The sequence below is a fragment of the Bacteroides sp. genome, assembly GCF_030151085.1.
In the GTDB taxonomy this organism is placed as follows: Bacteria; Bacteroidota; Bacteroidia; order Bacteroidales; family Bacteroidaceae; genus Bacteroides.
In genome coordinates, this window is sequence record NZ_JASLER010000081.1 from 1 (window position 1) to 88,366 (window position 88,366).

Annotated in this window: 44 protein-coding genes and 1 pseudogene; 31 read left to right on the plus strand and 14 right to left on the minus strand. The window is 43.6% G+C overall.

Features of this window, described 5'->3' with window-relative positions; all coding sequences use genetic code 11:
* Nucleotides 1-31: 31 nt before the first annotated feature.
* The 13 genes from Q1W14_RS16190 (at nt 32) to prfB (ending at nt 21,744) form a co-directional block, all read left to right on the plus strand.
* Nucleotides 32-1,825, plus strand: coding sequence for a RagB/SusD family nutrient uptake outer membrane protein (locus Q1W14_RS16190; protein WP_300703264.1), 1,794 nt, complete (start codon nt 32-34; stop codon nt 1,823-1,825).
* Between the two features lie 18 nt (nt 1,826-1,843).
* Nucleotides 1,844-2,935 (plus strand): starch-binding protein, encoded by a 1,092-nt coding sequence (locus Q1W14_RS16195; RefSeq protein WP_300703266.1) that lies wholly within the window; start codon nt 1,844-1,846, stop codon nt 2,933-2,935.
* Between the two features lie 29 nt (nt 2,936-2,964).
* Nucleotides 2,965-4,308 (plus strand): alpha-amylase family glycosyl hydrolase, encoded by a 1,344-nt coding sequence (locus Q1W14_RS16200; protein WP_300703268.1) that lies wholly within the window; start codon nt 2,965-2,967, stop codon nt 4,306-4,308.
* Nucleotides 4,309-4,366: 58 nt separating this feature from the next.
* The gene (locus Q1W14_RS16205) at nt 4,367-5,692 is read left to right on the plus strand and encodes an alpha-amylase family glycosyl hydrolase (RefSeq protein WP_300703270.1); all 1,326 of its coding nucleotides are present in this window, start codon (nt 4,367-4,369) and stop codon (nt 5,690-5,692) included.
* 299 nt (nt 5,693-5,991) lie between these two features.
* The gene (locus Q1W14_RS16210; protein ID WP_300703272.1) at nt 5,992-8,139 is read left to right on the plus strand and encodes a glycoside hydrolase family 97 protein; all 2,148 of its coding nucleotides are present in this window, start codon (nt 5,992-5,994) and stop codon (nt 8,137-8,139) included.
* A gap of 416 nt (nt 8,140-8,555) precedes the next feature.
* Nucleotides 8,556-11,642, plus strand: coding sequence for a SusC/RagA family TonB-linked outer membrane protein (locus Q1W14_RS16215; protein ID WP_300703274.1), 3,087 nt, complete (start codon nt 8,556-8,558; stop codon nt 11,640-11,642).
* Between the two features lie 14 nt (nt 11,643-11,656).
* Complete coding sequence (locus Q1W14_RS16220; protein ID WP_300703276.1) at nt 11,657-13,237, plus strand: SusD/RagB family nutrient-binding outer membrane lipoprotein; 1,581 nt, start codon at nt 11,657-11,659, stop codon at nt 13,235-13,237.
* 142 nt (nt 13,238-13,379) lie between these two features.
* The gene (locus Q1W14_RS16225) at nt 13,380-14,456 is read left to right on the plus strand and encodes a M57 family metalloprotease (protein WP_300703277.1); all 1,077 of its coding nucleotides are present in this window, start codon (nt 13,380-13,382) and stop codon (nt 14,454-14,456) included.
* Nucleotides 14,457-14,673: 217 nt separating this feature from the next.
* On the plus strand, nt 14,674-17,124 hold the full coding sequence (locus Q1W14_RS16230) for a glycoside hydrolase family 9 protein (protein ID WP_300703280.1): 2,451 nt from the start codon (nt 14,674-14,676) through the stop codon (nt 17,122-17,124).
* 14 nt (nt 17,125-17,138) lie between these two features.
* Nucleotides 17,139-18,365: a DUF5009 domain-containing protein gene (locus Q1W14_RS16235; RefSeq protein WP_300703282.1), complete on the plus strand. Its 1,227-nt coding sequence runs from the start codon at nt 17,139-17,141 to the stop codon at nt 18,363-18,365.
* A gap of 9 nt (nt 18,366-18,374) precedes the next feature.
* Complete coding sequence (locus Q1W14_RS16240) at nt 18,375-19,805, plus strand: family 10 glycosylhydrolase (RefSeq protein WP_300703284.1); 1,431 nt, start codon at nt 18,375-18,377, stop codon at nt 19,803-19,805.
* The gene (locus Q1W14_RS16245; protein ID WP_300703286.1) at nt 19,798-20,520 is read left to right on the plus strand and encodes a carbohydrate-binding family 9-like protein; all 723 of its coding nucleotides are present in this window, start codon (nt 19,798-19,800) and stop codon (nt 20,518-20,520) included. Before Q1W14_RS16240 ends, Q1W14_RS16245 begins: the two co-directional genes overlap by 8 nt.
* Nucleotides 20,521-20,628: 108 nt before the next feature.
* On the plus strand, nt 20,629-21,744 hold the full coding sequence (gene prfB, locus Q1W14_RS16250) for a peptide chain release factor 2 (protein WP_300703289.1): 1,116 nt from the start codon (nt 20,629-20,631) through the stop codon (nt 21,742-21,744).
* Nucleotides 21,745-21,807: 63 nt separating this feature from the next.
* Here prfB and Q1W14_RS16255 read toward each other — a convergent pair whose 3' ends face one another.
* Nucleotides 21,808-26,010 carry a hybrid sensor histidine kinase/response regulator transcription factor gene (locus tag Q1W14_RS16255; RefSeq protein ID WP_300703291.1) on the minus strand — a complete coding sequence of 1,401 codons (4,203 nt, stop codon included), beginning with the start codon at nt 26,008-26,010 and terminating at the stop codon, nt 21,808-21,810.
* A gap of 136 nt (nt 26,011-26,146) precedes the next feature.
* Between Q1W14_RS16255 and Q1W14_RS16260 the strand changes: the two genes are divergently transcribed.
* From Q1W14_RS16260 to Q1W14_RS16325, 14 genes are all read left to right on the plus strand, one after another.
* Nucleotides 26,147-28,285 carry a family 20 glycosylhydrolase gene (locus Q1W14_RS16260; protein WP_300703294.1) on the plus strand — a complete coding sequence of 713 codons (2,139 nt, stop codon included), beginning with the start codon at nt 26,147-26,149 and terminating at the stop codon, nt 28,283-28,285.
* A gap of 50 nt (nt 28,286-28,335) precedes the next feature.
* Entirely contained in the window at nt 28,336-29,784 is a 1,449-nt protein-coding gene (locus tag Q1W14_RS16265) for a TlpA disulfide reductase family protein (RefSeq protein WP_300703296.1), read from the plus strand.
* Nucleotides 29,785-30,345: 561 nt separating this feature from the next.
* Nucleotides 30,346-33,429, plus strand: coding sequence for a TonB-dependent receptor (locus Q1W14_RS16270; RefSeq protein WP_300703297.1), 3,084 nt, complete (start codon nt 30,346-30,348; stop codon nt 33,427-33,429).
* A gap of 18 nt (nt 33,430-33,447) precedes the next feature.
* A complete protein-coding gene (locus Q1W14_RS16275; RefSeq protein WP_300703299.1) occupies nt 33,448-35,112 on the plus strand; it encodes a RagB/SusD family nutrient uptake outer membrane protein in 1,665 nt (554 codons plus the stop codon).
* A gap of 162 nt (nt 35,113-35,274) precedes the next feature.
* A complete protein-coding gene (locus tag Q1W14_RS16280; RefSeq protein WP_300703301.1) occupies nt 35,275-35,994 on the plus strand; it encodes a gamma-glutamyl-gamma-aminobutyrate hydrolase family protein in 720 nt (239 codons plus the stop codon).
* 68 nt (nt 35,995-36,062) lie between these two features.
* The gene (locus Q1W14_RS16285) at nt 36,063-38,909 is read left to right on the plus strand and encodes a sugar-binding domain-containing protein (RefSeq protein WP_300703302.1); all 2,847 of its coding nucleotides are present in this window, start codon (nt 36,063-36,065) and stop codon (nt 38,907-38,909) included.
* Nucleotides 38,902-40,527 (plus strand): DUF5597 domain-containing protein, encoded by a 1,626-nt coding sequence (locus Q1W14_RS16290; protein WP_300703304.1) that lies wholly within the window; start codon nt 38,902-38,904, stop codon nt 40,525-40,527. Before Q1W14_RS16285 ends, Q1W14_RS16290 begins: the two co-directional genes overlap by 8 nt.
* A gap of 123 nt (nt 40,528-40,650) precedes the next feature.
* Nucleotides 40,651-42,852 carry a glycoside hydrolase family 3 N-terminal domain-containing protein gene (locus tag Q1W14_RS16295; protein WP_300703306.1) on the plus strand — a complete coding sequence of 734 codons (2,202 nt, stop codon included), beginning with the start codon at nt 40,651-40,653 and terminating at the stop codon, nt 42,850-42,852.
* Between the two features lie 8 nt (nt 42,853-42,860).
* Nucleotides 42,861-43,958 carry a hypothetical protein gene (locus Q1W14_RS16300; protein WP_300703307.1) on the plus strand — a complete coding sequence of 366 codons (1,098 nt, stop codon included), beginning with the start codon at nt 42,861-42,863 and terminating at the stop codon, nt 43,956-43,958.
* A gap of 142 nt (nt 43,959-44,100) precedes the next feature.
* The gene (locus Q1W14_RS16305) at nt 44,101-46,101 is read left to right on the plus strand and encodes a glycoside hydrolase family 97 protein (protein WP_300703309.1); all 2,001 of its coding nucleotides are present in this window, start codon (nt 44,101-44,103) and stop codon (nt 46,099-46,101) included.
* A 161-nt stretch (nt 46,102-46,262) separates the two neighbouring features.
* Entirely contained in the window at nt 46,263-46,400 is a 138-nt protein-coding gene (locus Q1W14_RS16310) for a hypothetical protein (RefSeq protein WP_300703311.1), read from the plus strand.
* Between the two features lie 8 nt (nt 46,401-46,408).
* The gene (locus Q1W14_RS16315) at nt 46,409-46,879 is read left to right on the plus strand and encodes a CYTH domain-containing protein (RefSeq protein WP_300703314.1); all 471 of its coding nucleotides are present in this window, start codon (nt 46,409-46,411) and stop codon (nt 46,877-46,879) included.
* A 31-nt stretch (nt 46,880-46,910) separates the two neighbouring features.
* Nucleotides 46,911-48,209 carry a DUF4010 domain-containing protein gene (locus Q1W14_RS16320; protein WP_300703316.1) on the plus strand — a complete coding sequence of 433 codons (1,299 nt, stop codon included), beginning with the start codon at nt 46,911-46,913 and terminating at the stop codon, nt 48,207-48,209.
* 150 nt (nt 48,210-48,359) lie between these two features.
* Nucleotides 48,360-50,888, plus strand: a complete 2,529-nt coding sequence (locus Q1W14_RS16325; protein ID WP_300703318.1) for an outer membrane beta-barrel family protein — start codon at nt 48,360-48,362, stop codon at nt 50,886-50,888.
* Nucleotides 50,889-51,002: 114 nt separating this feature from the next.
* Here the strand turns inward: Q1W14_RS16325 and Q1W14_RS16330 are convergent, their stop codons facing one another.
* Both Q1W14_RS16330 and Q1W14_RS16335 read right to left on the minus strand, forming a co-directional pair.
* Nucleotides 51,003-52,913, minus strand: a complete 1,911-nt coding sequence (locus Q1W14_RS16330; RefSeq protein ID WP_300703320.1) for a PQQ-binding-like beta-propeller repeat protein — start codon at nt 52,911-52,913, stop codon at nt 51,003-51,005.
* Nucleotides 52,914-54,289: 1,376 nt separating this feature from the next.
* Nucleotides 54,290-58,366 (minus strand): two-component regulator propeller domain-containing protein, encoded by a 4,077-nt coding sequence (locus Q1W14_RS16335; RefSeq protein ID WP_300703323.1) that lies wholly within the window; start codon nt 58,364-58,366, stop codon nt 54,290-54,292.
* 228 nt (nt 58,367-58,594) lie between these two features.
* On the opposite strand from Q1W14_RS16335, the gene Q1W14_RS16340 reads away from it, so the two are divergent.
* Nucleotides 58,595-60,250: a glycoside hydrolase family 43 protein gene (locus tag Q1W14_RS16340; protein WP_300703325.1), complete on the plus strand. Its 1,656-nt coding sequence runs from the start codon at nt 58,595-58,597 to the stop codon at nt 60,248-60,250.
* 16 nt (nt 60,251-60,266) lie between these two features.
* Here Q1W14_RS16340 and Q1W14_RS16345 read toward each other — a convergent pair whose 3' ends face one another.
* Both Q1W14_RS16345 and Q1W14_RS16350 read right to left on the minus strand, forming a co-directional pair.
* A complete protein-coding gene (locus tag Q1W14_RS16345) occupies nt 60,267-62,903 on the minus strand; it encodes a family 43 glycosylhydrolase (RefSeq protein ID WP_300703326.1) in 2,637 nt (878 codons plus the stop codon).
* 49 nt (nt 62,904-62,952) lie between these two features.
* Nucleotides 62,953-65,469 (minus strand): glycosyl hydrolase family 8, encoded by a 2,517-nt coding sequence (locus Q1W14_RS16350; RefSeq protein ID WP_300703328.1) that lies wholly within the window; start codon nt 65,467-65,469, stop codon nt 62,953-62,955.
* 877 nt (nt 65,470-66,346) lie between these two features.
* Between Q1W14_RS16350 and Q1W14_RS16355 the strand changes: the two genes are divergently transcribed.
* From Q1W14_RS16355 to Q1W14_RS16365, 3 genes are read left to right on the plus strand one after another with little or no spacing between them, the layout of a single operon-like run.
* Nucleotides 66,347-69,580 (plus strand): TonB-dependent receptor, encoded by a 3,234-nt coding sequence (locus Q1W14_RS16355; protein WP_300703330.1) that lies wholly within the window; start codon nt 66,347-66,349, stop codon nt 69,578-69,580.
* 59 nt (nt 69,581-69,639) lie between these two features.
* Nucleotides 69,640-71,358 (plus strand): RagB/SusD family nutrient uptake outer membrane protein, encoded by a 1,719-nt coding sequence (locus Q1W14_RS16360; protein WP_300703354.1) that lies wholly within the window; start codon nt 69,640-69,642, stop codon nt 71,356-71,358.
* A 19-nt stretch (nt 71,359-71,377) separates the two neighbouring features.
* Nucleotides 71,378-72,088, plus strand: coding sequence for a hypothetical protein (locus Q1W14_RS16365; RefSeq protein ID WP_300703332.1), 711 nt, complete (start codon nt 71,378-71,380; stop codon nt 72,086-72,088).
* Between the two features lie 76 nt (nt 72,089-72,164).
* On the opposite strand, the gene Q1W14_RS16370 is transcribed toward Q1W14_RS16365, so the two are convergent.
* From Q1W14_RS16370 to Q1W14_RS16410, 9 genes and pseudogenes are all read right to left on the minus strand, one after another.
* Nucleotides 72,165-73,496: a glucoamylase family protein gene (locus tag Q1W14_RS16370; protein WP_300703335.1), complete on the minus strand. Its 1,332-nt coding sequence runs from the start codon at nt 73,494-73,496 to the stop codon at nt 72,165-72,167.
* 52 nt (nt 73,497-73,548) lie between these two features.
* Nucleotides 73,549-74,433, minus strand: coding sequence for an endonuclease/exonuclease/phosphatase family protein (locus Q1W14_RS16375; protein ID WP_300703337.1), 885 nt, complete (start codon nt 74,431-74,433; stop codon nt 73,549-73,551).
* A gap of 154 nt (nt 74,434-74,587) precedes the next feature.
* The gene (bglX, locus tag Q1W14_RS16380) at nt 74,588-76,909 is read right to left on the minus strand and encodes a beta-glucosidase BglX (RefSeq protein ID WP_300703340.1); all 2,322 of its coding nucleotides are present in this window, start codon (nt 76,907-76,909) and stop codon (nt 74,588-74,590) included.
* A 105-nt stretch (nt 76,910-77,014) separates the two neighbouring features.
* Nucleotides 77,015-78,481 carry a RagB/SusD family nutrient uptake outer membrane protein gene (locus tag Q1W14_RS16385; RefSeq protein WP_300703342.1) on the minus strand — a complete coding sequence of 489 codons (1,467 nt, stop codon included), beginning with the start codon at nt 78,479-78,481 and terminating at the stop codon, nt 77,015-77,017.
* A gap of 28 nt (nt 78,482-78,509) precedes the next feature.
* Complete coding sequence (locus Q1W14_RS16390) at nt 78,510-81,518, minus strand: TonB-dependent receptor (protein ID WP_300703345.1); 3,009 nt, start codon at nt 81,516-81,518, stop codon at nt 78,510-78,512.
* Between the two features lie 483 nt (nt 81,519-82,001).
* Nucleotides 82,002-83,333: a glucoamylase family protein gene (locus tag Q1W14_RS16395; protein WP_300703347.1), complete on the minus strand. Its 1,332-nt coding sequence runs from the start codon at nt 83,331-83,333 to the stop codon at nt 82,002-82,004.
* 11 nt (nt 83,334-83,344) lie between these two features.
* On the minus strand, nt 83,345-85,666 hold the full coding sequence (bglX, locus tag Q1W14_RS16400) for a beta-glucosidase BglX (protein WP_300703349.1): 2,322 nt from the start codon (nt 85,664-85,666) through the stop codon (nt 83,345-83,347).
* A 274-nt stretch (nt 85,667-85,940) separates the two neighbouring features.
* Nucleotides 85,941-87,461 (minus strand): RagB/SusD family nutrient uptake outer membrane protein, encoded by a 1,521-nt coding sequence (locus Q1W14_RS16405; protein WP_300703351.1) that lies wholly within the window; start codon nt 87,459-87,461, stop codon nt 85,941-85,943.
* Nucleotides 87,462-87,480: 19 nt separating this feature from the next.
* Nucleotides 87,481-88,366 (minus strand): annotated as a pseudogene (locus tag Q1W14_RS16410) (SusC/RagA family protein); the annotation flags it as partial.

Sequence of the window (88,366 nt, forward strand, 5' to 3'; positions counted from 1 at the left end):
AAGATGTCGAATCATTCAATAACAAGAATATATGAAATACATAAAATATAATTGGCTGTTGCTGGCCTTACTGAGTTTCTCTTTGTCGTCCTGCTTCGATCTGGAAGAAGAGGTCTTTGACAGAGTAGACTCCAAGATATATTATCAAGACGAGAATAGTGTGAAAGGCGCTGTAGCTTCCATCTACGAGGTGGGAACGAAGAGTTATATTGAATACTTCTGGTACCTCCAGGAATTCTCTGCCGACCAGGTGGCATGGCGCTCGTGGAACGGGGGCTTGTGGGGATACGATGAGGCTGAGAAGTTTGTGCTCTCTACTCAGAACTGGACACCTGATTCCAAAATCATTCGTACAACTTGGGAGACGGCATGGAGTACTATCGGTCTTTGTAATACATTGATTACCGACTTGGAATCGCTCAACGCTTCCTCCCTGAAAATGACCGACGAGAAGATGAAAGCTTACATCGGTGAAGTACGAACCCTCCGTGCATGGGCTTACTATAACATCTTTGAGATTTGGGGTGGTGCTTTGCCGCTGAATATCTCTACCGGTACGGATGTTCCTCCCAGTGCCGACCCTGATTTCGATACCAGTTGCAAGAAGATATACAACTTTATCTCCAGCGAACTTGATGCTTGCGTTAATGATCTCACCAAGAACAACGTGAACCGCATGAATCAGGCTGTGAACCGCATGGTTAAAGCCCGTCTGCTACTCAACTCCGAAGTGTTTATTAAGGAGAATCATTACAGCGAGTGTGCCACCCTTTGTCAGGAGATTCTGGATAATAAGTATGGTACTTACTCCATAGCTAACGATTATCGGAATATTTACTCGATCAATAACATCGACTGCTCCGAAGTAGTGATGGCGTTTGCTTACGAGGTAGGTCAGCTTAATGGGGGATGGATGCGCGACATGCCTTTCCTACCTTATAATATATGGGATTACTTCAACGGCACTTATCAGCAGAGTCCGTGGAACTGCGTTTGTCTGACTCCTTCGTTCGACAACTCCGGCAACGTGCTTGCTACGGGTGGTACCGACAATCCGAAGTGCTTCCTCGATGCTCCCTACAATGATAAGCTGGGTGCTGTGTACGAACGTTATGACAATCGTGATATCCGCAAGCAGAACTACGTCTTCGACGAGAAGGCAGGCAACTACAAAGGTATATTCCTGAAAGGTGCCCTGAAAGCCAACTATGGCAAAGGTGACGCTGTGAAAGCCGATGCCGACCGTGACGGACAACCCATTGTTTACGTAGATCAGGTAGGTACGTTCATGAACAAGGGTCGTAATCTTGAAACTGTTATGTCACCCCGTTGGGGCGAGACCACCTCGGGTGTGCGATTGGTGAAATATCCCGTTTATCCCGAATCAATGGGCATTGACTTCCAGGATATTGACGAAGTAGAGTTCCGTCTGAGCGAAGTTGTTTACATGCTTGCCGAATGCAAGATGCGTGCCGGCGATGCCAACGGTGCTAAAGAACTGGTGAACAGTGTGCGCCAGCGCTATTTCTCGGCTTCTGACTGGGCGAAGGTAAAAGATGAACCCGGACGTGGCTTCACTGCTTTCGATATGGATTGGATGTTGAGCCAGTGGGGACTTGAGTTCTTCTCCGAAGGTCGCCGCCGCCGTACCGACCTGCGCCGTTTCGATAAGTTTACCCAAGGTCAATGGTGGTTCTTTGGTCGTGCAACCGAAGACGGCAAGCAGCTACCTGCCACCCGTGACCGCAAGTATGAGTGGTATCCGTTACCTTCATCGGCATTGCTGGTAAACAAGGGACTGGTACAGAATCCTAATTATAAATAACTCTAATCCCGATTATCCATGAAGAAAAATATTCTATCCTTACTGCTGTTGATGCCCTTACTGGCATTGCTGGGCAGTTGTGACAGCAAAGAAGAAATTGTGTTCGACCATGAATTGCCGCAATTTGAACTGAAGCAAGATGCCATATTGCTCGAAGTAATAATGCCTCAGGGCACCAAGGCAGATGAGAAAATCTATATAGCCGGTGCCTTCAATGATGGTGAAGAGGCTGTAGGACAAACGGAGTGGCAGTTGGAGAAAGCTGCCAATAGCGATGTAAAGTGGGGCATCTACCTGTCGCCTGCCACCTTTAAAGGTGGTAAGACACTTGCCGACGGTTTCTACTTTGTATCGGACAAACAAGGCATGGAGCGTACGGTGAAAAACGAAGACGTGTCTCATGTACTCAATGTAGGTATTGGTACTCGTACCAATGTCATGGTATCCCGATGGGCAGCCTATTTTGTTGAAGAACCGGGTGAAGTAAAACATGACGGTTATGTGGTCTATGTAGAAGATCATACGAGTTGGGAAGGATTGGCACTCTATGGCTGGGGTGATGCAGAGTTTGCCGGTGGCTGGCCCGGAATGCAAGTTACTGGAACGCAGAAGATAGGCAAGGTTACCTACAAGTATTTCGATACGGGCGAGGCAAACAAAGGCTTGGAAGTCAATCTTATATTCAATAATAACAATGGTGGCAAGCAATTCGATGGTCCTAAAGTTACTTTGAATCGCGATTACTATTACTACCTCACGGATACCAGCTGCGATGAAGTTGTGCCGAGCACTTATACCGGTTTCACAGTCTATGTAGAAGATAATACCGGATGGGACGAGATAGCTCTCTACGGTTGGGGAGATGCAGAGTTTGCCGGAGCATGGCCAGGTATTCAAGTAACGGGTACGAAGACGATGAAAGGAGTCTCCTACAAGTACTTTGACCTCGGTGAAGCTACTACCGGGCTGAATATCAACCTGATCTTCAATAACAACAATCATGGCAAGCAATTCGATGGGCCTAATGTTACGGTGGATCGTGATTTCTACTACCGTATCTCCGAATCGGGTGCCGAAGAAGTAGACCCCAATGCACCGAAGCCGGAGTAATAAGAAGAAACCGCTAATAAATGAATAGCATGATAAAGTTTAGAACCTATATCCAAGTGATACTTCCCGCATTGTTACTGCACCTCTTTACGGGGTGCAGCAGCAACTCCGGTAGTGAACCCGATGTGCCGTTGCCTACCGAAGCAGGCAATGAAATGGTGATCTACGAGGCCAATCCCAAAGTCTTTGCCCGTACCAATGCCCTGAACGCTATCTCGGCACGACTGGACGAGATTCACGATTTAGGCGTCAATGTACTGTGGCTGATGCCTGTTTATGAACAAGGTGTGAAGAATGCCATCGGTTCTCCCTATTGTATTAAAGATTATAAGAAACTGAATGCCGATTACGGTACGCTGGATGACTTGAAGTCACTGGTTACCAAAGCACATGGTAAGGGTATGCGTGTACTGCTTGACTGGGTGGCAAACCATACTTCATGGGACAATGCCTGGATTCAGAATAAATCGTGGTACACCCGCGATGCCGGCGGAAACATCATCTCCCCCGAAGGTATGGGGTGGGCGGATGTAGCCGACCTTGATTATAGCAGTGCCGACATGCGTTCCGCAATGATAGAAGCCATGAAGTACTGGGTACAGACAGCCAATATAGACGGTTACCGTTGCGACTATGCCGAAGGTGTGCCCGATGACTTTTGGAAACAAGTCATCAAGGAGTTGAAAACGATTAAAGACGATGATCTCCTGATGCTTGCCGAAGGTGGAAAAGCGGCCTTGTATGCCGATGGTTTTGATATAGTCTACGGTTGGAGTCTCATACCAAAATTGCAAGATGTTTTTGCCGGAAAGGCGGCATTGTCTGCACTGTACGAAGTGCATCGGCAGGAGTATCAAGGCGTACCCGCAGGTAAACAACGCTTGCGCTACACCACCAACCATGATTTAGCTTCTGAACATTCTCCGTTGCAGACTTATAAGAATGAGCGTGGTGCAATGGCTGCCTTTGTATTGGCTACAATGCTCGATGGAGTTCCACTTATCTACAGTTCACAAGAGATAGGCTATTCACAGCCTCTTTCCTTCTTTGGATATCAACTTATGGACTGGAATTCAAACCCTGCTTGTCTCAATGAATACAAGCAACTGATGAAAGTTTATAAAGTATCGGCAACATTGCGGGGTGGGGCACTCAAGACATACGAAACGGGTAAGGTAGCTTCTCTCTATCACACTGCCGGAGAAAAAGGGCTGTTCGTCGTGGTAAATACCAGCAACGAACCCCAAACCATAAAAGTGCCCATAGAACGTACTGGCGATAAGGTGAAGAACTTGCTGAACAACGAGGTTACGACGCTATCGGCAGCACTGACATTGGAAGCATATCAGTATTATATTTGGGAAAAGCAATAAACAGAATGTGTTGATGTGACTCATTGCATTCATACATTGAACTAATAACTAACACACTATGCAGATTAAGAATATACTGTTTTCAATAGGACTTTTTTCCTTGCTTTGTGCATGCGGCAATAAGCCGCACGACAATGCAACAATTTATACATTGCCTGCCCCCGAAGATGTGGTAATGTATCAGGTCAACCCACGTGTATTTGCTCCTAATGCTTCTTTCAATGCAGTAGGAAACTACCTGGACTCTATCCGCCGTATGGGCGTGAATGTAGTATGGTTTATGCCTATCAATGAAGTAGGGAAGGAGAAATCGGTTAACTCCCCTTATTGCGTGAAGGACTACAAAGGCGTCAATCCCGAGTTTGGCACGATGCAAGAGTTCAAGCAATTGGTTGGTCAGTGTCACGAGAAAGGAATGAGTGTCATTATGGACTGGGTGGCAAACCACACTTCGTGGGACAATGCCTGGATGGCTCACAAAGACTGGTACACACAAGACGAGGCGGGTAACGTTGTCTTTCCCGCAGGTACTGGTTGGAAAGACGTGGCCGATTTGAACTTCGATAATCCCGACATGCGACTTGCCATGATAGATGCCATGACCTTCTGGGTAGATAGTGTGGGTATCGACGGTTTTCGTTGTGATGCAGCCGACTTTGTTCCGTATGACTTCTGGAAACAGGCATTAGATTCTCTTCGTACCCGTTCGGAGCGTCCGTTGCTGATGCTTGCCGAAGGAAAGAGAAAAGATCATTTCGCCGCCGGTTTTGATATGGACTATGCTTGGAACTTCCTTGAAGGCATCCGTAGGGTTTTCCTGAAAGATAGTTGTGTCACTACGCTCATTGATATAGACCGTGCCGAGTATGATTCTATTCCTGCCGGAAAGAGAAAGCTTCGCTTTACAACCAATCACGACGAATCGGTCAAGATGTCTCCTATCCGGGAATTTGGTGGAGATCGTGGCTCAATCGCAGCTTTCGTAATCTCCTCCTATCTGCATGGAGGAGCATTGATCTATAGTTCGCAAGAGGTGGGGCATCGCGAGCGTATCGACTTCTTCCATTACTGCCCTATAGATTGGTCTGTCAACTCCGCTCTGCGCCGTGAGTACGAAACCTTGATGAAGCTCTACAACGAATATCCCGCCATTCGTAAAGGCGAATTGAAGACATATTCCGGTTGTGATGTTTTCAGCTTCGAGAAAGAAGCCGACGGGCAGCGCATTCTGGTCGTAATCAATGTGCGTGATAGCAATCAGATCGTTACGTTGCCTGAAGCATGGAAAAAACATGCTTGTACCAATCTATACACAAATGGAAGTGAGGCACTTGCCGAATCACTATCATTGGCTCCTTACGAATATAGAATACTCAAATATTAGCAGATTGATTAAAAAGATAACTGGAAATCCAGTGATACTTTTGTCCTGATTTGTTAATGGCAGAATGTATATGCCTAATAGCTTGATGCTCAGTAGTTAAAAAGAGTACTACAATAAGTATACGACTGAATGGCATTCAGTATAGGACTGAACCCTATTCACTATACGACTGAATAGGGTTCTCTATAGGACTGATTTCTCTATAAAAACTTTTGTAAACAACATTCTGCGATGAATATGTATCAATGTCTGAGTTCTCATAAACCATCTTGAAATATAAATAAAACCAATGACTTAATATGAAAATCATTCGAACTGCACTGATCGCACTGTTGCTGGGCATAGCCTCGCAAGCATCTGCCCAACAACTTACCTCACCCGATGGCAATCTGACGCTGAACGTCGGGTTGGACAAGGGTACTCCCACCTATCAGCTTGCTTACAAAGGCAAGCCTGTTATTACCACCAGCAAACTGGGGCTGGAGACGGAAGAAGCTTCCCTTTCGGGCAACTTCACCCAAACCGATGCCCAAACTTCCTCATTTGATGAAACCTGGGCACCCGTATGGGGCGAATACAGCCACATACGCAACCAGTACAACGAATTGGCGGTAACCCTGACACAAAAGGATAACCACGCCCGCACTCTGTTACTCCGTTTCCGTCTCTACAATGACGGACTTGGCTTCCGTTACGAACTGCCCGAACAGAGAACCATGAACTATCTCATTGTCTCCGATGAGTGTACCGAGTTCAATCTGACTGGAAATCACAAGACCTTCTGTATCCCCGGCGATTACGATACCAATGAGTTTGCCTACACCACGGCTCTGTTATCGGATATCAAAGAAGGTATGAAAGCCAATCTGCGCAAGAAAGGTTACGAGTCCCGGGCAACTGGCTTTACCGTGCAAACTCCTCTTATGATGAAATCCTCTGACGGACTCTATATCAATATACATGAGGCCGCTTTGGTGGATTATGCCGGCATGCTGCTCAATGTAGATGACCAAAATTTCCGCCTGAGCGCTCACCTCACTCCCGACAAACTGGGAAAGAAAGGTTATCTGCAATTGCCCTTCCACACACCTTGGCGTACTGTCATTGTCAGTGACGATGCCCGCGACATCCTTGCCTCCCAACTGATATTGAACCTGAATGAACCTTGTCGTTTTACGGATACTTCCTGGATTAAACCTCAGAAATTTATCGGCGTATGGTGGGAGATGTTCACCGGCGATGGCAAGACATGGGCTTATAGCGATTATTACAAAGCCAAACCCGGTGTAACCGATTACACCAAGCTCACCCCCAACGGACACCATCCCGCCCATACAGCCCACGTCAAAGAATACATCGACTTTGCTTCAGAAAACGGTATCGACGGCGTTCTCGTCGAAGGTTGGAACGAAGGCTGGGAAGACTGGGCATCGTATCGCAAAGACCGCCAATTCCTTTTCAACAAACCCTATCCCGATTTCGATGTAAAAGAGTTGCAACGCTATGCCGCCTCCAAAGGTGTGCGCATCATCATGCACCACGAAACCGCCGCCAATGCTGCCGACTACGAACGCCAGTTGGATGAGGCTTTTCAGTACATGGTAGATAACGGTTATAACTCCGTAAAGACCGGTTATGTAGGCTATATTATTCCTCGCAACGAGTACCATTCCTCTCAATGGATGAACAATCACTACATCTACGTAGTGAAGCGTGCCGCCGATTACAAGATTATGATAGACAGCCATGAAGCAGTGCGCCCCACAGGGCTTTGCCGCACGTATCCCAACTGGCTTGCGCAGGAGTCTGCCCGCGGTGGAGAGTTCGAGTCGATGGGCGGCAATGATCCAGATCATACTACCATCTTGCCTTTCACCCGCTTGAAAGGCGGACCGATGGACTATACTCCCGGTATCTTCGAAACCCGTCTCAGTTACTACGGCGACGGTAAGAAGTCGGAGCGTGTACACACCACCTTGGTGAAACAACTTGCCTTGTATCTCACCATGCCCAGTCCCATACAGATGGCGGCTGACCTGCCTTCCAACTATCGCCGCTTTATGGATGCCTTCCAGTTCATTAAGGATGTCCCCGTAGACTGGGCGGATAGTCATTATCTGGAAGCTGAACCGGGTGATTACATCACCGTTGCCCGCCAGGCTAAGGATCGTGACGAATGGTTTATTGGAGCCATAACCGATGAGAACGCACGCACTGCCATCATTCCTTTTAATTATCTGACGGCAGGCAAGAAATACATCGCCACCATTTACGAAGACGGTCGTGATGCCGATTGGGATGCCAATCCGCAGAGTTATCAAATTCGCAAAGTCATCGTAACCGGTAAAAGCGTATTGAAACAAAAGCTTGCTCCCAGCGGTGGAGTGGCTATCAGTCTGAAAGAAGCCACCAAGGAGTCGCTGAAAGGACTGAAAGAAATTAAGTGAAGGAAATTATCCTGCATTTAATATTAAAGTTAACAAAAGGAAAGCGCGGGCCGGGAGGTTCGCGCTTTTAATTGTTAAGCCCGGCACGAATGTGTTTGAGGGAAATGTGATATCCTTTTCTTTAATCAATTTTACTCATTAACTTTTATTAGCAAATAAATCTCCTTTTTTCGATAGGGTTGTGCCCATGTGCCCTGTTTTATATATGAAGCCTTGAAATAAATCAGCTGAATTAGAGAGAATCTAAAATAAGTTTGAGTATTAACCGTAATTTAATAATAGCCTATGAAGCATACCAAGAAAAATGCATCAGATTGACAGTTAATCCTGCTAGCCAATCGAAAGTACAGATTAACTAAAATCTGTTTATTAACTTAACATTTAATCTAATATTTTATTTCCCCAAGAAACATCTTATGAAAAAGAGAATTATTCTAACTTTGGTTTGCTTAATAGCAACCATCGGCTGGGTAACTGCCCAAAATTCCCCCATTAAAGGTATTGTTATTTCAGCTGAGGACAATGAACCCATTATTGGAGCTTCAGTCTTAGTAAAAGGAACAACCAGCGGTATAGTTACCGATTTGGAAGGAAACTTTGTAATTGCAGATGCGCCGAAAAATGCCACCACATTGCAAATATCTTACGTAGGCATGATGACCCAAGAAGTTCCTATCACTCCGGGTTTCATCAAAGTTATTTTAAAGAGCGATACAGAATTGCTGGACGAAGTAGTAGTTACTGCCCTCGGTATCGCTAAAAAAGAGAAATCATTAACCTATTCTACTCAGGTGGTGAACGGTGACGAACTGACACGCGCCAAAGACCCCAACATGATGAACGCATTGGCAGGTAAGACCGCAGGTGTGCAAATCAATAAGAGTTCATCCGGTTTGGGCGGTTCTTCTAAGGTAGTTATCCGTGGTAACCGTTCGGTAAGCGGAAGCAATCAACCTCTGTACGTGATAGACGGTGTGCCGTTCGGTTCATCAGCTAACGAAAACACTTCAACTACCATCGGTGGTGACAATGATAGTGGTAACTACGACCGTGGTGACGGTATCTCCAACTTGAACCCCGATGATATCGAGAGCATGAATATCTTGAAGGGCCCTGCTGCCGCTGCTCTTTATGGTAGCTCGGCTGCCAATGGTGTGGTAATTATCACTACTAAGAAAGGTAAAGAAGGACGTGCCAGTATTACTTTCAACTCAAGTACAACGATTGATAATGCAGCCTATGGTATTCCTGAATTCCAAAACCATTACACAGGTACTGGACAGAGCTGGGGTGGCAAAATCAACGGTAGCCCCGATTATGCCGACGAATTCTTCAGATCTGGTGTAACCACTATTAACTCTCTCTCTATGAGTATGGGTTCCGAGGCTATGCAGACTTATTTCTCGTATGCCAATACTTATGGAAAAGGTGTAGTAGACAACAACAGCTTGGTAAAGCATAACCTCAACTTCCGTGAAACTGCCAACTTCTTGAATAATAAGTTGACTGTCGACGCTAATATAAACGGTATGTACCAGCGTGGTAACAACCGTGTTACTTCCGGTGGTTACTACTTGAATCCATTGGTAGGTCTCTATCATTTCCCACGCGGTGGAGTGGAAGGCGGCAACGACTTCTATTACTACAGGGATAACTATCAAAGCCTCAATCCGGCTCGTAATATGATGGACCAAAACTGGTATCAGAATGCTAGTGGTGGTGGCGACTTTGAGCAAAATCCCTACTGGTTGGTTAACAAAACTCCCAACGAAGATGTCCGTTATCGTGCCATGTTCAACTTGAGTTTGAAATATAAGTTCAACGATCTTTTCAGCTTACAGGCTCGTGGTAGCGCAGACTTTGTCAGTGACAAGAACGAAACCCACATGTATGCAGGTACTGGCTCTATCTTGGCAGGTGTTAATGGCCGCTACATTTATGGTGAAGAGACTAAACTCAATACTTACGGAGATGTTTTGTTCACTTATCAACAGCAATTCAAGAAGTTTAGTGTGAACGCATCAGTTGGTGGTAGTGTTACTGATTATACAGGAAGAGGCACTGGCTTTGATTCTTATCCCGGTACGCTTTCCATCCCGAATGTATTTGTTATGGGAAATGTAGATGTGAACGGAGGACTTCCCGACGATTGGAAGACTCACACGCAGTCGCAATCTGTATTCTTCACTGGTCAGGTAGGCTTTATGGATCAACTTTATTTGGACGTTACCGCTCGTAATGACTGGACTTCCACGCTTGCTTACACTAAGTATAAAGACAAAGGATTCTTCTATCCATCTATAGGTCTGACTTGGTTGCTTAACGAGACACTGAAACTCCCCGAGTGGATTGATTTAGGTAAGATTCGTGGTGCATGGTCGCAAGTAGGTAACGGTTTGAGTGAATATATCTCTCATCCACTTAATTCAATTAGCAAAAACGGTAATGTAAACTTTAATACCACCGCCCCGTTTGACGAACTGAAACCGGAAAGAACTACTTCCATAGAATTCGGTACTGAATGGCGCTTTTTCAATAGCCGTTTGGAGTTTGACTTCACTTACTATAAGACTAATACAAAAGATCAACTCTTTAATTTGCCTGCCCCCTCAGGTTCGGCATACGAACGTTACTATGTGAATGCAGGTGAAATCCAAAATCAGGGTGTTGAAATCATGTTGAATGCAACTCCGGTGATGACCAACAACTTCCGTTGGAAGACTGGCTTTAATTTTGCAACCAACAAGAATAAAGCTCTTGAATTGGTAGAAGGTCTTGACCGTTTTTTGTTCAACGGTGGTGAAAGTAACTATGTGTGGAGTTATCTGGAAGTAGGTGGTTCCTTCGGTGATATTTACGGAACTACGTTTAAGCGCGACGATAATGGTCAGATACAGTATGCGCCCAAAAAAGATAACCAAGAAGACGACGAAAGAATGCCGTTGGTTAACAAGGATCCCGTAAAATTAGGCAATTCTAATCCTGATTTCAATCTCGGTTGGAGTAACACCATTACTTGGAAAGACTTTTCTCTTTATTTCTTGATTGATGGACGGTTTGGCGGTGATGTAATGTCGTTGACAGAGGCTGACCTTGATCAGTATGGTGTGAGCAAAGCGTCGGGAGATGCTCGCGATCGTGGATATATAATGCTGGAAGGACGCAAGATTTCAGGTGGTAAAAATAATCAAAATATTCAGGAATACTACAAGATAGTAGGTGGACGTTCTGGTGTGACCGATCAGTATATGTATGATGCTACCAATATCCGTCTGCGTGAGTTATCAATCGCTTACACATTACCACAGTCGCTGCTTGCAAAGACCGGTTTCATTAAGGGACTGCAAATATCGTTTATAGGACGCAATCTATTCTTCTTTAAGAATAATGCTCCATACGATCCAGATGGTCTGATGTCTACCAGCAACCGTTTACAAGGTGTTGATGTGTTCGGTATGCCGACTAATCGTTCGTTTGGTTTCAACTTGAAGGTTAACTTTTAAATGACTTAGCAAATATGAAGAAATTAATTAAATATACAAGTGTCGCTTTAGTGGCGGTTTCTTTTCTTACAGCTTGTACTGGAGCTTTTGAAAACATGAATACGGATCCCAAAGGGGTTACGGATGAAGAACTGAAACAAGATGGTAACTATATAGGTGCTCATTTTGTGCCTATGATGAAGTCTGTATACTACAACACTAGTGGTGGCAATTGGGAATACCAGTTAACACAGAACTTGAATGGAGATATGTTTTCAGGTTATATGGCCAGTGTCAATCCATTTGCAGGAAATATTAACAATATGACTTATTCGATGGTTGCAAGCTGGAACGACTATTGTTGGGACTACGCTTACGGTAAAGTAATGACCGAATGTCTGAAGGCACAGAATAAGTGTGCCGAAGATCCCGAAACCTACGCTCACTTCAACGCTATCAACTCTATTATTCGTGTGCTCGCTATGTCGCGCACAACTGACCAGTATGGTTGTATAATCTATTCTGAATACGGAAAGTCGGCAATAGGTGGTAAGTATGATGCTGGTGATGTGGCTTATAAAGCTTTCTTTGCTGAGCTGAAAGTGGCTGCAGATGCATTGCGTACAGCCATGACTAAACCTGTGGTAGGTTTTGGACCATTTGATCTTGCTTACGATGGCGATCTTGCTAAGTGGGCTAAGTTGTGTAACTCGTTGCGCTTACGTTTAGCTATGCGGGTAGTGAAGTTTGATGCTGCTTGGGCACAGGCTGAAGCAGAAGCTGCCATGAGCGATTCTAACGGTCTGATTGAAACGAACGATGCCAACTTGAAATTCTCGGGTAAGGGATATACTAATCCGTTGACTACTTTGATAGCATGGGGGGACTGTTGTCTCAATGCTAATATGACCTCCATTCTTGGTGGTATGAAAGATGCTCGTCTTGAAAAAATGGCGAATAAAGTGAGTGACAAAGTAGTAGGCTTCAGAACCGGTGTTGCGATTCCTGATGGTTTTAAGGATGACAATATGAGTAAAGTAAGTGCTCCTGTTACGAATATAAATGAGACCATTCCTTTGGTCACTGCCGGTGAAACTATCTTGTTAGAGGCTGAAGCTGCTTTGCGTGGTTGGAATGTAAACGGTAAAGGCTCGGCAAAAGATCTTTATGAAAAAGGTGTTCAGATTTCATTTGAGCAATGGGGTGCAGGTATAGGCACTTATTTGGATGGCACAACTGCCGCAGCTAATCATGTGGACGCTTTGCTACCGGATGCTTCAACAGAAGCTGTTAGTAAGGTAACAGCCAAATGGGACGATGCCCTGAGCAACGAAGATAAATTTGCTAAGATTGCCACTCAACGTTGGATTGCTATCTTCCCCGAAGGTATTAATGGTTGGGCCGACTATCGTCGTACAGGCTATCCTAAGTTATTCAAGAATGATGTGAACTACAGTCAAGGTGAAATAGATACAAACATAGGACCTCGCCGTCTGCCTTTTACGTTGTCTGAGAAAACCACTAATCCCGACTATGCGGATGCTGTATCAAAATTGGGTGGCCCTGATAATGCTGGTACTCGCGTATTTTGGGACATTAACAAATCGAACTTTTAAAACAGCATTGTTTTATAGACGTTAGCTGGTAAAAGTATTCTAAAAAGAATAATCTTTGATAAGGAAAATAAGGAGAAGTCTGTGAAGTATTTTCACACTTCTCCTTATGCTATGTTTCCATTTAATTCAATATTTAAGTATTATGAACACAAGATATATTTTGAATAGCTTATTGGTATTATGCTATTCTATGCTTTTAGTACTTACAACCGCTTGTAATAATGAATTGGAAGCTGTTGAATCTGAAGAACAACAACTCATCTCAACCGAAGATGATATGCGTGCAATCCAAGCTCTTGGATTTGATACTTTAGATCTAATTAAACTGAAATCAGGATATCTTATTCAAGGCGATATATTGATTGAGAAGAATAGCCTTTCTACTAGTAATCAGGTACAGACGAGACAGGCTTATCATACCACTGGCTTGATTGGTCATCCTAAACAAAGATCTATTACTGTGGGAGTTGATAATTCGATACCTACATCAGGTGTAGATAACTGGCGGGAGGAAATACAGGAAGCTATCAACTTATGGAATCCTCTCAGTAATCTTAAAATGACTTATACGACAGCAGTTAACCCAGATATACTTATCCGTAGTGATGTCGGCAATCTTTTGCCTGACAATGTGATTGCAGCTGGTGCTTGGCCAATGAACGGAAAACCGGGATCTTCTATCAGGATAAATTTGGATTATAATTTTAACAAAACAATTCCACGACTTCAGAAAATATACAATATGGTTCATGAACTAGGACATTGTTTTGGCTTAAGACATACGAATTGGAAATCATTAGGTGAATCTGAAGCCAAACATGTTGGTATATCTCCTGATTCAGATCCCTATTCTGTAATGAATGGTGGAACAGCTGAATATCAATGGTCTGGATTTAGCAATGGAGACAAAAGTGCTATTGCAGTTTTATATCCTCCATTCTTTAAAGGTTATTTTATTGATTATCCTGATGAAGTAAAGCATTTTGGTGTTGACAGATACGTGATACACGTTGGTGGGAATCATCCGATTGTAAGTTGTAATCATTGGGCAACTGCTGGAATGGTACTCATTAGTACTAAAGATAATTCTGCAACTGTTATTTTTGGAAGTCCAGTACTCTCCGAACTTTCTGTTGGTGTTACAACAGTCTATGGGGAAACTTATCGTATTGGCAGAGAATATGCGACCCAAATCACTACCCAAGTACCCCGTAATTAGTCATTAATATTTTTTATTTTTCTATTTATAAAAGAAATTATAATGCAAGTTTTTACCCTTTGATTCCTGATGATATATCAGCATTAGCTAATATGAAAAAGAGAAAACACTTAATAGAATCATTTTAACTTAACTCGAGGGCGTATCAAGAATATGCTTTATATTTGTAGAAATATAAAGAGGACTATCCTGATACACCCTTTTAATCATTTTTTCTATGAAGCACATCATTAAATATTTCTGTTTACTGTCCGGTTTGCTTTGTGCCCCGACAGTTCTACTTCATGCCCAAGTCGACAAAAAGTTGAAAGCCGATATAATAAATACCGGCTATGTACACAGCCCACTGCCACTTGACGAAACAAAAGCCTTCGAAACATTCGGATTGAAAAAGAAAGTACTTGAATCAGCTATGTTGTGCGATATGGAGGACTTCTCCAAATGGTCACACAAAGGTATCGGCAAAATAGGTTTGACTACCGAAAGAAGTAAGTCCGGTAAACATAGTCTGCGTTTGGTGTCTGAAACAGCTCCTGAAGGAATCCTTGACTGGGGATTGGGACGCGGCACTTGTATGGCCTCTTACGATGTTGGTGGCGCCAATTGGGAAGGCTACAATCGACTGAAATTCTATATTTACCCTACTTGTGAAGGTGCACGCAGCATCTACTTGAATCTTTATGTCGAGAATGACGGTGAAATCAAAGTTCCCGATAAATACGGACGTGAAGGTTATCATGAAATAAATCTGAAGAACGATCAATGGAACGAATGTTTCGTTGAGATGTCCGGCTTGGCTCGTGATAAAGTGACTAAAATATCTTTTGCTATCGAGATCTTTGGTAAAGAGAGCACTATGGGAGATTCTCTTCGCTTTGATGTGGATGCGGTAGAGCTTCAGAAAATAGAAAACCCCGAAACGGTGAAAGGCTGGATGCCTGCTCAGAACCGTATCATCTTCTCAACTACCGGTTACAGTCTCGAAAGTCCTAAAACTGCTATCGTTAATGTGGAAAATCATAGCGGACAATTCCAATTAAAAGATGCCGATACACAAGCTATTGTCTTCACCGGACCTATTAATAAAGAGAAAACCGGATTGGGAGAGTTTGAAACGATTGATTTCTCTAACTTCAAGACACAAGGCAAGTATGTGATTCAGGTAGGCGATGTTACTACTTTCCCCTTCTATATACATAAAGATGTATGGGATGATTCTGCTTGGCGCATGGTCAACTTCCTGTTCTGCGAACGTTGTGGTTATCCTGTTCCCGGAAAGCATGGTGCTTGCCATACTGACTTGCATGTCAACTACAATGGTAAAGTGATGCCTATAAACGGAGGATGGCACGATGCTGCCGATATGTCTCAGCAAACTTTGCAGACAGGAGAAATATCCTACTCCTTACTTTCTATGGCTAAACGTGCGAAGGAAAAAGGAAATACCGACCTCTATAATCGTCTGATGGAAGAAGCTCTTTGGGGCATTGACTTTATCCTGAAAACCCGTTTAGGTGATGGCTATCGTGCGCAAACTTGGGGAACTAACCTTTGGACTGATGGAGTACTGGGTACCATTGACGATGCCGGACGCCGTGAAATGCTTGTTCATAACGGAGCTTTGGAGAACTTCCTGCTCGCAGGAATAGAAGCTTATACTTCTATGATGGTTGAAAACGATATTGCCCTCAAAAATAACCTGAAGAAGATTGCTCAGGAAGACTTCGGTTATGCCATGGCGCGCTTCAACAAATTGGGTTTTGCCGAATTAATAAAGAAGGGTGGCGGACATGCCGGTATGGCATCCGAAAGCCAGTATCATGCCAATATATCTTGGGCTGCTAGTATGCTTTACCAACTTACAGGGGAACAGCAGTATGCCGATGAGGCTGTGAAAGCCATTCGTTATACTTTGCAGTGCCAACGTACCGAACCATTGAAAGACAAGAATAAGACTTGTGGTTTCTTCTATCGCGACTTAGCTAAGAAGTCTATTGTTCACTATACCCACCAGTCACGTGACTATGCCTATATGGAAGCATTAGCAGCATTGTGCGAAACACAGCCTAATCATGCCGAATATAATCAATGGATTCATTCGATGAAGTTATATGGCGATTATCTGAAGAACATCATGCAGCATGTTTACCCTTATGGAATGGTACCTAGCGGAGTTTATCATAAAGATGAAGTGAAAGACTCAGTTAACTTTTATGCCGTCCAGGTAGGTATTCGTAGCGGTGCGGAAGAAGATTATAAAGAACAGTTGGAAAATGGCATTCGTCTGGATAAGGAACACTATCTACGTATATTTCCGGCTTGGTTCTCGTTCAAAGGAAACATTGCAGTACATCTTTCTACCGGAAAAGCAGCTGCTATTTGTGCCAAGATCCTGAAAGATAAAGATCTGAAAGACATTGCTGAGCAACAACTATTCTGGGTGGTAGGTAAGAATCCTTTCGGTCAATCAATGATTTACGGAGAAGGCAGCAACTATCCGCAGCAATATACCGCTCTGCCGGGCGAGATGGTGGGAGAAATCCCCGTAGGTATGCAGTCTTATTTCAATGAAGACTCACCCTACTGGCCGCAGTTCAACACGGCTACTTACAAAGAAGTGTGGGGCTCATCGGCTGCACGCTGGCTGATGTTGATATCTGAATTCTAAAAATAGAGAAAGTTATGAGCGATACAAACATTTATTCACGTCGCAATCTTGCGATAGATATGCTACGTGCATTGACCATGTTTACCATGATCTTTGTGAATGATTTTTGGAAGGTACACGATGTCCCTCATTGGTTGGAGCATGCAGCTTACGGAGAAGATTTCATGGGATTGGCAGACATTGTATTTCCTTGTTTTCTCTTTGCGGTAGGTATGTCTATACCATACGCCATAGAAGGCCGATATTCCAAAGGATATTCGGCGGAATCGACATTAGGACATATCCTTTCGCGTACTTTTGCCTTATTGGTAATGGGAGCCTTCATTACGAATTCGGAATATCGTCTTTCTCCTGAGGTATGCTATCCTATCGGTGTCTATTGGTTTATAATGGCGGTAGGATTTATCGGAGTGTGGAATCAATATCCGCGAACGAAGTCAAAGATGCAAAAGAACCTCTTCCTGGCTTGTAAGATTATAGGTGTACTGGCACTGCTTTATCTGGCTTTCACCTTCCGCAACCCTAAGGGAGGGGTATTCGGCTTTTCCGGAGGTATTTTGGGAGCTATCGGTTGGACTTATCTGGTGTGTGCCGTTACCTATTATCTGACTCGTGACCGTTTAAAGTATTTGCTACCTATCTGGATCATCTTTATCCTGATTTGTCTGCTGACTACACCGTTACGCGAGCAATTTGGCGGTACTGCCATTCTTGATTTTCCAGAATGGAACTTTCTTAGTGGTATGCTGGGTGCTTTGCATATAGGCAACGGGGCTTTACCGGCATTTACAATGGGGGGCGTTTTGCTTTCTATTCTCAGTGCACGTTATGCAGGTAAGAGTGATTTATGGAAGTTGCGCACTTCGTGGATAGTTGCTGCGGGAATTTTACTACTCGGTATTCTTTCGCACCATTTCTGGATTGTTGCCAAGATGGGTGGAACACCTCCCTGGGTATTCTATGTCATAGCAATTTCAGTAGCTACTTATGGTGTATTGAGTTATTTGGTCAGTCATCAGATAACGGGATGGTTCAAATTAATAAAGCCTGCCGGTACAGCTACACTGACTACTTATCTGATTCCATACGTGTTCTATGGCTTTGCCGATGTTACGGGTTACGTACTTCCGGATTGGTTTACTCATGGCTTTATGGGAATAATTAACTGCATCTGTTTCGCTTTTGTAGTGATTGGTGTTACTTGGGTGCTGGAAAAAATGCATATTAAACTTAAAATTTAGATAGATATTATGAAGAAGAACCTATTATCAGTATTTGTACTGATGTGTTTGATGCTGGGACTTTTTGCGTGCCAGCCCAAAAAGGAAGCTGTTAAAGAGTTCCCTATGTTTTGGACGTGGCTTGATTATCGTCCCGGTATGAATTTCGATTCTATTTGTCAGGTAATGAACGATATCGGTATGGATGGAATCATGCTGAATGCGCCTACTCCCGACGATTATCGGGTTGCCATACCTATCGCCCACAAACATGGCATTGAAGTCTATGCCTGGCTTTGGACAATGAACCTGGAACACGATCGTGATCGAATTCTGAAAGAACACCCCGATTGGTTCAGCGTAAACCGTAATGGCAAGAGTCTGGTGGATACAACGGCATACGTGGGATATTATAAATTCCTTTGTCCTGCTTTGCCCGAAGTACGTGAGTTTATCAAGGATAAGATCAAAGCCTATTGCGAGGTGGAAGGTCTGAACGGAATCGCTATCGACTACCATCGCTTTGTCGATGTAGTGCTGCCTACTACCTTGTGGCCTAATTATGGCATTGTACAAGACCGTGAATATCCGGCATGGGATTATGGTTATCATCCTGAAATGATCAAGAAGTTCCAGGCAGAATACGGCTATGATCCGCGCGAACAAGAAGATCCTTCTCTCGATGTGAAATGGCGTCAGTTCCGTTGCGACCAGATTTCAGAGGTGGCAAATATGATTGCTGAGACTGTGCATTCATACGGCAAGACCATGGCAGCTTCTCCATTCCCTACACCGAAGATGGCTTCACGTATGGTACGCCAGGACTGGGGTAATTGGAACCTGGACATCGTATTCCCCATGGTTTACCATACTTTCTATACAGGAGATGTAAGCTTCATTTCCGATTGTACGGTTGAAAATGCACGCGACAAGAATGATATGACTACTCTTTATTGTGGTATGACTGCTACCGATGGCCCGAAGATGTTCGAGTGTATGGATGCAGCATTCAATAGTGGAGCACAAGGTATCGCCGTATTTACGATGTTAGGTCTTCGTTCTCCCGAAGTAAGACAACAATTTAAGGCTTATACGGATAGCATGCGAACAGTGCGTGCTGCCAATGGCGGTGTCATAAAAGCAACCTACCCGAAAGTTGCGGAGATTGATCCTTTCAAGCACGAAGGCATTATGCAGCTGATACAAGAACGTATGCAGCAGATTATAGCTAAAGCTGCCGGTAAAGAAGAACTCGCACCGCTTTCTTTGGGTGAATATAAGGAGGTGGATTCTTATGATGCAACCCGTTGCTATCAAGTGGTAGATGATAATAGCAAGACGACTTTTGACGTCACTTTCTATCTTTACGGAGATGTAGTATCCGGATGGGATGTTGTGGCAGCCGATCAAGCTTCAACGAAAAATAATAAGTTGGCGTATAATGCAATGTTGTATGAATAAGTTTTTTCTGTTCTTTGTCTTTCTTATAATAGGACTGCCTTGTAGTAATGCTCAGGAGACAAAGAGCTTAGTTATAAAGAAAATAGTGTGTACAGCTTCACCGGAAGGTGAGGCTGTGCCTGCATTGCTGGATGCAAACAACATAGCGTTTCATCCTATTGATGTAGTGAATTGGAAAGAATATCCGTACAAACCGGAAGTCAGTTTCCGAATAGCGCATACGGGTAAAGAAATTCTGCTCCACTACAAAGTAAAAGAAGCCAGTATACGTGCCGTTGCCGACAAAGATAACGGACGTGTATGGGAAGATGCTTGTGTAGAGTTCTTCGTCTCTCCGGATGGTGACAACTCTTACTATAACTTTGAGTGCAATTGTATTGGTAATCTGTTAATTCAAGGAGGTGTAGTGAACGAGCCTCGCCCGATGGCCAGCCCGGAAGTATTGGCTATGGTGAAGCGTTGGAGTTCATTAGGCAATAAACCTTTTGAAGAACGTATCGGTGAATGTAGTTGGGAGTTAACCATGGTCATTCCTGTTACTGCTTTCTTCAAGCATTCGTTGAACTCATTCAATGGGAAAAAGATGAAAGGGAACTTCTATAAATGTGGTGATAAACTGCAAACGCCTCATTTCCTTTCTTGGAGTCCCATTAACTTGGAGCGACCTATGTTCCATTGTCCCGGTTTCTTTGGGATGTTGACTTTTGAAGAATAAAGCAATTGCATACTTATTGAGTTGATTACTGCTGGATTATGCGTTTTTTTCATACCTTTGCAACTCGAAATTTCAAAGAGTATATTTATAAAAACCGTAATTTGACGTATGATTACCGTTGAACAACTGAAAGATATTAAAGAACGTACCGAGGCGCTGAACCGCTATCTGGACATCGAAGGAAAGAAAATACAGGTAGAAGAAGAACAACTTCGCACCCAGGCTCCCGGCTTTTGGGACGATCAGAAAGTTGCCGAAGCTCAGATGAAGAAAGTAAAGGGTTTGCAGCAATGGATTGCCGGCTATAATGAAGTGAAAACATTGGCGGATGAGCTGGAACTGGCTTTCGACTTTTATAAAGACGAACTGGTAACTGAAGAAGAAGTGGATGATACTTTTGCCAAAGCTTCTGCTGCTGTCGAAGCGCTCGAACTCAAGAACATGCTTCGGGATGAAGCCGACCAGATGGACTGCGTCTTGAAAATCAATTCCGGTGCTGGTGGCACGGAAAGTCAGGACTGGGCAAATATGCTGATGCGTATGTATCTGCGTTATGCAGAAACACATGGTTACAAAGCAGTCATCTCCAACTTACAGGAAGGAGACGAGGCCGGTATCAAAACTTGTACCATCGAAATGTCCGGTGATTACGTATATGGTTATCTGAAAGGCGAGAATGGAGTACACCGTTTGGTGCGTGTATCTCCTTATAATGCCCAAGGTAAGCGTATGACTTCTTTTGCTTCTGTATTCGTCACTCCTTTGGTTGATGATACTATCGAAGTAGATATCAAAGTTGCCAATATCTCATGGGACACTTTCCGTTCCAGTGGAGCCGGTGGTCAGAATGTAAATAAGGTAGAATCCGGTGTACGTTTGCGCTATCAGTTCAAAGACCCTTATACGGGTGAAGAAGAAGAAATCTTGGTTGAGAACACCGAAACACGCGACCAACCCAAGAACCGCGAGAATGCAATGCGCCAATTACGCTCTATCTTATACGACAAGGAGCTTCAACATCGTATGGCCGAACAGGCTAAAGTAGAAGCCAATAAGAAGAAGATTGAATGGGGCTCGCAGATACGAAGCTACGTATTTGACGACCGTCGCGTAAAAGACCACCGTACTAACTACCAGACTAGTGACGTGAATGGCGTCATGGATGGTAAGATAGATGAGTTCGTAAAAGCATACTTGATGGAGTTTGCCGGAAACGGTGAATAACCGATTAACTATACTGGGTATATCTGACTGCATATAGAATAAAACAATGTGCCGGAACTGGATTCAGTTTCCGGCATTTTTTGTATTCTCCTCCATGTTCTTTATGAACTCTGTCGGTAGCATTCCAAATTGTTTTTGGAAGCATTTGGCAAAATAGGAAGAAGAACTAAACCCTACAAGGAAACCAATTTCGGTTATTCTGTACTCTCCCTCTATCATCATCTTGCAGGCTTTCTTCAACCGGGTGATTTTAATGAAATCGTTTGGAGTCATATCTATGATACCCTTGATTTTCGTAAACACGGAAGTACGGCTCATATTTAGCTGCTGTGCTAGAGTATTTACAGAGAACTCAGAGTTTTCAATGTTATTCAGGATAATCTCGGTACACTTGTTCATAAATTCCTCGTCCAATCGATTGTGCACTGCGGAGCGTATGTCGGACAACGGAGTGGAAGCGTACGTTTTCTGAACACTTTCTCTTTTTCTGAACAGATTCCGTAGCTGTGCTTTTAGGTGGAAAGGTGAGAAAGGTTTGTCAATATAGGCATCAGCCCCGGCTTCCAAACCTTGAATCTTGCTTTCGGTATCAGTCTTTGCGGTAAGCAGTATAACTGGTATATGGGAAATATTGATGTTGCTCTTTATCTTTTCACAAAGCTCGAAGCCGTTCATGTCTTCCATCATTACATCGCTGATAACGAGGTCTATCTTGTTCTTTTCCAGTATCTGCACAGCTTCTTCTCCGCTTAGTGCTGAAATGACGAAATACTCTTCAGAGAGAATCTTAGAGAGGAAGTCCAGTATTTCCGGGTTGTCATCTACCACCATGACTGCATACTGTTTCTTTATCGGTTCATTGGTTTCTTCTTCGTTGATGACATCTTCCATACAGGTGTCCGCAAGTACTATGTCTTCTACTTTTCTTTTACTTTGTAGACCTTCATTGACTGGCATTACTTTGGGCAGATAGACAGAGATGGATACGCCGCTCTTGCCATCTTCCCGGTCAGAAGCCACTATTCTACCATTCATGAGCTGCACGAGCGAACGTGTCATGTGCAAACCTATTCCGATGCCCAGTTTATTGATTTCCTTGTTGCTCTTTACTTGGTAGAAAGCATCAAATATCTTGTTCTTATCTGTATCTGTAATACCTATGCCATCATCAGTGATATTAAGTATTACTTCTGTGTCATTCTCTTCGGCAGTTATTGTGATAGAACTCTTGGCATATTTCATTGCGTTACTCACCAAGTTGCTGACTATTTTCATGAGTGCCTCTTCGTCGGTAATTATCATCATCTCTTGGTTTAAAGAAGAGGTGTCAAGGTTGATCTCCTTTTGCTTGGCGGTCAATTCGAAGATACCGGTGACTTTGGCTATAATTTCTTTCATCCGATAGGAGTCGTAAGACAACTTATAGGCGCCCGAATCTACCTTTCTGAAATCTAACAATTGATTTACCAGTACATAGAGCCGTTTGTAGTTCTGCTCGATGATGCCCAGATATTCACCATAAACATTGTTGATGCTGGCTGTGTTCATGAGATATTCCAGCGGGCCGATGATGAGGCTCAGCGGAGTGCGTATTTCGTGGGCAATATTGGTGAAGAACTCTATCTTGGAGTCATAGAGTTCTTTCTCTTTTTCATCATTCAGGCTTTTGATGTGTTCTCGTTGTCGCTTTTCCGAGCGCTTGATGTAGTATCGGACACTCAGAAAGATAATGATGATGCAGAGAACAATGTATATAAGAAAAGCAACCTGTGACTCGAAGAAAGGTGGGAGCACTTTGATCTTCAAACGTACTTCGTTCGTACTCCATATCTTATCACTGTTGGTGCCTTTTATTCGAAGGGTATATTCACCCGGTTGCAGATTAGAATAGGACAGATGGTTGTTATTGCCTTTGGTGAATTGCCATTCATTGTCCAGGCCTTCGAGCATGTACTGGTAATAATTCTCTTTAGGTGCGATGTAGCTCAGGGCTGCAAAGTCAAAACCAATCATTGATTGGTTGTGTTCAAGAGTGATTTCCCGTGTATAGCCTATGGCTTGCATTAAAGGAGAGTTCTCTGTATTAACCGATATTTCTTTACCCAGAATAGTCATTCCGGTCAGAATGACAGGAGGATTATAGCCATTCTCTCTCAGGCTTTGCGGAGAAAAAGAGCAAAACCCATCTGTCGATCCAAAGAAGAATCTCCCGTCTGAGGCTTCGATACCTGAATCGGGAGTAAACTGTTCATTGTACAATCCGTTTGACTTGGAATAGACCTTCAGGTGTTTTGTATCGGGGTTGTAAACTACCAAGCCTTTGTTGGTGGCAATCCATAATACATCACCTTTGGGGATGATGGAGGTGATAATCTGGTTAGGGAGCTCAAGGTTGTCGTATCTTGTGAAGTCGTTGGTAGCTTCGTTATATTTACATAGTCCTTGTCCGTGAGTACCTATCCATAAATTCTTCCGGCTGTCAATGGCAAGGGTGGTTATCACGTTTTTGGTTAAAGAATTGGGGCTGCCGGTATGCTGGTATGATTCTATTTTCTTCGTTTTTATATTGTAGGCCAATAATCCGTTGGTACTGGTTCCTATCCAGATAGTTCCGTTATTGTCTTCGATGATGCAAGATACCCGCCCGCTGAAAGAGGCGATTCTGATGAAGGCTTTCTGAGATGCATCGTAATAGCAGACGCCATTGGAGGTGCCAATATAAATGAGTCCGTTACTGGCTTTATAGAGTTCGAATACGCGTGAAGAGGGAAGGCTGGTCTTGTCAGCAGGGTTGTGGAGGAAAGTTTCAACTTTTCCTGTCTTTAAGTCGAATACTTCCAGGCCTCTTTCGTAGGTGGCTGCAAATAACTTGTCTCCGTCCAATAGAAGGTCGTGTATGCAGTAATAAGTGGAGCCTATATCAGCAGCACTTCTGAAAGCACTGATTGCTTGGGTTTTTGCATTAAAGCGGAAGATTCCATTATCATCGGTGCCAATCCAGTAATTGCTGTCTTTGTCTTCGCGCACCACGTTGATCACTTTGCCGGCAAGGCTGCCGGGAGTGGGTGAGCAACTGTAGTATTCAAAGTTGTTTTGAAAGGAGGAGTAGAACTTGATACCGTCGAAATAGGAGCCCAGCCAAAGGCTTTCTTCCTTGTCGATATACAGGGCATAGATAAACTTGTTGACTCCGGTTCTTATCTTTAGTTGCGGATTATTCGAAGACATTACTTCTCCTGTTCCCGTTTTGAAAATACCTACTCCATTGTCCGATGCGACGAGAAGTTCACCGGGGCGATATTCTTTGATATCATGGATGTGATATAGTAGGTTATTGGCGCTCTTGTCCTGAAAGTTAGTGAAAGTTTCGGTGGAAGGATTGAACAGGTCTATTCCGTTTTGGAAAGTACCTATCCAGAGGTTCCCGTACGAGTCTTCGAATATGCTTTGAATGGAATTATCCGAAACACTCTGTGGAGTCTTTCCTTTTTGGTAAGTTTTGAATTTATTATTCTTTATGTCGTAGCGGCATAGACCTTCCGAATAGGTTCCAATCCACAGGTTCTGTTTGCTGTCCAGTTGCAGGGTCATGATAACATCTTGGGGGATGCAGTTCGTTTGACCGGGGATGTTGCGGTATGCTTGAAGCTTTGTTTTACTTCCGGGTGAAAAGCGGTATAAGCCTTTTCCGTTTGTGGCGATCCATACATTGTGGTCGTTGTCCTCTATCATGTCGGTGACATACGACTGTATGGTTTCTCCTGTCTCCGTTTTGGCTTCAAAGGGAATGAATGTATCTGTTTTTGAGTCATAGATTACGATTCCGTTGTCCAGCCCGATCCACATCCGACCTCTGTAGTCGATAAATATCTTTTTCACACTATTGCTGGTGGTGGCATCAATGTACTTGGATAGATAGTAGTTCTTGAAGCGGATTCCGTCGAAGCGGCTCAACCCGTCGTCGGTGCCGAACCATAGGAAACCGCAGGAGTCTTGCAGAATGCTGTAAACCCTGTTGGCTGCCAAGCCGTCGTCCATGGTGTATGCGGTGGAGAAGATGCGCTGTGCATTCAATGTAAAGCACCAGATGCATAACAATTGTATGACTACAAAAAGGATGAGTTTCTTCATGGGGTGTTGCTTGACTTTGTTCTCAAATGATTTGCCGTTGGCAATATTAGGAAGAATAAGTAGCAATAACAAACGATAAGTCATCTTTTTAGCGGCAGGAAAGAACTTTTGAAAACGAACGAAAAATGCGTTCAAATCTAGGATAATTACAGGTGAAAATGTACTCAGGATAATAATTGGCTGTAGCATTCTTATTCTTTTGTACGCGATTCTCCCGGCTGTATAGTTTGCTGTGTTATTTTTGCAGCTATAATCTTAAATGAATACTGTAATGAAGACATCACTAATCAGTTTTATACTAGCCAGTCTGTCAATAGCTTTTTGGGGAGTGGCTCATTCCGCTACCCGGACAATTCCTGTCATTCCGCTACCAGCTCAATATGAGTGGGGGAATGGCTTCTTCCCGATAGACTCTGTATTGTTTTTCTCAGGCTTACCTCTTGCCGGAATAGAATGCGTTGTGGATGAACGTTTGTCCGATTTGGGCAAAGAAGGGTATCTGTTGGATGTTACAAGGAAAGGTATCTCACTGAAAGCACAGTCAGAAGCCGGATTATTCTATGGCAAGGTTACATTGCGGCAGCTTTATACAAAAGAAGGCATACCTTGCATACGGATAAAAGATATTCCTCGCTTTGCTCACAGAGGTATCATGCTCGATGTTTCGAGGCACTTCTTTTCGAAAGAAGAAGTCAAGAAACTTATCGACCGGATGTCTTTCTATAAACTCAATCGCTTTCATTGGCATCTTACAGATGACGGAGGATGGCGTTTCGAGGTGGATGATTATCCGGAACTGACCCGGACCGCTGCTTTTCGTACCGATCATGTATGGCAGGACTGGTGGAAGAATGGTGGTAAGTTTGCTAAAGAAAATACCCCAGGCGCTTGTGGCGGATATTATACAAAGGCAGATATAAAAGAAATAGTGGATTATGCCTCTGAAAGGTTTATCACCATTATTCCCGAAGTTGAGTTTCCTGGACATTCAAAAGAAGTATTTGCTGCCTATCCTAACCTTTGTTGTGCGGGTAAACCTTACTCGGGAGGAACATTTTGTGTAGGCAATGAGGATACATACACTTTTATGAATAGCGTACTGAAAACGGTTATGGAACTGTTTCCGTCTGAAATAATACATATAGGAGGTGACGAAACCAATACAACTCCCTGGACTAATTGTGCCAAGTGCCAGGAGTTGATGCGACGCGAGGGCATGGCTGATGTCCACGAACTTCATAATTACATCATCGGCAAAGCGGAAAATATTCTAAGAGCCGGAGGTCGTCGTCTGACCGGATGGGACGAAATAGCCAGTGAGAAATTGGATAAAAGTTCTGTAGTCATGTCTTGGCAAGGCGAGCAGGCAGGAATTGACGCGGCTCGAAAAGGATATGATGTTATTCTTACCCCTCTTCATTACTTGTATCTGGATTATTTCCAATCATCTCCCGATAAAGAACCTTTAGCGCACGATGGTTATACTCCGATTGAAAAGGTTTATGCATACAATCCTGTTCCCGATACACTAGGTGCTGCACATCTGCCTCACTTCCTGGGCATTCAAGGCAATATATGGACAGAGTGGATAGCGAATGAAGAGCACTTGGAGTATATGGCTTTTCCGCGCACACTGGCTGTAGCCGAAGTAGCCTGGACTCCCCAGCAAATGCGCTCCTGGTCTGATTTCAGAAGCCGCTTGGCTCCTCATATCAGCCGGCTGCAACAGGAGGGTGTTAATACCTATACTTTGTCTTCGGACGTAGAGGCTGTCATGGAAAGCGATGTAACACAGAAAATGTTGAAGGTTATCTTGAAGTGTGAGAGGGATGATGTTGATATACGTTATACGACTGACGGTAAGATTCCCACAGAACATAGCTTGCCGTACCACAAACCACTATTGCTCAAAGACTCGCTTTTACTTAAGGCGGCAACTTTCAGAGAGGGGAAGATGCAAGGCGATGTATTCACGCAGACATACTATTATCATAAAGGTATAGGAAAGAAAGTAGAGAGCTCTTTGCGCAATGTTGCCGCAAGGATTCTTACGGATGGCTGTATTGGAGGGAAAACCTATCTGGATGGAAGTTGGGTGAACTTTTCAGGCAATCAGTATTTTACATTGGATTTAGGTTGTGTTGAAGCGGTCCATCAAATATCAACCCGGTGGATGCAACTTCACGCAGGTGCACGGCGGAATCTGCCCCAACAGATAGAAGTACTCTTCTCGGTCGATGGCAAAGAATATGTTTCCGGAGGAACTATCCTGAAAAAAGATTTGGAGGCATCTCCGGCATTGCAATATCAATACTATAGCTTGAATACCTCGTTGCGTGCAAGATTTGTGCGTATCAATGTATTGGCTGGTAATGGGGGGATGTCATTGGACGAATTTGTTGTAGGCTAAGAAAAGCGTAGAAAGATATAGTATAATATTCACCTGAAATTTTTATTGTTATGAACTGTTACATTAGAAAAGCATTACTCTTATTACTGCTTGTCACGCCTTTCAGTTTAGCGTTTCCACAAAAAGCGATAAGCATTCAAGGATTCTCTCAAATAGATCAGGTTGGCCGTATCGATTTATTGCCTCCGGTTCTATTTTGGTGGAGTACCTATTATAAACCTGAACGTACTGTTTTTGAGAAAACGGCATCAGGTCGTTTCTGTCTGGAGAAAGCAATCAACCATCCTGAGGAACTTATGTTTAGTTTGCCTTATTCATGGTCTCAATCCGTTTTTGCAATGCCCGGAGATTCTATGCAATTTATGGTTGATTCAATAGCAGAAGGTAATTCAAAGAGTTACTACATGAAATTCACAGGAAAGAATGCGGCCCAGTGGAATTATGGGCATCTTTTCCGTGTGAGATTTCCTTATAAAGACAGACCTACTTTTAAAAAAGGGGAAAATATTGGAGACTATAAGCATACAGTGGCAGTTTGGAAAGAGCAACAATTGGATTTTCTTCGGGCATACAGGCAGGAGCATACACTGACGGATGATTTCCTGGCTTATGCCAATGCATGTATTGATAATAATTATGCTTTCCAATTGTATTTGCCAATAAGGAAGGAACTTATTCCTAAAGATTCTATTCCAGCCGATTACCTGAGTGAAGTTGACAAGATGAATTTTAATGATGATAAACTATTGGATTGTTTCAAGGAAACATTGATCTTGAGATATATTCATTGCTATACAGATGACAAATGGAATCAGTTCGATACGCTTTACCAAAATATTGTGGACCATTTCACGGGGCAGACTCGTGCTTACTTACTGACTTCGTTAATTGGTGAATTCGCTGAACGCCAAGACCAGTCGCACGCTGCTCAACTGTCGAATGCTATAAAGGAATCTGGCAAGTACGTCCAAGAACCGCTTTATGCAGATTGTATCAAGAAGAGTGAAGAGTTTTATCTTAAATTGAAAAAGGGTATACCCGAAGACATTTTGACCAATGTCTTTATTGTTCCTTATGGCTCTTCCTCCACCATTTCTTTCAAAGAATTGTTGGATAGTTTGAAAGGCAAACCTGTTTACATTGACTTTTGGGCGAGTTGGTGCAGCCCCTGTAAATCAGATATTGCCAACTCGGCAGAATCAAAGAAGTATCTGAATGAAAAAGGAGTTGTCTACTTGTATCTTTCCGTAGATAAGGATGCTGAGAAATGGGAAGCTACTGCCAAAAGTGAAGGAGTAACAGAGAACCAATACCTCCTAAAGAATAATGTGGATTGTCCGTTACTCAAATATCTGAATATCGGTTTCTTTCCTAAATATGTTCTTCTAGACCGTGCTCACAAACTGATAGACATGAGTGCGCCGCGTCCGACTCCGACTTTTTTCCCTAGATTGAAAGAAATTGTCTCAGGCATAGATGCTAAAGTAGTCAGGTTTTAATTCTGCATTGCAATGAATGTTTCAGTTTGCTTCAAGTCTGTTGGATATTAATAGAAAACTTCCTCAACCCTTATTTGAAACCTCCTTTGAGTAGATATAAAAGTTGCTTTTGTAATACTGAAAACTATAACCGAAGCTTTTGATTATAAAACCGAAGATTCTGATTATAGTTTGTCTTATATTCAAAGACACTTTTATATCTATATAAAGCAAGTTTTCTCTTAACAGTGAGTAATTTTTATATTAATAAAGCGAATCAGAAATTAAAGGAACTATCGATTCGTTTAGTAGTTGGAAGAGTTCCAGCCGATACTCCTCTCATATTAATGAATGCTACTTCTTGAACTAGAGTAAAATCGTTCAAGTTCAGGATAAAATCAACAAGAGGGTATTGTTGTTTCTCTAAAATCTTCCTTGCTTAACGATATTATCCTTTATTTGTACGCGATTCTTCTACCTCAATCGGCGTAGTCGTTACCTTTGCAAGCAGAACCTTTGTAGATGGAGTTGCGCAACGACACGACGGGTTTATTAAAAATGTTATCTTAATCAACTACTATTATGAATGTAGAAAAAACATCAGAAAAGCATGTCGGCTTCTTATATAAGCGTCGACTATTAAACAAGCTCTCCGCTTTGTTAGCACTATTCATTATTCTGGCTTTTACCACGGCAAGCGCACAAAGCTTGCAGAAGAAGGTGATAACGGGAACCGTTACCGACCAGGCAGGCGAATCAATCATCGGAGCCAACGTTCTTGAAAAAGGAACATCCAACGGAACTATTACGGATATAGATGGAAAGTTTAAACTCGAAGTAGATGCCAAAGGCGTTATTGTGGTGTCATTCATAGGATATACTACGTCTGAAACTCCGGTAGGAAAACAGACAAACTTCAATATTAAACTGCAAGACGATTCACAGGCGTTGAGCGAGGTCGTAGTGGTAGGTTACGGTGTGCAACGCAAAGTAACCACTAGTGGAGCCGTATCGAAAGTCGACGGTGGCGAACTGACTAAAGTTGTGATGCCCAATGCTGCAAAAGCATTGCAAGGACAAGTGTCGGGTCTGACCATTATCGACCGTGGTGGCGCTCCCGGCTCAGATAGTCCTGTAATCTACCTGCGTGGTATCGGTACGACCGGTTCTTCTTCACCACTCGTTTTGGTAGATGGTGTGGAGATGTCGCTCAGCGCCGTACCTTCTTCGGAGATTGATAATATCTCAGTGCTGAAAGATGCCGCTTCGGCTTCTATCTACGGTTCGCGTGCGGCACATGGTGTAATCCTTGTTACTACTAAGAAAGGAAAAGCAGGTAAAATAAATGTAAGCTATAATGGCTCTATCGGTCTACAAGACAGAGCAATAAAGGCCAAGCAAGTTTCGGCTCGCGAATATATGGAAATGGTAAATGAGGCTATTCTGAACTCGGGCAAAGCAAAAGGAAAATATTCCGAAGACGACATTATTGCCACAGAAAGAGGAACAGACCCTTATAAACATGCCTATAACGTATGGCCTGACGAAGTATTCAAGAGTACTTACATCACTGAACATAACCTATCCGTAAACGGTGGCAATGAAAACGCCCGTTACTTGGTGTCATTCAATTACCTGGATCAACCCGGTCTGACAGCCAATACGAACTTTGAACGTTACAATTACCGCACAAGCACAGAACTCAAGATAAATAAGTACATCAAACTGAACAGCGATATTACCTATCGTCACGATGACCGCCTTAAACCCCAGAAGTTGGGCGATGCCTTGTATCGTGCCTGGGCTATGCAGCCCACTTCTCCCATCCGTTATGAAAATGGCGACTATGCACTGGATGGACAGAATCTGAATGCAGTATCTTATACCGACCTGAATGTGGTAGGTGAGGAACGCTATGTATGTGACGCTATCTTTGGGCAGGCTAAAGTCGATATAGAACCGCTGAAGGACCTCGTGTTCACGGGTCTCGTATCATTGAACGGACTTTGGGATCGTCAGAAGATTCACTATAAAAATCATAAGTATTATAATGAAGAAGGCAAGCTCGTTACACAAAATAACAATCCCAATAGCGTAGAAGATGCACGCAACAACCGCTACGAACTTACACTGCGTTTCCTTGCTAACTATAAGAAACAGCTGGGCGAAAATCATAGTCTCTCTTTCCTTTATGGTATGGAGCAGACATCCTATCGCAACTACTGGTCGAAAGCACAGCGCAAAGATTTGATTTCGGACGAACTTCCCGATGTATCACTTGGTTCGGCAGCCAGCCAGTTTGCCGACGGTACTCCCAAAATGTGGGGCATCAACTCATTCTTCGGTCGTATCAACTACGGTTTTAAGGACAGATATTTGTTTGAAGCTAATCTGCGTGCCGATGGCTCTTCACGATTTGCTGAAGGACACAAATGGGGCGTTTTCCCTTCTTTCTCTGCCGCATGGCGCATCTCGGAAGAGAACTTCATGAAGAGCCTTACCTTTATTGACAACCTGAAGTTGCGTGCTTCATGGGGACAAACCGGTAACGAGCGTATTGACGAATTTATGTACCTTCCGCAATATGGAACTGAAAATGTAATTGTTAACAACGTGCTATCAACAGCTGTTCGCCAAACCAAGATGGCTAATCCTGACATAACTTGGGAAACAGTAGAGCAAACTAACATCGGTCTGGACTTCAGCATGTGGAACGGTCAGTTCTTCGGAGAGATAGACTGGTATCGCAAGGACACAAAAGATATTCTGCTGGCATTGGGTATTCCCCGCTTCATCGGGCTCGATGCTCCCATGCAGAATGCCGGTGTAGTAAGAAATAGTGGTATTGAGACAATGCTTGGTTTCCGTAAGTCATTTAAAGACTTCAAGTTTACTACTTCGGTGAACTTCTCTTATAACGATAATAAATGGGTAGACCGTGGCAGTGATGAACGTAATATCAACGGTTGGACTATTCAGGCAGTAGGTTCACCCATACATGCATTCTATATTTACAAAGCCGATGGGCTGATAGCCAACGACGAGGAACTTGCCGAATACAAAGCAAACCATAAGTCCGACCCACGTGGTATGGCAGTGTTGAAAGCCGGTGATGTGAAGTTTGTAGACACTAATAAGGACGGTACAATTGATTCTAAGGACCGCCAGATATACAGACCTAATATTCCTGCGTATACATTCGGATTGAATCTGAATGCCGAATATAAGGGGCTGGACTTGAGTTTGTTCTTCCAAGGTTCTGCTGGTGGCAATCAATTCCTCGAAAAAGAATATGTAGAAGGACCCAACTATGAAGTGTTCACTGGTATACACTTCCGCGACCGTTGGACGGAAACCAATCAACGCGGTGATGCTTCTATGCCTCGTCTTGAAGCTGCCAATAACCGCAATTCATCTAATTACAACTCTTTCTTCTTGCAAAATTGTTCGTACCTCCGCCTGAAGAATGTTCAGTTGGGTTATACACTGCCCGCTACTTTTGTAAAGAAAATAGGCATGAACAAACTGAGAGTGTATGTATCAGGTTCCAACCTGCTTACTTTCAGTGGCATGTTCCAAGGGATAGATCCGGAAAAAGAAAATGGAAGATTGGATGCTTATCCCACCCTGCGTACAATAAACTTTGGTGTTAACATTAATTTCTAATACAACAAGATGGACATTATGAAAAGATATAAGAAAGCTTGGCTCTACGGAGCACTGTGCCTTACAATGGGGCTGACAAGCGGATGCGAAAGTAATATTAACCTGGAACCACAAGGCATTATTACTGCTGAAGGTTACTTTAAATCGCAAGATGATTTTGAAAAGGCATTGAACGGACTTTACGACCGTTTCCATTACGATAATTACCCCTTCTGGATGGATGGTGTAACCGACAATGGACTTATCAACCAAAGTTGGAACTGGGGGTATGACCTCAGTTTGGGCAACGGAAGTTCCACATCCAGCTTCTCTACCGACAAATGGAAACGAAGCTATATTTCCATTCAGCGTGCCAATAATATAATTACTAATATAGACCGCTATCAATGGCCGGGAGGTGAGAGTGATGCCAACCGCAACCGTATCTTAGGTGAAGCAAAAACCGTACGTGCTTTCTTCTACCTTGACTTGCTGGGCAGTTTCGGAAGAATTCAGTTCTATACTGTCAACCCCGCATCTGTAGCTGAGAGCAAGACTTTGAAGCAGGTGGAAGACTTAAAGCCCGTATACGACTTCTTATTGAATGACCTCAAAGAAGCGATTGCCGGACTGCCCGAAAAGGCGGCTCATAAATTCAAGATAGGTAAGCCGGCAGCTCGCCTGCTCCGTGCCCGTATGGCTGCTTACGCTGCCGGTTATCTGAAGGATAAAAACTATTATAGCACGACTCTTGAAGAAACTGCTTTACTTGTATCCTCTGCTCCTAAACTGGGTGACTATAATAATCTCTTTATAGACGGATGTGAGAAGATTGATGAAGTGATTCTTGCCAAAGGATACACCATCGACAAGAAGAATGGTTGGGGCAACTGGTACAATCAGTCTATTAACGGCTATTGCGTAACTGTACCTACCAAGTCGATGGTAGATGCTTACGAATACATGCAACCCCGCGACGAAAAGTTGCCTTATCTCCACAAAGATCCACGTCTTTATGCCAGTATCTATGTGCCGGGCATGAAACTGCGTGACAGGTATTATAATACCATCCCCAACAATATTGTAACCAAGGACGGAAAGAGTTACTTCGACCCTGCTCAAGAGTATGGTGCTCTGCAAGATGCTCCCGTATCGGTAGGCGATGCCTTGGGCGAAGGCGGTGGCAGCGAATGGAACAAAACTTGTTCGGGTTTCACTTGGAAGAAGTATTGTCAGGGCTTGGAAACTTGGACTACTTTCAACTCATTTATTATTTTCCGTTATGCAGAGGCTTATCTGCTAAGGGCTGAGGCATTGGTAGAAACCAATGGTGATATCACCGAGGCAAAGGGATTGGTGAAAACCATACGTGATCGTGCCGGAAATACGAATGATATAGATGAGGCTGTTAAGAATCTGTATGGTGGAAGCTTGCTTGATCTTATCCGCAATGAAGCACGCGTAGAGTTTGCCCACGAAGGCATGCGCTTCTTTGATATTCGTCGTTGGAACACCTTCCTGGAAGTGATGAATAAACCTATAGGGGGAATAGAGTATTACGTAGATACCGATAAAGGTCGTGTGAAGAAGGTGCTTGTACCGGCTGTACGCACTACTTATACTATGAAAGACTTCTGGTGGCCCATTCCGCAAGAAGAAATCGATGTGAACGAAGGACGTTTGACGCAGAATAAAGACTGGTAACTAACGGTTGTATGAGAAGGTATTAGTTGAAAAGTATAAGTGTGAACCGTTATATTGTAAAAAATGCGATATAACGGTTCTATATTTATACAGGACATTAAAATAAATAGTTTACTATGAATAAGAAAGTAGGTTTTATAGTAACAATGTAACTGCTGGTATATGAAGAAAAGTAATAGACCGATCATCGGCATCTCTACGGAAATTGATATTCCGGAAAGAATAGCTGTCAAAAGGAAGTATGTGGATGCTGTTATTCAAGGAGGCGGCATCCCCATTCTTATTCCTTTTACCGACAATGCGGATATTCTTCAATCGGTCATTAATGTGATAGATGGTTTGCTTTTGACCGGTGGGAACGATATATCCCTTGTGCTTTATGAAGAAGAAGCTATTGCAGAATGTGCGGCTTTTTGTGTAGAAAGAGATTCTTTTGATTATACGTTGTTAAGATTGGCCTCAAAATGTAGAACTCCTGTGCTGGGCATTTGCCGGGGCATGCAGATAATCAATACTTACTTTGGAGGTACATTGTATCAGGACTTACCTACTCAATATCCCTCTGATGTATGTCATCGTTCTCAAAATGCTGATTTGGTGGCAAGGCATGATATTCATTCTCCGGAAGGTGGCATACTGTATTCTATTACCGGAAAAGAATGTTTGGAAGTTTATTCTATCCATCATCAGGCAGTCAACAAGATAGCTGACGGCTTTAAAGCTACAGCATTCTCGGTTGATGGTGTTGTGGAGGTTATAGAATCTGTTTCAGGTGATATTTGGGGCGTGCAATTCCATCCGGAGTTATCAGTTGCTGATGGCAATAAGGAGATGCTGCAAATATTCAGGTACTTTATCAATCAAACGAGAATAAAGAGATAACTTTTAAATTAAGCAATTATCTTTGCGAGAGAAGATAAGACTACAGAACAATTATAAAAAGAATACCAATGAAGAAACACTTATTTTTAGCATTTGCTTTACTAATCGGCATATCTATTTCTATGTCGGCAAAATCGGTTCCCACTGCCCATTTGAATATGGACTTAAGCGGAAACTGGGCTTTTGCACTCGATCCGGATAACGCTGGAATAACCAAAGAATTTTGGAATGAGAAGTTTGGAGAAACCGTAGTACTTCCGGGCACAACGGACACTAACCGAAAAGGGAAAGAGAATACCAACCGGAATGAAACCACCCAATTGTCACGGCTTTATCGTTACGAAGGTCCGGCATGGTATTCCAAAGAAATTAACCTTTCCGCAGAATGGAAAGGAAAAGAGATTATGCTGTATCTGGAGCGTACTCGTCCTACTACTGTCTGGGTAGATGGCAAATTAGTGGGAAAATGTGATTATTTATCGGTGCCTCATTGTTATAACCTGACTTCCTTCCTCACACCGGGAAAACATAAGCTAACGATCCGGGTAGATAACAAAGAAAGCATTCCTTCGCAAATTCGTTCCAGCTCACACTCTTGTACTGAATCTACTCAAACAAACTGGAACGGTATCATCGGGCGGATGGAATTACAAGGTACCAACCCCTTGCACATCACATCCCTGCAAGTATATCCGCAGGTAGGCGACCGTTCGGTAAAGGTGAAGGTTGTTTTATCTAAGGCTCTCAATAAAGGCGAGAAGTTAGCGTTGGATGCAGAAGCCTTCAATACAACGAAACAACATCGGGCAAAAGCAGTGGAGTTCTCACTTGCTGCAGGTAAGAAAGAATATGAAGTTGTATTTCCATTGGGCAAAGATGCCTTGTTGTGGAGTGACTATGCTCCGGTACTTTATAGGCTTACTGCCAGTTTGGGTAAGCAGGACCAGTATAGTGTGAACTTCGGTCTACGTGAATTCAAAGCCGATGGAAAACAATTTTCCATCAATGGAGAAAAAACATTCTTAAGAGGCAAACATGATGCATGTGTCTTTCCGTTGACGGCTCACACGCCTATGGGATTAGCTGAATGGCAACATTACTTTAAAGTATGCAAGGAGTATGGCATCAACCATGTTCGCTTTCACTCCTGGTGTCCTCCGGCAGCTTGTTTCGAGGCGGCCGATCTAGAAGGAATCTATCTGCAACCGGAACTTACAATCTGGGGCAGTTTCAAGAAAGATGCTAAAGAATTAATGAGCTTTTTATTGAATGACGGTGAAAAGATTCAGCAGGAATATAGCAACCATCCGTCATTTGTCATGTTTGCATTGGGTAATGAATTGGGTGGAGACATAGATGTGATGAAATCATTTATTGACCGATTCCGCGAATTGGAATCGCGCCATCTATATGCTTACGGTTCGAACAACTTTCTAGGTTGGCGTGGATATGTACCTGGTGAAGACTTTCTGGTTACTTGCCGGGTAGGTGAGGGTGAAGGGTATTCAACGCATGCCAGAGCTTCGTTCTCGTTTGCCGATGCCGATGAAGGAGGTTTCTTGAATAATACCTATCCCAACTCCGAAATGAATTTTGACGGTGCTTTGGAGAAATCGCCTGTGCCGGTAGTTGGTCACGAAACAGGACAGTTCCAAATCTATCCCAATTATGACGAAATGAAGAAATACACCGGTGTACTAGCTCCCTGGAACTTTGAAGTATTCCGTGCACGATTGCAAAAAGCAGGAATGCTGAAACAGGCGGATGATTTTGTAAAAGCATCCGGTGCACTTTCCCTTCTACTTTATCGTGCAGATATTGAGATGAACTTACGCACCAGGCAGATGGCAGGATTCCAATTGCTGGATTTGCAAGACTATTCCGGACAAGGTTCAGCCTATGTAGGTGTTCTGGATGCTTTTATGGATAGCAAAGGGTTGATTACTCCTGAGCAATGGAGAGAGTTTTGCTGTGAAGTGGTACCACTTTTCACAACTCCCAAATTCTGCTGGACCGGCAATGAACAATTATCGGGAAAAGTGGAAATAGCTAATTATAGTCCTAATTCATTGAATGGAAATAGCCTTCATTGGGAATTGGTATCGAACGGGCAAATGCTCGAAAAAGGGAAATATACGATTCCTGCCGGGACAGGATTGCTGGATGTAAGTGAACTCTCTATTCAATTACCCAATGTGATGAAGGCATGTAAGGCGGAAATGAATCTGAAAATAGAAGGAACTGCCTATCAGAATAGTTACCCCCTTTGGATATATCCGTCGGCTCAACCGGTCAATAAAGATGGAATTACTGTGACTCGTGCATTGGATGATGAAGCTATCCGGACGTTGCGTCAAGGTGGTAAAGTATTGCTGTTACCCCGGCGGGAAGATTGCAGTGAAATAACAGTGGGCGGATTGTTTCAAAGTGACTACTGGAATTTCCGTATGTTCAAAAGCATTTGTGACCGTATCAAGAAACCGGCTTCTCCCGGTACTTTAGGAATACTTACCAATCCTGAGCATCCCATCTTTACCGATTTCCCGACGGAGTTTCATACCAATTGGCAATGGTTCTCCATTATCAAACATAGTTATCCTATGATTTTAGATAGAATGTCTTCGGATTATCTACCTGTAGTGCAGGTTATTGATAATATAGAAAGAAATCATAAACTCGGCCTGGTCTTTGAATTGAATGTAGAAGGTGGAAAACTGTTGGTGTGTATGGCAGATTTGGAAGCTATACAGGACAAACCGGAGGGTCGCCAGTTCTATACCAGTTTGGTTAACTATATGCAATCTGCTGATTTTGCCCCGACCACCCGTTTGTCTGCCGAAGAGTTGAGGGATTTATTTTCAGTAGGAGTAAAAGCAGGCGGAATTAAATTGTTGGATAATATATCTTATGAGTAAGATGAATATCAGAAGAGATAAGCAGATGCCCACCGTCATAAATTCTGTAATGATTATGATGGTGGTAATGCTGTGGAGTATATTTGCGAATGCACAAGACGCTTCCCCCATTCCATATTTGCAGAACAAAGGTAAGGCGGTGCAATTGATGGTGGATGATAAACCTTTCTTGATGATTGCCGGAGAGTTGCATAACTCTTCTTCTTCTACGACTACTTATATGCAGCCCATTTGGGAGAAGTTAGTTGCTGGAAACCTCAACACTGTATTGGCAGTGGTAAGTTGGCAGCAGATAGAACCGCAGGAGGGAGCGTTTGACTTTACATTGGTTGATTCTCTTTTGAAGGAAGCCGGGAAGAATCGTTTGAAGTTGGTACTCTTATGGTTTGGTACCTGGAAAAATGGAGAATCGAGTTATACACCGGATTGGCTTAAGAAAGATACGAAACGTTTTTTCAGGGTGAGAACGAAAGACGGGAAGAATATTGAAACCATTTCCCCTTTCTGTGATGCCGCCCGGCAGGCTGATAAGAAAGCTTTTCGAGCATTGATGTCACATTTGGCAGAGGTAGATAAGGAGTGCACGGTTTTAATGATGCAGCCGGAGAATGAAATGGGAGTTTTTCAAGAAATAGATTTTTGTCCGCAGGCACTGAAACAATTTGAGGAGCAAACACCTTCTAAATTAATTCAATATGTCACGAAGAATGAAAAAATGCTGAATCCCATTCTTCGTAAACAGTGGCTGGATAATGGACGAAAGGCGAAAGGAACCTGGAAAGAGATATTTGGAGATACTCCTTATACCAAGGAATTCTTTATGGCATGGCAGTATGCTTCTTATGTGAATGAGGTGGCGGGAGCTGGGAAAGAGGTATATCCGTTGCCGATGTTTGTGAATGCATGGATTATTCAGAATCCCCAGCAACTGCCGGGCGAATATCCCAATGGCGGACCCGTATCAAGAGTACTGGATATTTATAAAGCTGCTGCTGAAAATATAGATATACTTAGTCCGGACATATATTTGCCCGACTTTAAACAGGTCGTTTCCGAATATATTCGGAAGGACAATCCTTTGTTAGTTCCTGAATCTAAATATGAGCCGGGAAGAGCATTTTATGCCTTTGCAGAGTGTAATGCTTTAGGATTTGCGATATTTGGTATTGATAGTCAGGTTACTAAGCCTTTGTTGATTGGAACTCACAAAGTATTAAGTGACTTACAATCACTTATCTTACAATATCAGGGTACAGGGCAGATGAGAGGCTTTTTGAAATATCAGGAAAAAGAAACTAACTTAACTCTTGGAGACTATATTTTTACTGTTACATACAACGATGAACCTGCCTTCGGATTAATGATCCAGACTGCTCCCGAGGAGTTTTTGGTAGCAGGAATGAATTTTAAAGCAACTGTTTCTTCTGTAAAGAAAGACAAGACAGCTTATTTTCTTCAAATTTGGGAAGGCGATTACAAAGGAGGTCATTGGGAACCTATACGTTTGTTGAATGGCGATGAAACTTTACATAACTCAGCTTTCTTTGCTTCGGGTGTGAAAAAGCAGGATACTACTATTCCTGCTATTTATAAAATAAAAGTATATACTCGCGATTAAGTGTCGGAAAGCCGGTATTTATTGTTCTTTTGTACGCAATTCGCCTTGATGAATTTTGCTAACTCGTACATTTGCAGAGGAGAATTGAGTACGAAAGAACTTAAATATTTTAAATCTATACCCATGATAAGAAGAATATTTGCACAATCATGCCTCGTCATTTTTGCGGTAGGGGCTATGGCACAAAACCAAGTGAAAGATGCCAAAATGGATCCTTTTATTTCCAATCTGATGCAGAAGATGACATTGGAAGAGAAGGTAGGACAATTAAACCAATATGCTGGTGGTTTTGCTACGGGACCTAATAATACTCGTGTCAGCCGTACGGAAGATATAAGCAAAGGTTTGGTAGGTTCTCTGTTGAATGTTTCGGGAGCGGCCAATACCCGTAAGTACCAAGAGGCTGCTATGAAATCACGTTTGCAAATACCATTGATTTTCGGGCTGGATGTAATTCATGGTTTCAGAACCGGTTTCCCTTTGCCGTTGGCGGAGGCTGCCAGTTTCGATCTCGATGCTATAGAGAGAGGTTCCAGATGTGCTGCTAAGGAAGCTGCTGCAGCCGGTCTGCATTGGACATTCGCTCCGATGGTAGATATCAGTTGGGATGCCCGTTGGGGACGTGTGATGGAAGGTGCGGGAGAAGATCCATACTATGGGGCTAAGGTAGCTGCTGCCCGTGTGCATGGCTTGCAAGGCAATGACTTGTCGAAAGAGAATACAATACTTGCTTGTATCAAGCACTTTGCCGGATATGGTGCACCTGCTGCCGGAAAAGATTACAATAGCGTGGATATGTCGATGGGGCAATTCGCTAATTTCTATATGCCGCCTTACAAGGCTGGAGCTGAGGCAGGTGCGGCTACATTCATGAGTGCGTTCAATGACTTCAATAACGAACCGTCTACCGGAAGTAGTTTCTTGTTGCGCGATTTACTGAAGAATCAATGGGGATTCAAAGGATTTGTGGTTTCCGACTGGGGTTCGGTAGGCGAAATGATGAATCATCGCTTTGCCAAAGATGAAAAAGAAGCTGCTTATAAAGGAATCACCGCCGGACTGGATATGGAGATGGAAAGTGGATGTTATGCCAAAACTTTGGTATCATTGGTGAAAGAAGGCAAAGTACCGATGGAGTTGGTAGATGACGCAGTTCGCCGTATTCTGGAACAGAAATACAAACTCGGCCTGTTCGATGATCCTTTCCGTTATTGCAATGAAGAAAGAGAAAGCACGGTTATCGGTTCCGAAGAGTCACGTCGCGAAGCCCGTTATGTGTCCGAACGTTCGATGGTATTGCTGAAGAATGAGAATTCGGTACTTCCGCTTTCTTCTTCCGTAAAGAAAGTAGCCTTGATTGGTTCGCTTGCTAAATCACAGAAAGATATGTGCGGAGCTTGGTCGTGTGCCGATGTAAAGAAAGTCATCACTTTGTACGAAGCAATGGAGAAACGAGGAGTAACCATCAACTACAGCGAAGGCTACGACTTGAAGACGAATGAAATAGTGAATCTGGAAAAGAGCTTGGAAGCTGCCCGCCAGTCGGATGTAGTGGTGGTAGCTATGGGCGAACAGGCTTGGGAAAGTGGCGAAATGCGTTCGAAAGGCGATATTTCGATTGCGGCAGGTCAACAACAGTTGGTGGCGGAACTAGTGAAAACCGGCAAACCGGTAGTGGTACTGATGATGTGCGGTCGTCCGGTTATCTTTAACGAAGTACGGCGTGATGCCCCCGCTATTTTATGCACCTGGTGGTTGGGAAGCGAAGCAGGGCCGGCTATCTGCAATGTATTATGGGGTGAATACAATCCTTCGGGCAAACTTCCAATGACGTTCCCTATGCATAACGGACAGATTCCTTTACACTATCAACAGAAGAGCACCGGTCGTCCTACGGCGTTGGGCGGATGGTGTGCCAAATATATTGATATCCCTACCGATCCTGCTTATCCTTTTGGATATGGTTTGTCTTATACTACTTTCGGTTATTCGGACATCAAACTGCTGCCCGGCAATGGTAAGGATGTGCGTGCACGAGTGGCGGCGACGGTTACCAATACAGGCAAATACAGTGGTGAAGAAGTGGTGCAACTCTATGTACGCGATGAGGTTGCTTCCATCACCCGTCCCATTAAAGAACTGAAAGGTTTTGAGAAGATAAGCCTGAAACCGGGTGAAAGCAGAACCGTTACTTTCGACGTGAAGGACGAACAACTGGGCTTCTACAACAATCAGATGAAGTATGTAGTAGAAGCTGGCGATTTTACCTTGATGGTAGGCGGCAACAGTGCCGACTTGCAATCGGTTAGCTATACATTTAATTGATAACAGGCATGAGAACGAATTGGAAAAAGATGTGGGCGCTTCTTGTCCTGCTGGCCCTCTTCACAGGAGTGCAAGCAGAAACGCTACAGCCTGTACAAACAGCAACGAAGGCTCAATCATTGGATACAATTGACTATAAAGTATTTGTAGCAGTTGATAAAGCTGCCGTAGAACATTGGGGAGGAAAAGAAGCCTATCAGTCCAAACTGAATACCTTTTTCGACCAAGTAAACGATTTCTGGAACAAGGCAGGGCAGGGTAGGTTCAAGTATTATTTCCGCTATTTGCCCGACTTGCAGGTGGTCTATGATTGCTCTTCCCGTCAGTTGGAGAATGTGTACAAGCACAGTGCCGGATTCCCCAATCACGACGTACTGCTGATTATCGACTCCCTATTGGATCATGACGATGAAGAATCCGGCAAAGGCTGGTATTGTGGCGGTGGTGAGGATGATGTAACCATTGTGGTCTGCCGTAGCCGTAGCAATACGGAACATGAAGATTTGTTCGGCATCGACTATTTTTGTCGCGGAGTGGCACACGAACTGGGACACTACCGTGGAGTGACCGACCTTTACGCCGACCGCATCCGTGAGAAGAACAACCCGGTGAACAACATAGGTTACGAACCCGATTCTTGTGTGATGAATAATCACTATAAGACCTATAAATGGAGTTCGTATGCTGTGAATATTATCAATCACACGGCTCTCTCCAAACATCCGGCACGTGACTTCCCCGGTTTCTTCAAGCAGATGTTTCCGCAGAATCTCGAAGTTTCGGTGAAGGTAAAAGGCAGGAAGCAAAAAGGGGTATTGTTGAGTCTATATGGTTCGCGTGCCGGGTTCAACGACCTGATAGCAACTCCTTATCGTTCCTATCAGACCGACAAACAGGGGCGGTTTCTGATAACGGGAGTTCCCGATTTGTATGATTCGCCCAAAGAACCGTTGCACACCGATAAATTGCCCTACAACCGCTGGTTCACCTTCTTGCTCGAAGCAGAGTACAAAGGAGAAAAGAAATACGTGTGGCTTCCGGAGTACGAAGTGCAGCAAACATTCTTTGAGAAGAAAGATACCTATCAGGTAGAGATTGATTTCTAAGAGATAGAGTTTCAAGCAAGGAATTTCTTAGTAGTTTGCATTTGAATGGCAAGATAAAATGTCTTGTTATGGCTCTGCTTTTGCCTTTACTTCGAGGCTCATACTTAAAATAGAAAGGTATAATATATCAACATATTAGTTTATGAAACACTTAATGAAGAAACTGTTGCCGGTTCTAATGGCTGTAGCACCTTTGTCCGTATCTGCGCAAAGTGTGTATGAATTGAAAGACCCTATGGGTAAAGTACAAGTAAATGTGAGTGTGACCGATAAAGATGTCAGCTACTCAGTGCTTCACGAAGGAGATATCATGATTGATCAATCTCCCATATCCATGACATTGACGGATGGTACAGCTTTTGGTATCAACCCCAAAGTAAGGAAAACAAGCCAGCGTTCGGTAAACGAAACGATTTATCCTCCTGTTTACAAAAAGAAATCAATCGAAGATCGGTTCAATGAACTGACTATTGACTTCCGAGGCGGTTATAGCCTTGTATTCAGAGCATACGAAGACGGTGCCACCTATCGTTTCGTTTCGAAGCTGAAAAAGCCCTTTATGGTAGCGAGCGAACAAGCCACTTTCTGCTTCCCCAATGATGCGAAAGTATATGTTGCTTCTCCGAAAGGCCGTATGAATGAAGGTAAAAAAGATTCTTTCTACAGTTCCTTCCAGAACACGTACCTGCAAACGAACCTATCGGCATGGAGCAAAGACGAAATCGCTTTCCTGCCTGCACTGGTCGAGGGCAAGAATCAGAAGAAAATATGTATCACTGAAGCCGATCTATTGAACTACCCGGGTATGTATGTAAGAAGTGGAGCGAGTGGCGCCTCGTTCGAAGGTGTATTTGCCGCCTACCCCAAGAAGATAGTCGACGAAGTGCGCGGACTGAAAGGCGTAGTGAAAGAGCGTGAACCATTCATTGCCAAAGTAGACGGTGCAACAGCTTTCCCTTGGCGTGTTATGGTGATTTCGAAGAATGATGCCGAGTTGTTGTGTAGCGATATGGTTTACAAACTTGCCACTCCTGCCCAGCCTGCCGACTACTCTTGGATTAAGCCCGGCAAAGTGGCTTGGGACTGGTGGAACGACTGGAACATCTTCAACGTAGATTTCCGCGCAGGCATCAACAATGAGACTTATAAATATTACATTGATTTCGCCTCCAAGTTCGGCATTGAATACGTTATTTTAGACGAAGGATGGGCAGTGCCTGGCGAGGCCGATTTGTTCAAAGTGATTCCTGAGATTGATTTGAAAGAGCTTATCAGCTATGCTAAAAGCAAGAATGTAGATTTGATATTGTGGGCAGGTTACCGTGCTTTCGAGAAAGACATGGATAACGTCTGCAAGCACTATGCCGCAATGGGCATCAAAGGCTTCAAGATAGACTTCATGGACCGTGACGACCAATTGGTAGTCGACTTCAACCACAAAGCTGCTCAGGCGGGGGCGAAGTATAAACTGCTGATCGACCTGCATGGAACCTTCAAACCTACCGGATTGCAACGTACCTATCCCAATACCATTAATTTCGAAGGAGTACATGGATTGGAAGAACTGAAATGGGCGGAACCGGGAACGGATCAGGTAGTTTATGACGTTACAGCGCCTTTCATCCGCATGGTGGCAGGTCCGCTTGACTATACACAAGGAGCGATGAACAACGTCATCATGAAAAACTTCCACGCCGTCTATACCGAACCGATGAGCCAAGGAACCCGTTGTCGGCAACTAGCGCTTTACACCATTTTTGATTCTCCGGTCAATATGTTGTGCGATGCACCCACCAATTACCTTAAAGAAGAAGAGTGCACCAAGTTCATTGTTGGCATTCCCACCGTGTGGGAGAAAACGCTTCCTATTAGCGGAAAGGTAGGCGAATACATCGTCATGGCTCGCCAAAAAGGTGATACTTGGTATGTAGGCGGCTTGACTGACTGGACGGCACGTGATGTTGAAGTCGACTTGTCATTCTTGGGCAAAGGTGAGTTTAAAGCTGAAATCTTTAAGGATGGCATCAATGCCGATCGCGTAGGCAAAGATTATAAGCGTGAGGTACAAAGTGTATCGGCAGATAAAAAGATGAAACTACACATGGCTCCCGGAGGAGGATTTGTGGTGAAGATAACCCGATAAGCGGGATTTATTGATAGGTTATGTTGCCTCTGATATGGAAAGTGTCTGTATCAGAGGCAATATTATTTTGTATCTCCGAATTTTCTTTCTCATTCATTTGGAATCTTCCCGAATTTCATCTTACTTTGTTTATCGTTGAACTTTAAACTATAAGAAACACCATGGGAAAGAGTAAAAAGAAAGTAATGCACAGCCAGAGAGAAGAGAAACAAGCTCAGAAAGTATTGTTGATTATCGGAGTTTCTGCTTTGATTTTAGTACTTGCGATGTTTGTAGGCTACTCCTTCCTGGCAAAATAAATCTGGATATGCCGCAAGAGATAGAACGTAAATTTCTAGTAACGGGAGATTATAAATCACAAGCATACGCGCAGAGCCACATCGTGCAAGGTTACATCAGCAGTGCACGCGGAAAGACTGTGCGCGTACGCATTCGTGATACTAAAGGTTATCTCACTATTAAAGGAGCTGCTAATGCATCGGGTACCAGTCGTTATGAATGGGAAAAAGAGATTCCCCTGAATGAGGCAGAAGATTTGATGCAATTATGCGAGCCGGGTGTCATTGATAAAACCCGTTATTTGGTGCGTAGCGGCAAACATACCTTTGAAGTGGATGAATTCTATGGAGAGAATGCCGGGTTAGTAGTAGCAGAAGTGGAACTCTCTGCGGAGAATGAGTCTTTTGATAAGCCTGATTTCATTGGGCAGGAAGTAACGGGCGATGTTCGTTATTACAATTCGCAACTGATGAAACACCCTTTTACTACGTGGGAATAAACCAATCGGATGCCGTAATTGTTAAATCATTATGGAGAAACTTTACGACTATCTCCCCCGAGAACTGGTTACATTTATCTTAGTTACCATCTTCTCTTTACTGATCGGGCTTTCACAGCGGAAAATCAGCTTGAAGCGCGAAGGGGAAACCACGCTTTTCGGAACCGACCGTACTTTTACTTTTATAGGTATTTTGGGCTATCTGCTCTATATCCTTGATCCTATCAATTACCGTCTTTTTATGGGTGGTGGAGCTATTCTAGGCTTGTTGTTGGGTTTGAACTACTACGTCAAACAATCGCAATTCCATGTATTTGGAGTCACTACCATTGTTATCGCTCTGATCACTTATTGTATTGCACCTATCGTTGCCACACAACCTTCGTGGTTCTATGTCATGGTCATTGTGACTGTGCTCACACTCACCGAGTTGAAGCATACTTTTACCGAACTGGCGCAGCGCATGAAGAATGACGAAATGATTACGCTAGCCAAATTTCTTGCTATCAGCGGTATCATCTTGCCGATGTTGCCCAATGATAACCTTATTCCCGGAATTAACCTGACGCCCTATAGCATCTGGTTGGCAACCGTCGTTGTATCGGGCATTTCTTATCTCTCTTATTTGCTGAGGCGCTATGTTTTCCGTGAATCCGGTATCTTGGTATCGGGTATTGTGGGTGGTTTGTACAGTAGTACGGCTACCATTTCCGTATTGGCACGTAAAAGCCGTAAGGCATCTCCCCAAGATGCTCCCGAGTATGTGGCGTCCATGTTGCTTGCTGTAAGTATGATGTTTCTTCGGTTCCTGATACTGATAGGCATTTTTAGTCAGGAAACACTTCACACGATCTATCCCTATCTGCTGATTATGTCGGCTGTATCGGCAGGAGTGGCCATGTTTCTTCACTTCAAGCATAAGCGGAAGTATAATTCCGGTGAATTAGAGGAGGAGGAAGACAGTAGCAATCCGCTGGAATTTAAAGTTGCACTTATATTTGCCATGCTCTTTGTGGTATTTACTATCTTGACGCATTATACGTTAGAGTATGCGGGTACAAGCGGACTGAATTTATTGTCTTTTGTATCAGGTTTCAGTGATATTACTCCATTTATTCTGAATTTACTGCAACAAAGTACGGGCAGTGTGGCAATGCTCGTTATTACAGCTTGCACCATGCAGGCCATAGTCAGCAATATAGCGGTGAATATGTGCTATGCACTGTTCTTTGCCGGTGGGAAAAGTGCTTTGCGTCCATGGATATTGGGCGGGTTCGGTTGTGTCATTGCAGTCAATATTTGTTTGTTGCTATTCTTTTACTTCTTGTAAATCAATTGCTTTTTGCTTTTTTAACTCCGAAACTCTCGTAAATATTGGAAAAGAGGCTACTTTTGCCGAATTCGTTGTGACAAATCCCGAACGAGAAACGTCTAATACCAAGACAATAATTTTAGAATAGTCACTAAATACAAAGACGCAATGAAAATTAAATTGATCGTGCTGCTGTGGATACTGATGTTATCCGGGCAAGCAGTGGCACAAAACACGGCAAACACTTCTTTTCAAATTAAAGGAATCTTGCTTGATTCGCTCACCCAAGAGGGTGAACCTTATGCCACCATTAAAATTGTAAAGAAAGAAGCACCTGCAAACGCTTTGAAGATGCTGGTTACGGACATGAAAGGCCACTTCCAGGAGAAAGTGCCTGGTACGGGTAATTTTGTAATGACCATTACTTCTGTGGGGCGAAGTAATATAGTGAAGGATTTCACGGTGAAAGCAGGTGAGAAGTTGGTGGATTTCGGTACATTGTACATAACGGATGCTTCCAATGAATTGGGGCAGGTAGAAGTTATCGCTCAGAAGCCTTTGGTGAAGGCGGATATTGACAAGATAGAATATAATGTACAGGATGACCCTGACTCTAAATCAAATACTGTATTGGAGATGCTTCGAAAAGTTCCTTTGGTAACGGTGGATGGAGAAGATAATATTAAGGTGAACGGCAGTAGCAGTTTTAAGGTACATGTCAATGGAAAGCCTAATAATATGATGAGCAACAATCCGACGGAAGTATTGAAGAGTATGCCTGCTAATAGCATCAAGCATATTGAGGTAATTACCAATCCGGGAGCTAAGTATGATGCGGAAGGTGTGGGTGGTATCTTGAACATCGTTATGGTAGGTAGTGGCTTTGAGGGGTATACAGCCACTTTTAGCGGTAATGCCAGTAATACAGGTGTTGGTGCTAGTGCGTATGCTACCGTCAAGAAGAATAAACTGACTGTTACCGGTAATTACAGTGTAAATTATAACAATCGTCCGAAAAGCTACTCAAATGATACACGCGAGAACCTAGATGAGAAAGGCGAAACTGTAAGTCGGGTGATGAGCAACGGCTCTAGTGATAATAGCGGTACTTTTCAGCACGGTAATATTGAGGCAAGTTACGAGATCGACACGTTACGTCTACTCACCATGTCAGTCGGAATGTACGGTGGTAACAATGATGGCGATGGCATTTCGGATGCTTTCATGACGAATGCTGCTTCTAATACTCCGGTGTATAAGTATAACACACGCAATAACAATAGTAGTTCTTGGTATTCCATTCGTGGTAATATTGACTATCAACGTACGTCTTCCAAAGTGAAGGATCGGATGTTTACCATTTCTTATAAGGTTAGCACACAACCTCAGACATCGGATGGTTATACTCATTTCTCTTACGAGAAAGATGAAATGACGGATGAATGGTTATCCTTCTTGCGCTTGAAGAATCTGCGGTCAGATGGAAAACAAAACAGTGCGGAGCATACATTCCAGGCTGATTATACAACCCCAATAGCAAAGATACATACTGTGGAGGCTGGTATGAAGTATATAATTCGTAATAATACCAGTGAAGATTGGCGTTACGAGGCTACAGGCGATAGCTATGAATTGGATAAAGAACGCAGTAGTGATTATAAGCATCTGAACGATATTCTTGCCGGATATTTAGGTTATTCGGTCAAGGTAAAGAAAGTCTCCCTGAAGGCAGGATTGCGTTACGAACGTACCATGCAGAATGTGAAGTACATTGTTGGAAAGGGGGATGACTTTAAGGTGAATTTCAATGACTGGGTACCTTCTGCAACTGTGGGCTATAAACTGACTGATATGTCGAATATCCGTTTAGGGTATAATATGCGTATTTGGCGTCCGGGTATTTGGTACCTGAATCCTTACGTGAATGATGTAGATCCTACAAACATTTCAATGGGTAATCCTAATTTGGAGAGTGAAAAGAGCCATGCATTCAATCTGAGTTACAGTAACTTTACTCAAAAGTTCAATATTAATCTTTCCGCACGCTATTCGTTTAACAATAGTGGAATAGAGCGGGTTACAGAATTACTGCATTCAGGTGATAAGATTCCGGGATTGGGTACCATAGCCGAGAAAGATTTACTTTTCTCTACTTACGAGAACATTGGTCGTAGTAAAAATGGAGGTTTGAGTGCATATATCAACTGGAATGCATCAGCTAAAACACGTATTTACATGAACCTTAGTCTCGATTATTCTTATTTGAATAGTCCGGCACAAGACTTAACAAATAGTGGTTGGAGTGCTTTTGCTTATGGAGGTGTTCAGCATACTTTCCCTCTTGATATTCGTGGCAGTTTGAATCTGATGGGAGCTACTCCTTATGTTATGTTGCAAGGTAAGGGTAGTAGTTTTTATGACTACAATATTAGCGTCAACCGTTCTTTCTTGAAAGAGAAGAGACTGACACTTACCGCATTTGCTGGTAACTTCTTCCAGAAGTATATGGATAATAAAAATACGCTCGAAGGAGTAGGTTTCCGCCAAGAAAGTAATTATAAATATTCTCGTATGCGTTATGGCGTGAGCGTTAGCTACCGTATCGGCGAGTTGAAGGCAAGCGTGAAGAAAGCTGCACGTACTATCAGTAATGATGATGTGAAGAGTGGCGGCGAAGGTGGTGGTGGCGGTGAGTAACCCTCAAGGCTAATCATATAGAGAAGCTGTAAGAAGAGAGTAAATTCTCCTTCTTACAGCTTCTTTTATTTATTAGTATGTCGGAACTTTCCTTTTTATTGATTAGACACTTTCTTATTTCTTGGGAAATCTAAGGCAGGTTACGGTACCGTCCATAGTCATAACGATAAGACGGTTCGGGCATGTACACTTTAATGAAGTTACTGCCGAATGCGATACCTTATGACTCCATGCTATCCCACTTCCATCTGTCCGCACGGCATGAACGACGCCGAATTCGGTAGGGATGAATACATAATCTTCGGTAGTTTCCATACGGGTGGGGATGAAGTTGCTTTCGTAAGGCATCAATGTATTCCAAAGTGGGGTGTATGTACCTTTGGATATATCTACAGCGGTGATGTTATTTTTAATACCTTTGATGTACATCGTCTTTCCATCCGGTGAGAAGCCTAAAGACTCCCGACCTTTTGCCTCGTCCGATGCCCAAAGAAGGGTTCCGTCTTGCGGGTTGAAAGCACGGACAAAGTAGTCGGAACTGAGGACGATAATCTGTTCTGCCTGAGTTCCATTCTTTGCGTAGGGCAATGCTACCGGCCAGCAAGCGCCGGGTGAAAAGTATCTTCCTCGTTTGGTATCGAACTCCCAAACCTTCTTCCCCGTTGTCCGGTCGAAAGCATAGAACATAGCTCCCCAAGTCCCGATATAAACCAGCTCTTTGTCTATGGCGGGACGGGATTCGATATATCCGTTCAATCCTTCGGTAACCCAATTGAGTGTACCGTCTGCCAGGCGGATGGAGTAAAATTTCCCATTACTGCTGCCTATATAGATGGCTCCGTCCGCTACCACGGGACAAGCAACAATTGGATAATTTGTATTGTACTTCCAGAGGGTAGTACCTTTCTTTTTATCTAATGCATAGATATAACCGTCGCAAGAGGAAACGATAACTAGTTTTGGGGTTATGAAAGGTGCGGAGAATATCTTGTTTCCGGTAGCATAAGTCCAAAGGGTTTTTCCGGTGCGGACATCTAGCGCATGTACCATTCCTGCTGTATTGGTATAGATGTACAGGTTTTCGTCGATACTGCCTTGTGAGGCTACATCGGTTATATCCTTCATTTTCCAGACTTCGCGGATGGAAGGGTAGGCGGCGTTGATGTTGAAATCGGGACGGTAATAAACAGTGTCTTCTTTTTCCTGAACGACTGCAAGAGGGATTGTGTTCCATGCCGGAAGTGTTTCAGTTTTGATGATGCGTTCATTGAACCTTATAGTATCCTTTGCTACTGTTACCAGATTGTAGCCGCCTATCGGATCTTTCCTGCGCAGGGAGGAGCGACCGATTACACCGGGAATACCTTCGGCATCGTACGCCCTGTTTGCATGCAGATGTCCGGCAAGGGCAACTTGGATATTGCGTGTTTTCAGGATGTCGATCACTTCGTACCAATTACTCAAATCTTGATTGAGGGGGAAGTGGTTGACGAAAATAATGGGTTGTTCCTTGGGCGTGGCGCGTACAATAGAGTCCAGCCAAAGAATTTCTTCGCGTGGAATGTGCGGAGGACCCATGCGCAGACTAGGACCGGCTCCGCAACCAATGAATCTCATACCTTTCCAGTCATAGCAAAAGTGAGAGGCACGGAATACTTTATCAAACATAGTACATCCGTTTTCGCTCCAGTTCACGTCGTGGTTACCGGGTAGCAATAGGTAAGGTTTCTTGAAATTCTTCAGAATATCCTGTAACATATAGAACTCTTTCGTATCACCGAATTCCGTAACGTCCCCGCTGAGGATAGTAAAATCTATAGCTGGATTAGCATTGATGTCTTCGATAGATTGCCGGAGGTCGTCTTCGGCATACGCAAAAGAGTTGAGGTGTACATCGGTGAGCCAAGCGAAAGTAAAATTGCTCTTTTCTCCGGTTGGGGAACTATTCTTCGGTACAGAAGAATTCTGCCCGTAAGTAATCACGGACAATGCCATCACACAGATGGCTAGTAAGATACGTTTCATGATGATGATGGATATATGTTCTTAGCAAAGGTAAGTCTTTTCTTGTTGACTAGAGTGTTTTATGCTCTTTTATTCGCAATTAGAATTCGCTCTCTACACAAAAGTTTGTTTTTGAAAAAACATCTGCCATCTGCCACCTTTTTGCTTATATGCTTCTGATAACTAAACTACTACAGTGTTGCAGATACCTGTTGCAGATAGGTGGCAGATGTTTTATCTGCAACACATATACTTGTAAATAGTGTAGTACCATAGAACGCTTATGGCAGAACTATCATTTCAGGTTGCAAGTAATAAGTTAATATGTTAGTTCATAGTGCTAAACATTTTGTTTTTTAGTATAAAAACACTTTGTTTTAAATAAGAAAATAAATAGTTTTAACCTATAGAAATGATTTGTTTTGTACGTTGAAACGAGTTGTTTCATTATTTGAAACAAACTGTTTCTCTAGTTGAAACGGATCGTTTCCTTAAAAGAAACAGAATATGTTGACTGCTAATGGGATACTGATCCTACTATTACCATATCACATTTAACTCATAAACCGTCAGGAATGCACTAATTGCTCTCGTGCAAAATATATTTGCGCAATATCTTTCTTATTGTCTTGCCTTTTTCTTACATTTGCATTGTACTTCAAATAGAAGTACGCTTTATTGATTCGGTTTTGTGTTCACTGAAACTGCAACTTCTTAATGAACATACAAAACTGAATAAGTGCTTCGTATGTTTAATCGAACTTACGATAGGCGCACCTATTCAGTTTATAGTATGTTCGGGTTGTTGCAGACCTCAGTGGACCTTAAACTGCTCTGGGTGCGTTCTTTTAGTTCTACGAATATGCGAACAGTTATTATAAAATTCTACAGAGTACCACATTTCAATCAAAGTCTTGATTGGTACAAAATCGCCTTGTTCATTCAAAGAGGCAAGTCTTCTACCGTATATATTATAAAGACGCGTGATAAAAAGGTGTTTGAAGCCTTGACTTCGTCCTGTATGCAAGAAGTGAGGAATGAACTTTGCAATATCGCAAAGAAGCTGATTGGTCGATCCTATTTATTCGAGGTCACATTCTCTTGTCTCTATTCTAAGATGAATTCGTATCAATGTCAAATGAGAAACTATCATAAAACATGTATATTATGAAAATGCCTTGTTCTTTAAATCCATTTATTAGAATTATAGTACCTATTCTACTTGTAATTATAGCATTGTGCTTTTGGATACATGCAGAAATCAGATTTTATGAAACCAAAGTTGAGCAGAAGTGGATGAACTATTATTATGAGAAGATAATTGAATTTCAAAAAGAGAATCAGTCCCATAAAACTTTGGAGAAAGATGAATGGGACGGATATAGGTGACATTCTTATCAATTCTTATTCATATACTCTTTTGGAGACATACCATACTTCTCTTTAAAGGAATTGGAAAAATGCGATAGGTTTGTATATCCTACAGCGTATGCAACTTCTGATATCGTCATTTTCTTATTCTGATCCAACAAAGAAGCAGCTTGCTGCAATCGAATGTTTTTAATGAAATCATGCGTTGATAAATTAGTGAGTTCTTTCAACTTACGATGCACATGTACTCTACTAAGTCCAACTTCCGAGGCAAGCATCTCAACATTCAGTTCCGGATTGCTGAAATGTTTATTCACCACTTTCATAATTCTATCCATTAAGACCTCGTCATTCGATTTCATTGAAATCTTCTCTATTTTGTCTTCTTGTTGCTGTGCTCCGCTGAATTTATTACGCAATAATCTCCTATTAGTTATTAAGTTGGCAACCGTCCTTTTTAGCAGTTCTGTGTTAAAAGGTTTCACGATATAGCCATCGGCACCCGTTTCCATACCCTCCAAAGTATCTTCCATTCTCGACTTTGCAGTCAATAATATAATAGGTATATGATTAACATTAGTATTCTGCTTTAATTTATGGCACAATGTCAAGCCATCCATTTCAGGCATCATAATATCGCTGATAACCAGATCAGGCATTTCTTTCAGAATAAAATTGTATGCTTCCTTGCCGTTACAACAAGTTGTCACTTTGTAGTCATCCGACAATTCTGTTTTCAGATAAGCTCTGATTTCTTCTTCATCTTCAACCACCAATATCCTTTGACGAGTTTTAGGTTTACTTGTCTGGTTCTCATCCATGTCTTCAATCAAATCTTCTTTAAGATTTGGTAGATGTGAATGCGTCACTGAAAAAGTAGCTTCCTCCATTTCATCTGTTCTTAAATGTTCAGAGCCTAATGGCATACGAATGATGAAGCGGCTGCCTGAAACGTCTGTTCTATTTTCGGCACGAATAACTCCATGATGCAATTGAACCAGCAGCCGAGATAAATGCAACCCAATACCGGTTCCGAAATTTGATTTCGTCACATCATTATCTATTTGATAGAAACGTTCGAAAATACAATCTATTTTATCCTTATCAATGCCGATACCACTATCTGTAACTACAATTTCAAAATAATCACGTAGGGCATCTTTACAAGAAGTATCTCTGCCTACAGAAAGACTAACTTGTATCTCTCCGCCTTCAGGCGTATATTTGAAGGCGTTGGAAAGCACATTCATCAGAACTTTATCAAAATTATTCAGATCGACCCATACGTTCAGCTGGGGTACATCATGCAGAAAAACAAAATTGATATTCTTGTTATGTGCCATGTATTCAAATGGCTGCATCACATCATCAATGAAACCAACTATATCGGTCTCACGAAATTTCAAGAACATTTGCCCCTTGTCCAGCTTTCGTATATCCATCAACTGATTAATTAGTCGGAGAATACGCTGGGCATTACGATATATCATTAAATATGTTTTATGCAGTTCTCCTTTGTTCTCTTGCGCCAATAGCTTTTCCAGTGGATTAATAATTAACGTCATGGGAGTACGGATCTCATGGGATATATTTATGAAGAACTGTAATTTGGCTTCGTTTAACTGTTTATCATGTTCGCGTTTCATAATTTCACGACGATGACGTATACGTGATATTACATTATTTATAATTCCCCATATAAGCAATACCGCCAGCCCTACATAGAGGCAATACGCCCACCACGTTGCATACCAAGGGGAGGCAATCAATATTTTTATAGTATGTATCTCCGAATAATTACCATGATTAATAGCACGTACACGGAAAGTATATTTACCGGGAAGTAGATTATTATATGTTACACGATTCGTTCCGGGTTCTGTTACAGACCATTGATTGCTCAGTTCAACGATCTTGTATTGGTAGACTATCTGTTCCGGATTATTATACTGTAAAGTAGAAAATGCAATACTGAATGTATTATCACTATGTGAAAGCTGGAAGATATTGGCATCTTGCACCGAAGAGTAAATTACAGGCTCTCCACCGGAAAGAGTATTTTTATGTACAGGCTGGTTATATATAAAGAAATCTGTAATGCAAACCTTTAACTCTTTAGAGTCTGTATTTATCTTTTTAGGGAAAAAACTTGTTATTCCATTTACTCCACCAAAATAAATTTTACCAGCTTTATCTTTATAATACGCTCCATGTGTAAACTCGTTTCCTTGTAAACCATCTCCGGAATAGTAATTCACAAAAGAATTCTTTTTTACATCGTATTTACTGATACCTTTATAGGTACTGACCCAAATGTTTCCTTTTTCATCTTCACAAATTCCACAAATTACATTATTCGGCAAGCCATTACTAGTTGTAAATAGTTGCAGCTCACCTGTTTTCTTCGAGAAGCAATAGAGCCCATTTGAGGTACCTGCCCAAATATTTCCTGCACAGTCTTCTGCAAATGCGTATCCAATGCAACCTGTTATTAGCGTATTTGTCTGTTTATAGTTTAAGAAGCTATTTGTTTTTGGATTAAAACAGCTCACCCCCATATAATTTCCTAACCATACGAGTCCTTCACTGTCACAAAAAATAGAGTTTATCCAATCATTTACTAATTCATCACGTTTTAAATCACCTTTTTCATCTTTAGACGATTCAAAGTGTTTCAATTCTTTAGACTGTAAATTATATTGATAAAAGCCGGTGCCAAACATTCCGAAATACAAATTCTTTTCTTGATCCTCTGCAATTGAATATATAATAGAATTATTTATTAGTTGGAAATATTCACATTGTCCCGTAGCTTTATTTAGTTTGGCTAATCCTTGCCCATAAGAACCTATCCATAGATTTTGTTCAGAGTCCTCAAATATACAGATGATAGTTTTAGGTACGGAATTCTCTGAATAATCAGGACTATAATGACGCAACCGTTTGCCATCTGTTCCCAATTCATAAAGACCTTCATTATCTGTACCTACCCATAAATGTTGGTTATGATCTTGAAAAACAGACATAACGCATCCTTGCCCAATGGGATTATAGTAAATTGATTTATTGCCATAATACTCGAATAAATTTTCTTGTTTGGGTACCAAAACAATCCCCTTTTGAAATAATCCTATCCACAAATTACCGTCTCGGTCTTCCATAATAGAATGTACCTTCCCTTCCGAGAAATCTACCGGTGCAGAATTTATCTTATAGTCTTCCAATTGTTCTTTTAAGGGATTATAGATTTTCACTCCCTGTCCATCAGTTCCTACCCAAAGCTGGCCATTCACTATAGACATACAATAGATAGATAGTTTTCCATCTTCACCGTTATAAGGAACGGGCACCATCTGTCCCTTCTTATTATCATATCGTGATAACCCTTCTTTCTGTGTACCGACAAAGATATTTCCCGAATGATCTTCTATAACGGAAGTCACATTGTTATCACTAAATGTAGGATACTTGAAAAATTGCAGTTCCTTTGTTTTCGGTATATAATGAGCCAAACCATTCCCATCCGTACCTATCCAAATCTCCGAACGCGAGTCAATACAAAATTTAGATTGATAAGTACAATTCAACTGCTGAAACAAACTGTCAACAGATACAGCTTGATTCAACAAGCTATCCAAACGAAATAAACCCTGTCCACTGGTACTCAGCCAGATTTCACCGCTACGCAATTCTTGAAAATGCGTAACATGTGGAGTAACCCGCTTACCTGCACGTATCAAAGGGATCTCCCGAAAATTATCCGTTTCCCGGTTATATTCCATAAGTCCATTAATACATCCTATTAGCAAATTATGACGGCTATCCTCAAAAAGCGTACGAACATAATTACTCGTTAGGGAAAGAGAGTCATTGGATTCATGTGTATAATTGGAAAAACTAAGTCCATCAAAACGATTCAGTCCATATTCGGTAGCTACCCAGATAAATCCTTTACTATCTTGGAAAAGTTGATTTATTAAACTGCTTGACAATCCATTTTCTGTAGAATAAAAGTTTCTTGTTTGGGCTTTCAAGAAAGGACATAGCATGAACAATGTTATTGTCATGATCCAGATACATATATACCGGGAAAGTGTTTTCATATTAGTATTTGATATTTATGAGAATAAGCAAAGGTAGAAAAAACTTCTTTATTCTATCAAAATAGATATGCCTTTAAAGGTATTCCAACGCTAAAAGTACGATAAACAAAAACTTATGTAACATACACGAAAGTACATGTTACCTGAATAAAGTTTTGTGCAACATTCTTTTGCTTGATTCAAAGGATAGGGCATTATCTTTGTATCCTGAACTAATACCGTGAAGCAATGAAAAGAGTTTTTCTTTTTTTTATTTTAAATCTATTGATAATTGGGAACAGTTATAGTCAGAAATCTTTTACTGAAAAGAAAGCTGTATTTGACAGTTTTACTTATTCTGTTGATAAAGCGAGGGTAAATATTGATACGGAAAATATTAAATATTCCAATCCCATATTACCCGGTTGCTATCCCGATCCTAGTATTTGCCGTGTAGGGAACGATTATTATTTGGTTAATTCTTCTTTCGCATTCTATCCGGGTGTGCCCATTTGGCATAGTACCGACCTCAAGAACTGGAAACAATTGGGCTACGTACTGAACCGACCTTCCCAACTTCCCTTAAAAGAAGGGTTGCGCATCAGTGGTGGTATTTATGCCCCCGACATAAAATTTAATCCCCACAATAAGTTATTCTATATGATCACTACTGCTGTAGATGGTGGTGGAAACTTCTTTGTCACTACAGATAATCCGAAGAAAGGGGAGTGGAGTGATCCGGTTTTCCTTCCCGAAGTAGGTGGCATCGATCCCAGTTTTCTTTTTGACGAAGATGGCAAGGCTTACATTGTCAATAATGATGCTCCCATTGGAAAACCTTTATATGACGGGCATCGTGCTATCTGGATACGTGAATTCGACTGGAAAAGTGGTTGCACAAAAGGCGAACAAAAACTGATTATCAATGGGGGTGTAGATATTACGCAAAAGCCCAGTTGGATTGAAGGCCCGCACCTCTATCATATTAACGACACTTACTATCTGATGGCTGCGGAAGGTGGTACCGGACCGAACCATTGTGAAGTTATTTTCTCAGGGATTTCCCCTTTCGGTCCTTTCAAGCCTTGTGCGGTAAATCCAATCCTGACACAACGTGACTTGCCTGATGATCGTCCGAATCCTATTACTTGTGTGGGTCATGCTGATCTGGTACAGACACCGGAAGGTGATTGGTATTCGGTATTCCTTGCTGTACGTCCTTATCAGAACGGACACGACGTCATGGGACGTGAAACTTTCTTACTGCCTGTTACATGGAAAGACAATCAACCTATCATTCTTCCTGCCGGAACAACTATGACTTATCATAACCGTCCACTTGCTCCGACTCCACTTTGGACTACAGACGGACTGGCTAATGAGGCATTCTTTATACGTACCCCACAGACCTGCTATTACAAGATAGATAAAGATGGCAAACTGGAACTGAATGCCCGCAGTATCACTCTTGATGAATGGAAACAACCTTCAGCTATCGGACGTTGGATAACCAATAATGAATTTAAGGCACAAACAGCCCTCAATTTTACTCCGGTTTCCACAGATGATTTTGCAGGCATTATTCTTTTCCATAACGATGCTTGTAACATTCGTTTTGGCAAAACCTTGGATACGCAAGGCAAAGCCTGCTTGAAGTTGACAGCTTATAGTCAAGGAAAATGTTCTACGGAAATCATCATTCCGCTATCAGCCGAGGAGGTGAATAAGAAAATCTGGCTGCAAATTGTGGGAGATAATCAGGTGAATTACACATTCAACTACTCTTTCAATCCTGAAGCAGCTTGGATACAAGCAGGTAAACCAGTTTCTGCTGATTTACTCAGTACCCAGACTGCCGGAGGATTTACAGGTACCATGGTCGGTATTTATGCAACTGGAAATTAATGTAAACAACTTAATTTCATGGCAGGCTGTATATGCTATCTTCTATTCTGAAATAGTCAAAGTCTGCATAACCGCCTGCCTCTTTTGTTGCATAGTTGAACAGGGCAAAACGATAGCCCATAAAATGTGGCATAGTGTATTTCATCTTCAAGGAATTGCCGATAGGCTTCCATTCCTTTCCGTCGAGGCTATAGTAGAAGTAACCGATATCCTTCCGGTCCCTGAAGTCGCATTCTGCCTTGAAATAAACCCGATTTTTGTTCAATGGTAACTTTTCCACTTCCACTGGTATTTCCGATTCTCCATTCACCATCACTATATACTTCTTACCCTCTATTATCTTCACACCAACTTGCCCATATTGGAGCTGAAAGAGCGAAAGACCGGCAAAGTCACCCTCCTTTATTCCGGAAACGTCCATATAGACGGAGCCTGAGCAAACCGGACCGATTGTGCGCTGTGTCAATGTGTTCTTAGCCTGCATGAAAGAAGACTCCACACGTCCGGTAGTGAGGCGCAGATACCCCTTTCGGGCAGAAACAGACCAAAGAGAATTATCCGGATTATGATTCCACTGCCATACAAGAGGTAAATCAGCTTCGCCCGGCTGACGTGTAAAGTCATCTGAGTTGACAATTCCCGGGATAAGTCCCTTACTTGCCGGAAGTTCCAACTTGTCAGGAGCTACTCCGTTTACACCTAGTACTGGCCAACCATCTTGCCACTGCACTGGTACCAAATATGGGATACGCCCCACGGAACCGCAATCTTGGAACAGATAGGCAAACCAACGTCCGTCCGGTGTATCTACAAGTCCACCTTGTGCAATTCCTTGATCCTGAAAGATCACTTTTCCTTCATAGGGGCCTGTAATATTGTCGGCACGATGTACCAGCACGGTGCGCATACCGTTTCTTGGCCAAGTAATATTAAACAGATAGTACTTGCCATTAATCTTGAATAATTGCGAACCTTCAGCTCCCAACATGATATCGTTACCTGCAGGAGCACTGGCATTCTCCAGCAATACATGTTCCGTACCGGATTTCACACCCGATAAATCATCCTTCAACTCTGCAATGAACAGCTTTCCATTGCCATAAATCAGATAGATACGACCGTCGTCATCAAAAAAGAAGGAATGATCATGATAAGCAGGCGAGAACTCTATACGTTTCCACGGTCCTTTCTCTACGTCTTTAGTTGTAAAGAAATAGGTTTTATTAGTGGTCTGTGCAAAAGTCGAAACATAATAAATCCCATTGTGAAAGCGGATGCAACTTGCCCACGAACCACGCCCGTATGTATTTTGTCCGTCGTCTAGATTCATGGAAGGAACCTCATCGGATAGTGTATCATACAAATAATTCACTAGCTCCCAGTTTACCAGGTCTTTCGATTTCATAATCGGTACACCTGGTGCCATATGCATCGTGGTGCTGCTCATATAGTAAGTATCGTCTACACGAACGATCGACATATCAGGTACGTCGGCATAAATTAATGGGTTGGATGCTTGTTCGCTATTATATTTAAACAAGTTCGGTATAAATTCATTCAGACATCTACGCCAAGTGAGCCATTCGTGTGCCGTTCCCTGCGATTCATACGAAGCCACATGAATACCCATATCGCGAAGAGACTTAACCAATTGTGCAGTACCCATATTTTCTTCCGTGCCGCAGCCCAAGAAAAGATAATGCACTTTTTGGTTGAAATCGGCTGCGTCGGTAAACACTCCATTAAAAGCATTCTTTATATCCAGACCGAAGATAGCCCCACTGAAGCCACCTATATAAGCAAACTTATCCAAATTAGTAAGTGTTATATCGAACGTTTGTTTGCCGCCCCATGACAATCCTGCCATGGCACGATGCTCCCGATCAGTATAGGTTCGGAATGTTTTATCTATCATTGGGATAAGGTCATTTATTATCAGTGTGGCAAATGAAGCACCATACAAATTGCGTTCTGCATCCACATCCTTTCCGGGACGGGGACGGAAGCCGACTTCAATATCCCCACTCTCCATAACGACAATCATAGGTACACACTTGCCTTCTGCTATCTGATTATCAAGAATGTTGTACATGAGCCCTTGCGTGCTCCAGCCTGTTTCATCTTCCCCCATACCGTGTTGCAGATAGAGCACCGGATAACGCTTTTTCGTGTTCTGTTCATATTCTGCCGGTGTGTAGACTATGCAACGACGGAAACGCTGCTGGCTCTCTGAATAGTAAGTACAAATGCGCACTTGTCCGTGAGGCACGTTCTGAGTACGATAATAATCTCCTTCCTTGCCTTCAGGTACTTCAATACCGCTGGCCATGCGGCTGCATCCAAAGAAAGTACAGCTCATCGGGTCAATAACCGAGAATCCGTCCACCAACAAAAAGTAATAATGGAAACCAACTACTAACGGGTCTGTTTTCCCTGTCCACCAACCGTTTTCGTCTTTGCTCAGGTCATATTTCTTGCCGCATATATCCACTTGAAGACTTTTTACGTCCGGCGAATAGATACGGAAATATGCCCGGTTTTCCTTATCCAAACGCGGATAATCACAACCATGCATATTGGATGGGGCGGGTACTTGTGCAAAAGTTGCTAATGCCATTAAGAAAGATATGCTGATTAACAGGATGTATTTCATAATTTGTTACTTATCATTTAATAGGTTACATACAAATAATTATTCATATTCATTGGGGGAAAATAATTTGGTATTCTCCACTCAGGTGCATAAAGGCGAACAATCGAAGTAGTCCGTCATAATAGGCATCAAAATAACCGTCTTCGTAAGGAACATGGTTCGCATTCCAAAGCCGGTCAATGAACTCACGGCTCTTACAGTGCGTACTGGTTAGGGATACAGCAGCCGCAGTAGCCACTAATCCCAAGGAATGGCGAAGTTGTTTATGCTCTCCGGCTCCCAGAATCTCTTTCACCTGAGTGCCGTCCACATTATACTGGTCGACAAAAGTATCTATGCCTTGGCTATAAAGAAAGTTCTGTATCTTGTTTCCATACTCTTGCTGCCATTTGATATCTTCACACGCCCAGGAATAGTCCAAAGCAATATTCATGGGTACACGCCAAGAGTCAAAACGGAAAGCATCACCGATAATCCGATTCCAGCCAAGCAGAGTACCGTCATAATTATTGTAATCCGGATTAAGACCTGTCACCGGATGGATGCTGCGATGCAAATACTCTCTGCTTTGGCGGGCACACTCTCTCCAGAAGTCTGTTCTGCCATCATTAGCCCATCTGGCCCATACTTCATAAAATGCAGGCAGATGATAAGAAGGATCGGTAAATCTTCCTCCCCAAGAGTCGGGAGTGAATGTAATTAACTTCTGTTCCAGATTGATGAGAGGAGCCACTCTATCCATCCCGGCCTTCTGCATGGAACAGTCCAGGATATTCCGAGCCTCAGCCAAGTAATCGATGCCTGTATCATTGCCCCAACGATTAGAAGCAAAGATTAGGGCTGTAACGTAGTAAAGTTCCCCATCCGAAGCCGGGCCCTGAGCATTGCTTGTACCGTCGGTCTTACAACTCCAGGCAAAGTAACCTTTCAGAGGTCCGTCCTGATGTTGCATATTTTTCTTTCCCCAGCGCCACAAGCGGTCGAAAATCTCTTTACGGTCAAACTGTACGGCAATCATCAATCCGTAGGACATGCCCTCGGTACGCACATCGTGATTCTTGATGTCACTGATATAGGCCATGGAGTCGCCTACTTCAAAATAGACCTTGTCGGGACCATAGAATACACCATCGAACACTTCCTTCAGTTTGGCATCAATATCTTTCTGTTTATAACCCACTTCAGCAAATAAATTGCGATACTTGCGGGTTTTAAAAGCACCTTCTTCCCACGGTAGTGCATCAAAACCTATCCAATCTACCTCTACCTGCGAGCCACTTTGAAGTGATACATACAAATCTTGTATTCCCGTAGGAGCCGAAGTAACCTGTACACGGTTCTCTACCCATTCTTTGCTGCGAGGTATGCTGACGGTTGCTATCAGCTTGCCGCTCTTTCCGGTGCGCACTTGCAGTACTCCGCCCGATGTAGAACGGGTGCGCACAGTCAGTTCCTGTACTTTTTCGTTGTCAAAGTCCACTCGATTGTATTGTAGCCAGGCGTTCTTTTTGTTAAAGACAACCTTCCAGCCCTGAAACTTATCGGCTTCATCTAAAAAGTCAATAGAAGCCCCTGTAGAACTGATATTGCTGTAGCGGTCTATCTGAATACGTGTGCGCGCATCAGTAATACCTACTCCACGTAGCGTAGGGGTTACTTTACAGATTGTACCATCGGCATTGAAAGAGAGAGAATCCACGCGTACAGAACGATTCTTGTCAAAATGCGGCGAATAATCGTTGTGATGATAGAAGAGATACCATTGTCCCTGATATTCCACTATAGAGTGGTGGTTCGTCCAGCAGTCCGTAGGTGATTCATCCATAATGATTCCTTTGAACTCAAAAGGTCCCATCGGACTATCTCCCATGCAATAGGCTAATTTTTCCGTCTTATCCTTTACCCAAGGAAAGGTGAAATAGTATTTTCCTTTCCGCTCAAAAACGAAAGGACCTTCTTTGAATCCGTCGGGTAATTCCGAGACTGGAATAGGATCTGAAGCCAATTCAGTCATATTATTCTTCAGTTTAGCCATAAACATTCCGTGCCCAGCCCAGTAGATATAGCTTTGTCCGTCTGTATCTATCAATACACACGGATCAATGCCGTTCACTCCTTTTATAGCTTGCATTTGTGGCATAAAGGGGCCGTAAGGTTTGTCTGAGATAGCTACTCCTACGGCAAAACCTTTTTCTGTGCCACGAGGAGCAGCAGGGAAGTAGAAGTAATACTTGCCATCTTTGTAGACACAGTCGGGCGCCCACATAGTGTAGGAATCAGGTTGCACCCAGGGGACATTCGTTTGGCTGACAATGACACCATGGTCTTTCCAATCAGTCAGATTATCAGAAGAGAATACATGATAATCGGCCATGCAGAACCATTCTTTCAGTCGGTCTATAGGACTTGGTATGTCGTGAGAAGGATATAGATACATTTTTCCTTCGAAAACTTTAGCCGTAGGATCGGCCGAGAACTGGTCGCGGATAATAGGATTTTGCGCTTGTACCATGCCGGTCATGAGACATAGGGAAGCAATTGCGGACAATAATAAATTGTTTTTCATAAGTATGTTGTCGTAATTAATTCATAATTTTATCAGATGCTTATTGCTGCTTGAATTTCTTGATACCAAGCCGGGGAATACCTCCGTTGCAAATGTAAGAAATACACTTCTTGTAATGGGTATGATTGTGTAACACGTTATATTGTCAGTGTTACAAAGGCTTTCATTTATGTAACATTTGCTTCTATGCCCCTAATAATTGGCCTGATAACTTTTTCGTTATTGCTTATTCTATCGTAAGCATCTACCTGTTATTGGTCATAGGCGGGCCGATAGCTTTCCTTTATAGTTGGCTTTTACTGATTATCGAGCTGCTTCGTTGTGGGAAGTAAGTACTTTGGTGCATTATTGTACCGTTTTGAGTTAAATGATTCCTGTCGAGAAGTATAAATAATACAAGGTAGGACAATCTATTCACTAACCCTAGAAATGCAACCCGTCGAAACGGTTCAGCCGACCATAAAAAAAAGGGAAAAACAATATGTAAAAAACGTATATAAAACTGCTATACAACATATATGTTACACCAAGAAAACGATATGTAATATAAAGGAAAGCTATGTAACGTAGGTGTGTAACACAAGATACACTACGGCAACTGTCTTCCAGTGAAATAAAATAAATTTGTGCCAAGACAATTACAACAATACTTCGGTAAGAATTTGCCAGGGTATTGGTTATTAACGAGCTATAGCCTATTTAAAAAAAGTAGATTTTGCAAAAACGAATGTTTGGTTTAGACGGTTTAAAGGGTTCTGCCGCCTATTATCGGACATTAAAATATAAGAAACAGAGCCCTCCTTAAATCAAATACCAGCGTTGCAAAAGATCCCTGCAATGCAATTATGGTAAAACATCGGATCAAGATTCAAACAACATGTGTATCAAAACTATTAAATCATGGCTCGCAAGCGCATTGTTCGTATTGTTTGCCAGTGGTGCCCCGGGGTTTGTAAGTGGAGGTGGCAACATCGCCATAGCACAAACACAGTACATCACAGGTACGGTTGTAGATGATTTTGGCGAACCAATTATCGGTGCCAACATCCGCGTAAAAGGTACTACCAAGGGAACGATTACCGACATCGATGGTAAGTTCTCTTTGGATGTAGCTTCAGGTCAAACAATTGAAGTCAGCTTCGTGGGCTTTTCCACCCAGACGATTGCGGCTGCTTCGGGCATGAAAATCATTCTTAAGGAAGACGCACAGTCACTGGACGACGTAGTGGTTGTGGGCTATGGCGTACAGAAAAAGAAACTTGTCACCGGTGCCACGGTGCAGGTGAAAGGCGATGACATTCAGAAACTTTCCACCACCTCGGCATTGACTGCCATGCAGAGCCAGTCTCCCGGTGTCACCATTATGCAAAAGAATGGTCAGGCAGGCGAAGGCTTCAAGGTGAACATCCGCGGTTTGGGTACTACGGGTAATTCGGACCCGTTGTACGTAATCGACGGCGTTGCCGGCGGTAACCTGAACGACTTGAACCCCGCTGACATCGAATCCATCGATGTGCTGAAAGATGCTGCTTCCGCAGCCATCTACGGTGCCCGTGCCGCCAACGGTGTAATCCTTATTACCACCAAGCAGGGCAAGGCCGGCAAGCTGCAAATATCCTACGACGGATACTACGGTCAACAATACTTATATAAGGCTCCCGACGTCCTGAATGCTCAGGAATACATCTACAGCCGTCAGCTTCGCGAGTTCAACGGTGGTGCCGCCGTGCCCGACTGGCAGGCAAAGCTCCCCGCAGCCATCTACGAAAGACTCTTTGATGCGGAAGGTAACGTACTGAAGAACGGTTGGAAGGGAACGAACTGGATTGACGAGTCCTATCACAAAGGCGCCGTAACCCAGAACCACTCCATCAACCTGATGGGCGGTTCCGACGCATCGAAATTCTCCTTCGGTTTCTCCTACACCGGGCAAGACGGTATCTTGGGCGGCGAAAACCAATCGCAATTCGACCGCTACAACATCCGCTTGAATTCCTCGCACACCCTGCTCCGCTCTAAGGACAACTCCTACAACGTGATTACCTTAGGCGAGAACGTGAACATCGGACATGGCAGCAAGACAGGTATCTCCCAAGGGAGCATGTATTGGAACAACGTACACGATTTATTGAACGCCAATCCACTACTCCCCGTTCGTGATGCCAACGGAAACTACTACACCAACGCCGAAATGTCCGCCGACGGATGGACACTGGGTGCCGCCATCAACCCGCTGGCCATTGCCAACACCACTAGCCAAGGATTGAATGAAAGCAACAACTGGAACGTGAACGCCAGCGCTTACCTGGAAATACAGCCTATACGAAACTTGATTTACAAGTCACAGTTCAGCTACCGCTTTGGCAACAGCTCTTATCGTACCATGACCAGAGTCCACAGCTCAGGTACAAACGTGGCCACTCAGAACAACGCCTCCCAATCAACGGATTCCTGGTCGAACATCTCATTCGAAAACACCTTGAGTTACAAATTAGACATCAACAAGCACAACATCGACATTGTATTGGGTCAGACCATTGAGCAAAACAAGTTCGGCGAACACCTTGAAGCCAATGGTAACAACCTGCTTTTCGGTGACAGCTGGGACCATGCATACTTGGACAATGCGCAAATCAAGAAACTGGCTGACGTCAGCGTAGGCGGTCATCCTGCATACGACAGCTCTCTGGCTTCCTTCTTCGGACGTGTCAACTACAACTTCAACGAAAAATACATGCTGCAAGCCACAGTTCGCGCCGACGGTTCTTCAAACTTTGCCAGAGGTCAGCGCTGGGGTATCTTCCCCTCCGCATCAGCAGGTTGGGTAGTGACAAACGAAGAATTCATGGAATCCGTCAGAGGCGTCATGGACTTCTTAAAAATCCGTGCGTCTTGGGGACAGAACGGTAACTGCAACATCCCTAACTTCCAATACCTGACACAAGTGGGATTCAACGATTCCGACGCTTACTACTTCGGCGTGGGCAACCACGAAGAAGCCACCACCGGCGGTTCGTTCAACGTACTGGGCAATCCCAAACTGACTTGGGAGACTTCCGAGCAGCTGAACATCGGTATCGATGCCCGCTTCCTGGATAGCCGTTTGGGACTAGCTTTCGACTGGTATAAGAAAAGCACAAAAGACTGGCTGGTTCGCGCTCCGATTTTGGGCGTATATGGTATCGGCGCTCCCTACATCAACGGTGGTAATGTAGACAATAAGGGTATCGAACTCTCTCTCAGCTGGAACGACCAACTCAAGAACGGTCTGCGCTACGGCATTACCGCCAACATGTCCTACAACAAGAATGAAGTGACTAAGCTGGCTAACGCCGAAGGCATCATTCACGGCCCCGGAGCCGTTTGGCACCAGCTCGAAGGTGAAGTATACCGTGCACAGATAGGCAAACCCATCGGCTTTTTCTACGGTTACGACACGAACGGCGTGTTCCAGAACGGCGAACAGATTCGCCAGTTTTCCGAGAAGTATGAGGACAAGCTTCATGGTGGAAACGACAAGCTGAAACCGGGTGACATCATCTACCGTGACGTGACTGGTGACGGCGTAATCGATGACAACGACCGCACCATGATTGGCGACCCTCACCCCGATGTAACTATGGGTTTGAACATCAACCTCGGTTACAAGGGCTTCGACTTCTCTGTAACCGGTGCGGGAGCCTTCGGACAACAGATTCTACGTACTTGGGCAAATCAGGATTTCCTCACGGAGAACCTCAATAAGAAGATTGTCTATGGTTCTTGGAAGGGCGAAGGCACTAGTAATAAACTCCCCCTCTTCGATGGTTTTGACACTCCGAACTGGAAATACATGTCGGCAGCCATGCTCGAAGACGGCGACTACTTCAAGATTCAGAACGTGACTATCGGTTACGACTTCAAGCGTCTGTGGAAGTCTTGTCCACTCCAGCAGCTCCGGGTTTATGTGGCAGCCAACAACCTTTACACCTTTACCAAGTACACCGGTATGGATCCGGAAATCGGCTCCAATGGTGGAGCGAGTGATGACTACTCCTGGGCAGGCGGTATAGATACGGGTGTTTATCCTTCATCCCGCACCTACTTGGTTGGTGTAAATCTTAAGTTCTAATCACCTTAATATATTATAATATGAAATTCAATAAATTATTTATACTTGGGATTGCATCCATGCTCACCTTCTCCGGTTGTGATGACTTCCTCGACTCGCAGGACTACACCGGCAAAAACGGCACCAACTTCCCATCAACAACCGAAGACGTTAACAAAATGGTAGCCGCCGTTTATAAGTCAACCTTCTACGGTCCATTTCAGGGCAACAACCTTGAACAGTATTTCTCAGTGGCAAACATCATGTCGGATGACATGTTTGGCGGTGCCGGAGTCGGCGACCCCTGGTGGCAAGGTTTAGACCATCTGATGTATGCCCAAACCAACCAAATGCAAGATTTGTGGACATATTCCTACGAGGCCATTGCCCGCGCCAACTCCGCTTTGGCCGTGATAGACAACATTCCGGATGAAGAAACACGCAACCAGACTAAAGGGGAACTCCTTTTTATGCGTGCTTATAATTACTACAACCTGGTGTTGGCCTTCAACAATGTCCCAATCATTGAAAAAGCCCCGGAGACGGTGGAAGAAGCACAGATTGCTCCCGAACAACGCGAGGGCAAGGAAGTCCTGAAGCTGATTGCCGACGACCTCTATGAAGCCTGCGAATGCATGCCGAGCTACCCATACGACGGCTGGAGCAAGCTGGCATTCGGTAAGGTGTCCCGTTGGGCGGCCGAAACCCTGCTGGCCCGCGCCTTCCTTTTCTACACAGGCTTCTATGGCGAATCGGAGATGCCCAAGACAGAAGGTTCCATCAACAAGCAATATGTAGTTGAGAAACTGGACGATTGCATCAAGAACTCCGGTCATGACCTGTTGACTGACTACCGCTCACTTTGGGCCTATTCAAACCAATACACTGCCAAAGATTACGACTTCGTAAATGATATGATTGAAGCAGGTACCTGTTACAAGGAAGGCAACAAGGAGGTGATCCTTGCCATCAACTTCCAGTATCAACCGGCATGGTCCGACAAGCTCCACCTGACCAACCAATATGGTCTGTTCTTCGGCATCCGCGCAGACAATAACAATGCGGACGATGATCGTTTCCATGCGGGCACAGCTACCTCCGTTTATCCATTCAGCACCGGCTGGGGCTGCGGCACCGTGGCAACAAACCTCGTGTCAGACTGGAAGAACATCGAACCTAACGATCCACGCCGCGATGCTTCCATCCTCGCATTCCCGGCAAGTTTGAAGCCCGAGACCTTCTCAGATGCTTGCGAACTTACCATGTATCACAACAAGAAGATTCCTTCCGTACGTTCGACCGGCGGTAAAAGGCTTTCATGGTCGCTCGACCAAATGGGTGCTGACCCAGCTGAAACCGGTAACTACCAGGCCTCCAACTGTACGCCTCTCATCGTCTACCGTTTTGCCGATGTGCTTCTGATGTACTCCGAACTGACACAAGATGCAGCCACGCTGAACCGTGTACGCAATCGTGCCGGCTTGCCCGCCGTGGCCTATAGCGACCAAGCCCTGCGCAACGAGCGCCGCTGGGAGCTTGCATTCGAAGGAAGCCGTTGGGACGACTTGCGCCGTTGGGGCATTGCCGGTGAAGCTCTTACCAGACAAGCAGGTCAGGTGATGTACAATTGCGGCAAACCGACTACCATGCCCGAAGCCGGTGGTGGCTACAAGCAACGCTATAACGAAACCAAGGGTTTCTATCGCATTCCGAAGTCCCAAATCGACCTTTCGGGCGGCACATACAAGCAAAACGCCGGATGGGAAGACGATACCAAGACTCAATTTGCAGGTTATTAATTCTTAATAGGTAGATAATATGAAAAAGATAATGCTAACATTGGCAACTGTATTGGCTTTCACATTCACTGCTTGTGACCCTGTTGAGGACTTTACAAAGAATACAGCTTCCAATTATTCAGAAGAACAAATCGATGCCACCCTCATACAGAATGGTGGCGATAACCTAGTAGAGGTGACTGTGCACAGCAATGCCACCGCACAAATATCGAACGGCAAGCAGAACTTCAAGGCCAACTATGCCAAAGTGGTGATGCGCGAAATGGGCGAGAACTTCATCTACGTCAAGCTTTTCAACGCTAACGGTTCCATTACCGAACGTCAGTATCCCATCGAAGTTACCAATATGAAGTATGAGTTACCGATTCTTGAAACCATCATCTGGCAGGGCGAACAGTCTTGCGGCGGTTGGGACGGTGCCGGTCTCCGCTTCAGCGACACCGAAGGTAAGGGATTACCAACTTTGAGCGATGACACTTATGACTGGATGGTAGGCAAGGTACTGAGCCTGGACATCAAAGCCGTGAATGGCGATGGTACTACTATCCGCGTGACAAACGGGCACTGGAGTAAAGAATATGTTTCTGACACCCCTGTCACTCCCGGAAAGTTCCAGTTTGAATTCACTCAGGAAATGTGCGACCAATGTAAGAAGGGCGGTGAAGGTAGAGACCTATTGTTTGTAAGTAACAACGGCATTACCATCTCCAAGTTCTACTTCGAACTGTAACACAGCCCCTATCCCCTAAGTATAAGGCCATGTCAGTAAGGTAATAACCTTTTGACATGGCCTTTTTAATAGATGACTATTTAGTCGTTGAAAAACCTAACTTGTTTAACCCCTGTTGTACATCAGGATGACTCATGAAGAGTTTCCAAAGCAGTCCGGTACGGTAATTCTCTATCATTACAGCTATCGGGCCCTGGTCGATGGCAAGATAACGCTGCGGGTACCAGTTGTCCGTTTCGCTGAAAGCGTCGTAGAAACCGTAAGGGCCGAATACTTTGTCACCCATCTCATAGAGGTGGCGCATTACTTGCATGGACTCTTCCGGTGTGTAAACGATGGAGGAAAGAGCGGCAGTGGGGGAGATGACTCCTTGGTCATCGCGCTCATTGGGGGCATGGGCGGCATAGCCGTTTACGGAATAACTTGCTGTTAATCCCCAGCAATCGGGACCGAATCCTTTGTACTTCTTCGGATTACGAACACAATAAGCACGGTTTACGAGTGTTAAGTTACGCATTTTGTCGAAATAGCTGTTGCAGTATTCATCTTTCAATCCGGTAGGATTAAGACCTAAGAACGAATAGTGCGCCCAGAAAAGTGGACCAGCTTTTGTGCCTTGATAGCGCAGGTGTAATTCGATATCTTCTACCTTGTGCGGTTCTACGATAGCTCCGTTTTCTGCCCATCCTTCGTGATAAACGGCAGCGGGGACACCATGAGTAGGTGAAGCGGCGGCAAGAATATACATAATGAGGCATTCGTTGTAGCCATGAACGGGGAAGTTCATTTCCCATGCGTATTCGGGGCTCCAATGCCAATAAAGAACATTCTGGTCGTTCTGGCGATAGAAATTCCAATCTACTTCGCGCCATATTTTATCGATACGGGCTGCAAGGGCTTGCTCCTGTTCGTTACCTTTTACATAGTATTGATGTACGGCAAGGAGAGCTTGTATAATGAAGGCAGTTTCTACCAAGTCACCACCATTGTCTTTCTTACCGAAAGGCTTCACTTTGCCTGTATCACCATACCACCAGTGAGGGTAGGCACCATGAAAACGGTCGGCTGTTTCGAGGAAAGTGATAATCTTCTCCATACGGGCAAGACCTTCTTCACGTGTCACGTAGCCACGGTCGATACCTGCCAAAACTGCCATGATACCGAAACCGCTACCACCGGAGGTTACTACATTCTGATCGTTTTCAGGATAGATGCCATCAATATGGACGCGTTCGCGTGCCAGTCCGCTATTAGGTTCGGCACCGTCCCAAAAGTAATTGAAGGTTCTGCGTTGAACGGTATCCAACAAGGCGTCATCACTCAACTGTTCCTGAGTTGTAGCAGGGCTTTTACATTGTGTAAAGCCGAGCAGTAGAGTAAGCAATAATAAGCTATATTTTATTCTCATATCTTTTTTACATTATCTGTTTTACCTAATTTACCTATCTGTTTCTTTCAGATTACTTACCGTTTTCGTCAATCGTTAAGTTGACAAGTACAGGGAAGTGGTCGGAGAGGCATACATTGTCGGGAGTATCTTGAACTACGCGGTAACGGTCTACTTTTGCTTCATCCGTTACGAATATGTAATCCAGTAACACACGTTCTTCCAGTGGCAAACGGAAGAAATCATGGAAAGACCATGACGGACCGTATGTGATGGCAGCTTTCTCAGAAGCATTCTTCATTCCACCTGCTTCTAATACCTTTAACGGGTCTTCCCCTAGGTTACAGTTAAAGTCACCTGTTACGAAAGCGGGCATACCCGGTGCTAATTCTTTGATTTTGTTCAGGACGAGTTGGATACCTTCCTTGCGGGCTACCACTCCGTCGTTATCGAGGTGGGTATTAAAGAAAGCAAGTTTCTTACCATTGCTCTTTTCTTGCAGGATAACCCAAGTAGCTATGCGGTTGTATGAGGCGTCCCAACCTCTTACACCGATGCTGTCAGGGTGTTCGCTGAGGGCGAAGTTGCCGGAATCTACTAAAGTAAAACGTGCAGTATTAAAGAATACGGGACAATATTCGCCTGCTTCTTTTCCATCGTCACGACCTACACCTATAGCCGTGTATTGGGGAAGTCCTTGTTTCAGATCTTCCATTTGGTTGTGGCATACCTCTTGCATACCCAGTAGGTCGGGTTGGTAGTAGGTAATCATTTTGCAAACATCGTCTTTGCGGTATTTCCAGTTGTTGGCACTGTCCGAGGGGGCATCCAGACGGATGTTGAAAGTCATCACTTCCAGTGGCTGCTTGCTCTGTGCAGGCTGGCTTTTGCAGCTTGTGAGGAGGAAGAGACCACAGGCGCAAAAGAGCAGAGGCTTGAGAAATCTTGTGTAGTTCATGTTTTCCTTATTTTAAAGTAATATATATGATTGAAATGGATGATATTTTCCCCGTTTGCCGGATGTATATATCCAGCGTATTGGAAGTATAGATCCAGCGCGTTGGAAGTATAGATCCAACACGAGGGATATATACTTCCAACAGCCCATGTTTTTACTTCAGTGTCAGACGAGCTGTTTTCACCGTTTGGCTGCTGCCACCAATCATTACATCAAAGTCTCCCGGTTCTACTACATGCTTCATTTCGTAGTTGTAGAAGCGCAATAATTCAGGAGTGATCTTGAAGGATACTGTCTTGCTTTCTCCTGCTTTAACCCAGATTTTCTCGAAACCTTTCAGTTCCTTTACCGGGCGGGTAATACTTCCTACAAGGTCACGGATATAAAGTTGAACAACTTCGGCACCATCACGTTTGCCTGTATTGGTTACGGTTACTGTAGCCGTAACAGAACCATCCAGCCCCATGGTCGGAGTGCTTAGAGCAACATCGCTGAATTGGAAACTTGTATAAGACAAACCATATCCGAATGGGTACAGCGGTTCATTATCTACGTCCAGATAGTTGCTGCGGAACTTTTCGAACCACTTGCCTTCTGCCAACGGACGACCTGTATTCTTATGATTGTAGAACAAAGGTATCTGACCTACATTCTTAGGGAAAGTCATCGTCAGCTTACCGCTTGGGTTTACATCACCGAACAATACATCACCGATAGCGTATGCGGCTTCACTACCACCGAACCATACATTCAAGATAGCAGGTACATTTTCCTGTTCCCAGGTCAACGTCAACGGGCGACCGGCGAAGAGGGTCAGCACTACGGGTTTTCCGGTTTTCAGCAATGCTTCCAATAGGGTACGCTGTACATCGGGGATATTCAGGTCTGAACGGCTTGAACTTTCACCACTCATTTCAGAAGACTCACCAATGGCTGCAACAATTACGTCTGCACCGGCAGCTACTTTCAGAGCTTCGTCCAGCATTTCCTTATCTGTACGGTTATCACGATTCAGTGAACGACCAAACATAGTAGCACGTTCTTCGTAAGCGGCATCGCCGATCAGGTTGCTACCTTTGGCGTAAGTGATATTCACTTTACCGGCGGTCATTTCTTTTAAGCCTTCATAGAGCGAAGGATAGTCTTCGAGACGTGCAGCTACGCTCCAAGTACCGGGCATGTTGCTGCGGGTATTGCCCAACGGACCGATTACGGCAACCGTACCTTTCTTCTGCAATGGAAGAACAGGTGCTTGACCGACTACTGCGGGTTGATTTTTCAATAAGACAAAGCTTTCACTTGCGATCTTACGGGCAGCATCACGATGTTCTTTCGTAAAGATATCGCGGGCGGGACGTTTCAGGTCACAATATTTGTAAGGGTTGTCAAATAATCCTAGTTTGTATTTAGCTTCGAGGATGCGACGACATGCTGTATTCAAAGTCTCCACATTGATTTTGCCTTCGTCGATGGATTTCTTGATAGTACCTACGAAACCTTCGCTTACCATATCCATATCTACACCTGCTTCGAGTGCGCGGGCAGATACGGTTTGCAAATCACCGATACCGTGTTGTATCATCTCGGCGATACCGGTAAAGTCTGTTACAACGAAACCATTGAAGCCCCATTGTTTACGCAGTACATCGGTCATCAACCATTTGTTGGCAGTGGCGGGTACACCGTCCACCTCGTTGAAGGAAGCCATTACACTACCTACACCGGCGTCAACAGCAGCCTGATAAGGATATAAGTACTCATTGAACATACGGTTGTGGCTCATATCTACCGTATTGTAATCACGTCCGGCTTCACCGGCTCCATAAAGGGCAAAGTGCTTCACGCACGCCATTATTTCATCATTGCGTTTCAGTTGGTCCTTCAGGTTAACACCTTGATAACCCAATACCATAGCACGTGCAATAGCACCACCTAAGAACGGGTCTTCACCATTACCTTCACTGACACGTCCCCAGCGTGGGTCGCGGCTGATGTCTACCATCGGGCTGAATGTCCACGAGATACCGTCAGCACTAGCTTCAACAGCTGCAATACGGGCAGATTTCTCAATGGCTTCCATATTCCAGGTACAGGATAATCCCAATGGGATAGGGAATACTGTTTCGTATCCGTGTATTACGTCCATACCAAACAGCAAGGGAATACCCAGACGAGAATTCTCTACAGCCAGTTTCTGTACATCTTTTATTTTAGCTACACCTTTCAGATTGAAAAGTCCGCCAACCAGACCTTGTTCAATCTTCTTGGCTACATCGCTACTCTTGGCTTGACCGGTAGTGATTTCTCCCGTTACGGGTAGGTTCAACTGCCCAATCTTTTCTTCCACGGTCATCTTCTTCATCAGTGCGTCGATGTAGCGATCCATGTCTTGCGGAGATTTTTGCGCCTGTATGCTGTTTGCACTCATCAGAGCAGCAGCCAGCAACAAGCTTGTTCTTCTGAAAACTTTCTTCATACTATGTCTTGTTTGGGTATTTATTCAAGTTTCGCAAGTTAATGATAATTTGACACAAAATGTATGTAACTATCATTAACTTGCGAAGACTTTTAGTTCATAAGATTACTCATCCTTAGGCTCTTTCAGCAAGTCAGGAATCTGAGTATATTGGTTGAAAGGAAGCGGCAGCAGTGCCTTGTCTTCCGACCAACCTTTCAATTCGGTTTTTGCCAATCCGGTACGTACAAGGTCATTGTAACGCTCACCCCATTCGCACATAAACTCCATGCGACGTTCGTCCATAACTTGTTGGAAAGTTACGTTGGTGAGTTCCGGCATCTTAGCACGTCTTCTTACTTCATTGAAGGGGGCATCACCATTTTTACCATTTTTGATCTTTGCTTCTGCATTCATCAACAAGACATCGGCATAGCGGAAGATACGGGCATTGTTGTTGGTTCCATATTTCGTACGACCGGGAGTCAATTGGTTAAGCGGTGTATAAGCTTTACCATTCCAGCAGTCAGTCTTTTCCGGATTTGGTTGTGGTTGGATTACATCACCATCCGGAGTAGTTGTACCGGCTAATAGGAATGAAGTGGTGGCGCGTATCGTTTCTCCACGTTCGTAGGCCCAATCGCGGAAGGATTTTAAAATACCGCAATCTCCCCACCCGCTAATGTCACTACCGGCATTGTTAGGACCTTGGCAAACAAACCATTGATCACCGTCAATCAAATCACCGGAACCATTGCCGAAGTCAGTCATCTGGCATTCGAACATAGATTCATCGCAAAGTTTGCCGGGAATCTTCCACAGTTGATAGAAGTCGGGGTAGAGTGAGAAATTGCCATGTTCGATGATATCGTTGGTCAGTTCTTCTACCTTTGTATAGTTTCCCATATTCAGATGAACTTTAGCTGCCAGCATTTCGGCAGAGAAGGCTGTTACAGCTCCTTTGTGTTCGCTTTGGTTAGGGCGGATGCGCGGCATGTTATCAATACCGTATTGCAGGTCTTCCAATATGTATTTGTTTACTGCATTGGCGGTAGAACGGCTCAGATCAACCTGATTGTTGTCACGGAGAATGGTCACAGCTCCAAATGCTTGTACTAAACGGTAGTAGGCATAGGCACGCATGAATTGAACTTCACCACGATAGGCTTTGTAGTTCTTCATATCACTATCATTGGTGATATTCTGTGCATACAAGTCCAATGATTCTACAGCTGCATTAGCAGTTTTGATGATATTGTAGTATTGCATCCACAGTTCGTTGAATCCCCAAAAAGAGTCGTTATACTTGTATATGCTCAAATTATAATAGTCACTGTCATTCCACTGACCACTGAATACGTCTTGGTCGCGGATAGTAGTCACTTCCCAAATCACCCAATGCAAACCGCTGGTACGAATTTTTGCATATACACCCGATACCGGTTGATACATATTACTGATATTGGTATAATCCACCTTCTGCTCGGGAACCTTACCTTCGGGCTCTTTATCCAGAAAATCATTACAGGATGCAAATGACAACACCATTAAGGCGGACATTAAATATAGTAAAGGTCTTATGATTGTTTTCATTAGTTCTTATTTATTAATGTGTTATTGACTAGAAATCGAATCTCACTCCAAACGTATAGGTCGATGTCAAAGGATATACCTCTGTATCCCAACCTTGGCTGTCAGACAACTCGGGAGAGAAAGCATTGGCCTTGAAAGTAGTGAACGGACGATCTGCAGTGAAACTCAGGCGTACTCCCGGCATGATGTAGTTGCCCATCTTGATGTTACGGAAAGTATAACCTAATGTAATGTTCTGAATGCGGAAATAGTCTGCACTTTCTACAAAGTAAGAGCTATATTTCTGGTCGCTTACGTTCCAAGGTTTCAACAGAGCGGCAGCCGATGGATTGCTGTTGGTAGAACCCGGGCCTGTCCAACGGTTCTCGTATTGAGCACGGTCGAAGTTGTAATTCTGAGAAGAGTAACGAAGCGCACGTTTGCGGTTGAACATTTGGGCTCCGGCTTGACCGTAAGTAGTCAACTGGAAGTCGAGGTTCTTGTAATTCAGACCGAGGTTAATGCCGTATGTAAAGTTGGGAATGTATGATCCCAAAGTAGTACGGTCGTTACCATCAAGAACCTTGTTTCCGTCGAGGTCGGCATATTTCAAGTCACCCGGTACACAACCGTTGGCTACTGCGATGGGGTCAGCAGCAATCTCTTCTTCTGTCTGATAAACACCGATCATCTTGAAGCCATAGAAAGAGTTCATTTCTTTGCCTACGATGTTAACAGTTTTACCGCCACGGATGATGCTATTGCCATTCAGGGATTTCACACGATTTCTCAAAGTAGAGATATTGACACCGATGTTGTAAGAGAAGTCACTGCCGATCTTGTCAGTCCAATTAGCACTTACATCAATACCCGAGTTCAGAATCTTACCATAGTTACCGGCAAGGGTAGTGGTACTAAAGGGCAGAAGCGGAGCGATAACGGCATTGTTGGTCATGCGGTGGTAGTAGTCTACATCAATGTTCAGACGGTTATCGAGTGTGATAAGGTTTACACCTGCATTCCATTCTTCTACAACTTCCCATGCCAACCAGCTGAAGTAAGTATTGTTCTGGTAACCGGGAATAGTAGAATTGCCGAATACACCAGATGAGCCGTTACCTGTAGAGATAGATGCGAAACCGTCGCTTGCAGAAACTTGGTCATTACCCAATTTACCCCAGCTGGCACGTACTTTCAGAAAGTCAGCCCACTTTTGGTTTTTCATGAATGATTCTTCTGAGAGAACCCATGCAGCACCTACGGATGGGAAGTAGCCCCATTTTTCTTGATATTTGCTTGAACCATCGGCACGCATCGTAAACATCAACAGATATTTGTCAGCATAGTTATAGTTCAGACGAGCGAAGTAGGAAACGCCACGATAGCAGTAACCATCATCTTTCACAGTAGCACCAGCTGCGTCACCGTTCTTGATGTACCAATATTCGTCGGCACCTTCGGGAACATTACTTGCTTTACCTTCAAACATACGCCATTGTTCTTGGCGCATAGAGTAACCCGCCATGGCACCAAACTTATGTTTGCCCCATTGCTCATTGTAGGTCAGGGTGTTATCCCAAATATAGTTGTAGTACTTGTTTTCGTTCTTTGTCAACTGAGTAGAAGCTGATTGCTGCCAGCTGCTTACATAATACTTCGGCGTAAACTCACGACCTTGGGTAGAGAGGAAACTATAAGAATAGTTGGTACGGAAATTCAGTTTGCTAGGAATGAGGTCAACCTGTGCATAGAAGTTACTCAACACTTGATAGTTTTCCTTGCTTGAGTCGAAATACTTGGCTGTTGCAACGGGATTATGGAAGTTTGATGTATAACCGAGTGCATCAGGTGAACCGAATTTATAGGGGAATGCCTTATCATTGCTTTCGTCATAAAGTGCTACGATAGGAGGGCAGTTGAAAGCCTTTTGCCAAGCTTGGTTGTTAGGAACCTGCTGGGTAGAGTTGCTGAATAATCCGTTGAAACCTACTTTCAACCAGCTGGTTGCATCAAAATCCAAAGAACCACGGAAGTTCATACGCTTGTAGTTATTGTCTACATCCATGATACCATCCTGATACAAATAACTTGCACCTACAGAGTAAACAGCTTTGTCCGAACCACCATTGATGTTCAAACTATGATTAGTAATAGCTGCTGTGCGCAGAAGGTGGTCGTACCAGTTGTTATCGGCACCGTATGTCCAGTCATGGAAGTCAGAACTTGAACGGTCACCACCGTATTTGTCGATAGATTTCACGAAATGTTCCTGATAGGCAGCATAGTTACCTTCGAGCAACATGGTGGCATACTCTTGGGAATTACAAAGTTCGAGTACATTTGATGCTTTCTGGATACCTACATAACCGTCGTATGTAATTTTAGTCTTTTGGTTACGTGCACCTTTCTTGGTAGTGATAAGTACTACACCGTTTGCTGCGCGTACACCGTAGATAGCGGCTGCCGAAGCGTCTTTCAATATAGACATTTCTTGAATATCAGCATTGTTCAGGAAGTTGATATTATCGTAGAACATGCCGTCTACTACGAACAACGGTTTACTGTTAGAGAAAGAACCGATACCACGGATTTGTACAGTAGGACCTTCGCCCGGAGCACCATTGTTTACGATGTTCACACCGGGAACTTTACCTTGCAGTGCTGCCATAGGTGTAGTAGAAGGAGTTGCACTCAATGCTTCGCCTTTTACTACGGTGATAGGTGCTGTCAGGTCTTTGGCTTTTGCTGCACCATAACCAATAACAACAACCTCTTCCAATTGCTGTGTATCGTCTTTCAGTTTTACATTGATAATTGACTGGCCGTTTACTTTAACTTCCTGTGTCAACATACCAATATAACTAACGATAAGTGTCGCATTTCCCGGTACATTGCTTAAAGTGTACTCTCCATCCAGATTGGTAACTACACCATTACTAGTACCTTGTACAAGGATGGATACTCCAATCAGCGGTTCGCTGGTTGCATCGGTTACGATACCTTTCACTGTTCTAGTCTGGGAAAATGCCGGCATTGCTGCCATTAATAGGCATGCCATCAAGAATAGACTCTTAAGCCATGAGGCTTTTTTAAGAAGATGTGTTCTCTTCATTGCATTAAAATTATTAGTGGATAACTCATTTTAGTTGATTCGTCGCTTTGTGTAGTGTTTCGAATCAACTTCATGGCAAATGTATGGAAATCAATATATGGGATACAAAAAAGGTATTCACCAACAATACATATCTCTAAAAATTAACAAATAGGAGACTACTTATTTACTACTCAAAATAAATTAAGATACTGTTATGCAGTACAATAGCGTAGAGAAAAGTAATTTGTGAGATCTTCTCTCATTTCAATGAAAGATGTGAATTAAGTATTTGAAATTGAAGAAAATTCGCTTGCCGTTTGTTTGCTTATGGTAGTAAATTCTATTTTTAGCCACATGTTACACGGATTTTCTGTAGAATAACAATGTTAAAACTACAAAATCCGTGTAACCCGTGGCTAAAATATGGTTTGTAGGAATCGGTTTATCTCATTTGTTCTCCGAGAAGCCTAATTTCTTCAAACCATTTTGTACATCCGGATGGCTCATAAATAGCTTCCAAAGTAATCCGGTTCGATAATTCTCGATCATTACTACTATGGGACCTTGGTCGATGGCAAGATAGCGTTGCGGATACCAATTGTCTGTTTCGCTGAAAGCATCATAGAAACCATAAGGGCCGAAGACTTTATCTCCCATATTATAGAGGTGACGCATTACTTGCAACGATTCTTCCGGTGTGTAGACAATAGAAGAAAGGGCGGCAGTAGGTGAGATGACGCCCAGGTCTTCACCTTCATTGGGGGCATGGGCGGCATAGCCATTAACCGAATAACTAGCTGTCAATCCCCAACAATCCGGACCAAAACCTTTGTAATGCTTCGGATTGCGAATGCAATAAGCACGGTTTACGAGAGTCAAGTTACGCATCTCATTGAAATAGTCGCTACAATATTCATCTTTCAATCCGGTAGGGTTGAGACCGAGGAAGGAATACTGTGCCCAGAAGAGGGGACCGGCTTGGGTGCCTTGATAACGTAGATCCAGCTTGATGCCTTCTACCAAATGCGGCTCGACAATAGCACCATTTTGTGCCCATCCATCGTGATAAACGGCAGCAGGAACACCATGGCTAGGTGAGGCGGCGGCAAGAATGTACGTGATGAGGCATTCATTATAGCCGTGTAGGGGGAAGTTCATTGCCCAACCATATTCGGGACTCCAATGCCAGTAGAGTACATTTTGGTCACCTTGGCGGTAATAGTTCCAGTCTACTTCCCGCCATAACTTGTCGATGCGGGCGGCGAGGGCTTTTTCTTGCTCATTGCCGTTGACGTAATATTGGTGTACGGTTAGTAAGGCTTGCATGATGAAAGCTGTTTCCACCAAATCACCACCATTATCTTTCTGTCCGAAAGGTTTCGCTTTACCGGTATCACCATACCACCAGTGAGGGTATGCGCCGTGGAAACGGTCGGCTGTTTCGAGGAAGGAGACAATCTTCTCCATGCGGGCAAGACCTTCTTCACGGGTGACGTAGCTACGGTCGATACCTGTGAGAATGGCCATGATACCAAAACCACTGCCACCGGAAGTTATCACATTCTGATCGTTTAGTTCGTAGATACCGTCCATGTGGATGCGTTCGCGCGCCAGTCCACTGTTAGGTTCGGCACCCTCCCAAAAGTAATTGAAAGTACGGCGCTGTACAGTGTCCATCAGTTGGTCGTCACTAAGTTGTGCCGGGCTTGCTGCCGGGCTTTTACATTGTGTAAAGCCCAGCAGTATGCTGATTAAGAGGAAACTGAATTTAATCTTCATATAGGTATATGTTATTTTAAGGTGAGTTTCGCACTCTTCACAGCCTGACTACTTCCACCTATCATTATAGTAAAGTCGCCGGGTTCGGCTACATAATTGAGATCGTAGTCGTAGAACCGCAATAATTCGGGAGTGATTTTGAACGATACCGTTTTGCTTTCACCTGCACGGAGGAAGATTTTTTCAAAACCTTTTAGTTCCATTACCGGACGGGTAATACTTCCTACAAGATCGCGGATATAAAGTTGGACAACTTCTGCACCATCCCGTTTACCAGTATTGGTAACCGTAACCACAGCTGTGCTGGAACCATTCTGCCCCAAAGTCGGAGTACTTAATGCAATGTCACTATATTGGAAAATAGTATATGATAAACCATAACCGAATGGATATAGCGGATCATTATCTACGTCCAGATAATTAGTGCGGAACTTTTCGAACCATTTGCCTTCTGCCAATGGACGACCTGTATTCTTATGATTGTAGAATAAAGGTATCTGACCTACGTTCTTCGGGAATGTCATCGTCAGCTTACCACTTGGATTAATATCTCCAAACAATACATCTCCGATGGCGTATGCTGCTTCACTACCACCGAACCATACATTCAGAATAGCAGGTACATTTTCCTGCTCCCAAGTCAACGTCAATGGGCGACCGGTGAAGAGCGTTAAAACGACCGGCTTCCCGGTTAGCAATAGAGCTTGCAATAGAGTACGTTGTACATCGGGGATATTCAGTTCTGTACGGCTGGAACTTTCACCACTCATCTCAGAAGATTCGCCGAGTGCGGCAACTATAACATCTGCACCGGCAGCTACTTTCAGGGCTTCGTCCAAGAGTTCCTTATCTGTGCGTTTATCACGATTTAAAGAACGACCGAACATGGTGGCACGCTCTTCGTAAGCGGCATCACTAATCAAATTACTACCTTTGGCATAGGTGATGTTCACTTGTCCAGCCATCATTTCTTTCAGTCCTTCGTACAGAGAAGGATAATCGTTCAGGCGTGCAGCTACACTCCACGTGCCCGGCATGTTGCTACGAGTATTTCCCAATGGACCGATAACGGCAACTGTGCCTTGCTTTGCCAATGGCAATACGGGAGCTAAACCGGGAAGAACCGGTTGATTCTTTAATAACACAAAGCTTTCGCTTGCGATCTTGCGGGCTACGTCGCGGTGCTCTTTGGTGAAAATATCGCGTGCGGGACGGTTCGGATCACAATATTTATAGGGGTTTTCAAACAACCCCAATTTGTATTTGGCTTCAAGGATACGACGACAGGCTGTGTCCAGTGTCTTCATGGTTATTTTACCTTCCTGAAGAGATTTCTTCAGAGTGCCTACAAAGCCTTCGCTTACCATATCCATATCTACGCCGGCATTAAGGGCGCGTGCCGAAACGGTTTGCAGATCACCGATACCATGCTCTATCATTTCGGATATACCGGTAAAGTCAGTTACTACGAATCCATTGAACCCCCATTGTTTGCGCAGTACATCGGTCATCAACCATTTATTGGCAGTGGCAGGTACGCCGTCTACTTCGTTGAAGGAAGCCATTACGCTACCTACTCCAGCTTTAACAGCAGCTTCGTAAGGGTACATATATTCGTTAAACATACGATTGCGGCTCATATCCACTGTATTGTAATCACGTCCGGCTTCTCCGGCTCCATAGAGGGCGAAATGCTTTACGCAAGCCATGATTTCATCATTACGCTTCAGCTGATCGCTCAAGTTGACACCTTGGTATCCTAGTACCATGGCTTTAGCGATGGCACCACCAAGGAAAGGGTCTTCACCATTGCCTTCACTGACGCGTCCCCAGCGTGGATCGCGACTAATATCTACCATTGGGCTAAAAGTCCAGGAAATACCGTCGGCACTGGCTTCAATAGCTGCAATTCGTGCAGACTGTTCGATAGCTGCCATATCCCAGGTGCAAGACAATCCCAGAGGAATAGGGAAAATTGTTTCGTAACCATGTATGACATCCATACCGAAGAGCAAAGGAATACCCAACCGGGAATTTTCTACTGCCAACTTCTGTACATCTTTTATTTTAGCTACCCCTTTAAGATTAAAGAGTCCTCCAACCAAACCTTGTTCAATCTTTTTGGCTACATCGCTGCTTTTAGCCTGACCGGTGGTGATTTCTCCTGTTACAGGTAGGTTTAACTGTCCAATTTTCTCTTCTACAGTCATCTTCTTCATCAAAGCATCGATGAAGCCGTTCATATCTTGCGAAGATTTCTGCGCCTGCATAGTGGTGAACCCAAATAGGGCAGCTGCCAGCAGGAAACTTGTTCTTTTGAATACTTTCTTCATTCTTAGTTCTTTATTTTTGAGTAACTGATATTACGCGAGTATGGTAATAAAGGTTGTTTGTATAATATAGAGTCTGATTATCAGCGTACTATATTTACTTGTTTGTTGCATGCCAATGTAAAAGCGTTTACACTATGATGTAAGGATCGTTACTCCATATTGTAATGACCGTTACATCATATTGTAAACAGCTTTACTCCACAGTGTAAAGAGTATGATGCTATGGGGGAAATGGTACTGTCTCCGTATCATCATTGCACTTGCGTAACATGAGTTAGTAATTAGGATTTTGCTTTAATACACCGTTTGATTTATCGATTTCAGTTTGCGGCAGAGGAAGCAAAGCATTCTTATCTTGATAATTCTTTCCGGCAGCAGATAATACTTCTTTGGCAATTCCCCAGCGAACAAGATCGTAAAAGCGGTCCGGTTCTAAACCTAATTCTACGCGGCGTTCGTGACGAATGGCATCACGCAGTTCACTTTGATTCGTGGTAGTAACTTGCGGAAGTACATTGGCCAAAGTGCCACGGGCATGGGCACGTACTTGTTCCAGATAGCCCAATGCTTCGGCAGCTAAACCTTTTTCGTTGGCAGCTTCGGCACCCATAAGTAATACGTCGGGATAACGGATGATACGGATATTCACCCAGAAACCGGATTTAGTATATTTCTTGCGTAATTCAGGTTCTGTATAGGCTTTCTTGTTGAAGTAAGCTCCCATAGCGGTAGAGACGGGTGATTCACCGTATGGTTTGTTTGTGTTTTCAGGAGTAATGGGGTCTTCCACACTTTTACGGAAATAAAGTAAAGTAGCATCTTTACGTGGGTCGCCCGTTTCGAAAGCTGTACCCATCAGTTTGGTTGCCATGTGCCAGCCCCAACCTAAGTTCCAATCGCCTGCACCACGTACACCTTGCACTTCGCAGAACTGGCTGCCGATGCTAAGGTCTGCTTTCATGGCATCGGTAGCTTCACATTGAAGTTCGAATATACTTGCACCGCAGTTTTCTCCTTCTACAGTGAAGATTTTGTCGACCGGAGTATTCAAGTTGTAAAGACCTGACTTGATAACATCGGTAGATGCATTGTACATGTTGTCCCAATCGTTACGCATCATATAAGTACGGGCATGCAGAGAGCGTGCGGCACCCCAAGTTGCGCGTCCGGTATAATCGGAACTCCATTGCCTGGGTAAGCATTTTTCTGCTTCGGTCAGATCCTTGTCTATTTGCTCATAAATTTTATCAGCAGTAGTCTTTGGTATATTAGCATCCGAAGCTTCCACTACTTTGAAAGTTACCAAAGGAACTTCACCCCAAGCACGTACAAGGTTGAAATAACTGTAGGCACGGAAGAATAAAGCTTCACCCTTGGTGCGTATGTTTTCAACATCATCTTTATTTTCAGCTTTTTCGAGATCATCCAATATTTCGTTACACTGGTAAATGATTGTATAGTTCTGACCCCAATAAGCACCTAGAGTACCATTGGAAGCTGTATATTCGAAATCGTCCCACATAGCGGCTTGGTCTGCACCGTCGCCTGCATCACTTCCTTTCTCAGAGTCTTCGCTACGTACCATGTGAATCATGAATGCAGGGATACCGGCAGTAATGTTGTAACTACGCATCAAGTAGTAAACGTTGTACATTTTACCGCCCACCAAGGCGTTAGGAGCATCGTCTTCAGTGAACTGACCTAGTGGGTCGCGGTCCAGGAAGTCGTTACATGAACTGAATGAGATGGCTGCCGAGCCAATCAACAGTGATAGGATATATTTTTTAAATTTCATAAATCGTCATTTTTTTAGTTTAGAATGTCAAGTTGAAACCAAATGTATAAATAGCCGGCATCGGATAACTACCATCATCTACACCGAAGGCAATAGCCGAACCTCCCAGTTCAGGAGTATAACCGGTATTGTGCTTCCAGGTCTTCAGGTTCTGGATGTTGACATAGAGTTTTAATGCCTGCATACCAATTCTTGAGATTAACTTCTGATCGAAATTATAAGCTAACGATACGTTACGAATACGGAAGAAACTGCCATCTTCGATATAATATTCAGAATTCAGGTTATTTATGGTATGTTTGGTATTCAATATCGGTTGTGTGTTACTTGTACCTTCACCATGCCAGCGACCTAGGCGTTGCTCCATGAAGTTGAACTGGCTCCAGTTATAGTTATCCCAAGTACGATAGATTTGATTACCTGCTTGTCCCATCATGTCGATGCCCAGATCCCAATTCTTATAAGTAAGTCCCAAGGTGATACCGTAAGTAACGTCTGGTGTCGGGTCGCCAATCAGGGTACGGTCGGCGGTAGTGATTTCACCATCACCATTTACATCTTTGAACTTCAAATCACCCGGCGTAACGGTTGCCAGAGTATTCTTGGGCGAGTTTTTAATCTCTTCCTGAGTCTGATAAACACCTTCTACCTTATAGCCGTAGAAATAACCGATAGGATAACCTGCCATGGTGTAGCTTTGGCTCTTGTCGCCGGCAATGATGCTATAGCCCTCCTGTACAAGGCTTAGTACTTTGTTTTTGATAGTGGTTAAGTTACCGCCGATGCTGTAGCCCCAATCACCTATTTGGTCACGCCAGTTGAGTGCTAATTCGATACCTTTATTTTCAATAGAACCTAAGTTACCGATACCCGGAACTGTACCGGAGATACCCGGAACTTCAGCC

What these genes read in the sequence shown, in the direction of transcription:
- Q1W14_RS16190 (WP_300703264.1), top strand. Translation starts at nt 32, where the DNA reads ATGAAATACATAAAATATAATTGGCTGTTGCTGGCCTTACTGAGTTTC.
- Q1W14_RS16195 (WP_300703266.1), top strand. Translation starts at nt 1,844, where the DNA reads ATGAAGAAAAATATTCTATCCTTACTGCTGTTGATGCCCTTACTGGCA.
- Q1W14_RS16200 (WP_300703268.1), top strand. Translation starts at nt 2,965, where the DNA reads ATGATAAAGTTTAGAACCTATATCCAAGTGATACTTCCCGCATTGTTA.
- Q1W14_RS16205 (WP_300703270.1), top strand. Translation starts at nt 4,367, where the DNA reads ATGCAGATTAAGAATATACTGTTTTCAATAGGACTTTTTTCCTTGCTT.
- Q1W14_RS16210 (WP_300703272.1), top strand. Translation starts at nt 5,992, where the DNA reads ATGAAAATCATTCGAACTGCACTGATCGCACTGTTGCTGGGCATAGCC.
- Q1W14_RS16215 (WP_300703274.1), top strand. Translation starts at nt 8,556, where the DNA reads ATGAAAAAGAGAATTATTCTAACTTTGGTTTGCTTAATAGCAACCATC.
- Q1W14_RS16220 (WP_300703276.1), top strand. Translation starts at nt 11,657, where the DNA reads ATGAAGAAATTAATTAAATATACAAGTGTCGCTTTAGTGGCGGTTTCT.
- Q1W14_RS16225 (WP_300703277.1), top strand. Translation starts at nt 13,380, where the DNA reads ATGAACACAAGATATATTTTGAATAGCTTATTGGTATTATGCTATTCT.
- Q1W14_RS16230 (WP_300703280.1), top strand. Translation starts at nt 14,674, where the DNA reads ATGAAGCACATCATTAAATATTTCTGTTTACTGTCCGGTTTGCTTTGT.
- Q1W14_RS16235 (WP_300703282.1), top strand. Translation starts at nt 17,139, where the DNA reads ATGAGCGATACAAACATTTATTCACGTCGCAATCTTGCGATAGATATG.
- Q1W14_RS16240 (WP_300703284.1), top strand. Translation starts at nt 18,375, where the DNA reads ATGAAGAAGAACCTATTATCAGTATTTGTACTGATGTGTTTGATGCTG.
- Q1W14_RS16245 (WP_300703286.1), top strand. Translation starts at nt 19,798, where the DNA reads ATGAATAAGTTTTTTCTGTTCTTTGTCTTTCTTATAATAGGACTGCCT.
- prfB (WP_300703289.1), top strand. Translation starts at nt 20,629, where the DNA reads ATGATTACCGTTGAACAACTGAAAGATATTAAAGAACGTACCGAGGCG.
- Q1W14_RS16260 (WP_300703294.1), top strand. Translation starts at nt 26,147, where the DNA reads ATGAAGACATCACTAATCAGTTTTATACTAGCCAGTCTGTCAATAGCT.
- Q1W14_RS16265 (WP_300703296.1), top strand. Translation starts at nt 28,336, where the DNA reads ATGAACTGTTACATTAGAAAAGCATTACTCTTATTACTGCTTGTCACG.
- Q1W14_RS16270 (WP_300703297.1), top strand. Translation starts at nt 30,346, where the DNA reads ATGAATGTAGAAAAAACATCAGAAAAGCATGTCGGCTTCTTATATAAG.
- Q1W14_RS16275 (WP_300703299.1), top strand. Translation starts at nt 33,448, where the DNA reads ATGAAAAGATATAAGAAAGCTTGGCTCTACGGAGCACTGTGCCTTACA.
- Q1W14_RS16280 (WP_300703301.1), top strand. Translation starts at nt 35,275, where the DNA reads ATGAAGAAAAGTAATAGACCGATCATCGGCATCTCTACGGAAATTGAT.
- Q1W14_RS16285 (WP_300703302.1), top strand. Translation starts at nt 36,063, where the DNA reads ATGAAGAAACACTTATTTTTAGCATTTGCTTTACTAATCGGCATATCT.
- Q1W14_RS16290 (WP_300703304.1), top strand. Translation starts at nt 38,902, where the DNA reads ATGAGTAAGATGAATATCAGAAGAGATAAGCAGATGCCCACCGTCATA.
- Q1W14_RS16295 (WP_300703306.1), top strand. Translation starts at nt 40,651, where the DNA reads ATGATAAGAAGAATATTTGCACAATCATGCCTCGTCATTTTTGCGGTA.
- Q1W14_RS16300 (WP_300703307.1), top strand. Translation starts at nt 42,861, where the DNA reads ATGAGAACGAATTGGAAAAAGATGTGGGCGCTTCTTGTCCTGCTGGCC.
- Q1W14_RS16305 (WP_300703309.1), top strand. Translation starts at nt 44,101, where the DNA reads ATGAAACACTTAATGAAGAAACTGTTGCCGGTTCTAATGGCTGTAGCA.
- Q1W14_RS16310 (WP_300703311.1), top strand. Translation starts at nt 46,263, where the DNA reads ATGGGAAAGAGTAAAAAGAAAGTAATGCACAGCCAGAGAGAAGAGAAA.
- Q1W14_RS16315 (WP_300703314.1), top strand. Translation starts at nt 46,409, where the DNA reads ATGCCGCAAGAGATAGAACGTAAATTTCTAGTAACGGGAGATTATAAA.
- Q1W14_RS16320 (WP_300703316.1), top strand. Translation starts at nt 46,911, where the DNA reads ATGGAGAAACTTTACGACTATCTCCCCCGAGAACTGGTTACATTTATC.
- Q1W14_RS16325 (WP_300703318.1), top strand. Translation starts at nt 48,360, where the DNA reads ATGAAAATTAAATTGATCGTGCTGCTGTGGATACTGATGTTATCCGGG.
- Q1W14_RS16330 (WP_300703320.1), bottom strand. Translation starts at nt 52,913, where the DNA reads ATGAAACGTATCTTACTAGCCATCTGTGTGATGGCATTGTCCGTGATT.
- Q1W14_RS16335 (WP_300703323.1), bottom strand. Translation starts at nt 58,366, where the DNA reads ATGAAAACACTTTCCCGGTATATATGTATCTGGATCATGACAATAACA.
- Q1W14_RS16340 (WP_300703325.1), top strand. Translation starts at nt 58,595, where the DNA reads ATGAAAAGAGTTTTTCTTTTTTTTATTTTAAATCTATTGATAATTGGG.
- Q1W14_RS16345 (WP_300703326.1), bottom strand. Translation starts at nt 62,903, where the DNA reads ATGAAATACATCCTGTTAATCAGCATATCTTTCTTAATGGCATTAGCA.
- Q1W14_RS16350 (WP_300703328.1), bottom strand. Translation starts at nt 65,469, where the DNA reads ATGAAAAACAATTTATTATTGTCCGCAATTGCTTCCCTATGTCTCATG.
- Q1W14_RS16355 (WP_300703330.1), top strand. Translation starts at nt 66,347, where the DNA reads ATGTGTATCAAAACTATTAAATCATGGCTCGCAAGCGCATTGTTCGTA.
- Q1W14_RS16360 (WP_300703354.1), top strand. Translation starts at nt 69,640, where the DNA reads ATGCTCACCTTCTCCGGTTGTGATGACTTCCTCGACTCGCAGGACTAC.
- Q1W14_RS16365 (WP_300703332.1), top strand. Translation starts at nt 71,378, where the DNA reads ATGAAAAAGATAATGCTAACATTGGCAACTGTATTGGCTTTCACATTC.
- Q1W14_RS16370 (WP_300703335.1), bottom strand. Translation starts at nt 73,496, where the DNA reads ATGAGAATAAAATATAGCTTATTATTGCTTACTCTACTGCTCGGCTTT.
- Q1W14_RS16375 (WP_300703337.1), bottom strand. Translation starts at nt 74,433, where the DNA reads ATGAACTACACAAGATTTCTCAAGCCTCTGCTCTTTTGCGCCTGTGGT.
- bglX (WP_300703340.1), bottom strand. Translation starts at nt 76,909, where the DNA reads ATGAAGAAAGTTTTCAGAAGAACAAGCTTGTTGCTGGCTGCTGCTCTG.
- Q1W14_RS16385 (WP_300703342.1), bottom strand. Translation starts at nt 78,481, where the DNA reads ATGAAAACAATCATAAGACCTTTACTATATTTAATGTCCGCCTTAATG.
- Q1W14_RS16390 (WP_300703345.1), bottom strand. Translation starts at nt 81,518, where the DNA reads ATGGCATGCCTATTAATGGCAGCAATGCCGGCATTTTCCCAGACTAGA.
- Q1W14_RS16395 (WP_300703347.1), bottom strand. Translation starts at nt 83,333, where the DNA reads ATGAAGATTAAATTCAGTTTCCTCTTAATCAGCATACTGCTGGGCTTT.
- bglX (WP_300703349.1), bottom strand. Translation starts at nt 85,666, where the DNA reads ATGAAGAAAGTATTCAAAAGAACAAGTTTCCTGCTGGCAGCTGCCCTA.
- Q1W14_RS16405 (WP_300703351.1), bottom strand. Translation starts at nt 87,461, where the DNA reads ATGAAATTTAAAAAATATATCCTATCACTGTTGATTGGCTCGGCAGCC.